This is a genomic window from Streptomyces sp. NPDC028331 (assembly GCF_055565775.1).
Map to the genome: position 1 here is coordinate 1 of NZ_JBVHTR010000029.1, position 115,062 is coordinate 115,062.

Genomic DNA, 115,062 nt, shown 5'->3' on the forward strand with positions numbered 1-115,062 from the left:
CGGCTTTGTCGACTCTATCAGATCCCTCAGTTCCCTTCGGGGTCTGACGCCCAGTCAACCGGGCTTGCCGTCCCGGCCCTTCGGCCGTTCCGACGAGTGAGACTTTAGCGGATTCTCGGCTCCCCGCGCTAATCGGGGGCTTCGTTCCGACATTCCGAAAATACGCATGCCAATACGCACGACGACGTAACGCCGATTGTCGGTTGGTACCTGCGGAATGGCTGCCCGGGGACCGACCGGAGTCGGCGCTCACGTCGGACAACCCGGAGAACACTACGGATGGGCCCGGTACGTGTCAACTCGGGTCCGTCCCCTTGCGGAAGGTCCTCGGAGGCGTACCCTCGGTGCCATGACTTCGCGTACGTGCAACCTGCTGTGGTGGGCCGCCTGACGGCGGCCGGACTCACGTATGCGTTCAACGGCCGCCGTTTCGGCGGCCGTTCTCGTATCTCCCTCCGGACCTCCGAGGGGCGGCCGGCCGAAGGCGGCGGCCCCGACCAGGAGGTGGAGTGAGATGACACGGGTCTTCAGCGGGGTCAAGCCGACCGGGCACCTGACGCTGGGCAACTACCTGGGCGCCATCCAGCGGTGGGTGGACGTCGACCAGCACCAGGCGGACGCCCTCTTCTGCGTCGTGGACCTGCATGCCTTGACCGTGGACCACGATCCGGCGCGGGTGCGCAGGCTCAGTCGGCAGGCGGCGACGCTGTTCCTGGCGGCAGGGCTCGACCCGGAACGGTGCACGCTGTTCGTGCAGAGCCACGTCGACGAGCACGCGCGGCTGTCGTACCTGCTGGAGTGCGTGGCCACCGACGGCGAGATGCGGCGCATGATCCAGTACAAGGAGAAGTCCCGGCGCGAGAGTGAGCGGGGCAGGAGCGTACGGCTGTCCCTGCTGACGTATCCCGTGCTGATGGCCGCGGACATCCTGGCGTACGGGACGGACGAGGTGCCCGTCGGGGACGACCAGACGCAGCACGTGGAGCTGGCCCGGGATCTGGCCGTGCGGTTCAACCAGCGGTACGGGCACACGTTCGTGGTGCCCAGGGCGACGCCTCCCAAGGTCGCGACCCGCGTCATGAACCTTCAGGACCCGACCGCGAAGATGGGCAAGTCCGACGACTTCGGGCCGGGGATCGTCTATCTGCTCGACGAGCCGGACGTCGTACGGAAGAAGGTCATGCGTGCCGTGACCGACAGCGGGACGGACGTCGTGTACGACCGGGAGGCGCGTCCCGGCGTGGCCAATCTCCTGGAGATCCTCGCCGCGTGTTCCGGTGGTGACCCCGAGAAGCTGAGCGGGGCCTACCAGTCGTACGGCGCCCTGAAGAAGGACACCGCGGAGGCGGTGGTCGAGCTGCTGCGGCCGGTGCAGGAGCGGCATCGGGAGTTGTGCGCCGATCCCGCCTACGTGGAGGAGGTGTTGCGCGGTGGTGCGGAGCGGGCGCGGGCGATGGCCCGGCCGACCGTGGATGCCGCCTATCGCGCGATCGGGCTGCTGCCGGCCGCCACCGACGTGCCGGACGCCGTGGTGAGCGCGGCTCGGTAGGCGCGCGGGCCGGTGGCGCGACGCGCGCGGGTCGGCGCAGGCGTCGGCCGTGTCCCGGCGGGGGGGCGGGTTCGCGCGGGTGGTGACCCGGCGCCCGCCCCCGGGGTGTCAGCTGTTGCCGGAGGCCAGTGCGCGACTGCGGTCGCGGGCGGCTTCGAGGGCGGCGATGAGGGCGGCCCGCACGCCGTGGTTCTCGAGTTCGCGGATGGCGTTGATGGTGGTGCCCGCGGGGGACGTGACGTTCTCGCGGAGCTTGACCGGGTGTTCGCCGCTGTCGCGGAGCATCACCGCGGCGCCGATCGCGGACTGGACGATCAGGTCGTGGGCCTTGTCGCGGGGCAGACCGAGCAGGATGCCGGCGTCGGTCATGGCCTCGACCAGGTAGAAGAAGTACGCCGGGCCCGAGCCGGACAGCGCGGTGCAGGCGTCCTGCTGGGACTCGGGAACGCGCAGGGTCTTGCCGACGGCGCCGAAGATCTCCTCGGCGTGCTCGAGATGGGCGGCGGTGGCGTGGGTGCCGGCGGAGATGACGGACATGGCCTCGTCGACGAGGGCGGGAGTGTTCGTCATGACGCGGACGACGGGGGTGCCGGCGGCGAGGCGGGCCTCGAAGAAGGAGGTGGGGATGCCCGCGGCGCCGCTGATGACCAGGCGGTCGGCCGGGACGTGGGGGGCGAGTTCGTCGAGGAGCGTGCCCATGTCCTGGGGCTTGACCGTGAGGATGAGCGTGTCGGCGTTCTTCGCGGCCTCGGGGTTGGTGACCGGGGTGACGCCGTAGCGGGTGCGGAGCTCCTCGGCCCGCTCCCGCCGACGGGCGGTCACCAGGAGGTCGGCGGGGGCCCAGCCGGCTCGGATCATTCCGCTGAGCAGGGCTTCGCCGATCTTGCCGGTGCCGAGGACTGCGACTTTCTGGGTCATGGTGGTGGGGACCTCCGGGATGCGTCGTCCTTCGGTCATCCTCGCACTCGGGGCGGGTGACGTCGGCGGGTGTCCGGTGGGCGGGACGGTGGGTGTGCGGTGCCCCGGGGCGGGGTGGTCAGGGACGCCGGGCCACGATCAGCAGGACGTCGTAGACCTCCTCCACGTGGCCGTCCGGGAAGGTTCCGAGGAGATGGCTTCGCTCCTCGGCGAGGAAGGCCTTCGTGCGCTCCTCGCCGGCGAGGAGGAAGAGGGAGTGGCTGCCGATGTTGGCGAGGTGGGTGTCCACGGGGACCGTGCGGCTCCAGCGGACGACGCGACCGGTATGGGCGGGGACCTCGGGGGCGCCTTCGAAGGCGAGTTCTGTACGGGTGCCGCCGGCGCCGTTCTTGGTGGCCTGCTCGGTACCGAAGAAGCGCTTGATGCGCTCCGCCTGCTCGGCGATCCAGGGGACGTCGGGTGCGTCCATGTTCCACCACAGCGCGAGCGCGCCGCCCGGCCGCAGGACGCGCAGGGCCTCGGGGACCGAGCGGGCGGGGTCGGTCCAGTGCCAGGACTGGGCGTAGGTGAGGACGTCGGCGGAGGCGGATGCGAGGGGCAGTGCGTTGCCGTCGCCGCGCAGCAGGGGGACGTCGGGGAGGGTGCGGCGGAACTGGGCGGCCATGCCGGCGCCGGGCTCGACGGCGAGGACGCGCGCGCCGCGGTCCTTGAGCAGGGCGGTGGCGATACCGGTGCCGGCACCGATGTCGGCGACACGGGCGCCGGCGAGGGGCCGGCCGGCGAGGTCTTCGAGGGCGTCGAAGAGGGCGGGCGGGTAGGACGGCCGGTTGGCGGCGTACTGGGCCGCTGCGGCGTTGAAGGAGTGGGCGCGGGCGGCTCGGGAGGGCGCGGTCATACGCCCATGGTGGCGGGCGGCGGGGACCGGGACAGCCGGTTTTTCGCCGCCCGGCCGCCGGGCCCGGATCAGGATCGGCGCCGTCGGGAGGGGTTGCCGGTGCGGCGCGAGGTGCGCTTCTCGTGGGCGGCGCGGGCCTGGTCGTACTCCTCGCGGTGGAGCTTCTCGCCCGGGGCCTCGATCAGGGAGCGGAGGAAGTAGGCGACGAGGGAGCCGACGAAGCCGATGGTGAGGAGGCCGCGCAGGGAGGACTGACGCTCGGGGTCGGGGCGCTTGCCGAAGGCTCCCCAGGTGTGACCGAAAGCGAGTGCGCTGCACACCGCGAACATGACCACGACCAGGAGGGTCACCGTGGTGCCGACGTCGGCGATGCCCAGGCCCTGGTAGGCGAAGCGCAGGACCAGGCAGGAGACCGCGACGGCGGCGAGGGAGCCGACGGACACGGCGACGCGGCGGGCCGGGTAGCCGCCGTCGTGATCCACCCAGGTGGTGCCGAAGAAGCGGATCGGTTCGGGGCGGGGGCCGCCCTTGGAGGTGTCCGGAGTGCCGTTCTCGTCGCTCACGGGTCGATTATCACTCCGGCGGCGGGCGGTCCCCGCGGCGGTGGGGTCAGGCGCAGCGGGAGGCGACGTAGCCGTCGCTGCCCGTGTGCACGTAGGCGTCCGAGACGTACTCGCCGCTGCCGATGTTGTCCCAGATGGCGCTCGTGCCGTAGGGGCCGGTCACCGTGGTGCCCGGTGTCTGGCAGTAGATCGGCACCTGGGCGCCCTCGGGCAGGACCCGGACGATGCCGTAGCCGGTACCGGGGCCGCTGCGGACGTTGAGCCGGACGCCCGGGGCGACCGGGTAGTAGTGCAGGGCCGTCGTCGTGACGGCGTGCTGCTCCGGGCCGCGCTCGGCCTCTTCCACATGCTCGACAGACATGCCGGTCCTCCCCCGTTGAGCCCCATGACTGTCATGGGGTCCCGTTGATTCCCTAGCGTCACGCGCTGAAACACATGTGTGTGACGTGAACGCGGAGGCTAGCAAGCCGCCTCGGTCTCGAAGAAGTCATCGACTAGGCTCCGTCCGTCGCGCGCGCGGACGAACAGCACGGGGGTGGTCCATGACGCCACAGCGCAACACCGGAGCGGGCGCGGAAGCGGAACTTCCGGAGTACGCCGGGCACTACCGCCTGGAGTCCTGTCTTGGCTCCGGTGGGATGGGTGTGGTGCACCTGGCCCGCAGCACCTCCGGGATGAAGCTGGCGGTGAAGGTCGTGCACGCCGACTACGCCAAAGACCCCGAGTTCAGAGGGCGCTTCCGGCAGGAGGTGGCCGCGGCCCGGCGGGTGAGCGGTGCCTTCACGGCGCCCGTCGTCGACGCCGACCCGGAGGCCGAACGGCCCTGGATGGCGACGCTGTTCATCCCCGGCCCGACCCTGTCCGACCATGTGAAACGGAACGGGCCCATGCCCCCGGCCCAGGTGCGCCGGCTGATGGCCGGGCTCGCGGAGGCGCTGCGCGACATCCATCGGGCCGGGGTCGTGCACCGGGATCTGAAGCCGAGCAACGTGCTGCTCGCGGAGGACGGACCGAAGGTCATCGACTTCGGCATCTCCCGGCCGACGGACAGCGAACTGCGCACCGAGACCGGCAAGTTGATCGGCACGCCGCCCTTCATGGCGCCCGAGCAGTTCCGGCGGCCGAGGGAGGTCGGGCCGGCCGCCGACGTCTTCGCCCTGGGGTCCGTGATGGTGCACGCGGCGACCGGGCGGGGGCCGTTCGATTCGGACAGTCCGTACATCGTGGCCTACCAGGTGGTGCACGACGAGCCGGACCTGACGGGCGTACCGGAGGATCTGGCGCCGCTGGTGCTGCGGTGTCTCGCCAAGGAGCCCGAGGACCGGCCGACGCCGGACGAGCTGATGCGGGAACTGCGGTCGGTGGCGGCCTCGTACGACACCCAGCCGTTCATACCGTCGCAGCGGACGGGCGGCGACGACGTACCGAAGCCCGCGGCCGGCCCCGAGAAGCCGCAGCGGTGGCGGAAGGGACGGCTGCCCAAGCGGGTGGCCCTGGCAGCGGGGGCGCTGGGTCTGGTGGCCGTCGGCGCGTTCGCCTCGATTCCCCTGCTCGGAACAGGGGGTGGCGGGCCGCCCCGCACCACCACCCGGTCGGCCCCGCCGGACGGATTCCGCCAGTGGCAGGCGGGCCCGGTGTCCGGGGGCACCGGTACGCCGCACTGCTCCTACGGGGCGGGAAAGCTGCTCTGCGCACGGTCGGGGCTCGTCTACGCCCTCGATCCGGCCGACGGCACGCTGCTGTGGCGGCACGGCATCACCGCGGCGCCCAGGAGCGGACCGCCGGTCCTGTCGGGCGGCCTCGTGCAGCCGCTGCCGGGCCGGGGACGGCGTCTGGAGGCGTTCGACCCCGCTTCGGGCAGGACGCGTTGGCAACGGGACGTTCCGCCGAACAACGGACTCCTGCCCGCCGGGGGCATGCTGCTGATCACCGGCAGGGACGGCACCGTCACCGGCGTCGACAGCGCATCGGGCGACACCGAGTGGCGCCGGCGGATCTCCGGGCAGGGCATGCCGCTGTTCACCTCGCTCCCCGGCGACCCGGCGGCGTACGCGGCGAGCGTCTCCGACGACGGGAGCAGCACGCACGTCACCGCGGTGGATCCGGTGACCGGTGACGTGCGGTGGGACGCCCGGCTCGGCGGGCAGCTCGAACCCTTCGCCGCCGGCGATGGCTCCCTCTTCTTCCTCTCCCAGGGTGTGTACGGCGAGACGAAAGCGGTCGTCCGCTACACCCCCGGTTCCGGGGCGGTGCGCCGTGTCCCCCTGACGATCGCGTCGGAGGCCGCTCGGGCGACCGTGCACGGCGGCGTGGCCTACCTCCTGGCGGCGGGCGGTTCGCTGGTGGCCGTCGATCTGGAGACGCGCAGGGAGCTGTGGCGTCTGGAGACGTCGGTGAGCCGCGGTTCGGCGCCGGTCGTGGCCGACGGTCAGGTGTACTTCTCGGCGGCCGACGGGCGGCTCATCGCCGTCGACGCCCGTGACGGGAAGCTCCTCGGCCAGACCCGGCCCCGGCTGGGCACGGACTCGGACCGGGTGATGGCCACGCTGCCGGAACCGGTGGTCATCGACCACCACGTCTACGCGACCGCCCCGGACGGCACGGTCTTCGCCGTGGACGGACGCCACCCGGCCCGCTGGTAGGACGCGCGAGGGCCGCCCGTCGCCGGGCGGCCCTCGAAGGAGTGGACCCGAGCGGACCCGAGTGGGTCCTCAGCCCAGCTTCGTCACGTCGCGCACCGCGCCCTTGTCCGCGCTGGTCGCCATCGCGGCGTACGCGCGCAGTGCCGCCGAGACCTTGCGGTCGCGGTTCGCGGGGGCGTAGACGCCGTTCAGCGCGTCGCGGCGGGCGGCCAGCTCCTCGTCGGCGACCAGGAGTTCGATCGTGCGGTTCGGGATGTCGATGCGGATGCGGTCGCCGTCCCGGACGAGGGCGATGGTGCCGCCGGAGGCCGCCTCCGGGGAGGCGTGGCCGATGGACAGGCCCGAAGTGCCGCCGGAGAAACGGCCGTCGGTGATCAGGGCGCAGGTCTTGCCCAGGCCCCGGCCCTTCAGGTACGAGGTCGGGTACAGCATCTCCTGCATGCCGGGGCCGCCCTTGGGGCCCTCGTAGCGGATGACCACGACGTCGCCGTCCTTGACCTCCTGGGTGAGGATCCGCTGGACGGCTTCCTCCTGCGACTCGCAGACGACCGCCGGGCCCTCGAAGGTCCAGATGGACTCGTCGACGCCGGCCGTCTTCACCACGCAGCCGTCGACCGCGAGGTTGCCCTTGAGGACCGCCAGGCCGCCGTCCTTGGAGTACGCGTGCTCGACCGAGCGGATGCAGCCGTTCTCGGCGTCGTCGTCCAGGGCCTCCCAGCGCTCCGACTGCGAGAAGGCCTCCGCGGAGCGGACGCAGCCCGGGGCCGCGTGCCACAGCTCCACCGCTTCCGGGGACGGGGAGCCGCCGCGGATGTCCCAGGTCTTCAGCCAGTCCGCGAGGGACGGGCTGTGGACGGCGTGCACGTCCTCGTTGAGCAGGCCCGCGCGGTGCAGCTCGCCGAGGAGGGCGGGGATGCCGCCGGCGCGGTGCACGTCCTCCATGTAGTACGTGCGGTTCTTCGCCACGTTGGGCGCCACCTTCGCCAGGCACGGCACCCGGCGGGAGACGGCGTCGATCTCCTCCAGGCCGAAGGGGACGCCCGCCTCCTGGGCCGCGGCCAGCAGGTGCAGGATCGTGTTGGTGGAGCCGCCCATGGCGATGTCGAGGGCCATCGCGTTCTCGAAGGCGGCGAAGGTGGCGATGCTGCGCGGCAGGACCGTGTCGTCGTCCTGCTCGTAGTAGCGGCGGGTGAGGTCCATGACCGTGCGGGCGGCGTCGACGTAGAGCTGCCTGCGCGCGGTGTGGGTGGCGAGGACCGAGCCGTTGCCGGGCAGGGAGAGGCCGATCGCCTCGGTCAGGCAGTTCATCGAGTTGGCGGTGAACATGCCGGAACACGAGCCGCAGGTCGGGCAGGCGTTCTCCTCGATGCGGAGGATGTCCTCGTCGGAGATCTTGTCGTTCACGGCGTCGGAGATCGCGTCGACCAGGTCGAGGGTGCGGACCGTGCCGTCGACCAGGGTGGCGCGGCCGGACTCCATGGGGCCGCCGGAGACGAAGACCGTCGGGATGTTCAGGCGCAGGGCCGCCATCAGCATGCCCGGGGTGATCTTGTCGCAGTTGGAGATGCAGACCAGGGCGTCGGCGCAGTGGGCCTCCACCATGTACTCCACGCTGTCCGCGATCAGGTCGCGGGAGGGCAGGGAGTACAGCATGCCGCCGTGGCCCATGGCGATGCCGTCGTCCACCGCGATGGTGTTGAACTCGCGCGGGATGCCGCCGGCCTCCCTGATCGCCTCGCTGACGATCCGGCCGACCGGCTGCAGGTGGGTGTGGCCCGGGACGAACTCGGTGAAGGAGTTGGCGACGGCGATGATCGGCTTCCGTCCGATGTCCGCACCGGGTACACCGGAGGCGCGCATGAGGGCACGGGCGCCCGCCATGTTGCGGCCGTGGGTGACTGTGCGGGACCTCAGCTCGGGCATCGTCGCTCGCTCCTTCGGAGAGTTCCGCCGGGGAGCCCGGCGGAGTTCTGACTCACGTCGAGCGTACGCCGGTGCTCCAAGGGACGGACACGATGTCCGGTATACGGGACGTGTGTCTCGGCGGCCGTGGCGCATGCCAGGCCGGGCGGGGAGGGCCGCTCAGCGACGGGGCACCTGGACCGCCGACGCCAGGTGCAGCCGGGTGAAGGCGAGGGCCTCCGCGAGGTCGGCCTCGCGCTCGGCGCCGGACATGGCGCGGCGGGTGTTGACCTCGATGACGACGTACCCGTCGAAGCCGCCCAGGGCCAGCCGCTCCAGGACCTCGGCGCAGGGCTGTATGCCCCGGCCGGGGACGAGGTGCTCGTCCTTGTTGGAGCCGTTGCCGTCGGCGAGGTGGACGTGGCCCAGGCGGTCGCCCATGCGGTCGAGCATCTGCAGGGCGTCGGCGCGGGCCGTGGCGGTGTGGCTGAGGTCGATCGTGAAGTGCCGGTAGTCGTCCCTCGTGACGTCCCAGTCGGGGGCGTACGCGAGCATCTCGCGGTCCCGGTAGCGCCACGGGTACATGTTCTCGACGGCGAACCGCACATCCGTCTCGTCCGCCATGCGCCAGACGCCGTCGACGAAGTCGCGCGCGTACTGCCGCTGCCAGCGGAAGGGCGGGTGGACCACCACGGTGCCCGCGCCGAGCTTCTCGGCGGCGGCCCGGGCCCGCTGGAGCTTGACCCACGGGTCGGTGGACCACACGCGCTGCGTGATCAGCAGACAGGGGGCGTGAACGGCGAGAACGGGGATCTCGTGGTAGTCGCTGAGCCGGCGCAGCGCCTCGATGTCCTGGCTGACCGGGTCGGTCCACACCATGACCTCGACCCCGTCGTAGCCGAGGCGCGCGGCGATCTCGAAGGCCGTCGCCGTCGACTCCGGATAGACGGAGGCCGTCGACAGCGCGACCTTCGCATCCGGGATGCGCACGACTGGCTCTGCCATGGGGGACAGGTTACGGGGTGCCGTGAGCGGGTGCGGAGCGCCTGCCGGCCGTTGTGGCCTTCGTCATGCGCGGGCGCGGGATCACACGGGCCTGTGCCACGCGGGGCCGGACCACACGGGCCTTCACCGCCCGCGGGGCCGGGCCACACGGGCCTACGTGGGCGCATGGGCATGGGCCACATGGGGGCCTACGTACACACGCACGCACAAGCGACGTGGGTCACACACGGTCACACGCATGCACGCACAAGCCACGTGGGTCACACGCACGCACGCACAAGCCAGGTGGGTCTGTGTCATACGCGCCCAGGTCGCCTGTGTCGCAGACCACACAGGCCCACGCCACAGGGCCATGCCACTGAGCCGCGTCGGCCTCCGGCGGGTGCGGGGGGCGGGGTTGCGCGGGTGCGGGGTTGCGCGGGGATGCACTGGTTGCGCGCCCCTGCGCGCGAGGCGCGCATCGGCGCATTCCCGCGCCGTTTGGGGCGCGGGAATGCGCCCCCCGGCTCAGGGTGAGCCCATGTGATCCAGCCGACGCAGGATCACGCCCTCCCGCAGCGCCCAGGGGCATATCTCGAGCGTCTCCACGCCGAACAGGTCCATCGCCGCCTCCGCGACCAGCGCCCCGGCGAGGAGCTGGCCCGCGCGGCCGTCGGAGACGCCGGGGAGTTCCGCGCGCTGCGCCGCCGTCATCCCGGCGAGCTGGGGCACCCAGCCCTCCAGGGACTCCCGCTTCAGCTCCCGCTGCACATACAGGCCCTCCGCGGAGCGGGCCGCCCCGGCGATGCGGGCGAGCTGCTTGAACGTCTTGGAGGTGGCGACGACGTGGTCGGGCGCCCCGAAGCGGCTGAACTCGCCGACCGTGCGGGCGATCTCGGTGCGCACGTGGCGGCGCAGCGCCCTGACGTCCTCCGGGTCGGGCGGATCGCCGGGCAGCCACGCGGCGGTCAGCCGGCCGGCGCCGAGGGGCAGGGACACGGCGGCGTCGGGTTCCTCGTCGATGCCGTAGGCGACCTCCAGGGAGCCGCCGCCGATGTCCAGGACGAGGAGCTTGCCCGCGGACCAGCCGAACCAGCGGCGGGCGGCGAGGAAGGTCAGCCGGGCCTCCTCCTCGCCGGTCAGCACCTGAAGCCGGACGCCCGTGGCGTCCTCGACGCGGGTGAGGACGTCGTCGGCGTTGGCGGCCTCGCGCACCGCCGAGGTGGCGAACGGCAGCAGGTCCTCGACGCCCTTGTCCTCCGCCGCCTGCAAGGCGTCCCGGACGACGGCGATCAGCCTGTCCACACCCTCCGGGCCGATGACTCCGCCGTCGTGGAGAAGTTCGGCGAGCCGCAGCTCCACCTTGTGCGAGTGCGCGGGCAGGGGGCGCGCGCCGGGGTGGGCGTCCACCACCAGCAGATGCACCGTGTTCGAACCCACGTCGAGGACACCGAGTCTCATGTACGGAACGCTACTGCCAGTGCGGGGATCTGCCGTCCCCCGAGCGGTCCGCGGCCACTTACCCTGGAGGCGTGCCAAAGACGAAAAAGGCGAAGACCGACAAATCCTCCAGGGGATCGAAGGATTCTTCGCAGGCGAAGCCGTCCCCGTCGGAAAAGGCCCTGAAGATGGCGAAGAAAGCCCCGAAGGTGAGCGACGAGAAGGGGCTCGACTTCGCGCGCGCGTGGGTGGAGTTTCCGGATCCGGCCGACGACGAGCAGGTCTTCCGGTGCGATCTGACATGGCTGACCTCCCGCTGGAACTGCATCTTCGGCAGCGGCTGCCAGGGCATCCAGGCGGGCCGCGCGGACGACGGGTGCTGCACTCTGGGGGCGCACTTCTCCGACGAGGACGACGAGAAGCGGGTGGCCGGGCACGTCGCACGGCTCACTCCGGAGATCTGGCAGCACCATGACGTGGGCATGGAGACGGGCTGGGTCGCGGAGGACGACGAGGGATCCCGGCAGACCCGCCCGTACCAGGGCTCGTGCATCTTCCAGAACCGGCCCGGGTTCGCGGGCGGCGCGGGCTGCTCGCTGCACATCCTGGCCCTGCGGGAGGGCCGCGAGCCGCTGGAGACCAAGCCGGACGTGTGCTGGCAGTTGCCTATCCGGCGCACATACGAGTGGATCGACCGGCCCGACGACACCCGGGTGCTGCAGGTGTCGATCGGTGAGTACGACCGCCGGGGCTGGGGTCCGGGCGGCCACGACCTGCACTGGTGGTGCACGTCGGCGACGTCGGCGCACGGCGCGGGCGAGCCGGTGTACGTCTCCTACCGGGCGGAGCTGACCGAGCTGATGGGCAAGGCGGGGTACGACCGCCTGGCCGAGCTGTGCGAGCAGCGCCTGGCGTCGCAGTTGCCGCTGGTGGCGCCGCATCCCGCGGATCCCGGGGCCTGACGGTACGGACAAGGCGGCCTACGAGGCCGGGCTCGGCGCGCCGCTGTCGGTGGGCGGCGGTGTGGAGGCCGGCGGGTCGGAGGGCGGCGGGCTCGAGGACGGCGGGTCGGTCGGGGTCGGGTCGCCGGGAGTGGGGTCCGAGCCGGGCGGCGGACCGGTCGGTGAGGGGTCGGACGGGGCGGTGTGGCTGGGGGTGGGGCGCGGGTCGGACGGGCCCGCCGCGCCGTAGCCGTCGATCGTGACGACGGCGCCCGCGGGGGCCACCGCGACCTGTGCGCGCCAGGGGCCGGACGGCTCGTGGAGGTGGTCGACGTAGACCCGGATCGTGAACGACGCGCCCGGGTCGAGCGCGCCCGAGGACCGGTTCACGGAGAGCCAGGAGGCGCCCGTGGCCGCGGACCAGTGGACCGGTGAACCACCGGAGGCGGTGAGGGTGATCAGGGTGGTGGTGCCGTCGTTGCGGGCCGTCACCGTCAGGTGTTCCTCTCCCGGTGCGGCCGTCACCACGCCGATGACCTCGACGGAGACGTCCGGTGTGCGGCCGTCCTTGCCGAGGGGGCGGCCGCCGGGTCTGGCGCTGGCGTTGCCCGCGTTCTCGTAGCCGCCCGTGCCCTCGCCGCCGAGGGACGCGGTGCCGCGCACCTCGCGGGCGGTGGCGGGGCGGCCGTCGGCGGCCTCGCCGGTGAGGGGGCCGCGGTAGGCGGCCCACAGGGCGAGCACCGGGGCGGCGACCACGGTGGCGACGACGGTGGTCGTGACGGCACGCGCGCGGAGGCGGTCGCGACGGGCCGCGTGGTCCTTCGGGTCCATGGGGAAGCCGCGCCGGTCGAAGCGGGGGGCGCCGCCACGCGCGCGTGCGGCGTGCGTCATCGCGGTGTGCAGGGCCGCGCGCGGAGCCTGGAGGACGGGCAGCGCGGCGGGGGTGACGCTGGTGCCGGGCCAGGCGCCGGGGACGGCGCGCTCGGCGGTGCGGCGGCAGCGCGGGCAGTCGTCGACGTGCCGGACGAGCTCACGGCGCAGGGCGGCGCCGAGGACGAACTGGTGGTCGCCGGTGAGCCGGGCGACGCCCGGGCAGCCGCCGGTCTCCACGACGGCGAGGGCGGCGCGGGTGCGTTCGACCTCGCAGGCGGCGGAGGCGAGCAGGTCCCGGGCGGCGGCCGGGTCCAGGGCGAGCACGGCGGCGACCTCACGGGGGGCGAGCTGGTGGCGCACCGCCAGTTCGAGCGCTTCGCGCTGCTCGGGGGTGGTGCCGGCGGCCTCCGGCCAGGCGAGCTGGGCGAGCTCGCGGCGGCGCAGCTCCTCGGTCTCCTCGGCCGGCTGCCCAGGAGCCCCGATCGCTCCGGCGGCGCGCCGGTCCGCGGCCTCCTTGGGCGCGCGCAGGTCGCGCTCCCGGCCGGGCCTGCGGTGGCGCCGGGCCTCGGCGAGGCGGCGCAGACAGGACCAGCGGGCGAGGGCGTAGAGCCACGCGCGGTGGTCGTCGCGGGTCCGTGGGCCGCGGGTGCCGCGGCGCTCGGCGAGCGCGAGGGCGTCGCCGAGGGCCTCGGTCGCCGCGTCGTGGTCGCACAGCACGGACAGGCAGTAGGTGAACAGTCCGTCCACATAGGGGTCGTAGCGCGCGGGCAGGCGCTGCGCCGGCGTGCGAGGGGTCGCGCCACGGGACGCGCTCCCCCGCTGGCGCGCGTCACTGCGCGCCGGGTGCGCGCCGCTGGCGTGCGTCGAGGTCTCCGGGCTGCTGCTCATCACCCGTGCGACCGTAGGCGGCGATGACCGGCGCCTTCTTCCTCCTTGAGCACTTTTACTCCGTACGGGTGAAACGATCCCTCATAAGGGGACAGGAGCGATGTGTTCCGCAGTTCGGGGGGTGCGCGGGGCAGCGGGGCGCCGGATTGTAGGACAGCCCCCGCCGGGCACCGCTGCCGGTCGCCCGTGAGCGGTTGTCAGTGGCCCCCGCTACGGTTCCGTGCATGGCTGCCCGTACCAAGACCTCCAAGGACCGGCCGTCCTACCGCTGCACCGAGTGCGGCTGGCAGACGGCCAAGTGGCTCGGCCGCTGCCCCGAGTGCCAGGCCTGGGGGACGATCGAGGAGTACGGCGCGCCCGCGGTCCGTACGACGGCTCCGGGGCGGGTGACCAGCTCCGCCCTGCCGATCGGCCAGGTCGACGGGCGGCAGGCCACCGCCCGGTCCACCGGCGTGCCCGAGCTGGACCGCGTCCTCGGCGGCGGCCTGGTGCCCGGCGCGGTGGTGCTGCTGGCGGGCGAACCCGGCGTCGGCAAGTCCACGCTGCTGCTCGACGTCGCGGCCAAGGCGGCGAGCGAGGAGCACCGCACGCTGTACGTGACCGGCGAGGAGTCCGCGAGCCAGGTGCGGTTGCGCGCCGACCGCATCGGAGCCATCCACGACCACCTCTACCTGGCGGCGGAGACGGACCTCGCGGCCGTCCTCGGCCATCTGGACGCGGTGAAGCCGTCCCTGCTCGTCCTCGACTCGGTGCAGACCGTCGCCTCCCCGGAGATCGACGGCGCCCCCGGCGGCATGGCCCAGGTGCGCGAGGTCGCCGGGGCCCTGATCCGGGCGTCCAAGGAACGCGGCATGGCCACCCTGCTGGTGGGCCACGTCACCAAGGACGGCGCGATCGCGGGCCCGCGCCTGCTGGAGCACCTGGTGGACGTCGTCCTGCAGTTCGAGGGCGACCGGCACGCCCGCCTGCGCCTCGTCCGGGGCGTCAAGAACCGCTACGGCGCCACGGACGAGGTCGGCTGCTTCGAGCTCCACGACGAGGGCATCACGGGTCTCGCGGACCCCAGCGGCCTGTTCCTGACCCGCCGCGACGAGCCGGTCCCCGGCACCTGCCTCACCGTCACCCTGGAGGGCCGCCGCCCCCTGGTGGCCGAGGTGCAGGCCCTGACCGTCGACTCGCAGATCCCCTCCCCGCGGCGGACGACGTCCGGCCTGGAGACCTCCCGGGTCTCGATGATGCTCGCCGTGCTGGAGCAGCGCGGCCGGATCAGCGCTCTCGGCAAGCGGGACATCTACTCGGCGACCGTCGGCGGGGTGAAGCTCTCCGAGCCGGCCGCCGACCTGGCGGTCGCACTGGCGCTGGCGAGCGCCGCGAGCGACACCCCGCTGCCGAAGAACCTGGTCGCGATCGGCGAGGTCGGCCTCGCCGGGGAGGTGAGACGGGTCACGGGCGTCCAGCGCCGCCTGGCCGAGGCCCACCGCCTGGGCTTCACACACGCCCTCGTACCGGCAGACGCCGGGAAGATCCCACCCGGGATGAAGGTGCTGGAAGTGGCGGACGTGGGGGACGCGCTGCGGGTCCTCCCCCGCTCCCGTCGACGGGACGCCCCACGGGACGAGGAGGACCGCCGGTAGACTTTGCCCTGGTCTCGCCCGTCCGTACGAACCGAGTGCGCGACACGGGAGCGCCCCAGAACCTGCGACCGGAGGAGTGCAGTGGCAGCCAACGACCGGGCAGCAGCTCCCGGCAAGTCCGGTGGGAGTGCCGGTTCCGATGGCCTGATGCGCGCCTCGCTGAGCGCCGTGGCACCCGGCACGCCGCTGCGTGACGGCCTGGAGCGCGTGCTCCGCGGCAACACCGGCGGTCTCATCGTGCTCGGCTCCGACAAGACCGTCGAGGCGATGTGCACGGGCGGTTTCGTCCTGGACGTCGAGTTCACGGCCACCCGGCTGCGGGAGCTGTGCAAGCTGGACGGCGGTCTCGTGCTCTCCTCGGACCTGTCCAAGATCCTCAGGGCGGGCGTGCAGTTCGTCCCGGACCCCACGATCCCGACCGAGGAGACGGGCACCCGGCACCGCACGGCGGACCGGGTGAGCAAGCAGGTCGGCTTCCCGGTGGTCTCGGTCTCCCAGTCGATGCGCCTGATCGCGCTCTACGTCGACGGGCAGCGCCGGGTCCTGGAGGACTCGGCGGCGATCCTGTCCCGCGCCAACCAGGCCCTGGCCACCCTGGAGCGGTACAAGCTCCGCCTGGACGAGGTGGCCGGCACGCTGTCCGCGCTGGAGATCGAGGACCTGGTGACGGTCCGGGACGTCTCCGCGGTGGCGCAGCGGCTGGAGATGGTGCGCCGCATCGCCACCGAGATCGCGGAGTACGTGGTCGAACTGGGCACGGACGGCCGCCTGCTCGCCCTCCAGCTCGACGAGTTGATCGCGGGCGTGGAGCCGGAACGCGAACTGGTGGTCCGCGACTACGTGCCCGAGCCGACCGCGAAGCGTTCCCGCACGGTCGAGGAGGCGCTGGCCGAACTGGACGCGCTGAGCCACGCGGAGCTCCTGGAGATGTCCACGGTGGCCAAGGCGCTCGGTTACACCGGCTCCCCCGAGTCGCTCGACTCGGCGGTGTCCCCGCGCGGCTTCCGCCTGCTGGCGAAGGTCCCGCGGCTGCCCGGCGCGATCATCGACCGCCTGGTGGAGCACTTCGGCGGCCTCCAGAAACTGCTCGCGGCCAGCGTGGACGACCTCCAGACGGTGGACGGCGTGGGCGAGGCCCGGGCGCGGAGCGTACGCGAGGGGCTGTCGCGGCTGGCGGAGTCCTCGATCCTCGAGCGGTACGTCTAGTGCTGTGACCGGAAAGGTTCACCGGCTCGCGACGCCCGAGCCGGCACCGGGGGCGCCCGTACGGACACGGCGCCCGGCGGCCGTGGGGGAAGCGGGGCCGCCGGCCGGGCATGGAGGGCATCGACGGCAGGCAGCGGCGGCGGGCAGCGGGGCGTAGTGCCCGCGCGAGCCGCCGCGCACGCGCCGCTTCCCAGCGCCGCGACAGGCACTCAGTCCTTCGACAGCACGAACGACGTCTGAGCCTTCGGGAACCCGGCGATCTTCGCCTCGACCAGGTAGGTGCCCGCCGTGGCGGAACCCGCCGGGGGTGTCGCGCAGTTGGGGGCGCTGTGCTTGCGGTCCCACTTCACGGTGTAGGTGACCTGCTGCCCCGCGGGCACGCGGAACAGCACGCTGCCCGAGCCGCTCGCGCAGTCCGCGGAGCTCCAGAAGGCGCTGCTGCTCCCCGTCTGAGTGATCGTCAGCACCGCGTTCTTGGGGCCGAGGTCCACCTTGCACTCGCTGCCCGATGTGTTCTTGGCGATCAGCTCGAAGGTGGGGGTGTCCCCGGGCCCGTAGGCGTTGTGCAGGCTCTTGAGCGTCAACTGCACCGCGTTCGGTGTGCAGCCGGGCAGCGAGGAGCCGCCGCCCGCGGGGAGCTGGTAGGCCGAAGAGCCGCCGCCGCCCGTGCCGTTGGCCCCGCCGTCCGTACCACCGGATCCGGCGCCACCCGTGCCGCCGCCCGCGCCCTCGGAGGTCCCGGAGCCCGTCGACCCGGACGAACCGGAACTGCCGCCGCCGCCCGACTCGTCGCGCCCGCCCGGGCGTTGACTGATCGCGGGCCCCGTACCGGACGGGCCCGGCGTGATCGACGAGGTGGGATGCTTGCCGTTCGAGCCGTCCGCCTTGTTCTTCCCGCCGCCGCCGGAGGAGGTGACCGCCCACACGACGAGCAGCACCAACAGGGCGACCGCGGACAGCACTACGGCCCTCCGTCGCCAGTAGATGGAGGAGGGAAGCGGCCCAACCGGATTGCGCAGAGATCCCACGCGCAAACTGTACGAGAGATCTCCCCCACACCCGGCCCCACCCGCCGCCGGCGTCCCAACTTTTCCGGATCATCATCTCGGTGAGCCCGCGTTCACCGAACCGGCGCCTCCCCACGCGGGGTGCCGGCCGGCCGCCGACGGAGGCACGCGGAGCTGCCGCGCCCGGCATCCGCCACCCCGGCAGAACCCCGCGCACACCCGCCCGCGCGCACCCCAGGACGGAACCGCCGGAGGCCGAGAGAGGTCATCCCGGGCAAAACCACCCCGAGCCGATCCCCCACCCGACCACCCCCGGCATGGCAGGATCGACTACGTCATGACTGCACCCACCACTCCCGCCCCCGCCCCCGCGCCCACCCAGACCGACGGCACCCCCGGCTCCGCCCCCACCGGCCAGGCCCCCGGCACCGCCCTGCACGGCCCGGTCATCGCCTGGTTCGAGCAGCACGCCCGTGATCTCCCCTGGCGGCGCCCGGAGGCCGGCCCCTGGGGCGTGATGGTCAGTGAGTTCATGCTGCAGCAGACGCCGGTCAACCGCGTCCTGCCCGTCTACGAGCAGTGGCTCACCCGCTGGCCCCGCCCCGCCGACCTGGCCAAGGAGCCCCCGGGCGAAGCCGTCCGCGCCTGGGGCCGCCTCGGCTACCCCCGTCGCGCCCTCCGGCTGCACGGCGCCGCGGTCGCCATAACGGAACGGCACGGCGGCGACGTGCCCACCGACCACGCCCAACTGCTCGCCCTGCCCGGCATCGGCGAGTACACGGCCGCCGCCGTCGCGTCGTTCGCGTACGGCCAGCGCCATCCGGTGCTCGACACCAATGTGCGCCGGGTCCTGGCCCGCGCCGTCACCGGTGTGCAGTACCCGCCCAACGCCACCACCGCCGCCGAACGCAGGCTCGCCCGCGAGGTGCTGCCCCAGGACGAGCGCACGGCGTCCCGCTGGGCCGCCGCCTCCATGGAGCTGGGCGCGCTGATCTGCACGGCGAAGAACGAGAACTGCGACCGCTGCCCGATCGTCGCGCAGTGCGCCTGGCGGCTGGCCGGGAAGCCCGAGCACGACGGCCCGCCGCGCCGCGGCCAGACGTACGCGGGCACGGACCGCCAGGTGCGCGGCCGGCTGCTGGCCGTGCTGCGGGAGGCCGTGGGGCCGGTGCCGCAGTCGGTGCTCGACCGCGTGTGGGACGACCCGGTCCAGCGCGCCCGCGCCCTGGACGGCCTGGTCTCCGACGGCCTGGTGGAACCCCTCCCCGGCCGCCTCTACCGCCTGCCCCTCACCTGATCCGTCCCCCTCCCCGGCTCGGCGATGCACAGCCTTCTCATGGCCCCGTCACAGCGACAGCCCCGTCACATCACAGCCCCCTACCCCCGATCCGCCTGACAAATCACCCCATAACCGCCCCAACTCCCTTCTGCCTTTACCCCGTTCCTCCGCTTGTTACACAACCGACGGACAGCCGAGTGCTCTCCGCAGCCTGGAACGGACAACGCCGTGACAACTCGTCCGTAGCTTCATATGCGTGCCGCCGAAGAAGCGGCACCCGGGCTCGGGACGAGCCCGCTCAAGGCTTTGCGGAAAACCGGCCGGGCTGCGGGACGCAGCCGGACCACGGGCCGGAACGGGGAACGGAGGCGGTTGGAATGGCGCACGGCGAGGTGCTCGAGTTCGAGGAGTACGTACGCACCCGGCAGGACGCGCTGCTGCGCAGCGCACGCCGGCTGGTCCCCGACCCGACCGACGCGCAGGACCTGCTGCAGACAGCGCTGGTGCGCACCTACGGCCGCTGGGACGGCATCGCGGACAAGCGGCTCGCCGACGCCTACCTGCGCCGCGTGATGATCAACACGCGGACGGAGTGGTGGCGTTCGCGCAAACTGGAGGAGGTCCCCACCGAGCAGCTTCCGGACGCCTCGGTGGAGGACTCCACGGAGCAGCACGCCGACCGTGCCCTGCTGATGGACGTCCTGAAGGTGCTGGCTCCCAAGCAGCGCAGCGTCGTCGTGCTGCGACACTGGGAGCAGATGTCCACGGAGGAGACGGCCGCCGCCCTCGGCATGTCGGCCGGTACGGTCAAGAGCACGCTGCACCGGGCGCTGGCCCGGCTCCGGGAGGAGCTGGAGGCCCGCGATCTGGACGCACGCGCGCTGGAGCGTGAGGAGCGGGAGCGTTGCGCGGCCTAGACACGGGGGCCATCAGGCCCAGCGGGGCCCTGAAGGCGGTGACGGCGGCGACGGCCGCGGTCGCCGCCGTCGGGCTTTTCGTCTCCGCCTGCGCCACCGGCGGCACGGGCGCGCGGGACGAGGGCCCCGCGGGCAGCGACCCGGTGATCGGTGCCGCCACGCCGTCGCCCTCGCCCACCGCCAAGGAGCCCACGCGTGCCGAGGTGGTGAAGATCGTCAAGGACGACCCGCAGGTCGCCAGGGCGGTCAAGGAGGACCTGAAGCCCTGCGTGGCCGACGAGTACCCGGTCGACGTGTCCTACGGCGACATCACCGGCGGCGACGTCGACGACATCGTGGTCAACGTGATGACGTGCGGTGACGCCGTCGGGGTCGGCTCGTACGTGTACCGGATGACGAACCACAGGTATCACAATGTGTTCAAGGCCGAGGAACCGCCGGTCTACGCGGAGATCGACCGCGGCGACCTGGTGGTGACCCAGCAGATGTACGAGAAGGGCGACCCCGTGTCGTACCCGTCCAGCGAGGAAGTGATCACCTACAGCTGGCGGACCAGCCACTTCACCGAGGTCTCCCGTACACGCAACGAGTACAGCAACGCGGTGGGCAACAGCGGCACCGCCGCCCCCACCAAGAACTGACACCGACCCACACTGAGAGCAGCGGATGGCAGAGCAGACCCACGTCCTGTTCGTCGAGGACGACGACGTCATCCGCGAGGCCACCCAGCTCGCCCTCGAGCGGGACGGCTTCGCGGTGACCGCCATGCCCGACGGCCTGTCGGGCCTGGAGGCGTTCCGCGCCCGCCGTCCCGACATCGCCCTGCTGGACGTGATGGTGCCCGGTCTGGACGGGGTCAGCCTGTGCCGCCGTATCCGCGACGAGTCCACCGTGCCGGTGATCATGCTGTCCGCGCGCGCCGACTCGATCGACGTGGTGCTCGGCCTGGAGGCCGGTGCCGACGACTACGTGACCAAGCCCTTCGACGGCGCCGTGCTGGTCGCCCGCATCCGTGCGGTGCTGCGGCGCTTCGGGCACGCGAGCCGTGCCGGCCGGGCGGGCGAGGACACGTCGTCCGGGGACGACGGGGTGCTCACCTTCGGCGACCTGGAGGTCGACACCGAGGGCATGGAGGTGCGGCGGGCCGGGCAGCCGGTGGCCCTCACCCCGACCGAGATGCGGCTGCTGCTCGAGTTCTCCTCGGCGCCCGGCACCGTGCTGTCCCGCGACAAGCTGCTGGAGCGGGTGTGGGACTACGGCTGGGGCGGGGACACCCGTGTCGTCGACGTCCATGTGCAGCGACTGCGCACCAAGATCGGCCAGGACCGGATCGAGACGGTCCGCGGCTTCGGCTACAAGTTGAAGGCGTGAACGGGGACAGCGGCATGCGGGGGATTCTCGGCCGCCTCGTTCCCGAGGACGCGGCCATACGCACCGGTCTGAGATGGAAGCTCAGCGCGGCGATCGCCCTGGTCGGGGCACTGGTGGCGATCGCGTTGAGCCTGGTGGTGCACAACGCGGCGCAGGTGTCGATGCTGAACAGCTCGCGCGACCTCGCCGACGAGCGCATCCAGGTGGCCCAGCGGATGTACGAGTCGGGGCGCACCCAGACCTTCGGCACCAAGATCGACGATCCGGCCATCCCGCGGGCTCTGCTGGAGAAGGTCATGCAGGGCCGGCGCGCCACCTTCGTGTCCTGGGGCGGGAGCGCGCTGCCGGACATCTGGGCCGCCGTACCGCTCAAGGACGGCCGGGTACTGTCCCTGCACACCCGTACGGACCGCAGCGTCGGCGTGATGAAGGACCTCGACCAGGCCCTGATCATCGGTTCGATCGCGGTGGTCCTCGGCGGCTCCGCGCTCGGCGTGCTGATCGGCGGACAGCTCTCGGGCCGGCTGCGCAAGGCGGCCGCCGCGGCGAACCGCGTCGCCAAGGGCGAGACGGACGTCCGCGTACGGGATGCGATCGGCGGTGTCGTACGCGACGAGACGGACGATCTGGCGCGCGCGGTGGATGCGATGGCGGACGCGTTGCAGCAGCGCCTCGAGGCGGAGCGGCGGGTGACGGCGGACATCGCGCACGAACTGCGCACGCCGGTCACGGGCCTGCTCACGGCGGCGGAGCTGCTGCCGCCGGGCCGCCCCACCGAACTGGTGTTGGACCGGGCGAAGGCGATGCGCACGCTCGTGGAGGACGTCCTGGAGGTGGCCCGTCTGGACAGCGCGTCCGAGCGGGCCGAGCTGCAGGACATCATGCTCGGTGAGTTCGTGACCCGGCGGGTGGCCGCGAAGGACGCGGACGTCGAGGTCAGGGTGATCCACGAGTCGGAGGTCACCACGGACCCGCGCCGGCTGGAGCGGGTGCTGTTCAACCTGCTGACGAACGCGGCACGGCACGGCAAGCCGCCCATCGAGGTGTCCGTCGAGGGCCGGGTGATCCGCGTACGGGACCACGGGCCGGGCTTCCCCGAGGAGCTGCTGGCCGACGGCCCGAGCCGGTTCCGTACGGGCAGCTCGGACCGCTCGGGCCAGGGTCACGGCCTGGGGCTGACGATCGCGGCGGGGCAGGCCCGCGTGCTGGGCGCCCGGCTGACGTTCCGCAACATCCGGGCGCCCGGGGTGCCGGAGCACGTGCCGGCCGAGGGGGCGGTGGCGGTGCTGTGGCTGCCGGAGCACGCGCCGACGAACACGGGCAGCTTCCCGGTGCTGCCGCTCTCCGGCGGCTGACCGACGGGGCTCTCAGGAAGCCCACTCCTTGTCGAAGTCCAGGCCACCGTCGCGGCGCTGGGTGAAGGAGAACCAGTTGCCGGAGTCGTCGCGGAAGAGAGCCTCGGTGCCGTACGGACGCTCCTGCGGCTCCTGGAGGAACTCCACGCCGCGGTCCTTGAGCTTCTTGTAGTCGCCGTGGATGTCGTCGGTGGCCAGTACGCCCGCCCCGAGGGCGCCCTTGGCGATGAGCTTCTTCATCATGTCGGCGGACTCGGGGTCCATGGCCGGCGGCCCGGGCACCATGAGCGTCAGTTCGACATCGGGCTGGTCGGGGGCGCCGACGGTGAGCCAGCGCATCCCGCCCTCCCCCATGGTCATGTCCGTACGGACCTCGAGGCCGAGCTTCTGCGTGTAGAACTCCTTGGCCCGGTCCTGGTCGAGGACCCAGACGGTGGTGATGGCGAGCCCCTTGATCATGGCGTGCTCCTGGGAGACGGAGGGGGTGGGGTGTGCGCTGCCACGGTAAGCAGCGACGCGTTCACCCCGCTTCTCCGGAATTGCTGCGCATGCTGCGTCCGCCGTTCCCGCTGTCCCGGCCGTCCCCGCTTCGACCGCTCTGCTCGCTCCGCTCACTCGTCCGGAACCCGCCCGCCCAGAGCATCGCGTAACACCCGGGTATGAGGGCGGCGCCGCGGCCTACGTGCTTGGCGCGGTACTCACTGGGGGTGAGCCCGGTCCATGCCTTGAACCGCGCCGAGAACGTCCCCACGCTGCTGAACCCGACCAGATGGCAGATCTCGGTCACGGACAGGTTGGCGGTGCGCAGCAGATCCTCGGCCCGCTCGATCCGCCGGTGCGTCAGGTACTGCCGGGGCGTCTCGCCGTACGCCTCCTTGAAGGCGCGGAGGAAGTGGTACCGCGAGTATCCGGCCCGGTCGGCCACGGCCCCGAGGTCGAGCCCCGGGTCGGCCCAGTCCCGATCCATCAGGTCCTTGGCCAGCCGTAGCTGCCGCATCTTGTCCACACCCCGATGCTGCCACGCGCCACTGACAAGGAGAGGGGCCCAAGGGCCGGCCTCCGGGCGGGGAGGGGCGTGCGGAGCCGGGCGGCGGAGGCGAGGAGCGTCCGGGCGGGCCCGTCCGGACAGGCGAAGGCCCCCGGGTGCGTGCACCCGGGGGCCTCAAGGCCGGAGCCCGCCGTCAGACGGCCTCTGCAACCGCCGGCGGCACCTCCGCGGCGTCCCCGGCCGCGTCCCCGGCCTGCTTGTTCGGCCCCGCGCCCCGCAGCGGGACCTCCTTCACGAACACCGCCGCGACCAGCGCCACCACGCCCACGACCGCGCCGAGCAGGAACGCCGAGTGCGTGCCCGCGGACACCGCGTACTGGTACGCCTCCCGCGCCGCCGCCGGCAGCTTCTGCAGGCTCTTCGCGTCGAGCTGCGCCGACTGCTCGGTCATCTTCGACCCCAGCGCGCCGGCCCGCTCGGCCATCACGTGCTGGACCCGGTTGTTGAACAGCGCGCCCATGATCGCGACGCCGAAGGAGGAGCCGAGCGTACGGAAGAGGGTGGTGGAGGAGGACGCGACACCCATGTCCCGCATCTCGACGCTGTTCTGGGCCACCAGCATGGTGATCTGCATCAGGCAGCCCATTCCGGCGCCCAGCACGGCCATGTACACACCCGAGGTGAACCGGCTGGTCCCCGTGTCCATCTGCGACAGCAGGAACAGGCCCACGATCATCAGCGCGCTGCCGACCAGCGGGAACACCTTGTAACGCCCGCTGTTGGTGGTGACCCGCCCCGCGATCATCGACACCACGAGCATGGCGCCGAGCATCGGCAGCAGCAGCAGCCCGGAGTTGGTCGCCGACGCGCCCTGCACGGCCTGCTGGTACAGCGGCAGGAACAGCGTCGCACCGAACATCACGAACCCGGTGATGAAGCCGATCGTCGACATCAGCGAGAAGTTCCGGCTGCGGAAGATATGCAGCGGCACGACCGGTTCGGCGGCCTTGGTCTGCCAGAACACGAACCCGACGAGCGCGGCGACGCCGATCCCGATCAGCTCCATGATCCGCGCGGACGTCCACGCGTACTGGCTCCCGCCCCAGGTGGTGACCAGCACGATGGAGGTGATGCCGACGGTCAGGAGCGCGGCCCCGAGGTAGTCGACACGGGCCTGGGAGCGCTTCTTCGGCAGGTGCAGCACCGCGCTGATGGCGACCAGCGCCACGACACCGAGCGGCAGGTTGATGTAGAAGGCCCAGCGCCAGCCCCAGTTGTCGGTGATGGTGCCGCCGACCAGCGGGCCGCCGATCATCGCGAGCGCCATGACGCCGGCCATCATGCCCTGGTACTTGCCGCGCTCCCGCGGCGGGATCAGGTCGCCGATGATGGCCATGACGCCGACCATGAGACCGCCGGCGCCGAGGCCCTGGAGGGCACGGAAGCCGATGAGCTGGCCCATGTTCTGCGCCATGCCGCTGAGCGCCGACCCGGCCAGGAAGATCACGATCGAGGTCATGAACGAGCCCTTGCGCCCGTACATGTCGCCGAGCTTGCCCCACAGCGGAGTGGCGGCGGCGGTGGCGAGGGTGTACGCGGTCACGACCCACGACAGGTGTTCGAGGCCGCCCAGCTCGCCCACGATGGTCGGCATCGCCGTGCCCACGATCATGTTGTCGAGCATCGCCAGCATCATCGTGATCATGAGTGCGAGCAGGACGACCCGTATGCTCCGAGGTTGCTTCTCGCTCTGCTCGCCGCCAGCGGCCGGTGCCGCGCTCTCCGCCATGGTCCCCAACTCCCCTAGGTACTGCCGGCCGTCCGGCTACTTACTTGCCGCCCGGCTAGTTCACTACACTGGGGAAGGTAGCCCCGTAACTAGCCGGGCGTCAAGTAAGTTTCGTAGGCTCGGCCAGGAGGCCCGTGCACAGGGTCTCCGAAAGCGCGAGGAGTCGAGGATGGGCGGCACCACCATGGAAAGCACCAAGCGCCAGCGCCGCGGGGACACCCGCCAGCGCATCCAGGACGTGGCGCTCGACCTCTTCGCCGAGCAGGGCTACGAGAAGACCTCGCTGCGGGAGATCGCCGAGCGCCTGGACGTCACCAAGGCCGCGCTCTACTACCACTTCAAGACCAAGGAAGAGATCCTCGTCAGCATCTTCGAGGACCTCACCCGCCCGATGGACGAACTGATCGAATGGGGCAAGGCCCAGCCGCACACCCTCGAGACCAAGCAGGAGGTGCTGCGCCGCTACAGCGAGGCACTGGCCGGCGCTGCCCCGCTCTTCCGCTTCATGCAGGAGAACCAGGCGACGATCCGCGAGCTGAGCATCGGGAACCAGTTCAAGGACCGGATGCTGCAGATGCGCGACATCATCCGGGACCCGGACGCCTCCCTGACCGACCAGGTCCGGTGCGTCAGCGCGCTGTTCACGATGCATGCGGGGATGTTCGTCTTCCAGGACATCGAGGCCGACCAGGAGGACAAGCGCAAGGCGATCCTGGAGGTCGCGATCGACCTGGTCACGCAGGCCCACTCGGGCGACGAGACGTCGTAGGGCCACCCGGCCCGGCGCCTCCGACCCGCGCGCACCCGGCGGTTGCGGACCGTGGGAGTGTCCGGTGTCACCGGGGCCGACCCGGTACGCCGGCCGCGGCGGACCTCCCGGCCCGTCCGCCGCGTCGGTCCGCGGGAGGCGGCCGACCGCGAGCGGCGCGGTCCCCTGTGCGGTACACCACCACCCCCGGCACCGGTTAAGCTGACCCGCCGTCACGGACCGAGCACGGGGGAGCAGATGGATCCAGCGGCCCTGGGCGTCAAGGTGGCCTCCAGCGTGGTCACCCCGCTCGTGAAGCGCCTCTTCGTCACCGAGGGGCCCGGCGCCGGGCTCGTCGACAAGCCGGTGCGCGTCTCGCAGTTCGTCTCGTTCCGCGGCGAGAAACGCGCCCTCGCGGAGAAGGAACTGACCAGGCTGGCCACCGAGCTGGTCCGGCGGGCCGTCGCGGAGGACGGCGAACGCCCGCTGCCCGAGGACGAGACGCCCGCCGTCATCGTCGCCCTGGCCACCACCCTGCACGCCCTCGGCGACCTCAACATGACCGACGTCCAGGCCGTGCGGCTGGGCCACCAGACCCTCGCCCTGCATCTGCGGGCCGCGAGCGGCACCCCCGACCGCGACCTCTCCCTCGACGCCACCCTCTTCTACGAGCGCGTCCTGGAGATCGCCTGCCTGCACATCCTGCACTTCTTCACCCAGCGGTCCACCTTCGTGGCGCGCACCCTCGTCGAACAGACCCGTCGGCAGACGGAGATCATCGCGAAGATCGACGAGCTGATCGCCCGTACCCCGCCCGCCGGCGGCACCGACCCGGCCTTCGAACAGCGCTACCTCGCCTACGTCGCCACCAAGCACAGCCACCTGACCATCTACGGCATCGACCTCGTCAACTCCCCCGAGCGCTGGCCCCTCGACGCCGCCTACCTCAGCCTCCAGGCACTGAGCCCCGACGACGCGACCGACGCCCGTGTCGCCACCGCCTCCGCGGCCCTGCCCGCCGACCGGGCCCTCGCCGACCACGACCGGGTCCTGCTGCGCGGGGTCGCGGGCTCCGGCAAGACCACGCTGGTGCAGTGGCTCGCGGTGACCGCGGCCCGCGGCGAACGCGGCGACCGGATCCCGTTCGTCCTGCCGCTGCGCACCCTCCTGCGCCGCCCCGGCGGGCTGCCGGCGCCCGACGCCTTCCTGGACGCCGTCCGCGTCCCCTTCCACGCCACCCAGCCGCCCGGCTGGGCCGACCGGGTCCTCACCGCCGGCCGCGCGATCCTGCTCGTCGACGGCATGGACGAGATCCCCGAGCGCGAACGGGAACGCACCCGGCGCTGGCTGCGCGACCTGCTCGACGTCTACCCCGGCAACCAGTGGCTCGTGACCTCGCGCCCCTCCGCCGTCCGCGAGGACTGGCTCGCCCCCGACGGCTTCACCGAACTCGCCCTCGCCCCCATGAGCCGCGACGACGTCGCCGCGTTCGTCCGCCGCTGGCACACCGCGGCCCGTATCGGCGCCCCCGACACCGACCGCCTCGACGACTACGAGCACTCGCTCCTGGACGCCGTACGCACCAAACCGGACCTCGGCCGCCTCGCCACCAACCCGCTGATGTGCGGCCTGATCTGCGCCCTGCACCGGGACCGGCGGGGGTACCTGCCGCACGGCAGGCAGGAGTTGTACGAGGCGGCCCTGTCGATGCTGCTGGCGCGGCGCGACGAGGAGCGGGACATGTTCGTCCGGCACGACGGCATCCACCTGACCGAGGCGCCGCAGATCCAGCTACTGCAGCGCCTGGCGTACTGGCTGATCCGCAACAACCAGTCCGAGATGGACCGCGAGCGCGCGGAACGGATCATCGCCGACGTGCTGCCCTCGCTGCCGGCCGCCGCCTCCCAGGGCGACGCCGGGCAGATCCTGCGCCACCTCCTGGTCCGCAGCGGGCTGCTACGGGAGCCCGCCCTCGGCACGGTGGAGTTCGTCCACCGCACCTTCCAGGACTACCTGGGCGCGAAGGCGGCGGTCGAGGACGGGGACTTCGGGCTGCTGGTGCGGGGCGCGGTCGACGAGCAGTGGGCGGACGTGATCCGTATGGCGGTGACGCACGCGCGGCCGCGGGAGCGGGCCGAACTGCTGGGCGACCTGAGCGCCTCGGCCGACCGGGCCCCGGGAGCGGCCCGGACGCGGATCCGGCTCCTCGCGCTCGCCTCGCTGGAACACGCGACGGAACTCGACCCCCGTGTCCGCGCCCGGGTGGAGTCCGACGCCGCCGCGCTCATCCCGCCCCGTACGACGGCGGAGGCCCGCGCCCTCGCCGAAGCCGGACCCCTCGTCCTGGAACTGCTTCCGGGCCCTGAGGGGCTGACGGACGCGGAGGCGAGAGCCGTGGTGATCACCGCGTCACTGATCGGCACGGAGGCGGCCATCGCGGTGCTGGCCCGCTTCCGGTCGCATCCGTCGCTGCCGGTGCGGGCCCAGCTCACGTGGACCTGGCACCGGTTCGACACCGAGCGGTACGCGGAGGAGGTGATCGCGCATCTGCGGCCGGACGGCCTGTTCTTCACGGCTCGTTCCGTGGCGGAACTGTGCGCCCTGCGGGACCTGGGCGGGCCCGGTCTCCTCCAGGTCGTCGGGAACCTCCGCTCGGAGGACATCCGGCGCACACTGCGCCCGGGCCAGTTGCAGAGCCTCGTCGTGAGCGAGAACGGCGTGCTCTCCGGTCTGGAGTTCCTGCGGGACCAGGACACGCTCACCCGTCTGGACCTCGGCAGCCTGGGTCCGGGCGTGGACGGGCTGGCCGCGCTCACCGCGCTGCCGCTCGGCTTCCTCGCGCTCAGAGGACACCTGCCCGGTCTGGAGCGGACGGACGCCCTGAGCGAGTTGTCGGCCTCGTCCAGCCTGCGCGCCCTTGCCGTCGGCATGCCTCTGCACGCCGACTCGGTCGACGCCGCTCTTCCCCGCGACGTTCCACTGGAATACCTGCGCTTCAGCAGGAACGCCCTGCGGTCGACCGCCCTGCGCGGGCTACGGCACATGCGGACCTTGAAGAAGCTCAGCCTTGCCACACTGCCCGAACCCCTCGCCCCGGCCGACTTCGAGGAAGTGGCGGCGCTCCCCGCGCTGGAGGAACTGCGCCTCAACTGGAATTCGACCGGATGGGCGGCCGGCCCGGTCCTGCCCCATGTCACCCGGCTGCGACTGAACGGGTTCACCGGGAACGAGGACCTCTCGGGACTCCGCACGCTCTTTCCCGGTGTGCGCACCGTCGTCCTCCATCTCGCACCTGAGGTCTCCGACGTACCCGCCCACGTCCGCGATCTCCTGCCGTGCCCGCCCGTCGTCGAGAAGACCGCCAGCGTGCTCTGACCGCACAAAGCTCTGACCGCACGAAGCTCTGACCGCACGAAAAGGGGCTGCCCCGGGACCGAAGTCCCGGGGCAGCCCCTTCGGCGACACCCCGGAGGGTTACGCGTCCTTGCTCAGGTTCGGACCGCCACCGGCCGCCTGCTCGATCGGCGGAACGTCCGGCAGAGCCGACTTCTCCTCACCACGGAAGGTGAACTTCTGGGCGTCGCCCTCGCCCTCCGTGTCGACGACCACGATGTGGCCCGGACGCAGCTCCCCGAAGAGGATCTTCTCGGACAGCGTGTCCTCGATCTCGCGCTGGATCGTGCGGCGCAGCGGCCGGGCGCCCAGCACCGGGTCGTAGCCCTTCTTCGCCAGCAGCTCCTTCGCGGACTGGGCGAGCTCGATGCCCATGTCCCGGTCCTTGAGCCGCTCGTCGACCTTGCTGATCATCAGGTCGACGATCGCCAGGATGTCGTCCTGGGTGAGCTGCGGGAAGACCACCACGTCGTCGACGCGGTTGAGGAACTCGGGGCGGAAGTGCTGCTTGAGCTCGTCCGACACCTTGTTCTTCATGCGCTCGTAGTTGGTCTTCGTGTCGCCCGCGGCGGCGAAGCCGAGGTTGAAGCCCTTGGAGATGTCCCGGGTGCCGAGGTTGGTCGTCATGATGATGACCGTGTTCTTGAAGTCCACGACCCGGCCCTGGGAGTCGGTCAGGCGACCGTCCTCCAGGATCTGCAGCAGCGAGTTGAAGATGTCCGGGTGGGCCTTCTCGACCTCGTCGAAGAGGACGACCGAGAACGGCTTGCGGCGCACCTTCTCCGTGAGCTGGCCGCCCTCCTCGTAGCCGACGTAGCCGGGGGGCGAACCGAACAGACGGGAGACCGTGTGCTTCTCGCTGAACTCCGACATGTCGAGGGAGATCAGCGCGTCCTCGTCGCCGAACAGGAACTCCGCCAGCGCCTTGGACAGCTCGGTCTTACCGACACCGGACGGGCCGGCGAAGATGAACGAGCCACCCGGACGCTTCGGGTCCTTCAGACCCGCACGCGTACGGCGGATCGCCTTCGACAGCGCCTTGACGGCGTCCACCTGGCCGATGACCCGCTTGTGGAGCTCGTCCTCCATGCGGAGCAGGCGGCTGGACTCCTCCTCGGTGAGCTTGAAGACCGGGATGCCCGTGGCCGTGGCCAGCACCTCGGCGATCAGCTCGCCGTCGACCTCGGCGACGACGTCCATGTCGCCGGCCTTCCACTCCTTCTCCCGCTTGGCCTTCGCGGCGAGCAGCTGCTTCTCCTTGTCGCGGAGAGAAGCCGCCTTCTCGAAGTCTTGGGAGTCGATCGCGGACTCCTTGTCCCGGCGGACGGCCGCGATCTTCTCGTCGAACTCGCGGAGGTCCGGCGGCGCGGTCATCCGGCGGATGCGCATCCTCGATCCGGCCTCGTCGATCAGGTCGATCGCCTTGTCCGGCAGGAAGCGGTCCGAGATGTAGCGGTCGGCCAGGGTGGCGGCCTGGACCAGGGCCTCGTCCGTGATGGAGACGCGGTGGTGCGCCTCGTAACGGTCGCGCAGACCCTTGAGGATCTCGATGGTGTGCGGCAGCGACGGCTCCGCGACCTGGATGGGCTGGAAGCGGCGCTCCAGGGCCGCGTCCTTCTCCAGGTGCTTGCGGTACTCGTCGAGCGTGGTGGCGCCGATGGTCTGCAGCTCACCGCGGGCCAGCATCGGCTTCAGGATGGAGGCCGCGTCGATGGCGCCCTCGGCGGCACCCGCACCGACCAGCGTGTGCAGCTCGTCGATGAACAGGATGATGTCGCCGCGGGTCCGGATCTCCTTGAGCACCTTCTTCAGGCGCTCCTCGAAGTCACCGCGGTAGCGGGAGCCGGCGACCAGCGCGCCGAGGTCCAGGGTGTAGAGGTGCTTGTCCTTGAGGGTCTCGGGCACCTCGCCCTTGACGATGGCCTGCGCCAGGCCCTCGACGACCGCCGTCTTGCCGACGCCGGGCTCGCCGATGAGCACCGGGTTGTTCTTGGTACGGCGGGACAGCACCTGCATGACCCGCTCGATCTCCTTCTCGCGCCCGATGACCGGGTCGAGCTTGGACTCACGAGCGGCCTGGGTGAGGTTCCGGCCGAACTGGTCCAGGACGAGAGAGGTCGAGGGCGTGCCCTCGGCCGGGCCGCCCGCGGCGGCGGTCTCCTTGCCCTGGTAGCCCGACAGCAGCTGGATGACCTGCTGGCGGACACGGTTGAGGTCTGCTCCGAGCTTGACCAGGACCTGGGCGGCGACGCCCTCGCCCTCGCGGATCAGGCCGAGCAGGATGTGCTCCGTGCCGATGTAGTTGTGGCCCAGCTGAAGGGCCTCGCGGAGCGACAGCTCCAGGACCTTCTTGGCACGGGGGGTGAAGGGGATGTGCCCGGACGGGGCCTGCTGGCCCTGGCCGATGATCTCCTCCACCTGCTGGCGGACCGCCTCGAGCGAAATCCCGAGGCTCTCCAGGGCCTTAGCGGCGACACCCTCACCCTCGTGGATCAGGCCCAGGAGGATGTGCTCGGTGCCGATGTAGTTGTGGTTGAGCATCCGGGCTTCTTCCTGAGCCAGGACGACAACCCGCCGCGCGCGGTCGGTGAACCTCTCGAACATCGTTAATCGCTCCTCAGAGCGGTCAGGCAGTGGGGGGAACTTCCCCTCCCTGTCCTTCCGCAGCTTAGTCCCGCAAGCGGGGACCGCTCATTCCAACTGCCGACACCGTCCTTGGCCTCCTGACCCCGAACGCCGACATCTGCTCCAACCCGATGGTGCGAGACGATGTTCCCGCAGGCCAGGCAGATACCCCACTCGCCAGTACGCCCGTGGCGAACGTGAGACGGCCTCTCCTGCACAACGCCCCCTCCCACTAGGGATGTCTTACCCGCCCGCACCGACACTCCATGCGGCGCGCACCGTTTCCCTCCGCTACGGGCGAACATCCTTGCGCCGCCGAACACCCCTGTACGCCCCTTTTTTCGGCACTCACCGCAGCAGATCGGCCACCCAGCGTAACTTCGGGGCGATCCGGGGGGTTGCTCCGTACATGGTCCACATGGTCCACCCGGTCCCTCTTCCGCGACGGCCGGTGCGCCCCGGCACGAGCGTCGCGGTGCGTCGGTGGTACGAGGACGAGCTGGGCTGGACGACGGCGCCGGGAGAGCCGGTGCGGTTGGTCACCGGGGTGCGCTTCGACGTGCTGGAGGTGCCCGCGGAGGCCGGTTTCGCCGCGCTCCGGCATCTGGGGCCCGCCTCCCCGGTCGCGCTGTGCGCCGGGCGGATGCGGCTGCTGGTGGCGGCGGGCAGTGCAGAGGAGCTGCCGGGGCTGCTCGACTGGCTCGAGTGGGGCGCGCTGGCCCTGGACCTCACGGCCGTCGGGGCGGGCGGGCACACGGAGGCACCGCTGCCGCCGGGACGGTCGCCGGGGCCGGTGCCCCCGGTTCCGGCCGGCACCCCGGGATCCCGGCCGCTTCCCCTGAACCGGGCCGTTTCACAGGGGGCCGCCGTCTGGCTGCGGCCCCCCGAGCCGGGGTGCGAGGTCGAACACGTGCTGCCGACGCTGTCGGCCATGGGGGGCGTCGGGAGCGCCCCCGATCTGGTAAGGCTGGTCGACACGGTGGCGACGCAGTGCCACCGGGTCCGGCTGCGGCGCGCGTGCGCTCAGCCCATCGCCTTCTCGTAGGCCTCGCGGATGTTCGCCGGGACACGGCCGCGGTCGTTGACCTCGTAGCCGTTCTCCCTCGCCCAGGCGCGGATCTGCGCGGTGTCCTGGCTGCCACCGGAAGCGGCCGCACGGGCCTTTCCACGCCCGCCCGAAGCACGGCCTCCGGTACGACGACCGCCCTTCACATAGGGCTCGAGAAGGCCGCGCAGCTTGTCCGCGTTGGCGGTCGTGAGATCGATCTCGTACGTCTTGCCGTCCAGTGCGAACGTAACGGTCTCGTCCGCCTCGCCACCGTCGAGGTCGTCGACAAGAAGGACCTGAACCTTCTGTGCCACCGGATTTCCTTTCATCGATAACTTCAGGGCCGAGGGTCTGCGGCCGGTGCCGCCCGTTTCGCGTCCCCTGTTATATGCAGTACTGCAGTACGTCGGAAAGCAAACCGCTTTTGCCGGAAAAACACAAACCCCCCGGGAGAGACCGACGGGCGGCCGGGAGACCGGAAACATGCGCGTTTCGGACATAGGGAACCTGGGCAAGGTCGTCCGACTGAAGCACGGCTGAATACTCCCTGGCGATCGCGCCGTCGATCACAGATGCAGAAGCATCCGGCTGTTGCCCAAGGTGTTCGGTTTCACTCGTTCGAGACCGAGGAACTCCGCCACGCCCTCGTCATAGGAACGCAACAGCTCGGCGTACACATCGCGGTCCACGGGCGTCTCGCCGATCTCCACGAAGCCGTGCTTCCCGAAGAAGTCGACTTCGAAGGTGAGACAGAAAACGCGGCGAACGCCGAGCCAGCGGGCGGTCTGCAGCAACTTCTCCAGCAACTGGTGGCCCACGCCCAGGCCCCTGGCCTCGGGCATCACCGCGAGAGTGCGGACTTCCGCGAGGTCCTCCCACATCACGTGCAGGGCGCCGCAGCCCACGACCTCGCCGTTGTCGTCGCGTTCCGCGACCCAGAACTCCTGGATGTCCTCGTAAAGAGTGACGGTCGCTTTGTCGAGCAGGATGCCGCGGCGGACGTAGGAGTCGAGGAGGCGGCGCACCGCCGGGACATCGCTCGTCCTGGCCCGTCGGACGGTGATGGCTTTTCCGGTGGCTTCGGGGCTCTTCGCTGGCATGACCGGACGCTATCGCCCGGCGCCGCCCTCGGCCGAGGCGGGGTTGTTCTCCTCGGGCGTCCCGGGCGGGTTCTCGGGACCCGTTTCGGCACTCGGGGGCTCCTGGGCGCTCTCCGGGCCCTGCACGATGCGCACCGCGTCACGGAGTGCCTGTCTCTGTTCCTCGCTCATCATGCCGAAGAAGGCGACGAGCGCGGCGGCCGGGTTGTCGCTCTGCGACCAGGCGTCGTTCATCAGCGCGGCCGCGTAGGCGGCACGGGTGGAGACCGCCTCATATCGATAGGCCCGGCCTTCCGCTTCCCGGCGGACCCAGCCCTTCTGATGGAGATTGTCCAAAACGGTCATCACCGTGGTGTAGGCGATGGACCGTTCCTGCTGAAGGTCTTCCAGGACTTCTCGAACGGTCACCGGGCGGTTCCACTTCCACACCCGCGTCATGACCGCGTCTTCGAGTTCTCCCAATGGCCGGGGCACGTTCAGCACAATAGTGGGAGAAGTCGCCAATGGCTTGCCGGACGTGCACTTAACGGGCAAACCGCAGCAAAAAGGGCGCACGGTTCCCGAAGGCGTTGCTGCGCAAGCCATGGGTCGTACGCCCTGGTGGCACCAGGTGACGTCCACGAGGCGGGCGGGCCCACAAGGCCCGGCCCGGTCAGACGTCGGCGTCCCCGGACTTCCGGGGGGCGCTTTCCGCGTGCGCGAGGGCCGCGTCGACGGCGGCGTCCTCCTTGGCCTTGTTGGCGCCGCCCTGGGTCTTCACGATCACCCGGATGAGCCCGATGAAGAACACGGCCATGACGACCGGGGGCACGAGCGCGGAGACGTAGTCCATGGCTCAAGAGTAGCCAGGGGTGTCCGATGCATCCCGCTCGGGTGGGCCTCACCGGTTTGCGCCGGGTCCGGCAGGCGGCTCTGTGGCGGGTCCGGCCGGCCGCTTCGTCCCGTGTCCGGTCGGTCGCTTCGTCCCGGGACAGCCCATCTAGCCGGCCGCGAGCCGCCCGTGGGAGTGGTTCGGAGGGGTCGGCTTCCGCTTGGGCGGGAAGACCTCGCCGGGGGTCGGGATCGGGCGGCGCGCCGGGCGCGGGCTCTGCGGTTCGCGGCGGGGGGCGGGTTTCTCGGGCTTGTGCTCCGGCTTCCGCTCGGGTTTGCGGGCCGGTTCCTCGGGCCGCTCCTCCTCGGTGGCGCGGCCGCCGGGGAGCGCCGTCAGACGCGTACGGCAGACGGGGACCACGGCCCGGCGAGGGGTGAGGTGCACGCGCACGTCCGGCTCGGCGAGGGACCGGCAGCGGTCGAGCAGGGCGGTGGCCAGGGGGGTGCCGCGCAGGGCGCGCAGCGCCGCGAGGTCGTCCGGGACCGGGCGGTAGCCGGCACGCAGGGCGTCCTGGAGGAGGCTGAGGTAGCCGCCGGCGGCGCCGGGCAGGGCCGAGCGGTAGCGGGCGAGGTCGGCCAGCAGGAAGGCCCTCAGGCGGTCACTCTCGCGCACCGCCTCGTCGACGGACTCGGCGAGGCGGAGGCAGTCCTGGACGTCCTCGGCGGAAGCGGTGCGGGGGTTCAGGGCGAGGGCGAGGGCGCGGCGGAGCACGCGCAGCTCCTCCGCGCCGAAGGCCAGGGCGCCTCGGGATCCGTGTGGCGTGGGCATGCGGGGACGCTACCGCTAATCGGACAAAACAGGTCTCTCCGGGTGCCGTGTCGCTCTGGAGTTCCCCCAGGTGGGGGCGGGGTGCGCCGGTTCGCCGTCGAACTGTTCGCCTTGCGGCGAGTGCGCTTCGTCGAGGTGTGCCGCGCCCACGCGGCGCAACCACGGCCGGCACAGCCCCGCGCCCCTTTCAGGGACCTTCAGCCGGCCGTACGGGACACGTTCCGTTCGTACACCAACCGCAGGCCGATCAGGGTCAGCCACGGTTCGTGTTCGTCGATCACCGTGGACTCGCCGAGGACCATGGGGGCCAGGCCGCCCGTCGCGATGACCGTGACGTCGTCCGGGTCGTCCGCCAGTTCTCTCGCCATACGGGTGACCACGCCGTCCACCTGGCCCGCGAAGCCGTAGACGATGCCCGCCTGCATCGCCTCGACCGTGTTCTTGCCGATCACCGCGCGGGGACGGGCCAGTTCGATCTTGCGGAGCTGGGCGCCGCGGACGCCCAGGGCCTCGACGGAGATCTCGATGCCGGGTGCGATCACACCGCCGGTGTACTCGCCGCGCGCCGAGACCGCGTCGAACGTCGTCGCCGTGCCGAAGTCCACCACGATCGCCGGGCCGCCGTAGAGCTCGACCGCCGCGACCGCGTTGATGATGCGGTCGGCGCCGACCTCCTTGGGCTGGTCCATCAGGATCGGCACGCCCGTCTTGACGCCGGGCTCGACCAGGACGGCGGGGACGTCGCCGTAGTAGCGGCGGGTGACCTCGCGCAGTTCGTGCAGGACGGAGGGGACCGTCGAGCAGATGGCGATGCCGTCGATGCCGTCGCCCAGGTCGTCGCCGAGCAGCGGGTGCATGCCCATCAGGCCCTGGAGGAGGACCGCCAGCTCGTCGGCGGTGCGGCGGGCGTCGGTGGAGATGCGCCAGTGTTCGACGATCTCCTCGCCGTCGAACAGGCCGAGGACGGTATGTGTGTTGCCTACGTCGATGGTCAGCAGCATGGGGGCTCTACCTACTCCGCCGCTCGCAGGTCCAGGCCGATGTCCAGGATCGGGGAGGAGTGCGTGAGCGCCCCTACCGCGAGGAAGTCGACGCCGGTGTCGGCGTACGCCTTGGCGTTCTGAAGGGTCAGACGGCCCGAGGCCTCCAGCAGGGCGCGGCCGCCGGTGATCGCCACCGCCTCCTCGCACTCGCCGGGCGTGAAGTTGTCCAGGAGGATCAGGTCCGCGCCCGCGTCGACGACCTCGCGGAGCTGGTGCAGGGTGTCCACCTCGACCTCGATGGGCACGTCCGGGAACATCTCCCGGACCGCCTGGAAGGCCTGGGCCACGCCTCCGGCGGCCACGACGTGGTTGTCCTTCACCAGGGCCGCGTCCGACAGGGACATGCGGTGGTTGACGCCGCCGCCGCAGCGGACCGCGAACTTCTCCAGGGAGCGCAGGCCCGGCGTCGTCTTGCGGGTGTCCCGTACGCGCGTCTTGGTGCCCTCCAGGGCGTCCGCCCACGCGCGCGTGGCCGTCGCGATGCCGGACAGGCGGCACAGGATGTTCAGCGCGCTGCGCTCGGCGGTGAGCAGGTCGCGGGTGCGGGTGGTGACGGTCAGCAGCTTCTGGCCGGCCTCCACCCGGTCGCCGTCGTCCACGTGGCGATCGACCTCGAACTCGTCGGTGCACACCACAGAGATCACGGCCTCGGCGACCCTGAGGCCCGCCACGACGCCCGCCTCGCGTGCGGTGAAGTCGCCGGTGGCGACCGCGTCCTCGGGGATCGTCGCGACCGTCGTCACGTCCACGCCCTGGTCCAGGTCCTCCTGGATGGCGACGTTGGCGATGTCCTCGACCTCGACCGGGTCGAGCCCGGCGTCGGCCAGGAGCTGGGCGAGCGCGGGGTCGAGCCCGCACTCCAGGTATTCCTCGTCGCCGTCGGCGCCGCAGGCGCAGCCGTCGCCGCAGCCGCCGTTCGAGGCGAGGGGGAGGTCGTCGGTGCTCACTTGTGTCACTGCTCCTGGGGCCGGTGCGCTTGTGTGGTCGGGGGGAAGTCTGGGGTGTCGGTGGTGTGGACGGCCAATTCAGCAGGTGCGGCGCGCAGCCCCTCGCCGGAGGGGTCGTGGTGGGAGACGGGCGGGCGGCCGGGATTGAGCCGTACGACGATGTGGCGGCGCCAGTTCGCGTCGTCCCGGTCGGCCCGGTCCTCGCGCCAGTGGCAGCCGCGGGTCTCCTCCCGCAGGAGGGCGGCGGCGACCAGGACGCGGGCCACGCACAGGAGGTTGGTCGCCTCCCAGGTGTCGACGCCGGGCTCGGCGGTCTTGCCGTTCTCATGGAGGGCGTCGCGGGCCTCGGTGTACAGCCGCTGGAGCTGGTCGGCCGCCTTGGCCAGGGATTCGGCGGAGCGCAGGACGCCCGCGCCCTCCGTCATGATCCGCTGGATCATGAAGCGGGCCTCGGGGCCGAGCAGCGGGTGCGCGGGCTTCTCCGAGTACGGGACGGGCTGCGGCACGCGCGCGTGGAGGCCGTTCTCCGCCTGGTCCCGCGCGATGTCGGCCGCGATGCGCTCGGCGTAGACCAGGCCCTCCAGGAGGGAGTTGGAGGCGAGCCGGTTGGCGCCGTGGACGCCCGTGCAGGCGACCTCTCCGCACGCGTACAGGCCCGGCACGGTGGTGCGGCCGTGGGAGTCGGTGCGCACGCCCCCGGAGGCGTAGTGGGCGGCCGGGGCGACCGGGATGGGCTCGGTGACCGGGTCGATGCCGTTGGCGCGGCAGGCGGCCAGGATCGTCGGGAAGCGGTGCTCCCACATCTCGGCGCCGAAGTGCCGGGCGTCGAGGAACATGTGCTCGGCGTCCTGCTCCTGCATGCGGCGCGTGATGCCCTTGGCGACGATGTCCCGGGGCGCGAGCTCGGCCAGTTCGTGCTGCCCCACCATGAAGCGCACCCCGTCCGCGTCCACCAGGTGGGCGCCCTCCCCGCGCACCGCCTCCGAGACGAGGGGCTGCTGGCCCTCCGCGTCCGGGCCGAGGAACAGCACGGTCGGGTGGAACTGCACGAACTCCAGGTCGCTGACCTCGGCGCCGGCGCGCAGCGCGAGCGCCACGCCGTCGCCGGTGGACACCGACGGGTTGGTGGTCGCGGAGAAGACCTGGCCCATGCCGCCGGTGGCGAGGACCACGGCGGGAGCGTGCACGGCGCCCACGCCGTCGTGCTGGCCCTCGCCCATGACGTGCAGGCTCACGCCCGCGGTGCGGCCGCCGGCGTCCGTGAGCAGGTCCAGGACCAGCGCGTTCTCAATCGTACGGAGCCCACGCGCGCGTACCGCCTCGACCAGTGCCCGGGAGATCTCGGCGCCGGTCGCGTCGCCGCCCGCGTGGGCGATGCGGCGGCGGTGGTGGCCGCCCTCGCGGGTGAGCTCGATGCCGCCCTCGTCGTCGGTGTCGAAGTGCGCGCCGGTGGAGATCAGCCGCCGTACGGCGTCGGGGCCCTCGGTGACGAGGATGCGGACGGCCTCCTCGTCGCACAGGCCCGCGCCCGCGACCAGCGTGTCGTCCAGGTGCTGTTCGGGGCTGTCGCCCTCGCCCAGGGCCGCCGCGATGCCGCCCTGCGCCCAGCGGGTGGAGCCGTCGTCGAGGCGCGCCTTGGTGACGACCACCGTGTTCAGGCCGGCGGCGTCGCAGCGCAGCGCCGCGGTGAGGCCGGCCACGCCGGAGCCGACCACCACGACGTCCGCGGAGATGGACCAGCCCGGGGCGGGTGCGTGCAGTCGTATGCCTGTGCCGGTCACGAGGCGGCTCCGTGAGTGTCGACGGGTTCGGGTACTCCGAACGAGAGCGGGATGTTGTCGATCAGCCGGGTCGTCCCGACCCGGGCGGCGACGGCGAGGACCGCCTCGCCGGTGAAGCCGTCGGGGACCTCGGTGAAGTCCGACGGGTCGACCAGGGCCAGGTAGTCCAGGACCAGCGGCGGGTCCAGTTGGGCGGCCTCGTCCAGGACGAGCCTGGCGGCGGCGCGGACGGCGGCGGGACCGCCGGGGGCGGCCTTGGCGACCGCGTGCGCGTCGGCGGCGGCGCGCGACTCCCCTATCGCGCTCAGGGCCTCCGCACGCGCGTGCGTGGCGGGCACCTCCAGGGCACGCGCGCGCAGCGCCTCCTGGGCGGCGTGCCGGTCACGGCCCGCGAACAGGGCGCGGGAGAGGGCGAGCGCGGTGTGCCGCTCCTGGGGGGAGAGGTAGCGGTTGCGGCTGGAGAGGGCGAGCCCGTCCTCCTCGCGCACGGTGGGCACGCCGACGATCTCCACGCCGAAGTTCAGGTCGCGCACCATCCGGCGGATCAGGGCGAGCTGCTGGGCGTCCTTCTGCCCGTACAGCGCCACGTCGGGGCGGGTGAGGTGGAGCAGCTTGGCGACGACGGTGAGCATGCCGTCGAAGTGGCCCGGGCGGAAGGCCCCTTCCAGGCGCTCCCCCATGGGCCCCGCGGAGATCCGCACCTGGGGCTCGCCGCCCGGGTAGACCTCGTCCACGGACGGGGCGAACACCACGTCCGCGCCGGACTGCTCCGCGACCTTCAGGTCGGCGTCCAGGGTGCGGGGATAGCGGTCGAGGTCCTCGCCCGCGCCGAACTGGAGCGGGTTCACGAAGACCGTCACGATCACGAAGCCCTCGGCGCCGACGTGCTCGCGGGCCGCGCGGATCAGGGTCGCGTGGCCTTCGTGCAGGGCGCCCATGGTCATGACGACGGCGGTGCGTCCGGGGGCGGCGAAGCGGTCGCGCACGTGCTCCAGATCGTCCACGGTGGGGGCGAGTTCGAACATGCGACGGCTCATCGGTCTTCCCCGTTCTCGGGCAGGTGCGTGCCGTTGGCGAGAACTCCCAGCAGGTCCTCGGCCAGCTCCGGCTTGAGCAGTCCGTGGGCCAGGGCCCGGTCGGCGGTGGCGCGGGCCATCGCCAGGTAGCCGGCGACGGCCTGCGGGGCGTGCTTGCGCAGCTCGGAGACGTGCGCGGCGACCGTGCCCGCGTCCCCGCGCGCGACGGGGCCGGTGAGCGCCGCGTCGCCGGAGCGCAGCGCGTTGTCCAGGGCGGCGCCGAGCAGCGGGCCGAGCATGCGGTCGGGGGCCTCGACGCCTGCCGCGCGCAGCAGCTCCATGGACTGGGCGACCAGGGTGACCAGGTGGTTGGCGCCGAGGGCGAGGGCCGCATGGTAGAGCGGGCGCATCTCCTCGGCGATCCACTCAGGCTCGCCGCCCATCTCGATCACCAGGGCCTCCGCGGCCAGCCGCAGCTCCTCGGGCGCGGTGACCCCGAAGGAGCATCCGGCCAGGCGCTGGACGTCCACGGGCGTGCCGGTGAAGGTCATCGCGGGGTGCAGGGCGAGCGGGAGCGCCCCGGCGCGCAGGGCGGGGTCGAGCACGCGGGTGCCGTACCGCCCGGAGGTGTGCACGAGCAGGTGGCCCGGGCGTACCGCGCCGGTTTCGGCGAGGCCCTCCACGAGGCCGGGCAGGGTGTCGTCGGGGACGGTCAGCAGGACCAGCTCGGCGCGTGCCATCACCTCGGAGGGCGACACCAGGGGCACGTCGGGGAGCAACTGCGCCGCGCGCCGTCTGGAGGCGTCGGAGACCCCGGAGACGGCGACCGGGCGGTGCCCGGCGAGCTGGAGCGACGCGGCGAGCGCCGGCCCGACCCGGCCGGCTCCGACCACGCCCACGGTGAGCCGCGCGGGGCGGTCCCTGGGGTCTGGCTGCTGGACTGTACTCACTCGACGGTGGCCTTCCCGTTCCAGTCCGCTCTGGGTACCGGACGATTTCTCGTCATGTTAACGCGATTGGGGGGCGGGGCGGCCGGTTGTCCACAGGCTGTGGAGTTTCCGCAGGTCGCGGCCGGTACGGAATTCGGGGTGCCGCGGGGGTGGCCACGCGGGATGATCCGGGGATGAGGACGAGGACGGAGGGGGACATGGCACGGACGGCCGAAGAGGCTGCGGGAGAGCCGGCTCGGGAGGGCGGGGAGGGCCCGGCGGAGTCGCCCGGGGAACTGCGGCGCCGGAGGCGGGAGCGCCGGATCGCCGCCTACCGGCGTGCGGAGCGCGTGCTGGAGCGCCCGGGGTTCCTGGGGACGCTCCGGGAGCGGCTGGCGCTGCTGGACGGCGCGGAGGACCTGTACGACCTGGACGAGACCGGGGACATGTACGGCACGGGCATCGTGGAGGCGCTGGAGGAGAAGGTCGCCGGGCTGCTGGGCAAGGAGGCCGCCGCGTTCTTCCCGACGGGGACCATGGCCCAGCAGGTGGCGCTGCGCTGCTGGGCGGGCCGCACGGGCGACCCCACGGTGGCCCTGCACGCGCTCGCCCACCCCGAGGTGCACGAGCGGAAGGCGTTCAGCGAGGTCAGCGGGTTGCGCCCGGTGCGCCTGACGAGCGAGCCCCGGCTGCCGACCGCCGAGGAGGTACGTGACTTCGAGGAGCCCTTCGGGGCGCTGATGCTGGAGCTCCCCCTCAGGGACGCCGGTTTCGTCCTGCCCTCCTTCCAGGAGCTGACCGAGGTCGTCGAGGCGGCGCGCGAGCGCGACGCGGTGGTGCACTTCGACGGTGCGCGCCTGTGGGAGACCACGGTCCACTTCGACCGCCCGCTGGAGGAGATCGCGGACCTCGCCGACAGCGTCTACGTGTCGTTCTACAAGTGCCTCGACGGATACGGCGGCGCGGCGCTCGCCGGTCCCAAGTCGCTGATCGAGGAGGCCAGGACGTGGCGGCACCGCTACGGCGGCACGCTCTTCCAGCAGTTCCCGACGGTGCTGTCGGCCCTGGCGGGCCTGGAGCGGGAGCTGCCCCGGCTGCCGGAGTACGTGCGCCACGCGCGCGTGGTGGCCGCCGCGCTGCGCGAGGGGTTCGCGGCGGCGGGGCTGCCCTGGGCGCGGGTCCACCCCGACCCGCCGCACACCCACGACTTCCAGGTGTGGCTGCCGTACGACGCGGACGTCCTCGCCGAGGCCGCCGTCCGGCAGGCCGAGGAGACGGGGACACTCCTGTTCGCCCACCCCTGGGACCGCGGCGGTCCGGACCTGGCCTTCACCGAGGTCTACGTACGCGCCGCCGCCCTGGAGTGGACGGCGGACGACGTGAAGACGGCGGTGACGGAGTTCGTCGAGCGGCTGCCGGGGGTCAACGGGGCCTAGGTGCGCCGTCCGCGGTGTGCAGCCATCGGGACAAGGCCGCCCGCAGCCGTCCGCGGCCCGGGCGGTCCGCGCGGGGCACGCGGAGCACGCGGGGCACGCGGGGCACGCGGGGCACGCGGAACTCCCAGTGGTCGCCCAGCTCGCGCACGACCTGCCAGTCGTGGGCGCCGGGCGCGGGCGGGGCGGGCTCGCCGAGGCGCCGGGCGCGGTAGGTGTCGAGGAGGAACTGCTGGGTGATGCTCATGACGGATCGCCTCTTCGGGACGTGGAGACAGGGGTCCGTAGGCTCCGCGGCTGCCCCGGTGGTCCCAGGCTGCGCCGGTGCGGCGGGCCGTGTCGCCTCGATTGACGGCCGCCGTCAAACGAGGGCCGCGCTGTCGGTGGCGGGGTGCACCATGAGGTCATGAGCGTGGACATCGACATCAGCGGGCTGCGACCGGAGAGGGTCGCCGTCGTCCCCTCTGCGCTGGCCGAACTCGGCATGGCCCTGCACGCACTGTCCGAGCCCGGCCACCACCCCGGGCTGCAGGGCTGGGTGACCAGCGTGACCGCCGGTCTCGACGCGCACCTCGCCGACCGGATGTGCGAGGCCGACTTCCTGTGGCGTACGTCCAGCTCGGACCTTTTCCACCCGTACGCCGGGATCCCCGGCGGTACGACGCTCCCGGCCGCCACCCTGGCGGAGGAGCTCGACCTGCTGGACAAGCTCACGGACGAACAGTTCGTCGACGCTGCGCTGGAGTTCTCCTGCGCGCTCCCCTACGACACGCCCAGACCCCACGTGCTCGTCGACGCCGGGCTGCGGCGCCGCGCCCTCGAGCTGGCCGCCGCCCGAGGCCCCCGGCAGACGCTGTTCACCCAGCGGCTGTTCGAGGACCCGCCGAGGGTGCGGGCCTGGCTGCGGCAGTTCCTGGAGGACTGCGACGAGGCCTTCTTCGCCGAGACCTGGTCCCGGCTGCGCCACCAGCTCGCGGCGGACGCCCGCCACAAGACGGACCTCCTGCGGCACAAGGGCCTGGCGGAGGCGCTGGCCGCGGTGTCGCCCGCGGTCGTGCTCGACGAGGAAGCCGCCAGGATCACCGTGGACAAGCTGGGCCGGGGACGCACCACGACCGCGGGGAAGGGCCTGCTGCTGGTGCCGACCAGCCTCGGCCGGCCCCACCTGATGGTGCTGCACCGGTACGGCTGGCAGCCCGTGCTGCACTACCCCGTCACCTCGCCGGGCCCGACCTCCCCGCCCTCCGTCGAAGAACTGTCGCTTCGGCTGGCCGCGCTGTCCCACCCGGCGCGGATGCAGATCTGCCGCAGTCTGGCCCGCAGCACGTTCACCACGAGCGAGCTGGCGCAGATCCACGGCATGAGCCCGCCGGAGATATCCCGGCACCTGAGCACCCTGAAGAAGGCCGGTCTGATCACCACCCGCCGCCGCGGCCGGTACGTGCTGCACCAGATGGACGTGACGGCCGTGGCCCGGCTCGGCAGCGACTTCCTGGAGGGCGTCCTCCGGTAGGCCCGGGCGTCCCGTGCCGGTCCGACCGGAACTCAGCGGCGGCTCAACCGTGCCCGCCCGCCCGGACCAGCCCCGTCTCGTAGGCGAGGACCACGACCTGCACCCGGTCCCTGAGCCCCAGCTTGGTCAGGATGCGGCCCACATGGGTCTTCACGGTGGCCTCGGACAGCACCAGCCGGGCCGCGATCTCGCCGTTGGACAGCCCCTGGGCCACCAGCACCATGACCTCGCGCTCACGGTCGGTGAGCCGGTCCAGCTCCTTGTGCCGGGGCTCGGTGCTCCCGCCCGGCAGCATCGGTGCGAACCGGTCGAGCAGCCGGCGGGTGGTGGACGGGGCGACCACGGCGTCGCCGCTGTGCACGGCGCGGATCGCGGCGAGCAGTTCGCCGGGTGGCACGTCCTTGAGCATGAAGCCCGAGGCGCCCGCCTTCAGCCCGGAGAACGCGTACTCGTCGAGGTCGAAGGTGGTCAGGATCAGGACCTTCGGCGGGTTGGGGTCCGCGCAGATGCGGCGGGTCGCCTCGACGCCGTCCAGCTTTGGCATGCGCACGTCCATCAGCACGACGTCGACCTCGGTCGACCGCAGCACCTGAAGGGCCTCGACGCCGTCACCCGCCTCCGCGACGACCTCCATGTCCGGCTGGGCGGCCAGCACCATCCGGAACCCGGTGCGCAGCAGCACCTGGTCGTCGACGAGCATCACGCGGATCGGCATGGCGGGGGTCCTCCGGTCGGTGGGTTTCGGGCGGGGCGGGCACGCGTCACTGGGCCGGTTGCGGCTCAGTGGGCCGGTTTCAGCGGCAGCAGGGCACTGATGCGGAAGCCTCCTCCGGGGCGGGGGCCCGCGTCCAGGGTTCCGCCGACCATGCCGACGCGCTCCCGCATGCCGATCAGTCCGTGGCCCTGGCCGTCGAGGCCGCCCTCCTCGTACAGCTCGTGCGGTGCGCCCTTGCCGTCGTCCTCGACGAGCAGTCCGAGGCCGTCGTCGAAGTACACCAGCCGCACGCTGGCGCCCGCGCCCGGCCCCCCGTGCTTGCGGGTGTTGGTGAGCGCCTCCTGAACGATGCGGTACGCGGTCAGCTCCACGCCGCTGGGCAGCGGGCGCGGGGTGCCCTCGACCTTGAAGTCGACGGGCAGGCCCGCACTGCGGCACTGCTCCACCAGATCGTCGATCTGTTCGACGTCGGGCTGCGGGACGTACTCGCCCCCCTCCTGGTGCTCGCCGGTGCGCAGCACGCCGAGCAGGCGGCGCATCTCGGCGAGGGCCTGACGGCCCGTGGTGGAGATCGTCTCGAGGGCCTTCTTCGCCTGGTCGGGGGCGGTGTCGAGGACGTAGGCGGCGCCGTCCGCCTGCACCACCATCACCGAGACGTTGTGCGCGACCACGTCGTGCAGCTCGCGGGCGATACGGGCGCGCTCCGCGGCCACCGCGACCTTGGACTGCGCCTCGCGCTCCTTCTCGAGCCGGGCCGCGCGCTCCTCGAGCTGGGCCAGATAGGCGCGCCGGGTGCGCAGGGAGTCGCCGAGGACCCAGGCGAGCGCGAACGGCACGGTCTGGAAGACGGCGATCGCGATGTTGCCGAGGGCACTGGAGTGGTGGTCCGGCCAGCGGATCGCGGCCAGGGTGCCGGCGCTCAGGCCGGCGGCCAGGCCGACCCGGGAGGCCCAGCGGGCGCCCAGCGCGGCGACCGTGTAGATGATCACCAGCATGGCGAAGTCGGCGATCATCGACTGCTCGTCCAGCACGAGCTGGGCCAGTCCCATACCGCCGGCGACGATCAGCATCTTCTCGGGCATCCGGCGGCGCAGCGCGACGACCAGGCAGAGCACGGCGGAGACGGCCAGCCCGACCGGGAGCGATCCGTGGTGGTCCGGCGCCCCGTTGAGGTTGCTCAGACTCACGCAGGAGAGCCCGAACAGGACGACGGCCCAGAAACTGTCGACCCGGGTGGGATGCCTGCGGAGGAAGTCATAGAGGCGCTGCACGTAACCCAGAGTAGGTAAACGCGCAGGGTGCGGGGGTCAACCGATGGGCCGATCCGTGACGGACACACGTACTCCGCAAGGTGGATGCTCACCGGCACCGCACGGTCGCACAGCGGACATCCCGAGGTCGGAGACCCGGCGTCCCACGGGCGCTGATGCGCCTAGCCTGACCCCGTGGACCAGCGGCTGAGCGGTGAGTGGCGGGGATGGCGGGCGGCGGCCGAGGAGGCGCTGTACGGGGCGGAGGGGTTCTACCGGCAGCCTGAGGGGCCCGCGGCGCACTTCCGTACGTCCGTGCACGCCTCGCCGCTGTTCGCCGTGGCGGTGGCCCGGTTGCTGTGCCTGGTCGACGAGGCGCTGGGGCGGCCGGCCGAGCTGGCGTTCGTGGACATGGCCGCGGGGCGGGGCGAACTGGCCGCCGGGGTACTGGACGCGCTGCCCGGCGACGTCGCCGCCCGCACGCGCGCGTGCGCCGTGGAGATCGCCGGCCGGCCCCGGGGCCTGGACGACCGGATCGAGTGGCTGCGCGAGCCCCCGGAGAAGACCACCGGGCTGCTGTTCGCGAACGAGTGGCTGGACAACGTGCCGGTGGAGGTAGCGGAGGCGGACGCCGACGGCGTGCCCCGGCTGGTCCTCGTCCGGCGGGACGGGACGCAGCGGCTCGGCGAGCCGGTGACGGGAGCGGAGGCCGCGTGGCTGGAGCGCTGGTGGCCGCTGTCCGCCGAGGGGTGCCGGGCCGAGATCGGCCTGCCCAGGGACACGGCGTGGGCCGGCGCGGTCGCCACCGTGGAGCGCGGGCTGGCCGTCGCGGTCGACTACGCGCATCGCGCGGACGCCCGCCCGCCCTTCGGGACCCTCACCGGGTTCCGCGCGGGCCGGGAGTGCGCCCCCGTGCCGGACGGCTCCTGCGACATCACGGCGCATGTGGCGCTGGACGCGTGCGCGCTGCCCGGGGCACGCCTGCTGAGCCAGCGCACCGCGCTGCGCGCGCTCGGGATCACGGGCGCACGCCCCCCGCTCGCGCTCGCCTCCGCGGATCCCGCCGCGTACGTACGCGCCCTCGCGCACGCCGGAGCCGCCGCCGAACTCACCGCGCCCGGCGGCCTGGGCGACTTCGGCTGGCTGCTCCAGCCCGTCGGGCTCCCGGGCACGGGCCTGACGGGGCTACTTGTCGATGTCCCCGACCACGAAGAACAGTGACCCGAGGATCGCCACCATGTCCGCCACCAGCGTGCCCGGCAGCAGCTCGGTCAGCGCCTGGATGTTGTTGTAGGAGGCCGAGCGGAGCTTGAGCCGGTACGGGGTCTTGTCACCCTTGCTGACCAGGTAGTAGCCGTTGATGCCGAGCGGGTTCTCGGTCCAGGCGTAGGTGTGGCCCTCGGGCGCCTTGAGCACCTTGGGCAGGCGCTGGTTGACCGGCCCGGGCGGCAGCTCCGCCAGCCGGTCCAGGCATGCGTCGGCCAGGTCCAGCGCGTTGTGCGTCTGCTCCAGCAGGCACTCGAAGCGGGCCAGGCAGTCGCCCTCCCGCCGGGTGACGACCCTGAGGGTGTCCTGGAGTTCTCCGTAGGCCAGGTACGGCTCGTCGCGGCGCAGGTCGAAGTCCACGCCGGAGGCGCGCGCGATGGGCCCGCTCACGCCGTAGGCGTGCACGGTCTCGGGGGCGAGGACGCCCACACCCCGGGTACGCCCCCGGAAGATCTCGTTGCCGAGCACCAGGTCGTCGAACCGGTCCATACGGGAGCGCACGTCACGCACGGCGGTACGCGCGCGTGCGGTCCATCCGGCCGGGAGGTCCTCCTTGAGCCCGCCGACCCGGTTGAACATGTAGTGCATGCGGCCGCCGGAGATCTCCTCCATCACGTTCTGCAGTTCCTCGCGCTCCTGGAACGCGTAGAACACCGGCGTGATGCCGCCCAGCTCCAGCGGGTAGGAGCCGAGGAACATCAGGTGGTTCAGGACCCGGTTCAGCTCGGCGAGCAGGGTGCGCAGCCACACGGCGCGCTCGGGCACCTCCATGCCGAGCATCCGTTCGACGGCGAGGACCACGCCCAGCTCGTTGGAGAAGGCGGAGAGCCAGTCGTGGCGGTTGGCCAGCATGATGATCTGGCGGTAGTCGCGCGCCTCGAACAATTTTTCGGCACCGCGGTGCATATAGCCGACGACCGGCTCCGCGTGTGCGATCCGCTCGCCGTCCAGCACCAGCTTCAGCCGCAGCACACCGTGCGTGGACGGGTGCTGGGGCCCGATGTTGAGCACCATGTCGGTGCTCTCCGCGGCGCCGCCGATCCCGACCGTGGTCTCCGTCGTAGGAGTCATGCACCCAGTCTCTCGTACGTACGCTTGCGCCATGGAAACGGGGACTGTGAGGGCGGGCGGAGAGCCCGTCTGGACGGGTCTGCCACCCGGGCTGCTGCGGATGCGGCGGATGCTGCTGCTGGTGTGGCTCGGGCTGGGCACCGTCGTGGCGGGACTGCTGCCGGGGCTGCTGGCCGGGCCGGTGTGGGCGCTGTTCGCCCTGCTGCCGCTGGCGGCCCTCGCCTGGGGCTGGGTGCTGCTCGGCCGAAACTGGCGCTCCTGGCGGTACGCCGAGCGCGCCGACGACCTGCTGATCAGCCGGGGCGTGCTGTGGCGTGAGGAGACCGTGGTGCCGTACGGGCGGATGCAGCTCGTGGAGGTGACCTCCGGGCCCGTCGAGCGGCACTTCGGGCTGGCGAGCGTGCAACTGCACACGGCCGCCGCCGCCACCGACGCCAGGATCCCGGGGCTGGATCCCGCGGAGGCGGAGCGGCTGCGGGACCGGCTGACCGAGCTGGGCGAGGCCCGATCGGCGGGACTGTGAGCGGCACCGGGGCGCAGCCCGCCATAGCCGAGGCTCAGCGGGGCACCGAGCGGCGTCTGCACCCGGTGACCCCGCTGCGGCGCGCCTGGGCGCCGGTCGCCGTGGTCGTCGGCTGGGCCGTGCACGACCCGAACCAGGCCCAGGAGCAGCTGGCCAGGCTGACCATGACCGCGCTCCTCGTCGGACTCGCGGCCCTGGTCCCGGCCGCCGCCCTGTACGGCTTCCTGAGCTGGTGGTTCACGCACTTCTCGGTGACCGACACGGAACTGCGCATCCGCACGGGCCTGCTGTTCCGCCGTACCGCGCACATCCGCCTGGACCGGCTGCAGGCGGTCGACGTCACCCAGCCGCTGCTGGCCCGTGTCGCGGGCGTCGCCAAGCTGAAGCTGGACGTGATCGGCACCCACAAGAAGGACGAACTGGCCTACCTCGGCCAGGACGAGGCGCGGGCGCTGCGGGCGGAACTCCTGGCCCGTGCGGCCGGTTTCTCCCCCGAGACGGCGCACGAGGTCGGCGAGGCGCCGGTGCGGCGGTTGCTGCACGTGCCGCCGGGCGACCTGGCCGTCTCACTCCTCCTCATCGGCGCCACCTGGGGCTCACTGCTCGGTGCCGCCGTCGTGCCGACGCTGGTGTGGCTCGGCACGCACAGCGTGGGGGCGGTGCTGGCCGCCGGGCTGCCGCTGGTCGGCGGCGCGGCCACCCGGTCGGCGGGGCGTTTCGTGCGCGCGTACGACTGGACGGTGGGCGAGTCGCCGGACGGGCTCCGCATCGACCACGGGCTGCTCGACCGGGCGCACGAGACGGTGCCGCCGGGGCGCGTGCAGGGCGTACGGATCGTGGAGCCGCTGCTGTGGCGGCGGCGCGGCTGGGTGCGGGTCGAGCTGGACGTGGCGGGATCGTCCAACTCGGTGCTGGTCCCGGTCGCCCCGCGGGAGGCCGCCGAGTCGGTCGTCGCCCGGGTGCTGCCCGGGGTGAGCGTGCCCGCGTCCCTGTCCCGGCCGCCGCGCCGCGCGGCCCGGTGCCTGCCGGTGTGGTGGCGCGGCCAGGGGCTCACCGTCACCGAGGCGGTGTTCGCCGCCCGGCGCGGCCTGCTGCGCCGCACCCTGTCCCTCGTCCCGCACGCCAAGGTGCAGAGCGTACGGCTGACCCAGGGGCCGTGGCGGCGGCTGTGGCGGGTCGCCGACGTGCACCTGGACACCGGCGCCGGCAAGACGGTGACGGCGCGCCTGAGGGACGCCGGGGAGGCGGCGGCGCTGCTGTACGCGCAGGCGGACCGGTCGCGTACGGGACGGCGGGACGCCCGGCCCGACCGGTGGATGGCCTCGTAGGCGGACGACCTGCGGACCTCACGACGGAGGGGCGGCGGCACCTGGCGTGCCGCCGCCCCTCATGTCCGTCCCGGCGGGTTCAGGAGGCCGCGGTGCGCAGCCCCTGGACGTCGATCCGCTCCGTCTCGTCGTGCGCCGTCAGGTCGATGACCTGGCCGACGGCGCGCTCCTCGGGGCCCGCGGCCTTGAAGCCGGACTCGGACTCCGCCTTGTGCATCGCGAGCGCCTCCTGGCCGACGACGTCCGCGAGGTCCTCGTTCTGCACGGACTCCAGGCTCGGCCGCGACTTGGTCCCGAAGAAGTCGAAGCCGCCCTCGACGGCCGGACGCGGACGCGGGGCCGACGGTACGACGGCCACGGCGGTCGGCACCGTGAAGTGGCCGGTGGTGTGGGCCGGCTTGGCGGCGGGGGGCTGCGGCAGCCGGTCCTCGGAGGCGGCCGGGGGCTCCTGCTCGGCCGCCGACCCGCCCTCGGCCTCGGGCTCCGCTGCGGTGGTGGCGGCCTCCGGGGCTTCGGGATCGGCGGGGGCGTGCTGTCCGCCGCCGTCGTCCGGGCCGCCCTCGGTAGGGGGTTCCTGGGTGGGGGATTCCCCCGACGGGGAGTCCTTGGCGCTCGCTTCCCCGGCGTCGGCGTCGGCGTCCGCCACCGCGTCGGCGGCCGGCTCTCCGGCCGCACCGGCGGCCTCGCCCAGGGCGAGCCGTGCCAGCGCCTCGTCGGCCGCGGCGAACAGCGCCGCCCCCTCAGGGGAGAACGCCCGGAGAGCGGACGGCACCGGCCCGCCGTCCTCCTCGGGCGCGGTGGCGGGCGCCCCGGCATCCGACGCGGGCAGCTCCGGCGCAGCGGGCGCGGACTCGATGGCCAGCAGGCGGCGGCCCTCCAGGGCGCTCGCGCGCTCCGTCTCCGCCGTGGCGTACCGGCGCAGCAGGGCGGCGTGCTCGTTGCGCAGATTGGCCAGTTCGGTGCGCTTGGCGCGGAGCCTCTGCTCGAGTTTGGCGCGCAGTTCGCGTGATTCCTCGAGGTCGGTCTCCAGTTCGGCGACGCGCTCCTCGTGACGCCATTCGTCGTTCGCCCGCGCGCGCGTGAGGTCGGCGACGCGTTTGCCCGCGGCCAGGTCCCAGCGGCGCATGACGACCGATCCCAGGATCGTCGTGACCGCGGCACCCGCGGCCAGCCCACGGAGCACCAGCGGCTCCGTGAACAACCAGGGCCCCACGGCGCAGACGACCGAGACGCCTGCGATCACCGAAGGAGGCAAGAGCCTGTGCAAGGGTGGGGAATGACGGTGACGTCCACGTGGCATGGCCAGAAACTTACCGCGCGTAGGCGAATGATGGTGCCACGCCCGGTAAAAACACGGCCACCGAGAAGCGTTCCCGCCGTCCCGCGGGCATCGGAATGGGAACAACGCCCTCCCGAATCCGGGAGATTCCCTTCGGGGGCGGATACGCCACCGGCGCCCGAAGGGCGGCGCCGGCCGCCCGGCCAGCCCGTTCGGGCCTCTCCAGCCGCCTTCCGAAGCCTCCGGGACAGGTTTTCAAGATCATTCATCGCGGCGATCCGGGAGCCCGATCCCGGGCGCCGGCTCCCCTCCCGAAAGGGGCGGAGAGCCGGCCGCCGCCGGATTGCGGCGAATTCCTCTGGGGATACTGCTCATTCACCCGCTCAGCGGTCGCTGAGGTGCCCGCTGAGCCACTGCAGCGAACCCGGGATCTCCCGCAGCCACGTGTTGAAGTTGTGGCCGCCGCTGTCGAGGATGAGCGAGGAGATCCGGGTCACCTTGTTGGCCCGCACCTGCTGGATGAACTTGAGCGTGGCCTTGTAGTGGAACTCGCCGTGCTTGCTGCTGGTGACGAGCAGTGAGGTGTTGGGCGCCGGCATGTGCTTGAGGTACCACATCAGGTCGGCACGGTTCTCCAGGTCCTTGTTCCCGTGGAAGAGATCGCCCGTGGTCGGGTCGATCGGCGCCTTGAAGTACGGCGACAGACCCACCGCGGCGGCATAGACGTCCGGGTGGTGCATCGCGAACTTCAGCGCGCAGTAGCCGCCCGTGGAGTCGCCGATGACGCCCCAGCCGTTGGGGCTCACGCCCACCCTCTTGTAGTGCGCGCGGACCGCGCCCGGGAGGTCCTTGGCGAAGAACGTCTCGACCTGGGGTCCGCCCGGGACGTCCACGCACTCCGTGTCCCGCGGCGGCGCCACGGTCGGCCGCAGCATCACCAGGATCATCGGCTGCATCTTGCCGCTCTTGGCCAGGTCGTGCGCCGTCTGCGGGTACTTCAGCCCCTTGATGAGCGCCGCGGCCGTACCGGGGTAGCCCGTGAGGACGACGGCCACGGGGAACGACCGCGTGCGGAACTGCGGCTGGAAGTACTCCGGCGGCAGGTAGACGAACGCGGGCGTGGCGATATGCGTCTTCGACCCGAATATGTTCACCCTCTGGATCTGACCGCCGACCTGCGGCTTCGCCCCACCCGAGACGTTCACCGTCTGCGTGCCGACCACCTGGAGCGGACCGCTGCTCGATCCGGCGGCACCGTTGTCGACGACCACGCCCTGCCCGGTGTCCTGGCCGAACAGATCGGACCAGCTTGCGTAGAAGCCGAAGGACTGGTTGGCGAAGAGTCCCAGGGACGCGAAGATCGACACCTGCGTGGCGAACAGCAGACCGATCCGTCCGCTGACGGCCCGCCAGTTCCGTCGCGCCAGCCGCGGCCAGTACCACACCGTACCGACGAACAGCAGCACGGCGAACACGATCGCCAGCGCCAGCACCTTGTTGCTCGTGAGACCCATGGGCTCTTTCCTGCCTGCGCTTTCCGTCCGGCCGCGGGGCCCGCCCCCACGGCTTTCGCCAGTCCTTGCCTCGGACTTTCCTCCGGCTTTGAACCGGCTTTGTGTTGGGGAGTGAACCTCTCTCCCCGAGACACCGTCCTAGAGGGCGCAATGTCGCCGGATGCCCCGATCGGCACCGGGCTCAAGGTCTCTCGCAGAACTACGGGATGCGATGTCTGTCAGGATAGATGGGGAAAAGTCGGGTGAGGTTCCGGAGCGATCACGTGTGGTGCACCGCATACTCCGCGGCCCGCGTCCGGAGGCCGTCCCCACGCTGATCGCCAGGGCCAGCACCCTCGTGGGCGTCCTGGACATCGTCGGCGGCGTGTTCCCTCGCTTCCGGCACAGCCGTATGCACCGCATGGCCGAGGTCCTGCCCGGCTCCTTCGGGCCGTTCGCCGCGGCCCTGTCCCTGAGCGCCGGTGTCCTGCTGCTGCTCCTCGCGCACGGGCTGCGGCGACGCAAGCGCCGGGCCTGGCGCGCCGCCGTACTACTCCTGCCGGCGGGTGCCGTGGCGGAGTACGTCTACCGGCACTCGCTCATCGGCGTGCTCATCGCGGTGGCGCTGCTGGTGCCGCTGCTGCGCCACCGCGGCGAGTTCGCCGCACTGCCCGATCCGCGCAGCCGCTGGCGGGCACTGGCCAACTTCATCCTCATGGGCGCCGGTTCCGTGGGCCTGGGCCTGGTGATCGTCAGCGTCCACCCGCACCGCATGGTCGGCGACCCGAGCCTGTCCGACCGGCTGGAGCACGTGCTGTACGGCCTGTTCGGCTTCGAGGGTCCGGTCGACTACACCGGCAACACCTCCTGGACGGTGGGCTTCTCGCTCGGCGCGCTCGGCCTGATCACCGCGGTCACCACCATCTACCTGGCGTTCCGTCCCGAGCACCCGGCCGCCCGGCTCACCGAGGAGGACGAGGCACGGCTGCGCGCCCTGCTGGAGAAGCACGGCCGCCGTGACTCCCTCGGCCACTTCGCGCTCCGCCGCGACAAGGCGGTCGTGTTCTCGCCGAGCGGCAAGGCGGCGGTGACGTACCGCGTCGTGTCGGGCGTGATGCTGGCCAGCGGCGACCCCATCGGCGACGTGGAGGCCTGGCCCGGCGCCATCGAGCGGTTCATGGACGAGGCCAAGGCGCACTCCTGGACGCCGGCGGTCGTGGGCTGCTCGGAGACGGGCGGCGAGGTGTGGACCCGCGAGACCGGCCTGGACGCCCTCGAGTTGGGCGACGAGGCGGTGGTGGACGTCAAGGATTTCTCCCTCTCCGGGCGCGCGATGCGGAACGTGCGCCAGATGGTGAAGCGCATCGAACGCGCCGGTTACGAGACCCGGGTACGGCGCATCCGTGACCTCGGCGAGGGCGAACTGGAGCGCATACGGCGGGCGGCTGAGGACTGGCGCGGTACGGACACCGAGCGCGGCTTCTCCATGGCGCTCGGCCGCGTCGGGGACCCGGCCGACGGTGACTGCCTGATCGCGACGGCCCACAAGGCCGACGCGGAGGCGGGGCCGTACGGCGATCTGAAGGCCATCCTGCACTTCGTCCCCTGGGGCGCGGACGGGGCCTCCCTCGACCTGATGCGCCGCGACCGCTCGGCCGACCCCGGCATGAACGAACTGCTGATCGTGGCCGCGCTGCAGGCCGCCCCGAAGTTCGGCATCGAACGGGTCTCGCTCAACTTCGCGATGTTCCGCTCGGCGCTCGCGCGCGGCGAGAAGATCGGTGCGGGGCCGGTGCTGCGGGCGTGGCGGGGGCTGCTGGTCTTCCTCTCCCGGTGGTTCCAGATCGAGTCCCTGTACAAGTTCAACGCCAAGTTCCAGCCGCGCTGGGAACCCCGCTTCATGGTGTACGCCTCCACCCGCGACCTCCCGCGCATCGGCTTCGCGGTCATGCAGGCGGAGGGCTTCGTGAACCTGGCCCTGCCCCGCTTCCTGCGCCGCACGTCCCGGGCCCCGCGCCCGTGCGCGCACAGCGTGGCGGAACGCGGCGTCCGGGCCGCCAGCCGAGCCTGACCCGCCCGGCCCCCCGACCGGCCCGGACGAGGCCCCGAACCCCCCGCCGGGGGCCTCACCGGGCCACCCCCACCGACCGCGCCGGGCCCGGCGGAGCCGACCCGCCGTGGTCGGGAGGTGCCCCGGGAGCCGGGTGCGGCGGGCTCGGGGGCCTACGCTGAACGTATGAGCACGAAGAGTGAGCGGGGCCGCGTGGCCGGTCTTCCGGTGTGGGACCGCTGTGCGGTCATGGGGGTCGTCAACGTCACCCCCGACTCCTTCTCCGACGGCGGCCGCTGGTTCGACACCACCGTCGCCGTCAAGCACGGCCTCGACCTCGTCTCCGAGGGTGCCGACCTCGTCGACGTCGGCGGGGAGTCCACCCGACCGGGCGCCACCCGGGTCGACGAGGCCGAGGAACTGAGGCGGGTCATCCCCGTCGTGCGCGGCCTCGCCTCGGAGGGCGTCACGGTCTCCGTGGACACCATGCGCGCCTCCGTCGCCGAACAGGCCCTCGCCGCCGGTGCCGCCCTCGTCAACGACGTCAGCGGCGGCCTCGCCGACCCCGCGATGATCCCGGTCGTCGCGGCCTCCGGCGCCCCCTTCGTGGTCATGCACTGGCGCGGCTTCCTCCACGGCGACAACGTCAAGGGCGTGTACGAGGACGTCGTCGCCGAGGTCGTGGACGAACTGCACGCGCGCGTGGATGCCGTCCTCGAGGGCGGCATCGCTCCCGACCGCGTCGTCGTGGACCCCGGTCTCGGCTTCTCCAAGGACGCCGAGCACGACCTGACCCTGCTCGCCCACCTCGACCGCCTGCTCGGCCTCGGCCACCCCCTCCTGGTGGCTGCCTCCCGCAAACGGTTCCTCGGCCGCGTCCTGGCCGGCCCCGAGGGCGCACCCCCGCCCGCGCGCGAGCGCGACGCCGCCACGGCCGCCGTCTCCGCGCTCGCCGCGCACGCCGGCGCGTGGGCCGTGCGCGTGCACGAGGTGCGCGCCACGGCGGACGCCGTACGCGTCGCCCGCGCCCTCGAGGGCGCACGCACGACCGGAAACCCCGAAGGAGCCCGGTGAGCACCGCCCACACCGACGTCGAACAGGTCGAACAGGCCAACACGGCCTTCTACGAGGCGATGGAGCGGGGCGACTTCGAGGAGCTGTCCTCGCTCTGGCTCGCACCCTCCGACCTGGGCGTCGACGAGGAGTACCACGACCCGGCCGACGTCGGCGTGGTCTCCTGCGTCCACCCCGGCTGGCCCGTGCTGACGGGTCGCGGCGAGGTCCTGAGGTCGTATGCGCTGATCATGGCCAACACCGACTACATCCAGTTCTTTCTCACCGACGTCCATGTCTCCGTCACCGGCGACACCGCGCTCGTGACCTGCACGGAGAACATCCTCAGCGGTGGCCCCTCCCCCGACGGGGGCGACGAGCCGGGCCCGCTCGTCGGCCAGCTCGTGGTCGCCACGAACGTGTTCCGCCGCACATCCGACGGCTGGAAACTCTGGTCGCACCACGCCTCGCCCGTACTGACCGAAACCGGTGACGACGAGGAGGACGACTCCGTCTGAGGGGGTGGACGGGCCGCGCGAGCGGGTAGGCGGCCGAAGTGGTTGGAATCACCTACTCCTGGGTATGGGCGGCTACCGACCCGTGAGCCACCGTGTTCCCCAGGGGAAACGCCCGATGAACCCTCGTGGGCGTGCCGTCGGTGCGCGCCCCCGTGGACCGGCACTGTCAGTGCCCGCAGGTAGATTCGTTCGTGGCCGGTGTACCGGGCGCACCCGGCGAGCACCGGCCGCCACCGACGATTGCAGGAGTGATTCGCGTGGATCGTGTCGCGCTGCGCGGCCTGAAGGCCCGCGGGCACCACGGCGTGTTCCCCAAGGAGCGCGAGGAGGGCCAGACCTTCATCGTCGATCTCGTCCTGGGCGTGGACACCCGGCCGGCCGCGGCCGACGACGACCTGTCCAAGACGGTGCACTACGGCATCGTGGCGGAGGAGGTCGTCGCCCTGGTCGAGGGGGAGCCCGTGAACCTCATCGAGACGCTCGCGGAGCGCATCGCCCACTCCTGCCTCAAGCACGCCCCGGTCCAGGAGGTCGAGGTCTGCGTCCACAAGCCGGACGCCCCGATCACGGTCCCCTTCGACGACGTGACCGTCACCATCACCCGGAGCCGAGTATGACCGCCTTCTTCGCCGGGGGTCACAGCGACCCGACCGTCCAGCCGGTGCCCGCGTCCGTGGTGGAGCAAGTGGACGCCGCCGACACCACCCTGCAGAACCCCAAACGCGCCGTGATCTCCATAGGCTCGAACCTGGGCAACCGCCTGGAGAACCTCCAGGGCGCCATCGACGCCCTGGAGGACACCCCGGGCGTCCGCGTCAAGGCGGTCTCCCCGGTGTACGAGACGGAGCCGTGGGGGGTGGCACCGGGCAGCCAGCCGACGTACTTCAACGCGGTGGTCGTCGTGAAGACCACCCTGCCGCCCTCCTCACTGCTGGAGCGGGCACACGCGGTGGAGGAGGCCTTCCACCGGGTGCGCGACGAGCGCTGGGGGGCGCGCACCCTCGATGTCGACATCGTGGCGTACGCGGACGTCGTCTCCGACGATCCGGTGCTCACACTGCCCCACCCGCGCGCCCACGAGCGGGCCTTCGTCCTGGCTCCCTGGCACGACCTGGACCCCGAGGCCCAGGTGCCCGGCCACGGCCCGGTGGCACACCTGCTCGACACCGTCACACGCCACGGGGTCACGCCGCGCGCCGACCTGGAACTCCGGCTGCCCGAGTAGTCGTTAAGGTCTACCGGGCCGGGGCCTCCCGGATCACCGCCCGGGTGCGACCGACGGCCGGGCCGACGAAGGGACATCGTGAGAGAGCTGCGCATCAGGACGCTGGTGGCGGTGTTCGTGGTGGCCGGTGTGCTGTCCTGGGCGGGCGCCCGCCTGTGGGACGCCGTGGGCACGCTGCCCAAGGTCCCGCTGGCCGCGCCCGTCGTCCTCGCCCTGATCGCCGTGGTCCTGCTGGCCACGGCATTCTCTCTGCGCTCCCGCCTCAAGGCCCAGCGGGAGCGCCGCCAGGACGCGAAGGGCGTCGACCCGCTGATGGCGGCCCGTGCGGTCGTCTTCGGCCAGGCGAGCGCCCTGGTCGCGTCCCTGGTCGCCGGCATGTACGGAGGTGCGGGCGTCTTCCTCCTGGGCTCCCTGGACATGCCCTCCCGCCGCGACCAGGCCATCTACGCCGGCTTCTCGGTCCTCGCGGGCATCGCGGTCATAGCGGCCGCCCTGTTCCTGGAGCGGGTCTGCAAACTCCCGGAGGACGACGACCACGACGGCAACGACGCGGCACAGGTGTCCTGAGCCCGCTCCAGTGCCCTGACGGCCGGTCCGGTGCCGTGAGGCCCGGCCCGGTGCCGTGAGGCCCGGCCCGGTGCCGTGAGGCCCGGCCCGGTGCCGTGAGGCCCGGTCCGGTGTCCTGCCGGTTCCGGCCCCGACGGCCTCCGGTGCCCTGACGGCCGGTCCAGTGGCCCGACGGCCGGACCGGTGCTTTCAGGGCCGGTCGCCGTCCTGACGCGCCGCGCGCGCCGCGCCAGTGCCACGTACGCCCGCGCGTCGAGAGGGGCAGGTCGGGGCAGACGGGGCGTACGCCCGCTGAGGCGGTCGGCGGACGGCGGGGCCCCGCCGAGGCCACCGGGGAGGAAGGTTCTGCGGTCGGGTCAGCGCGCGAGTATCAGGCTCATGGCCTCGGCGCGCGTCGTGGCGTCCCGAAGCTGTCCCCGCACCGCCGAGGTCGTGGTCTTGGCACCCGGCTTGCGGATGCCGCGCACGGACATGCACATGTGCTCGGCCTCGATGACCACGATGGCGCCGCGCGCCTCGAGGATGCGCATGAGCGAGTCGGCGATCTGCGTGGTGAGTCGTTCCTGCACCTGCGGCCGACGTGCGAACACCTCGACGAGACGCGCCAGCTTCGACAGCCCGGTGATCTTTCCGCTCTCGGACGGGATGTAGCCGATATGGGCCACGCCGTGGAACGGCAGAAGATGGTGTTCGCACAAGGACACGATTTCGATGTCCTTCACCAGGACCATCTCGTCGTGCCCCAGATCGAACGTCGTCGTCAGAACGTCCTCCGGCTCCTGCCTGAGCCCCGCCAGGAGCTCTCGGTACGCCCGCGCGACCCTCGCCGGCGTGTCGCGCAGCCCCTCTCGGTCCGGGTCCTCCCCGACCGCGATGAGCAGCTCCCGTACGGCGTTCTCCGCACGCTTCTCGTCGAACTCGCCGATCGTGCTCTCGCCGTCCAGCGTCACCGGGTCGGTCATGTGGTGCCTCGTTCCTGCGCCTGTGACGCGCACGGGTCGCGCGTCTCATCTGCGGCCTTGTGAAACGGCCGCGCCCCCCAGGCTAGAACCCTGGGGGGCGCGGCCGGAATTCCGGGGCCGGTGGGACCCGTGTTCAGCTCTCGCGGCGGTCCTCGGGAGACTTCTCCGTCTGGGCGGACTCCGTGGCGTTCGCGATCGCGGGGGTCGCGCCGTTCGCCCCGTTCGTCAGTGCGAGCTCCTTCGGGGAGAGCACCGGCGGGCGGGTGGACGGCGTGCGGCGCGAGGAGCCGGTCCAGGCGGGCCGCGGCGGACGCTTGACCACGGGCGCGAAGATCTCGGCGATCTCCTCCTTGCCCAGGGTCTCCTTCTCCAGGAGGGCCAGCACGAGGTTGTCCAGGACGTCGCGGTTCTCGACCAGGATCTCCCAGGCCTCGTTGTGCGCCGTCTCGATGAGCTTCTTGACTTCCTCGTCCACCAGTGCGGCGACCTCTTCCGAGTAGTCGCGCTGGTGAGACATCTCACGGCCGAGGAACGGCTCGCTGCCGTCGCTGCCGAACTTGATCGCACCGAGGCGCTCGGTCATGCCGTACTGCGTGACCATCGCGCGGGCCAGGTTGGTGGCCTTCTCGATGTCGTTCGCGGCACCGGTGGTCGGGTCGTGGAAGACGAGCTCCTCGGCCGCGCGGCCGCCCAGCATGTAGGCAAGCTGGTCCAGCATCTCGTTGCGGGTCGTGGAGTACTTGTCCTCGTCCGGGAGGACCATCGTGTAGCCGAGGGCGCGGCCGCGGGACAGGATCGTGATCTTGTGGACCGGGTCGGAGTTCGGCGAGGCCGCCGCGACCAGGGCGTGGCCGCCCTCGTGGTACGCGGTGATCTTCTTCTCCTTGTCCGACATGATCCGGGTCCGCTTCTGCGGGCCGGCGACCACGCGGTCGATCGCCTCGTCCAGCATCCGGTTGTCGATCAGCTTCCTGTCGCTGCGGGCCGTCAGCAGAGCGGCCTCGTTCAGGACGTTGGCCAGGTCGGCACCGGTCATGCCGGGGGTGCGGCGGGCGACGGCCGACAGGTCGACGTCCGGGGCGACCGGCTTGCCCTTCTGGTGAACCTTGAGGATCTCCAGACGACCCTGCATGTCCGGGCGGTCGACCGCGATCTGACGGTCGAAGCGGCCGGGGCGCAGGAGGGCCGGGTCGAGGATGTCGGGGCGGTTCGTGGCCGCGATGAGGATCACGCCGCCCTTGACGTCGAAGCCGTCCATCTCGACGAGGAGCTGGTTCAGCGTCTGCTCGCGCTCGTCGTGACCGCCGCCGAGGCCGGCGCCGCGGTGACGGCCGACCGCGTCGATCTCGTCGACGAAGACGATCGCCGGGGCGTTCGCCTTGGCCTGCTCGAACAGGTCACGGACCCGGGAGGCACCGACACCGACGAACATCTCGACGAAGTCGGAACCCGAGATCGAGTAGAAGGGGACGCCCGCCTCGCCGGCGACGGCACGCGCCAGCAGCGTCTTACCGGTACCGGGCGGGCCGTAGAGCAGCACGCCCTTGGGGATCTTCGCGCCGACGGCCTGGAACTTGGCCGGCTCCTGCAGGAACTCCTTGATCTCCTGGAGTTCCTCGACCGCCTCGTCCGCACCCGCGACGTCCGAGAACGTCGTCTTCGGGGTGTCCTTGGTGATGAGCTTCGCCTTCGACTTGCCGAAGTTCATCACCCGGGAGCCGCCGCCCTGCATCTGGTTCATCAGGAACAGGAAGACGACCACGATCAGGACGAAGGGCAACAGGGAGAGCAGAATGCCGACGAAGGGGTTCTGCTTGGACGGCGAGACCGTGTAGCCCTTCGGGATCTGCTTGTTCTCGAACTTGTTCTGCAGCGTCTGAGCCAGGCTCGTGCCCTGGTCGCCGATGTAGCTCGCCTGGATCTTGTCGCTGCCGTCGACCTTGGCGCCGTCCTTGAGCGAGACCTTGATGACCTGCTCGTCGCCGGTGGTCAGCTTGGCGGACTCGACCTGGTTGTTGTCGATCGCCTGGACGACCTTGCCGGTGTCCACCGTTTTGTAGCCGCCTGAAGAGCCGACGACCTGCATCAACACAACCACGGCAAGGACGGCCAGCACGATCCACATGACCGGCCCACGGAAGTATCGCTTCACGTCCATCCATACGGAGCGGTGCCGCCCCGTCCCTCCTGCCATAGTGAGTTTGATAAAAACAGTTCTTCCGACGGTACCCCAGGATCGCCGCCCTCAGCCTCAGGGGACTACCGGCAATACCGCCCACGCATCTCCAACGGCGCGAAACCCGTTGTGGTTCCCGAACGTCTTACAAAGACCGGGATCCGGGTTCCGGCCGCCGCGCGGACGGCCGGAAGCGCCGGGCCACGGAGGGGTCAGCCGCCGTAGACGTGGGGCGCGAGAGTACCCACGAACGGTAGGTTGCGGTACTTCTCCGCGTAGTCGAGGCCGTAGCCCACGACAAATTCGTTCGGAATGTCGAATCCGACCCACTCGACGTCGATGGCGACCTTGGCGGCCTCGGGCTTGCGCAGCAGCGTGCACACCTTCAGGGAGGCGGGCTCGCGGGAGCCGAGGTTGGAGATCAGCCAGGACAGGGTCAGTCCGGAGTCGATGATGTCCTCGACGATCAGGACGTGCTTGCCCTTGATGTCGGTGTCCAGGTCCTTCAGGATCCGCACGACTCCGGAGGACTGCGTTCCCGCGCCGTAGGAGGACACGGCCATCCAGTCCATGGTGAGCGGGGTGGACAGCGCCCGGGCGAGGTCGGCCATGACCATCACCGCGCCCTTGAGAACGCCGACGATCAACAGGTCCTTGCCCGCGTACTCCGCGTCGATCTTCGCGGCCAGCTCGGCCAGCTTCGCGTCGATCTCTTCCTTGGTGATGAGCACCTGCTTGAGGTCGGCACCCATGTCTTTCGCGTCCACCCGCATCACTTTCGGTCGTCCCGCCGCTTCGATTGCTCACGCGCGTCCGGGGCGCCGTGCCGCCGCCGAGGGCGGACCGCGGCCGGTCACCCGCGCGGCGGCAGCCGCATGGCGGCTACAGCGCTCGCGGCGTGCCCGCGCTCTCCCTCGCGACAGCGGCGCGCCCCTTGGCCCGCTCGCGTGGCTGACCGGCCCCCGAGGGGCGGCCGGGCGCCTCCCGCAGGGGGCGTGTTCTCAGCCTTGCCGAATCACCAGTCTGCCACCCTGCCGCTGGGCGACGACTTTGCCCGGGAGATTGATGGCTCCCTGGCCCCGCCAACCGGTGATCAGCCGGTCGACCTCCTCGATGTGCCGGGCGAAGAGGGAGCCGGGCGGGGCGCCCGCCTCGATGGCGGCACGGCGCAGGATGCGGCGGCGGACGGCGGGGGGCAGGGCGTAGAGCTTGGCGCACTCCAGGAGGCCGGAGGCGTCGCGCACGGAGGCCTCCGCCTGGCCCGCCCAGGCGTCGAGGGCGTCGGCGTCGTCGCGGGAGAGCTGCGCCGTGCGGGCGAGGGCTTCGACGACGCCCTTGCCGAGCGCCTTCTCCAGGGCGGGCAGGCCCTCGTGGCGGAGCCGGGAGCGGGTGTAGGCGGGGTCGGTGTTGTGGGGGTCGTCCCAGACGGGCAGGGACTGGGCCATGCAGGCCTTGCGGGCGGTCTGCCGGTCGATGTGGAGGAAGGGGCGGCGGTAGCGGCCGCCGGCCCCCGAGACCGCGGCCATCCCGGACAGGGAGCGGATGCCGGAGCCGCGGGCGAGGCCCAGCAGGACGGTCTCGGCCTGGTCGTCGCGGGTGTGCCCGAGGAGGATCGCGGTGGCGCCGAGGCGGTCGGCGGCGGCGTCCAGGGCGGCGTAGCGCGCGTCGCGGGCGGCGGCCTCCGGTCCCCCGTCACGGCCGACGGTGACGGCGACGGACTCGACCGGGTCGAGGCCCAGTTCGCGCAGCCGCAGGACGACCTCGGCGGCGCGCATGTCGGAGCCGGACTGCAGGCCGTGGTCGACGGTGATGCCGCCGGCGGCGATGCCGAGCTTGGGCGCTTCGAAGGCGAGGGCGGAGGCGAGCGCCATGGAGTCGGCGCCGCCTGAGCACGCCACGAGCACGAGCGGCGCGGACGGGCGCTCGTGCGGCAGACGGCCGGTGGTCGCATGCTCTCTCGGCCGCTCGGCGGTCTGTTCGGTGAGGATGTCGTGGAGGACGCGGCGGACCGCCAGGCGTATCGCCGCGACCGCGGGATGGGGACCCATGTCCGGTTCCCTTCATGAAGTTGTGTCGGGGTGAGCCCGAAGCCGGTCACTGAGAGTGTGTAGATGGTGACAGAAACGGGCCGTTCCCCGAGCATTGCACGCCTGTCCCAGGCTCACGGTCCCTCGGAAGGGTGATTGGCGGAGCGTTCCCCTGCCGAGGGCCGGATTACTTCACTCCGGATTCACGGCTCTCGCTCCGGCTTCACGATTCCGCCCTGCGGTGCACCCGTGCGACCCAGTCCGCCGGTTTGGCGATCTCCGCCTTGGTCGGCAGCGTGTTCGGCGAGGTCCACACGCGGTTGAAGCCGTCCATGCCGACCTGCTCGACGACCGCCCGCACGAACCGCTCACCGTCGCGGTACTGCCTGAGCTTGGCGTCCAGACCCAGCAGCTTGCGCAGCGCGAGGTCCAGGCGGGAGGCGCCCTTGGCGCGGCGCTGCTGGAACTTCTCGCGGATCTCGGAGACGCTCGGGACGACCTGCGGCCCGACGCCGTCCATCACGAAGTCGGCGTGTCCCTCCAGGAGCGACATCACCGCGGTGAGCCGGCCGAGGATCTCCCGCTGGGCGGGCGTCTGCACCAGCTCCACGAGGGAGCGACCGTCGTCGCCCTCCTCGCCCTCCGGGCGGCCCCCGGCGAGCGACTGGACGGCCTCCCTGATGCGCTCGAGGACGGTCATGGGGTCGATGTCGGTCTCCCCCAGGAACGACTGGATCTCGCCCTCCAGGTGGTCGCGGAGCCAGGGCACCGCCGTGAACTGCGTGCGGTGCGTCTCCTCGTGCAGACAGACCCAGAGGCGGAAGTCGTGCGGTTCCACGTCGAGCTCGCGCTCGACGTGCACGATGTTCGGCGCGACCAGCAGCAGGCGGCCGCCGCCGTTCTCGCCCGCGGGCAGCTCGCGGGTGGGCGGGGCGAAGGTCTCGTACTGGCCGAGGACCCGGGAGGACAGGAACGACAGCAGCATCCCCACTTCCACGCCGGTGACCTTGCCGCCGACGGCGCCGAGGACGGCCCCGCCGGGCGTGCTGCCGCGGCGCTGCGACATCTTGTCCAGGAGGGGCTTGAGGATCTCCCGGAACCCGGCGACGTTCGCCCGTACCCAGCCGGGGCGGTCGACGACCAGGACGGGGGTGTCGTGCACGCCCTCTTCACCCATACGGGTAAAGCCCCGGACATGCTCCTCCGAGGCCTTCGCGTGGCGGCGCAGCTCCGCGACGACGGCCCGGGCCTCGTCGCGGCTCACTTCGGGGCCCGGCCGCACGAGCCGGGTCGCGGTCGCCACCGCGAGATTCCAGTCGACCATCCCAGGAGATCCGGCACCACCGATGCTCGTCATGTGTCAACGGTACGTGAGCGCTGCCGCTGGGGGCAGGGTCGAAGGGCCGGGCGGGCCGGGGCCCGCCCGGGGCGCGGCCGCCCACGGCGGTCGCGGCACGCCGGCGGTCAGGTGCAGCCGCAGGAGGCCAGGGTCGCCGCCGTGTGGTCCAGGGCCCCTCGCGCCGTCGTCTGGTTCATCGAGCCCTCCGTCAGGAACGCGAACGCCAACAGGTGGCCGTCCGCGTCGACCACCGTCCCGGCGAGCGTGTTGACCCCGGTCAGCGAGCCCGTCTTGGCGCGCACGAGGCCGACGCCCGAGCGCTCGGCGGCGTCCGTGTAGCGGTCGCTGAGGGTGCCGGTGAACCCCGCGACCGGCAGGCCCGTGAGCACGGCGCGCAGTTCGGGGTGCGCCGGGGAGGCGGCGGTCGCCAGCAGGGCCGTCAGCAGGTCCGCGGTCAGCTTGTCGTCGCGGTCGAGGCCGCTGCCGTCGTGGAACTGCGCGCCGTCGACCGGCAGGCCCAGCTTCTTCAACCGGCCCGCGATCGCCGCCGCGCCCCCGTCGAAGCTCGGCCGGCCGCCGGTGGCGAGGGCGGTCTGGCGGGCGAGGGCCTCGGCGATGTCGTTGTCGCTGTTGGTGAGCATCCGCTCGACGACGGCGGACAGGGGCGGCGACTGCACGGAGGCCAGCGCCTCGGCGCGCGCCGTGGCCTGCGCCGGAGAGGGGTCCGAGGTCTTGATGCCGTGGCCCCGGAGCAGTCCGGCGAACGTGCGGGCCGCGTCGGCCGCCGGGTCCGTGCCGCGCGGGGCCGGCCCGCTGGAGGTGTCGTCCGTGCGGCCCTCGTCGGCCATCAGGGCGGTGACCGGGGCCAGGTTGTCGTTGACGCCGATGGGGTGCAGGGCCGGGCCGGTGAACAGGGAGGTGTCGTAGGAGAGGGTCACCGAGGCCAGGTGGCGCCGCTTCAGGGCGGCGGCGGTCTCGTCGGCGAGGGTGCGCAGGCTGGCCCAGCCTCCGGCCTGCTTGCGGGCCGTCAGCGTCGGGTCCCCGCCGCCGACCAGCACCAGGTGGTCGCCGCCGGGCTCCAGCACCGCGCGCGTGCTGAAGCGGTGGTCGGCGCCCGCCGCGGAGAGCGCGGCGACGGCGGTGGCGATCTTCGTGGTGGAGGCGGGGGTCAGGGCGTCGTCCACACCCTTGGCGTACAGGCGCTTGCCGGTGGTGACGTCGACGACCGCGGCGCTGCGCCGGGTGCCGAGGGAGGGGTCGCCCAGGAGCGGGTCGAGCACGCCGGCGAGAGGCTTGCCGAGAGGCCTGCCGAGGGGGTCGGACTTGGTGGTGACGCCGCCGAGGGCGATGAGCACGGAGGCGGCGCTCGGCGCGGGAGCGGGCGCGTCCGCCGCAGTCCCCGACCCGTGATCTGCGCCACCCTCGCGGTCCCACGCTGCGGCCAGGTCGCGCTCGGCCGTACGCTGACCGGAGGAGTCCCAGGGACCGGCGGCGGTCACGGCCCCGGCCGCGAGCGCGAGGCCCAGGGTGGCGGCGACGGCCGTCAACTGCGGCGTCGTCAGCTTGCCGGAGGGCGGGCGTACGGCGTGCGCGACCCGCGCGACGTGCGGCTTGGCCATTCCCGTGATTCGCGTCACACCTGGTCGCGCGGCTTCGGTGATCCGCCGGGCACGGGGTTCCACGGTCCGGGCGACCCGCCTGAGGTGCGGTTTCACCGCCTTCGCGACCCGTACGAGACGTGGTCCGGCGGCCCGCCAAGGCCCCAGCTCCGGCACGACCACCATCCCCTTTCGCGATCACACTCCTGCGTGAGGGACACTTAACCACCAGAACTATGTGCTGATCATGGAGGAGCCACCGGTGGAGTTCGACGTCACGATCGAGATCCCGAAGGGTTCGCGGAACAAGTACGAGGTGGACCACGAGACCGGTCGTATCCGCCTCGACCGTCGACTCTTCACCTCGACCAGCTACCCGGCCGACTACGGCTTCGTGGAGAACACCCTGGGTGAGGACGGCGACCCGCTGGACGCTCTGGTCATCCTGGAGGAGCCGACCTTCCCCGGCTGCCTGATCAAGTGCCGCGCCATCGGCATGTTCCGGATGACGGACGAGGCGGGCGGCGACGACAAGGTGCTGTGCGTGCCGGCGTCCGACCCGCGGGTGGAGCACCTGCGGGACATCCACCACGTCTCCGAGTTCGACCGCCTGGAGATCCAGCACTTCTTCGAGGTCTACAAGGACCTGGAGCCCGGCAAGTCCGTCGAGGGCGCCGACTGGGTGGGCCGCGCGGACGCCGAGGCCGAGATCGAGCGTTCGCTCAAGCGCTTCAAGGACCACGGCGGTCACTGACCCCTCCTGACCTGCAGCGGGCCGCGTGACCCTTCCGGGTGACGCGGCCCCTCGGCGTACGTGCGCATACTGGGGCGCACGGGAGGTACCTACGGGTCACGCGCGCACGAAAGGGCAGGCAGCAGCAGGTGGCGGAGCCGGACGCGGAGGACCGCAAGCCGCGGTCGGACGAGGTGAGGGGCGTGTTCGCGCCCGACGGGCGGGGCGGGAGCGAGTCCGCCACGGCCCGGGGCTTCGCCGTCCCCGCAGGCGTCCCCGCGAGTGTGGGCGCGCCGGCGGCGGTCGGCGGCGACTCGTCCACGACGTCCGAGTTCGCCGTCCCCCAGGGCCTTGAGGTGCCGGTGGCCGGTCCCGACTCGGAGACGACGTCGGAGTTCGCCCTCCCGCAGGGCCTTCAGGTCCCGCCGCCCGCGGCCGAGCCGGAGGGGTCGGCGTTCAGCCCGCCGAGCACGTACAGCACGCGCAGTGCCCCGCCCGCCTTCACGCCGCCCTCCGGGATACCCGCGGTGCGGCTCACCAAGGAGGCGCCCTGGCAGGACCGGATGCGCGCGATGCTGCGCATGCCGGTCGCCGAGCGGCCCGCGCCGGAGCCCGTGCAGAAGACCGGCGACCCGGGTCCCGCCGTGCCGCGCGTGCTCGACCTCACCCTGCGCATCGGCGAACTGCTGCTGGCGGGCGGCGAGGGCGCCGAGGACGTGGAGGCGGCGATGTTCGCGGTCTGCCGTTCCTACGGCCTCGACCGCTGCGAGCCGAACGTCACCTTCACGCTGCTGTCGATCTCCTACCAGCCGTCCCTGGTGGACGACCCGGTGACGGCCTCCCGGACGGTACGCCGCCGCGGCACCGACTACACCCGCCTGCAGGCCGTGTTCCGGCTCGTGGACGACCTGACCGACCCGGAGACGTCGATCTCCCTGGAGGACGCCTACCGCCGGCTCGCCGAGATCCGCCGCAACCGGCATCCGTACCCCGGCTGGGCGCTGACCGGGGCGAGCGGGCTGCTCGCCGGTGCGGCCTCCGTGCTCGTCGGCGGCGACCTGATCGTGTTCGTCGCGGCCGCGCTGGGCGCGATGCTCGGCGACCGGCTGGCGTGGCTGTGCGCGGGGCGCGGGCTGCCGGAGTTCTACCAGTTCACGGTGGCCGCGATGCCGCCGGCCGCGATCGGCGTCGCCCTCACGCTGGCCCATGTGCCCGTGGCCGCGTCCGCGGTGATCACCGGTGGCCTGTTCGCCCTGCTGCCCGGGCGGGCCCTGGTGGCGGGCGTGCAGGACGGGCTGACCGGCTTCTACATCACCGCAGCGGCACGTCTGCTGGAGGTCATGTACTTCTTCGTGGGCATCGTCGCCGGCGTCCTGGTGGTCCTGTACTTCGGGGTGAAGCTGGGCGCCGATCTGGACCCGAACGCGGCCCTGCACCTCGCCGATCGGCCGGTGGTGCAGATCGTGGCGTCGATGCTGCTGTCCCTGACCTTCGCCGTACTGCTCCAGCAGGAACGGTCCACCGTGCTGTGGGTGACCCTCAATGGGGGCGTCGCGTGGAGCGTGTACGGCGCGCTGCACTACCCTGGCGGGCTGTCGTCGGTCGCCTCCACGGCCGTCGCGGCGGGGCTGGTGGGCCTGTTCGGGCAGTTGCTGTCGCGCTACCGGTTCGCGTCCGCGCTGCCGTACACGACCGCGGCGATCGGGCCGCTGCTGCCGGGCTCCGCCACGTATTTCGGGCTGCTGTCCATCGCCCAGAACAACGTCGACAAGGGTCTGGTGTCGCTGGCCAACGCCGTTTCCCTGGCGATGGCCATCGCGATCGGGGTGAACCTGGGGTCGGAGATCACGCGGTTGTTCCTGCGGTTCGGCTCCGCCGGGGGGCGCCGGGCCGCGAAGCGCACCAGGGGGTTCTGAGCACCGCCGGGTGGTGAGCGTCAGGGGACGCGCGCAGTCCTAGTAGCCCTGGTTGTACGGGTACTGCTGCTGCGGCTGCTGGTACTCCTGGGGCGCCTGTTGCCCGTACTGCTGGGGGTACTGCTCCTGGGCGTACTGCTGCTGCCCGTACTGATCTTGGGCGTACTGCTGCTGCCCGTACTGCTGCTGCGGGTACTGCTGCTGCGGGTACTGCTGCTGCGGGTACTGCTGGTAGTCGTAGCCCTGGTTCTGGTTCTGGTTGCCGTACTGCTGCGGGGGCTGGCGGTCCCCGGGGATGCGCCGGAGCTGGGTGGTCGCGTCGTCCATGACCGGGGGCTGCGGGTACTGCCCGGCCGCGGCCTGGGGCTGGGGCTGGGGCGGGTTCTTCTTCGACTGGGAGCGGGCCCGCAGGAACTCGATGACGATCGGGATCACCGAGACGAGGACGACCAGGATCAGGATCAGCTCGATGTTCTTGTGGACGAACGGCACGTTGCCCAGCCAGGAGCCCAGCAGCGTGACGCCCGCGCCCCACAGGACGCCACCGATGACGTTGAAGACCAGGAACGAGCGGTACTTCATGCCGCTGACGCCGGCGATGATCGGCGTGAACGTGCGCACGATGGGCACGAAGCGGGCCAGCACCAGGGACTTCGGGCCGTGCTTCTCGAAGAACTCGTGCGCCTTGGTGACGTTCTCCTGCTTGAACAGGCGGGAGTCCGGGCGCCTGAAGAGGGACGGGCCGACCTTCTTGCCGAACATGTAGCCCGCCTGGTCGCCCAGGATCGCGGCGAGGCAGATCAGGGCGATCGCGCCCCAGAGCGGGAACTTCATCGTGCCCGCGGTGATCAGCAGACCGCAGGTGAACAGCAGCGAGTCACCCGGCAGGAAGAAGCCGATGAGCAGGCCCGACTCGGCGAACACCACCAGGAGCAGGCCCCAGATGCCGAAGGTGTCGAGCAGGTGGTTGGGATCCAGCCAGCTCGGTCCGAGGGCAAGCGTCGTCACGGTTCCGGGCTCCTGAGGGGTGAGGGGACGTACGGACGGCGTCCTGGGGCGGCCGACACGTGGGCACTGGCCGGACAAAGCTATCAACGCACAGTGTCCCCAACAGGTTCCACCGGTGTCCCCGGAACGCACTGTGCGAGAACTCGGTCACGGCTGTGCGGCCCCTCCCGGCCCTCACCCCCCGGGGCCCTCACCCCTCGTGGCGTGCCGCGTTCGCCGCGATCGCGTCCCTGAGGTGTTCGGCGAGACCGGGCCGCATCGAGTCGTAGTACGCCTTGAAGCGCTCGTCGGAGACGTACATCTCACCGAAGCAGCGGTGCATCTCGTAAGAGACCTCGAAGTACCACCTGCTGACGTGCTGCCGGTGTTCCTCGGCCAGGTCCATGGCCGCCTCGCCGGACGGCTCCTCGCCGGCGGCCACCAGGGCGGCGTACCGCTCCTGCCAGTCGTCGACCTCGGCCTGGATGCGCTTCCAGTCCTCCTTGGTGTAGGTGGCGGCGCGGCGCTGCGACTCGGCGTACGCCTCCGTGTCGCCCCAGCGCTGTTCGGCCTCCTCTCGGTACTGTTCGGGGTCCTTGTCCCCGAAGACCTCGAACCGCTCCTGGGGTGTGAGGTTGATTCCCATCTTGCGTGCCTCCATGGCGTGCTCCACGGCCGCCGCCATCTTCTGCAGCTTCTCGATCCGGGCGGTCAGCAGTTCGTGCTGGCGGCGCAGGTGCTCCCGCGGGTCCGCGTCCGGGTCGTCGAGCAGGGCGGCGACCTCGTCGAGCGGGAAGCCGAGCTCCCGGTAGAACAGGATCTGCTGCAGCCGGTCCAGGTCGGCGTCGCTGTAGCGCCGGTGACCGGCGTACGTGCGCTCACTGGGTGCGAGCAGGCCGATCTCGTCGTAGTGGTGCAGCGTGCGCACGGTCACGCCGGCGAAACCGGCCACCTGGCCCACCGAGTAGCTCACTTCCGCTCCCTTCTGGGTACGCCCCTCAGCCTCGCCCCTCACGTCGCGTGAGGTGCAAGGCCGTGCGCCTGTCTGCGGAACGGAACCATGATTCGTTGAACCGACGGGACCGGCGACGAGGAAACCGACGCATCACCGGCTCCGCCTACGCGATGGGAGACGCAACGCCATGCCGCTCCACTCAGGCCCCGGAAAGCCCGAAGACCACCCCAGGTCGCTGAATCCGTTCTACGGGGAGGCGAACCCGGTCGTCGAGATGACCGAGGCGCCGCCCAGGCACCGGCTGCCGGCCGAGCCGATGCTGCCCACGACCGCTTACCAGCTCGTCCACGACGAACTGATGCTGGACGGCAACTCACGGCTGAATCTGGCCACGTTCGTCAGCACCTGGATGGAGCCCCAGGCCGGTGTGCTGATGGACGAGTGCCGCGACAAGAACATGATCGACAAGGATGAGTACCCGCGCACCGCCGAACTGGAGCGCCGCTGCGTGGCGATGCTCGCCCACCTGTGGAACGCGCCGGACCCGGAGTCCGTGGTGGGCTGTTCGACCACCGGGTCGAGCGAAGCGTGCATGCTCGCGGGGATGGCGCTGAAACGTCGCTGGGCCCGGCGCAACGCGGACCGCTACCCCTCCAGGGACGCCCGTCCGAACCTGGTCATGGGCGTCAACGTGCAGGTCTGCTGGGAGAAGTTCTGCACCTACTGGGAGGTCGAGGCACGCCAGGTGCCCATGGAGGGCGACCGGTTCCACCTGGACCCGCAGGCCGCCGCCGACCTGTGCGACGAGAACACCATCGGGGTCGTCGGCATCCTCGGGTCCACGTTCGACGGGTCCTACGAGCCGATCGCCGACCTGTGCGCGGCCCTGGACGACCTCCGGGAACGCACCGGCCTGGACATCCCCGTGCACGTGGACGGCGCGTCCGGCGCCATGATCGCGCCGTTCGTCGACGAGGACCTGGTCTGGGACTTCCGGCTGCCGCGGGTCGCGTCGATCAACACCTCCGGGCACAAGTACGGGCTCGTCTACCCGGGGGTGGGCTGGGCGCTGTGGCGGGACGAGGAGGCCCTGCCCGAGGAGCTCGTCTTCCGCGTCAACTACCTGGGCGGCGACATGCCGACCTTCGCGCTCAACTTCTCCCGGCCCGGCGCCCAGGTCGTCGCGCAGTACTACACCTTCCTGCGGCTCGGCCGGGAGGGCTACCGGGCCGTCCAGCAGACCACGCGGAACGTGGCCCGGGGCCTCGCCGAGCGGATCGGGTCGCTCGGCGACTTCCGGCTCCTCACCCGCGGCGACGAGCTGCCGGTGTTCGCCTTCACGACCGCGCCGGAGGTGGAGGCCTACGACGTCTTCGACGTCTCCCGGCGGCTGCGCGAGTCCGGCTGGCTGGTGCCCGCCTACACCTTCCCCGCCAACCGGCAGGACCTGTCCGTGCTGCGCGTGGTCTGCCGCAACGGCTTCTCGACGGACCTGGCCGACCTGTTCGTCGAGGACCTCACCCGCCTGCTGCCCGAACTCAGGCGCCAGCCGCACCCGCTGACCCGGGACAAGGAGGCCGCCACGAGCTTCCACCACTGAGCCGCCGCACGCAGGGTGCCCCGGCCGGATCCCGGCCGGGGCACCCGTGGGCCCTTCCGGCCCGGGGCTCACCCCGCCTGCGCCAGGGCCACCAGCTCGAATGCCGTCTTCCCGTCCAGCGACTCCCGGATGATGTCCGCGTGCCCCGCGTGCCGGGCCGTCTCGCGGATCAGGTGCAGCATCAGCCAGCGCATCGAGACCCGCTCGTCCGGCGGGAACCAGGGGTCGTTCGGCAGCGGGAAGGTGTCGTCGAGGCTCGGCACCGAGCGGATGAACGCCTCGGTCTCGTCCGCGACCTTCTGCCAGTACGCGAGCTGCGAGGCGACCGTCTCGCCGTCGAGGAGCCGGAAGCACTCGTGCCAGTTCGACTCGTCCCGGTGAACCGCCGGCGGCTCCTGCCGCGCCCGGGCGATCCAGCTCTGCTCCACCTCGGCGACGTGCTTGAGCAGGCCGCCCAGGGACAGCTCGCTGGCGCTCGGCCGGGACCTGGCCTGCTCCTCCGTCAGCCCGAGCAGCGCCCGGCGGATCCCGCCGCGCTGCTCCTCCAGGAAGGAGAGCAGTGCGCCGCGCTCGTCACCGTGCGCCTCGGCTCGTACGTGCATGACCATGGCCGCCGCCTCTCGTCGGTCCGGTTCTCCCTGACACATACGACGCTAGGGGCCCTTGCGGTCAGGTTCTGTCCGCAAGGGCCCGCCACTTACGCGGAGACTAGAAGGGGAACGCGCTCCGCCCGTGCTGCACCGAGATCCACTTCAGCGTGGTGAAGGCGTCCAGCGTCGTCTCGCCGTTCAGGCGGCCGATGCCCGAGTGCTTCTCGCCGCCGAACGGGACCAGCGGCTCGTCGTGGACCGTGCCGTCGTTCACGTGGAACATGCCGGTGTCGATCTGCTGGGCGAAGGCCACGCCGCGCTCGACGTCGGCGGTGTGGACGGCGCCGCTGAGGCCGTAGGGGGTGTCGTTGACGAGGCGGACGGCCTCCTCCTCGCCGTCGAAGGGGATGAGCAGCGCGACCGGGCCGAAGATCTCCTGCCGCAGGATGGGCGAGCCGGCGGGGACGTCCGTGAGGACGGTCGGCTCGACCAGGTTGTCGGTGGTCGAGCCGTGCACCAGCGCCGTGGCCCCCTCGGCGATCGCCTGCTGCACCACACCCGTGATGGCGTCCGCCTGGGAGGAGTTGATGACCGGGCCGATGACGGTCTCCGCGTCGCGCGGGTCGCCCGCCTTGAGGGACTTCACCTTGGCGACGAACTTCTCGGTGAACTCCGCCAGCAGCGAGCGGTCCACCAGGACGCGGTTGGCGGCCATGCAGACCTGGCCCTGGTGCACGTACCGGCTGAAGACGGCCGCGTCGACCGCGTAGTCGACGTCCGCGTCGTCCAGGACCACCAGCGCGCTGTTGCCCCCGAGTTCCAGGACCGAACGCTTGAAGTGGGAGGCGCAGACGGTGGCGACATGGCGGCCGACCTGGTCGGAGCCGGTGAAGGAGATGACCTTCGGGACCGGGTGCTCGAGGAACGCGTCGCCTATCTCCGCTATGTCGGTGATCACCACGTTGAGCAGTCCGCCCGGCAGCCCCGCGTCCTCGAAGATCTTGGCGACCAGGGAGCCGCCGACGACCGGCGTGTCCTGGTGCGGCTTGAGGACGACGCCGTTGCCGAGCGCGAGGGCCGGCGCGACCGACTTGATCGCCAGCAGGAAGGGGAAGTTGAAAGGGCTGATCACGCCGACGACGCCGACGGGCACGCGGTAGAGGCGGTTCTCCTTGCTGTCGACGGGCGAGGGGAGGATCTTGCCCTCGGGGCGCAGCACGAGCTGGATCGACTCGCGCAGGAACTCCTTGGCGAGGTGCAGCTCGAACGCGGCCTTCAGCCGTGTGCCGCCCAGCTCGGCGATGATCGCCTCGGTGATCTCGGCCTCGCGGTCCTGGAGGACCCCGAGCGCCTTCTCGAACACCGCGCGGCGGACGTACGGGTTGGTGGCGGCCCAGTCCTTCTGCGCGGCCGCGGCCGCCCGGTAGGCCTCGTCGACCTCGTCCACGGTGGCTATCGTGATCGACGCCAGCTTCTCGCCGTCGTACGGGTTGAAGTCGATGATGTCCCAGGAGCCGGTGCCCGGGCGCCACTCACCGCCGATGTACTGCCGAGCCAGATCGGTGAAGTAGGACGACGCCATGTGATCCCTCAATCCCTTAGCAGCCGACGCAGACACCCGTTTCCGCACCCGCGCTCACATCACGGCCTGATCGCGCGTCATCGTACTTGCGGCGGCAGGGAGTTGGAGGGCTCCTGGGGATACTCCGGGTGAGACTCTCAGGAAAGCTGGAGCAACCCCCGCAGCAGATCACGGCTTTCGTCCGGGCCGGGGCTGTCGTGCTGCAGCTCCTTCATCGCGGCCTCGTACTGGGCGACGTCCTCGCGTTTGTCCAGGTAGAGCGCGCTGGTGAGCTGTTCCGTGTACACCACGTCGGACAGGTCGGACTCGGAGAAGCTGAGGATCGTGAAGGAGCCGCTCTCGCCGGAGTGACCGCCGAAGCTGAACGGCATGACCTGCAGCCGTACGTTGGGGCGCTCCGAGATGTCGATCAGGTGCTGGAGCTGGCCGCGCATCACCTGGCGGTCGCCGTAGGGGCGCCGCAGGGCGGCCTCGTCGAGGACGACGTGGAACTGCGGGGCGTTCTCGGAGACGAGGTACTTCTGCCGTTCCAGGCGCAGCGCCACCCGGCGGTCCACGTCCTCGGCGCTCGCGCCCTTCATCCCCCGGGAGACCACCGCGTGCGCGTACGCCTCGGTCTGCAGCAGGCCGTGCACGAACTGGACCTCGTAGGACCGGATCAGGTGCGCCGCGCCCTCCAGGCCGACGTAGGTCGGGAACCAGTTGGGCAGGACGTCCGAGTAACTGTGCCACCACCCCGCGACGTTGGCCTCCTTCGCGAGGGAGAGCAGGGACGTGCGTTCGGCTTCGTCGGTGATCCCGTACAACGTCAACAGGTCCTCGACATCCCGCGTCTTGAAGCTCACCCGTCCCAACTCCATGCGGCTGATCTTCGACTCGGAGGCGCGGATCGAATAGCCGGCCTGCTCCCTGGTGATGCCGCGTGCCTCCCGCAGGCGCCTGAGGTGGGATCCCAGCAGAATGCGCCGCACCACCGAACCGCTCGAGTCCCCAGCGCTCACTTCGTCAGCCTCCCCAACGTCCTTCAGACCGCGCAGTCTGCCACTAAAACACTCCGAGCTGTACTCGTGCGGTTACAGAAATGGAAAGGAGACAAAGATGAGGCACGGGGAGAGAGGAGTGAGGGCGAGCAAGAGGGAAGAAAGTGGCGCAGGAAATAAGGGGAAAGTGGTATGGGAACGGCCAATTCCGGGCGCGTGCACGTGCATCTGCCCTTGCATCTGCTTGGCTCATCCGAAACCATGGTTCCGCGCCACCGCTGCATCGCCACGACCGCGAACACCCGGGAGTGCCTCGCATGGGGACGAATGGATCGACCATGCTCGAGCCCTTACGGCAGGGACTTCCGCCGCTCGATCCCGCGGCCGTGTCCAGCGCCGCCTCCTGCGCCCTGCCCGCCCGCCTCGAGGCGGTGCGTGAGGCGCGGCGGTTCACCCGCAGCACGCTCGGGCAGTGGGACGTGGGCGAGCGCTTCGACGACATCTGCCTGGTGGTCTCCGAACTCGTCACCAACGCGCTGCGGCACGGCCTGCCCCTCGCCCACCACCGCCCTTCCGGCGAGGCACTGCGGGCCGCACCCCTTGACACCGCGTCCGGCGCGCGCTCGGGCGAGCAGGACCCGCCCGTGCGCCTGCACCTGATGCGCTGGACCACGCGTCTGGTCTGTGCCGTGCGCGACCCGAGTCACGACACCCCGGTCGCGGGCGACTCGGAGGACTTCTGCGCCGAGTCGGGCCGGGGGCTGTTCCTCGTCGAGTCGTTCGCCGACAGCTGGGGCTGGCACCCGCTGGCGGGCACGCTGAGCGGCAAGGTGGTCTGGGCGCTGTTCCGGCTGCCGCCGGCGTCGGTGTGCCCGGAGTGATGTCCGGCGGCGCTTTCGACTGCCCGCGTTCTACGCGTGTTACGGCCTGCGGCGCCCGAAGGGGCCGCAGGCCGTCGCTCGTTGCGTGCGCTCGGGCCTCAGCGCATCGCCGATCCGCGCATCGCCGATCCGCGCATTGCCGGTCCGGGCGTCGCTGATCCCCGCATCGCCGATCCGCGGAGTGGCGATGCGTGCACAAGCGGCTCCGCGCATCGCTGATCCGCCCCTGGCGCGGCGGGAGACGTCGACCGCTCCCGTGATCCACCCGGCGTGCACGCCGATGAGACGTGTCACACGATCAAGTGGTCGAACTCGCCGTCCTTGATGCCCAGCAGCATCGCCTCGATCTCCGCGCGGGTGTAGACCAGCGCGGGCCCGTCGGGGAAGCGGGAGTTGCGCACCGCCACGTCTCCCCCGGGCAGCCGGGCGAACTCCACGCATGACCCCTGGGAGTTGCTGTGCCGGCTCTTCTGCCAGGCCACCCCCTGCAGCTCCGTCGCAGCCATGCCGTTGTACACGTCATCCACGTCGCACACGTCGTGGTCCACAGGTCGCTCCCCGGGTGGTGCAGTGGCTGGTATGGCCATTGATGCAGCGGTCAACTGCCCCGGATCATAACCCCGTTCACGTGCAGATGCAGGAGCAGATGCACGTGCACGCGGGGTGGTCCTGCGGTTACAGCTTTTACGGTTCCTTGACTACGCTGGGCCTGCGCTCTGACTACAGTCGGTCAAGCGCATGCCCCAGAGCCCGCATCACATGCGAGCTCCAACCCCCGTGCATGATCTTCCGCGCCATCATCTGTGCCGGGTCGTCCGGGTCGAACCCTTCGTGCACTAGGAAGAGACGCGTTCCGCGGCCTTCCTGTTCCACTGTCCACGTGATGGTCCAGTCCGCGGGATTGGCGGGGTCGGTGTCGGTCCAGCGGACGCGCAGCATCCGTTCGGGCTCGTAGGCGAGAACCCGCACTTCGACGGTGCCGGAGAAGCGCGCGTTGGGCCGCGGCACCGAGGTCATCGTGTAGCGGTGGCCGACCTCCAGCCGGAAGTTCTCACTGCCGGGCATCTGCCACTGTGCCAGCAGGGCGGGCTCGGTGAGCGCGCGCCAGACCTTGGCGGGCGGGTGGGGCAGGAACTGCTCGACGCGGACGGTGGTGAGGTCGTCGTCGGGTGCGGTGCTCATGGCCGGTCATCGTCCGGCATGCGGTCGAGCAATTCGCCGAGGTCCTTCAGGGCGCCGCGCCAGAACCGCTCGTAGGGATGGAGCCAGTCCTGCACCTCGGCGAGCGGCGCTGCCCGGAGGCGGTAGATGCGCTGCCGGCCGGAGCGCTGCTCGGCGACGAGACCGGCCTCGCGCAGCACTTTCAGGTGCTCCGACAGACTCGGGCGGCGCATGGCGAAATGATCGGCCAGGGCCTGAACGGGCTGCGGACCCTTCTCCCGCAGCAGGCGCAGCACCTCGCGCCGCGTGGCGTTGGCGAGCGCGGCGAAGACGCGGTCGGCGGCGGTGTCCGCACCGGCCCCGGTCGCGGTCATACCGGTCTTCCTATCCGTGAGCCTCGGTCAGCAGCATCAGACCGTTGCCGTCCGGATCCCGGAAGGACGCCATGCGGCCCCAGGGAAGGTCGTCCGGCCCCTGGACGGAGACCCCCGCCTCGGCCAGGCGTGCGCAGTCGGCGTCGACATCGGTCGTGACCAACATGATCCCCCGGGCGGTGCCGGGCTCGAAATCACCCATGCCCGGCCCCGAGAGCGTGAAGACGGTCTGGGCGCCCTCGGGGGCGACCTGGAGCCAGCGCCCCTGCGGCAGATCCAGGTCCGCGGCGACCACGAACCCGAGGACGTCGGTGTAGAAGCGCAGGGCGCGATCCTGATCGGCGACGGGGAGGGTGACGAAGGAGGCGTGTGTGATGGTCATGGCCGCACAATAGGTAGGTGATTCCCTACGCGTCAAACGTAGGAGATTCCCTACCTGTATCTCGTCGGGTCTCGACGATGTCTCGTCGATGTCTCGTCGATGTCTCGTCGATCGCATGGCGCGGCAGCCGCCCTCGGCGCCACCGCCCGACCTTGCAACCGCCCCCTGCGACTGACCCGCGGCTGCCCCCGCAACTGACCCCTGCCGCCGACCCCCGCGACCGACCCCGCGGCTGCCGATCGCGCGGATCGTCCCGCGTGAGCAAGCGCACGCCCGACGTCTCACGGGAGCGGCCGAGTCGTGCTGGTAGCTTGCCAGCGGCCGTACCCATGACGTCATCGGCACCCCTGGGAGACTCCAGTGACCACGGCGACCCATCTCACGCGCCGGCAGGCCCGCGTCGCGCTCACGGCCGTGGGCTGTGCGGCCGCGCTCGTGCTGACCGGCTGCAGCAGCGACTCCGGCGGCTCGGGAGGCGGCGCTTCGGCCACGCCCGGCGCGTCCTCGCCGACGGCTTCGGCGGACGGCGGCGGCAGCCCCGCCGCCCCGGGCGGGAAGGCCGGGAAGCTGGAGGGGAGCTGGCTGGCCACGACCGGCGGGAAGGCGGTGGCCCTGGTGATCAACGGTCGTCAGGCCGGGCTGTTCGCCACGGGCGGGACCGTGTGCAGCGGAACGGCGGGCGAGGAGTCGGGCATGCAGATGATCCACCTCAAGTGCACCGACGGCAGCAGGAAGCGCAGCACCGGCATGGTCGAGTCGGTCACCTCCAAGAGCATGAAGGTGACGTGGGAGGGCGGCCTCGGCACGGAGACGTACGTCAAGGCGGAGGGCGGCACGTTCCCGAGCGGGTTGCCGACGGCGAGCCTCGGCTCGTGACGCACGCCTTCCGCCGGGGCTCCGGCGGAAGGCGTGCCCCGCGGACCGGAGGGCCCGCCGCCCGCCGACAGATCAGCGGGTCTCGTCGCCTCCGGCCCCGCCTCCGCGTTCGAGTTCCTCCGGCTCGGCTGCCCGCCCCGGCTCCCCGGCTCCGCCCGGCGCGGACCCGGCCCCGACCCGTTCCCCCGGCTCCCCGCCCCCTCCCGGCGTGAGCCCCTGTTCGGCCCGCTGGGCGTTCCCGTCCACCGCCATGGGGGGCGTGGGCGTGGTCAGGGCGGCCGTGAAGGCCTCCAGCGCGTCCAGGATCAGGGCCGCGCCCCGGTGGGCGACCGTGAACGTGATGGTGTCCTCCGGCCGGGAGGACTCCGTCTCCCACGCGGCGAGCGCCTCGCGCACCGCCTCCCACGTCGGCGGCCGGCGTTCGCGTACCGCCTTCGCCGCCCGGTCCGTCGCGGTGCGCAGGGCCTCGGCGAAGCGGGCCGCCGGGGGAACGGGCGTGGCGTCCGGGTCCGGGAGGTGGGCCTCCAGCAGCATCGCCACGCGGCCCGTCTGCGCCAGCGCCTCCTCGGCCTCCTCGGCGGCCGTCCGGGACAGGCCCCGGTGGCGTACCGGCTCGTTGGCGGCCCGGGCCACGGCCGTGTGCCACTCCGCGCGGGCGGTGCGCGCCGCGAGGAGGGTCTCGCGGACGTCCGGGGCGTTCTTGCCGACGGGCTGCGCGTAATGGCCGACGACGGCGGCGGCGTACCGCCCCTGCGCGGCCAGCCAGTCGGCGAGCCGGTTCCGCAGCCGCGGGGTCTCCCAGGCCGGGTAGACGGCGTACGCCAGCATGGCGAGGACACCGCCGAGCAGCGTGAGCAGCACACGCTCGGGGACCGTCTGCGTCCACCGCTCCCCCACCATGCCGAGCAGGAAGACGACGTACGCGGAGATGCACGCCTGGACCGCCACCTGCCCGGTGCGCATGAGCACGTACATCAGCCCGGCCGAGACGACGGCGAGAGCGCCGGAGAGGGCCGCCCCCGGAGTGGCCAGCCGGACGACGAGGGTGGCGACGGTGACGCCGACGAGGGTGCCGCCGAAGCGGGCGACGGCACGGCTGTAGGTCTGGGAGAAGTCCGGGCGCATGACCATGACCGCGGCCAGCGGCGCCCAGTACCCGTGTCCGAGCGGCAGCACCTCGCCGAGGACGTACCCCACGGTGGCGACCACGGCCACGCGCACCGCGTGCCGGCCGATCTGGGAGCCGGGGTTCAGTTCCCCGCGCATGGCGCGCAGCGCGGTGGGGACCAGCCGGACGAGGCTGGGGCGCTGCAGATACGGGGGCGGGGCGCTCTCCGCGACCTGCTGCCCCTCCGGCGCGCCCCCGGCCGTCTCCACCACGTCCTGGAGCAGGGAGCGCAGCCGCTGGGCCGCCCGGTGGGCCGGACCGGTCAGGATCGCCCCGGTGTCGGGGGTCCGCAGGGCGGCCACCGCCGCCGGGGGCAGGTCGACCGGGGTGCCGTGGCGGATCGAGAGGGCCGCCGCGTCGAGGATGCCGGCGGCGGCGGCGAGCAGTTCGCGGACCCGGTCCCGTGCCCGGCCCTCGCGCGGCACGCCCAGCGCCGGGTCGGCCAGCGAGGCGAGCACCGGCCGGATGCGCTCGGCGAGCCCGCGCGCGCCGTGGAGTTCGGCGGGGCGGTGGCGGGCCTGGCGCCGGGTGACGGCGGCCGCGTTGCGGGCCTCCATCAGCGGCAGCGGGTCGAACCGCGCGACCGGATCGCTGCGCAGCCTGCGTGCGTAGTCGGCCTCGGCGGCCAGCGCGTCGGCGAGCGCGTCGCGGTGGGCGCCCCAGCGCCGCACCGGGAAGACGATGATCAGCCCCGCCTGCACCAGACCGCCCACGATCATCATCGCGGCGTGACCGGCCGCCTGGGCGACGGTCGCCGGCAGGGTGACGGTCACCAGCATCATCGCAACGTTCGAGGAGGCGATCAGACCGGTCGTCGGGCCGGCCGCCCAGCTCAGCCCGGCCACGAAGGTCCACACCGCCAGCAGGGCCAGGAACAGCGGCAGATGGGAGATCGTGAGGTACCCGAGGAACGTGGAGACGGCGAGGCTCGTACCGGAGGCCAGGGCCAGCTCGGGGCGCGGGCGCCAGCTTCGCTGGAAGGTGGCGATCGCCGCCTGGAACGCGCCGAACGCGGAACTGGCCGCGACGGCTGGCCCGAACAGCCACAGGCTCGCCGCGATCACGAGGGCGAGCCCCGCCGCGCCGCGCACCGCGACCAGCGGCTCGAGCCGCGTCCGCTCGACCCTCAGCCCCGCACGGGCGGCCTCCTTCAGCGCCGGCAGCCAGCTCATTCCGCCAGCGTACGGGAGCCATCGGTCAGGCATACGGGGCGAATCACGACAACCGTGCCGACGGCGCCCACGGTGAACGGAGGGCGCGCAACGCCTGCCCGCACGCCTGCGTGATGATCCATGAGCACCATCACGAATCAGAGGAGCCCGATGCGCGCCCTTCCCGTCCGTCTCGCCGTCACCGCCCTCGTGGCGGGCCTGGCACTGACCGCCTGCGACAGCAGTGGCAACAGCAGCGGCAGCAGCACGAGCGACGACAGTGGCAAGAGCAGGAACACCGCCGAGTGCACCCTCGGCATCAAGGTCGGCCCCGCCAACGCCGCCACCACCGCCGGCGACACCGGCAACGTCCCGGTCACCCTCACCAACGAAGGCAGCCGTCCGTGCGCCCTCGACGGCTTCCCGGGCGTCGAGCTGACCGGCGGCACCGGCTGGAAGGTGCCCGAGCAGGAGGGCGCCAACCCGGAGAAGGTGACGCTGCAGAAGGGCGACACGGCGACCTTCACGATCACGTACGTGCGCGGGAAGGCCGGCGGCACGGACAGCGCCGCGGCGAAGAGCGTGCAGATCACGATCCCGGGCGCCGGTGACGCGCACAGCTACCCGTGGTCGTACGGCGAGGTGGCGCTGAAGGGCGGGAAGACCCCGGACGCCTCGGTGAGCCCGATCCAGGTCGCGGGCGACTGACGCGAGCGTTCAGGGGAGCCGGGGCCGCCCCGTGACCTGGGCACGGTCGGCGGCCGCGGCCCCCTGCTCCCATCCGGCCGCGTCGCTGACGCCGCGCAGCCGGGTGGTGACCGTGTCGGGGAACATCTGCTCCATGCGGTCCGTCACGGCGACGTCCCGGGCCGCGAGCACCGGCAGCAACTCGCCCTCGCCGCCGGTCATCTCCCCCTCGGCCCCCTCGGCGGCGGCCCGGAGCCGGTCGCCGATGCGGTGCGCGTACGCGGCCAGGAACGACTGCCGGAACGTCTTCGTGCGCTTTCGGCCGCCCTTGCGCTGCGCCGCCTCCGCCTTCGTCATCGCGGCGGTGGCCTGCACGAGCAGCGAGGTGTAGAGGAGTTCGACGGCCTCCAGGTCCGGCTCGAAGCCGATGACCGTGGAGAAGCCGAGCGCGTCGTGCCACACGGCGCGGCAGCGGTTCGCGGCGGCCACGGCGTCCAGGAGCACCGCCTTGGCCGTCTCGTACGGCGGATCGACGCCCAGGCGGCAGGCGCCGGGCGCGTCCGCGGTGTGCGTACGGGCCGCGAGCAGCGCCTCGTCGATGCTGTGCCGCGCCATCAGCTCCTGCGCCTTGGCACTGAGCGCCTCGGCCTCCTCGGGGTATCCGGTCGCCTCCGCCTTGGCGAGCAGGGCGCGGATGCGGGTGAGCATGCGGGACTCCGGCTGCCGCGGGGCGGCGGAGGGCCGGGGCTCGTCGAGCGGTTCGAGGGCGGGGAGGCGGAGCAGCAGGCGGTACAGCTCCAGGACGGCGGTGGCGTGGGAGAAACGGTCGGGGACACGCGGAGGATCCCGGTCGAGTTCCGTCAACTGGGCCGCCCAGCGCGGCGTGGGGGCGGGCCGTTCCCCCGCCTCGAGGACGATCAGGTGCGAGACGAGCCGGACGTGCGTCTCGTCCAGCTCCCGGCGCACCATGCGGACGACGTCGGCGGGCTGCCAGCCGCGCCGCCAGGCGGTCGCGACGAACTCCTGCCCGCGCCGCGCGAGTTCACCGTCGGCCGCCGGGTCGGCGGCGAGCAGTGACGCGGCGGTGTCGAGGGCGTCGTCGGTGTCGTCGTAGAGGGCCGTCCGCAGGGCGCGGTCCACGGTGGTCGTCGTACTCACACGGTCGATCGTGACACGGGGGGATTCCCGGAGGGCGCGGCCCCTTCGCACGGGCACGCGCGGAGGGAGACCCGCAGATTGTCAACTTCGGGTTGACACCCTCAGACTGTCAACTTACGGTTGACACATGACGGTGAATCCCTACATCTCAGCGAACCTGCGTCTCGACGACCTCATCGACGCCATCAAGAAGGTCCACACCGACGCCCTCGAACAGCTCCAGGACGCCGTGATCGCCGGGGAACACCTCGGCGACGTCGCCGACCACCTCATCGGCCACTTCGTGGACCAGGCCCGCCGTTCGGGCGCCTCCTGGACCGAGATCGGCAAGAGCATGGGCGTCACCCGGCAGGCGGCCCAGAAGCGCTTCGTGCCCAAGGAGTCCGCGGACCTCGATCCCAGCCAGGGGTTCAGCCGGTACACCCCGCGCGCGAGGAACGTGGTCATGGCCGCCCACAACGCGGCCAAGGAGGCCGGCAACGCCGAGACCGTCCCCGCCCACCTCGTGCTGGGGCTCCTCAGCGAGCCGGAGGCGCTCGCCGCCAAGGCCGTCACCGCCCAGGGCGTCTCCCTGGACGCGGTGCGCGAGGCGGCCACCGCGGCCCTCCCGCCCCGCGCCGAGGACGTCCCGGAACTCGTCCCCTACGCCCCCGCCGCGAAGAAGGCCCTGGAGCTGACGTTCCGCGAGGCGCTCCGGCTCGGCCACAACTACATCGGCACCGAGCACATCCTCCTCGCGCTCCTGGAGCTGGAGAACGGCGAGGGCCCGCTCAGCGGCCTCGGCATCGACAAGGCGACGGCCGAGGAGAACGTCAGGAAGGAGCTGACCGAGATCAGCGAGGCCCTCAAGGCCCGCGAGCAGAAGGACTGATCCATACGGACGGATCCGGCGTCACCGCTGCGACACCACTGCATCGCCGCAGCTCGGACCGATTGTCAGACCCCCCTGCCACACTCGTGGCATGACCGGGCGCTGGGCTCTCGCTCCGGCCGGGGACGGTGGCGTGGAGGTCGCCGCCCTCGGCCCGGACGGGCTGCTCGCCGGGCCCGTGATCAGGGAGGAGGACCTCGGCGAGGCCGTGCGCACACGGCCCGAGGTCACCCGGTGGGTGTGGCGGTCCACCGCCGACGTCCAGCCGCGTCTGCTCGCCACGGGGGTGCGAGTCGACCGGTGCTACGACGTCGAGGCCGCCGAGGCCCTCCTCCTCGGCCACGAGGGACGCCTCGGCGAGCCCCGGTCGGCCGCCGCCGCGCTGGCCCGGCTGCGCGGCGGCCCCGTACCGCCCGATCCGCCGACGCGCTCCGCGGAGCCCGGCGCGCAGTCCTCCCTGTTCGAGCCGAGCCCCGTACACGTCCCCCTGAAGGACCTCGTCGAGGTGTACGCGGACCAGCAGCGGCGGCACGGCGGCGCCACGCACCCGGACCGCATGCGGCTGCTCACCGCCGCCGAGTCGGCCGGCATGCTGGTGGCCGCCGAGATGCACCACGCCGGGATGCCGTGGCGCGCGGACGTCCACCGCGAGCTGCTGCACGACCTGCTCGGCGAGCGGTACCCGGGCGGGGGCGAGCCCCGGCGCCTGGCCGAGCTGGCCGACGAGGTGTCGGCCGCCTTCGGCCGCCGTGTCCGTCCCGACCTGCCCGCGGACGTCGTCAAGGCGTTCGCCCAGGCCGGGATCAAGGTGCGCTCCACCCGCCGCTGGGAGCTGAAGTCCGTCGACCACCCCGCGGTCGAGCCGCTCCTGGAGTACAAGAAGCTGTACCGCATCTGGGTCGCGCACGGCTGGTCCTGGCTGCAGGACTGGGTGCGCGACGGCCGCTTCCGCCCCGAGTACCTCCCGGGCGGCACGGTCACCGGCCGCTGGGTCACCAACGGCGGCGGCGCCCTGCAGATCCCCAAGGTCGTCCGGCGGGCCGTGGTCGCCGACCCCGGCTGGCGGCTGGTCGTGGCCGACGCGGCGCAGATGGAGCCGCGCGTGCTGGCCGCGATCTCCCGCGACCCCGCGTTCATGGAGGTCGCCGGCCGCGACGCCGACCTGTACCAGTCGGTGTCGGACCGGGCGTTCTCCGGCGACCGCGCCCAGGCCAAGCTCGCCGTGCTCGGCGCGATCTACGGACAGACCTCCGGCGACGGCCTGAAGAACCTCGCCGCGCTGCGCCGCCGCTTCCCGAAGGCGGTCGCCTACGTCGACGACGCGGCCCGGGCCGGCGAGGAGGGCCGGTTGGTGCGCACCTGGCTGGGACGCACGTCGCCGCCGGCGGCCGGGGCGCCCGACGACACGGCGGAGGAGGCGGGCATTCCGCAGGAGGACACGGCACCGGCCCCGACCGACGAACCCCAGCAGTGGATGCCGGGTTACGCCTCCCCCAACTCCCGCGCCCGGGGCCGCTTCGCCCGCAACTTCGTCGTGCAGGGCAGCGCCGCCGACTGGGCGCTGCTGATGCTCGCCGCGCTCCGCCGCGCCTGCGCGGACCTCGCCGCCGAGCTGGTCTTCTTCCAGCACGACGAGGTGATCGTGCACTGCCCGGCGAAGGAGGCGGAGACGGTGGCGGCGGCCGTCCAGGAGGCGTCGGACCTGGCGATGCGGCTGACGTTCGGCGAGACACCGGTGCGGATCCCGTTCATGACGGCGGTGGTGGAGTGCTACGCGGACGCCAAGTGAGGGCGGCGCCGCACCGAGGGCTCCGGCGCCGGGTGAGGGTCCCACCCGGGCTCACCCCTCCGTCAGCAGTCGCCTCAGCTCCCCCGCCACCGGAATGTCCGCACCCTCCAGCGCCGCGAGGCCCGACTCCCACTGCCGGCGGGCCTCCGCCGCGTCGCCCTCCGCCCGGTGCAGCAGGCCCCGCTGGTGGCGCGCCAGCGCTTCGGTGCGGCGGTCGCCGCGCCGGGCGGCGAGTCCCAGCAGCACCTCGCACTCGTGTGCGGCCCGCCTGGAGTCCCCGCGTTCCCGCAGCGCCCGCACCAGTCCGAGCCGGGTCCGGGACTCGCCCGGCCAGCGGCCGTGCCCGCCCAGGAGACGCAGGCTCTCCTCGAAATGGGGTACGGCGGCGTCCGGTTCGCCGAGCGCGAGACGGGCGAAGCCGATGTCGCGGTGCGCGGAGTGCCGGACGACCGCGGCACCGAGCCGCTCGCCGATCGCCAGCGCCTGGTCCAGCAGGGCGAGCGCGTCGTCACCCCGGTCCTTCAGCAACTGCACCCCGGCCATGTCCAGCAGGGCGTAGGCCTCCGCCGGCGCGTCCGCGAGCCCCCGCGCCGCGCGCAGGGCGGCACGCACGAGCACCTCGGACTCGGCGACGCGGCCACGGTGCCGCAGCGGGGAGGCGATCATCCGGACCAGCAGCGGCACATGGGCGGAGGTGTCCGCGTGACGCTCCACCAGCGTGACGATGTTCTCCAGTTCCAGGACGATCCAGTCGGCGGCGGCCTCGGCGGAACCGAAGGCGGGCACGGACGCCACGTCCGCGGTGTGCGTCCGGGGCTGCGAGGGGGTCGCCCGGAGCCGGTCCGCGCGCTCGGCGCCCGGCTCGGCCAGCGCCTCGTGCGCACGTGTGGCCATGGCGGAGTACCAGCGCAGGGCCACCTCGGCGCCGCAGCGCTCCGGCTCCGCGACCTGCTCGCCCGCCTCCGTCCGTTCGCCCGCCTCCGTCCGTTCGCCGGGCGCTGTCTGCCGGCCGTCCGCGGTCTGCCCGCCCCTCGCCGCCTGCCCGCCCTTCGCTGCCTGCCCGCCGTCCGCTGCCTGCCCGCCGTCCGCCGCCTGCCCGCCCTTCGCTGCCTGTTCGCCCCTCGCTGTCTCTTCGCTCGCCGCTGCCTCGTGGGCGAAGTCCCGGACGAGGTCGTGCGGCGCGTACCGGCCGTAGACGGTCTCCTCCAGCAGGGCGACATCGACCAGGCGGTCGAGGGCGGCCTCGGCGCGGCGTTCGTCCGTACCGAGGAGGCGGGCGAGGAGGGGCGGGCCGTAGTCGGGCAGGTCGAGCGCGCCGATCCGGGCGAGAGCGCGTGCGGCGTCCCGGTCGGCCTCGCGGTCGGAGGCGCGCAGCGCGTCGTGCGCGACGGCTAGCGATCGGCGCACGCTCAGGTCGTCGTACTCCAGATGGTGCAACCGGCCTCCGGTGGCCGCGAGTTGACCGGCCAGGACGTCCGGGGCGAGCGCGTGCCGGGCGGCCAGGCGCGCCGCGACGATGCGCAGGGCGAGCGGGAGCCGGCCGGCGAGTTCGACGAGCGGGTGCCCGGCGTGGAGCCCGTCCCGGCCGGAGACCGCGCGCAGCAGGGCCGCGCTGTCCTCGTCGGTGAGCGGTGCGAGCGGGACCCGGTGCGCGCCGTCGAGCGCGGTGAGCGGGGAGCGGCTGGTCACGATCACCGCGCAGCCCGGGCCGCCGGGCAGCAGGGGGCGCACCTGGGCGGCGTGCGCCGCGTCGTCCAGCACCATCAGGGTGCGGGTGGGAGCGAGCAGCGAGCGGAGCAACGAAGCCGCGGCGTCGGTGTGTTCGGGGATGCGGTGCGACTCGGCGCCGAGGTCGCGCAGTAGCGCGGAGAGCGCCTGGGCGGGGGTGAGAGGGGTCATGCCGGGTGTGGCGCCGTGCAGATTGACGTAGAGCTGACCGTCGGGGAAACGTTCCCGCAGCTCCTGTGCCACATGCAGGGCGAGCGCGCTCTTGCCGACCCCGGCCATGCCGCTGACCACGGCGACGCCGGGCGCGTCGCGTTCGGCGGCCAGGAAGCGCAGCAGGTCCTCGCGGACGTCCTCGCGGCCGGTGAAGTGCACGGGTGCGGGCGGGAGTTGGGCGGGCCTGGGCGTGTTCGTACGGCCGTCGTCGGGGTGGTCGGCGTCCGGGTGGTCGTCCGGGTGGTCGGCATACGGATCGTCCGCGCGCCCGCCGTCCGGACGCGCCCAGCCGCCGCTCCCGGCCCCGGACGGCCCCTCCCGGAGGATCTCCAGATGCGCCTCGCGCACGGCCGCGCCGGGCTCGACGCCCAGTTCGTCGATGAGGCGGGCCCGCAGGTCACGGTGGACGGCCAGGGCCTCCGCCGGGCGGCCGGTGCGGTGCAGGGCAAGCATCAGCAGCCGGTGGAACCCCTCCCGCAGCGGATGCCCGGCGACCAGCGCGGCCAGCTCGGGCACGAGGCTCCCGAGCCGCGCCCCGCCGAGCTGCAGTTCCGCGTCGTACCGCCACTCCAGGACGAGCAGCCGCGCCTCCTGAAGCCGCTGCACCAGCGCATGCCCTCCGGTCTCCGGGGGCAGCCCGGTGAGCGGGGTGCCGCGCCACAGCGCGAGCGCGGCGGAGGCCTCGCCCACGGCGCGCCGCCAGTCCCGGGCGGCGTGCGCGGCGCGGGACGCGACCAGGTGCTCCTCGAAGACGCGGACGTCCAACTCGCCCTCACCGACGCGCAGCAGATAGCCGGGCGGCACCGCGCGCAGCCGCTCGGAGCCGTCGTCGCCGAGCAGGCGCCGCAGCCGGGAGACATGGTTCTGCAGGGACGCCTGCGCGGAGGCAGGCGGGGCGCCGCCCCACAGCGCGTCCTTGAGCGCCTCGACCGAGACGACCCGACCGGGCTCCAGCAGCAGCGCGACCAGCAGGGCGCGCACCTTGCCGCTGCCGATGGTGCGCACCTCGCCGTCGGCGCCGTACACGACGGGCGGACCCAGCAGTCCGAACCGCAGCCCGTCCCGCATCGCCGCTCCGTCGCCCTTCCTCCCCAAGCTCTCGGCCTCGCTCGAGCAGGGGACCCTCACGGCACGGTCGCCGTGCCTCGCCTCACCATGCGGCACGAGTGCCGCGCAACCCCTGACCGCGCACGCCCGGGCGCCGCGTCCCGTCGTCGAATCCCTTCGGAAAACGGCGTGTTCCCGTCGGTCCGGCCCACGACTTCTCGGGGAACGGACCGGCTCACGGCCTCCTCGCCGGCCGTTGGCCCCATGTTAGCGATCTGTTGGCGTGGCCTGATGTGATCCTTTCATCGGATCTGGCCCGACGGCGCGCGCGTTCACGCGTAGCTCGGGGGAGTGTCGCCGCCGTGGCCGGATCCGGGGTGGCGTGAGGACCCGGTCGGTGGAGTGAACGACCGGGCCCTTCGTCGTCTCCGCCAACGCGGCGACCGCCTCCATGCGGCCGAAGGACACGGTGCCGTCTTCGGAACCCACCGCGGCTCAACGAGACTGCGGCTCGACGACACGCGCGCCCTGTCCGGGTCGTCCCCTGACGCTCAGATGACCGGCGGCCGGCCGAGTCTGGTGAGCCGCCACACCGTGCGCCAGCGCATGGGACGCCGTGCGCCGCCGGACGTGCGCAGCCCCTCCACGAACCCGCCGAACCAGGCCTTCAGCCCGCCCACCGACCGGGTCCGCAGCAGGGTGACGGCGATCCACACCCCCAGGTGGACCGGGATGAGGGGAAGCGGCAGCCGCCGCCGTACCAGCCAGACGCGGTTGCGGGCCGTGACCCGGTAGTAGATCGCGTGCCGGGCGGGCGAGGTCTTCGGGTGCTGGAGCAGCAGCTCCGGCGCGTACAGGATGGTCCACCCGGCGTCGACGGCCCGCCAGGCGAGGTCGGTCTCCTCGTGCGCGAAGAAGAACTCAGCGGGCCAGTCGCCGGTCTCGGCGAGCATGGCCAGGGACAGCGCGTGCCCACCGCCGAGGAAGCCGGTCACCTCCCCGCCGCGCATCGGGTCGGCGGCCCCGACCCGCGGGACGTGCCGCCGCTGCGTCTCGCCGTGCTCGTCCGCGATCCGGAACCCGACGATGCCGAGCCGGGGATCGGCGGCGTACAGGTCCCGTACGCGGCGCAGCACGTCCGCGTCCACCAGCAGCCCGTCGTCGTCGAGTTCCACCACGACGTCGACGTCGCCGAACTCCCGCAGCCGGGCGAGGGCCACGTTGCGGCCGCCGGGGCAGCCGAGGTTCTCGTCGGTCTCGACGCAGGTGACCTCTCCGGGAAGGTCCAGGCGTGCGGCGAACTCGGGCAGGGGACAGCCGTTGCCGACGATCACGATGCGGGACGGGGCGAGGTCCTGCTTGGCGACGGACCCGAGGAGGGCGTCGACCTCGGCGGGTCTGTTGCCCATGGTCACGACGGCGACGGCGATCCTGGGCCCCGGTTCCTGCTGCGGCTGCGCTTGCGACACGACGCCCACCCCTCCCCGCCGACGGCCGACCACGCGATGCTAGCCGTTCACTATGAGGACGCCCGGTGTCCGCCGGTTCTCCCCGCGACGGATGATTTTCCGCCGCGTTCCGCACGGGCGGGCACGCGGCGCCCACCCGTCGGACCCGCATGTACGCTGGCCGGAACCGCGTGCAGCGCGCCGCGGCAGCACGAGCGAGAACGTTCGGAAGCACGAGAAACACGAGAAAGGGGACGGAGGAGCGGAACCCGCCGCGGACCGTGACTCCCACCGCCCATGCCGTCCAACCCCCGGGCCGGGTCGCCCAAGGAGATCTCCAGCCCGAGCAACCCCCACGTCAAGGAACTCGCCGCCCTCCGCCGCCGGCGCAGCAGGCAGGCCGCCGGAGTGACCCTCGTGGAGGGGTACGAGGAGCTGGACCTCGCGCTGCGGGCCGGTGTGCGCCCCCGCGAGCTGTACTTCTGCCCCGCGCTGACCGGCGGGTCGGACCCGCGCGACGTGGTGGCCCGGGCGGCCGAGCGCGGCGCCGACCTGTTCAGCCTCAGCAGGCAGGCGTTCGACAAGGCCGCGTACCGGGAGGGTCCGGACGGCTGGCTCGCCGTCGTCCCGGACATCGAGACCGACCTATCCCGCATCCAGGTCGGCGACCGGTCCCTGTTCCTGGTCTGCGAGAGCGTCGAGAAGCCCGGCAACCTGGGTTCGATGCTGCGCACCGCGGACGCGGCCGGAGTGACCGCGGTCATCTCCGCCAACCCGGTGACCGACTGGGGCAACCCCAACGTGATCCGGGCCAGCAAGGGCACGGTGTTCGCCGTCCCGATCGCCTCGGCCGACTCCGAGCAGGTCGTGCGCTGGCTGGCCGACCACGGGGTCAACGTCGTCGCCACCACCCCGGACACCGACGTCCTGATGGCGGACGTCGACATGACGGGGCCCACGGCGATCCTCGTCGGCAGCGAGAAGTACGGCCTGACGGACCGGTGGCTGGGGGGCGGCCACACCAAGGCCAAGATCCCGATGTTCGGCCAGGTGGACTCGCTCAACGTCGCGGTGTCGGCGGCGCTGTTCACGTACGAGGCGGTACGGCAGCGGATGGCGGCGGGGCTGCGCTGACCCCGTCCACGTCTACTTCGGACAGGGATGCGGAGCCGTCGGCGACGGGCGTACCGGCAGGGGCGTGAGGGGCGTGCAGACCGGGGTGGCGACCCCGATGAGCTCCACCAGTCCCACGCCGCCGGTCGGCGGGAGGATCTTCGCCCAGTTGTTGGCCACCCAGGCGTTGCCCGCGGAGTCGATCTGCACCGCCGTGAGGTGCTGGATCGCCTTGTTCCGGAAGCCTTGCTCCGGGGACAGCACGGTGCCGGTGGAGGCGCCGGGCGGACAGGCGGCGGTGTTCACGCCGCACAGGAGCGAGACCGAGGCGTTGCCGAAACCGGCGACCCACACGCGGTCCTGTCCGTCGATCGCGACCGACCAGGGGAAGACCGTCCTGGGCAGTCGGTAGACGCCCGCGACGGTCCCGTCGGGCCGGACCTGGGTGACGGCGCTGCTGAAGAGGCCGGCCACCCAGGCGTTGCCCCTGGAGTCCAGGGCAAGTCCCACGGGTGCCTGGAGAGAGCTGTTCTCGGTGGATGCGATCGGCTTGAAGTCGGGGCCGATGACGGTCACGCTGCCGCCGACCCGGTCGATGCGCCGCGATTCCAGGACCGCGGTGAAGGAGAGGTGGCTGTTGGTGACCCACGCCCGGCCCTGGCCGTCGATCTGGACGGCGAACGGATGGTTGAGGCTCTTGTCGGTGATCGTGATCGCCTTCGTGGGATCGCCGTGCGGGTAGACGACGACGCTGCCCAGACCCGGGGCGCCCTTGAGGCCGTAGGAGTTGGCGATCCATATGTTGCCCCGCTGGTCGACGGCGACCCCCTGCGGTTTGACGAGACCGCCGTTCGTCCACCCCGTGGAGGGCGACAGCACAACGCCCGAGGCCGAGTACTTCGCCATGGCGTCGCCGCCGTAGCTGGGCGCCCAGACGGATCCCTGGTGGTCGATCGCGAGCCCCCATGCCCCGCCCTTCATGCCGCCGCCCCCGATCGGGCTGCCCAGGACCGGCCGGCCGGTCGGGTCGAGGACGGTGACGAAGGAGTTCGGGTCCCGCGTTCCCGGCTTCCAGTTGTTGGTCGCCCACACGTTGCCCTTCGCGTCGAACGCTATGCGGCCCGGAGCGTAGAGTTCGGCGGCGGTGCGGCGGAGCGCCAGCAGCCATGCCGTGGGGGCCGCGGTCAGCGCGGGAGCGAAGACCGGCGATGTCCGTGCCAGGGCCTGAAGATCGGCCGGGGCCAGGGTCGGGTTGCGGACGAGGTTGAGCACCGCCTGCACCGTGTCGGCGGGCATGGTGCCCCCAGGCGGGGTCGCCAGGCGAAGGGCCTGGTCGCAGCCCGGGGTGTTGCCCGCGCACAGGGAGACCAGGTTGGCCAGCGTGCCGAGCGTGGCCAGGGTCTCGCTGTTGGCACTGTCGCTCGTGAGCGCCGCGGCCGGCTTGCCGGTGCCGGGATCGGCGAGGTCGAAGGACGTCGCGGCGGCGTTCTGCAGACCGGGGCCGGGCCCCGTGATCCCGCGCCGGTCGTCGAACGCGGCGAGGGCGTAGGTGGTGGCGACGGTGGTCAGCTCGTTGACCGTCACCGTGCTCACGGTCCGCTCCGGCACCCCGCCGCCGGGGCCGACTCCGACGACCGAGCGCAGCCGGAGCCGGTGCCCCGGCACGGGCGTCGCCTCGACGTACAGCACGCCGTCGGCCGGCTTGGCGTACGCGATCCGGAACGAGCCGTGCGCGTCGGTCGTGGCCCGGCCCAGCGTCCTGACCGCGGCACGCGACCCGGTGTAGAGCGTGACCTGGGCTCCGCTCAGCGGCTTTCCCGCCCCGGTGACCGTCCCCTGCAGGGCGGTCGGCGCGGTACCCGGCGCCGGTGCCGGGAGCGCCGGTGCGGGGGCGTTCGGCATCGCCAGGGCGATGGCGGCGCCGGCCGCCGCGGCCGTGGCCGAGACCCACGGCCGGGCCGCGGTCCACTGTCCTGCGCGCCGCCGCCCGGGGGTGACGGGCCTTCGAGCCCGTATGCCTGATGTGCTCATGACTTTGGCTTCCTTCACTGCGCGGAGGAACAGGACGGGGCCGTGGGGACCCGAGCGGTGGGCGGGACCCGATCAGCCCTGCTGCGCGGTCGCGGACGGCCCGCCCTCGGCCGGTCCGCCCCCTCGCCTCGGCACCCGCAGCGTGAACCAGCCGACCCTGGCCCCGAACAGCCACACCACACCGAGGTAGAGCCCGGGACCGACTGCGCGCATCTCGTCGCGCACTCCACGGGCGGCCAGGGAGGTCTGCGAGTAGTCGATGACGATGCAGTCCCGGTCATCGACCAGACTCGGGCCGGTGTAGACCTGGGCCACGACGGCGAGCACGTCGAACGGGGTCATACGGTTGCTGAGGTGGCCCCCGGGGGCGAAGACCTTGCCCCGCCACAGGGTCAGGCGCACCAGCCGGGCGCATGCCCGGGCCACCCAGCCGCCTCCCCACCGCAGGATGCCCGTGCCCTCCAGGGGCCCGGTCGGAATCTCACCGGGCGGACTGGTGCGGAAGAGCTCCATCAGCCCGGCGTCGCCGGTGCTGAGCAGATCCCTCTCGCTGAGTGCCACGATCATCCTCCTCGCGGACGTGAGAAGCCGCTCCCGCCCGGGCCCGACACGATTCCGGCAGCCGTCACGTTCCCGTTCGGCGACCTCGTCGCACCGGCCGGCGCGTCGAGCGGGCCTCCCGCGGGGCGGGAAGGCGCCCGAGGACCACGGGCACGGCCCACGCGCAGCCGCTGACGGCTTCGTTCACGAAACCCGTCGCCCGGCGTGCGATCCGGCCGACACCCCTCACCCTGGCCACCCCCGGGGAGAACCGCCACCACTGCTGAGCCGAACGGCTGCATCGGCCAGGGCATCCACTGCTGAGCCGAACGGCTGCATCGGCCCGGAGGGGCATCACCGTCCGGCCCTCCTCCCCCGTCGCGGTCTCTCCCACCCGGTCGTCTCCGGGCCGCCACCCCACCGGGTGGGGGGGCGGGCCGGGGCTCGACGGCGCGGCCCGGGACCGTCAGGCTCCGTCAGGCCGGGTCAGGCCGCCGCTCGGCAGGGGTGGAAACGGGCCAGGTAGGCGAGGGTCGAGCCGTGGCGGGCGGCCAGGTGGAGGCCGGACGCGTCGGCGAGACGGTGCAACGTGCCGAACGGTATCCAGTGGCGGTCGAAGAACTCGCCGACCACCAGGCGGCCGCCGGGGGTCAGCACGCGAACGGCCTCGGCCAGCACCCGCTCCGGCTCCGGCATCTCACCCAGGGCGGTCACCAGGTACACGGCGTCGAACGTGCCGCCGGCGAAGGGAAGGTCACGGGCGTCGGCGCGGGTCGGCGTGATGGTGGTGAGGCCCCGCCGCCGCGCGCGGCGCATCACGTGGTCGAGCATCTCCGGCTGGATGTCCAGGACGTCCAGCCGTCCGTCCGGGCCGAGTTGCGGTGCGACGTGCAGCGACTGCAGACCGGTGCCGGGACCGACTTCCAGCATCCGCTCCCCCGGCCGGGGCCGGAGCACGGAGTCCAGGTTGCCCGACGTCAGGAAGGGCAACTGCAGGTCGAGCAGCCTGCGTTGGCTGTAGGGGTACGGGGCCTGGTCGCCGAACCACCAGGCACCCGCGGCGACGGCGCCGACGGCGAGGGCCCAGCGGACCCCGGGCTTGGTCAGGGCGGTTGAGGGCATGGGTCTTCTCCGAGTGGACGGGACGGGACGGTGGTGAGCGGGGGCCGGGAGGGACACGGTCAGTCCGTGGGGCGGGCGTGTCCCCTGACCGCCAGCACGGCGCACACCACCGCCAGCGGCAGCTCCGCGCCGAACGCCATCGCGACCGCCGAGATGCGGTCCGCGCCCGGTGCCGCCGTCATCGTGTCGAACCAGGCGTCGACGACCAGCAGCGTCGCGGTGGCGGCGGCCGTGAGCGGGTGCGCGTGGTGGCCGCGCACGGTCAGCAGTCCCGTGGCGATCAGGCCCAGCGCCTCCAGGGCGTCCAGGCCGATCCAGGCACTGCACCAGTTCTCGGCGACGGTGTTCCCGGGCAGGCCGCCCGCCAGCACCACCAGCCACGGCAGCAGGGCCACCCCGCACACGACCAGGACGTGTTCCATACGCCACCTGCGGCGGGTTCGCGTGCCGGCGAACTCCTGTCTGCCGTTCGCACATTGACGAACACTCACCACGCTCATCGGCTCGGTCTCCTCGCGTTCCCCGTTCTCGTTCACGTCCCCAAGCCTTCAGGGCGCGGCGCTCACGGTCAGTAACGCGGCTGTCCGTTCCGGGGTGGCACTGGTTGCACCCCCAAGGCGGCCGTTTACGCCATGGACCGCTCCTGACCTCGGCACCTACCGTTTCCCCATGCGAACTACCGCCCGCCTGCGGGGTGTTGTCCTGCGGCCGTTCCAAGGAGCCGGACGACCGGTCGCGTTCCTCGCCACAGGGGTCCTGATCCAGCTCGGCGTACTGCTGGTCACGGCCCTGCCGTGGCTGCTCTTCCTCCCGGTCCTCGACCCGGCGGGCCAACTGCTCCTCGCGGTGTTCATCCCGTTCACGGCCATCGTGCTCGCCGGGCCGCTGCTGACCGAGGTGCAGCGCGGCCGCTTCCGTACCCGGCTCGGGGTGGACATCCCCTCCCCCTACCGCGGGCGGCGGCCCCGGCTGCGCGAGTGGCCGATGTCCCCGCCGGGCCGGCGGCAGCTCGTGTACCACCTGCTGGACGGGCCCCTCCTGGCCCTTGCCGGGGCCTTCGTCCTCCTGCTGTGGGCCGCGGCCGTCACCGCCGCCTCGGTCTACGTGTGGCTCTGGCTGGTGCCGCTGGACTGGCGCGTCGACCACCCCGGCTACACCACCTGGGCGGCGTACGTCACCGCCGCCGGAATCGCCCTGCTCTACGCGGCTTCCTGGCTTTCCGGAGCCCTGACCCGGCTGGACACGCGGGCCGCCACCCTGCTGCTCGGGCCGAGCCGCGAGGAGCAGTTGGCGCGCCGGGTCGAGGCACTGGCCGTGAGCCGGGCGGGCCTGGTCGACGCGGCCGACGCGGAACGGCGGCGCATCGAACGGGACCTGCACGACGGGGCCCAGCAGCGGCTGGTCTCCCTGGCGGTCAACCTCGGGCTGGCCAAGGCCACGCTGGGGGACCTGCCGGAGGACGCCCGCCGGGTGATCGACGACGCGCACCGGGAGGCCAAGGAGGCGATAGAGGAGCTGAGCAGCCTGGTGCGCGGGCTGCACCCGGCCGTTCTGGAGGACCGCGGCCTCGACGCCGCACTGTCCGGCATCGCCGCCCGGGCGCCCATCCCGGTACGGGTGAGGGTGAACCTGCCGTCACGGCCGTCGCCCACGATCGAGGCCGTCGCCTACTTCGTCGTCTCCGAAGCGCTGACGAACGTGGTGAAGCACGCGGAGGCGTCCAGGGCCGAGGTCACCGTGGAACGCTTCGGCGCGGCCCTCCTGGTCGTCGTCAGCGACGACGGTGCGGGCGGCGCCGACCTCACCCGGGGCACCGGTCTTGCGGGGCTGGCGAAGCGGGTCGCTTCGGTCGATGGCACGCTGTCGGTCGACAGCCCCGTCGGGGGGCCGACCGTCCTGACCGTGGAGCTGCCGTGCGCGCCGTGATCGCCGAGGATTCCGTACTGCTCCGGATCGGCGTGGTGAAGGTCCTGGAGATGGCCGGGTTCGAGGTGGCCGCCGAGGTCGGTGACGCGGAAACCCTGTTGGCGGCGGTGGAGGAACACCGGCCCGACATCGCGGTGGTGGACGTCCGCATGCCTCCCGGCTTCACGGACGAGGGGGTGCGGGCCGCGCTGGTCGTCAAGCGGCAGTGGCCGGACACGGCGGTGCTGCTGCTCTCGCAGTACGTGGAGGAGCGGTACGCGGCCGATCTGCTGGCCGCCAACACCTCCGGGATCGGCTATCTGCTCAAGCAACGGGTCGCGGACGTGGAGGAGTTCGCCGACGCGCTGCGGCGGGTGGCCGCGGGCGGCACCGCACTGGACCCGCAGGTGGTCTCCCAACTGCTGGTGCGCCGCCACAGCGACCCCTTGGACCGGCTCACCCCGCGCGAACGCGAGGTCCTGGAGCTGATGGCGGGCGGCCGGTCCAACGCCGGGATCGCGCGGCAACTCGTGGTCAGCGAGAGCGCGGTGGCCAAACACATCAACAGCATCTTCGCCAAGCTCGACCTGCCGAAGGCGGACGCCGACCACCGCCGGGTCCTCGCGGTCCTGCGCTTCCTCGGGGTGGCCTGACGGTCGACGCGCTCGGTTACGAAAGTGAAAAGTTTAACCTTCCGTGGCCTGTGGGACTGGTGAAGATCGGCGAGTCGGAAGTAGCATCAGCCGCTTGTCTTTCGATGTATGCAGCATCTTCACCCACCAGGAGACCTGAGTGTCCTCTGCCCACAGAGGCGGGAACCACCGTCGCCGGGGCCGGATAGCCGTACGCGCCGCTGCCGCCACGCTGTTCCTCGGCGGCGCCGGCGCGTTCCTCATGGCGCCCGCCCACGCGACGCCACTGCCGACAGACATCGGCGTCCAGGGCCACGGCAGCGGCGACAAGTCGCAGCTCACCGCCCGCGTGCACGGCGCGCTCACCGCGCCGGCCGCCAACACTCCGGCCAGCCTGCGCCCCGCCGCGAGCGCGGGCGCGCCGTCCGGCACCACCACCAGCCCGAAGCCGCAGCCGTCGGCCTCCGGCACCGCCCGCACCCAGATCGTCGGCGGCACGACCACCAGCATCTCCACGGCCCCGTGGATGGTGCAGCTGTGGTACTACGACGACAAGGGGACCGCCGACACCAGTGACGACCTCGGCTTCTTCTGCGGCGGCACCGTCGTGTCGCCCACGAAGATCCTCACCGCCGCGCACTGCGTCTCGGGCTATGACTGGCACAACAACGGCTCGATCGTCTACGGCACCGACCAGTTGCCGACCACCGACTCGTCGACCAACACCACCGACTTCCACGGCGGCACGGTGACGGGCGTCTGGCGGCAGTGGAACGATCCCTCGTTCACGATCACCTCGCACGGCACCGCCGTCAACGACGTCGCCGTGCTGACGCTGCCCGACCCGATCAGCGCCAAGCCGCTGCCCATCACCACCTCCGACGACACCGCGTCGTACCAGGCGGGCACCCAGGCGCAGATCTACGGCTGGGGGCGCACCAGCTCCACCAGCCAGGACATCTCGCAGGCCCTGCGCAAGGCCACCGTGCCGGTGAACGCCGACTCGACCTGCTCGGGTTACTACGGCAGCGACTTCGTCACGGGCGCCATGACCTGCGTCGGTGCGCCGGCCAGCGGCTCCGACAGCGGCACCGTCGCCACCTGCAACGGCGACTCCGGCGGCCCGCTGGTCGTGAACGGACGCGTCGTCGGCGTCGTGTCGTGGGGCGTGCAGGACTGCGTGGCCCAGGGCTCGTACAGCGTCTTCACGAAGCTGAGCAGCTACGTCGGTGCGGCGGAACCGCGCATCGACGACACCGACCTCAGCGGTGACGGCCGCGCGGACATGTTCGCGATCGCCTCCAACGGCCAGGGCTACGAGTACGACTCGCGCGGCAAGTCCTTCGCGGCCCGTATCTCGCTCGGCGACTGGAGCGGGGTCAACCTGGTCCGCCAGGCCGACCTCGACCGCGACGGCTACGCCGACCTGCTGGTGCGCACCACCGACGGCACCCTGTACTGGCAGCACTACAACCTGTCCACCGGCAACACCGACGTCACCACGCTCGGGACCGGCTGGAACGGCATGAAGGTCATGCTCGTGCCCGGCGACCTCACCGGTGACGGCCAGCAGGACCTGCTGACCATCGACTCCAGCGGCAACTTCTGGCGCTACCCGGGCACCGGCCACGGCAACTTCGGCTCGCGCGTCAAGCTCGGCTACGGCTGGGGCCAGTACGGCACCAACGTCTTCGGCAAGGGCGACTTCACCGGCGACGGCAAGCTCGACCTGCTCGCCCAGGACTCCTCCGGGAACCTGTGGCTGTACAAGGGCACCGGCAAGCCGTCGGCCCCGCTGGCGTCCCGCGTGAAGATCGGCTGGGGCTTCCACTACAACGCGTACGTGATGAACGGGGACATGACCGGCAACGGCCACTCCGACCTCATCGCCCGCGACAGCAGCGGCAACCTGTGGCTGTACGAAGGCACGGGCGACGTCTCGCACCCGCTGGCCTCCCGCGTCAAGATCGGGTACGGCTACGGCGGCTACCGGCTGAGCTGACCGGTGCGGGGGCGGGAGAGGTCCCGCCCCCGGACACCGGGTGAGAACGGGCCCGCGCGCGTCCTGGTCAGGACGCACGCGGGCCCGTTCGCCAGTCGGTGAGCCGGCGGCTGAAGAGGAAGTGCTTACAGGCGCCGTACGCCGTCGAGTTCACGGTGTCCACGGAACTCCCGTTGGCGTGCGAGGACCGCACCCGAGCGCGGAACCCGGACAGGCCGGGGCGCCCCAGGTCGACGGCGGTTCCGGCCGGTACCCGCATGCGGCCGGTACCCGCATGCGACCGGTCTCCACGCCGGCAGGGCCTTGACGCACCACGCAAAGAAGGCGCCAACCGATTCTTGTGATTTCCGGCGCACGACACCGGCGACTTCAAGCCGGTGGATCTCCCGGCCAAAGGGCGCGACATCATCGCGTCTTGAACCCGCAAAACCCACTTCCCCGCGCATCACCTCCTCCAGTACTGCTGGTCCGTCCATGTACTCGACGACGGGGGAAGCGGGATGAGCCAGTTCGGTGTCGACCCCGACACGCTGACCGACCTTGCCGGGAAGTTCGACAGGGAAGCCAAGGGCCTGGCGCAGCCGGCCTCAAGAAGGGTGCCGAGAGCTTCGTCACGAACTTCGTGGCGGACTCGGGCAGCACGATGCTCAACCAGGCCGTTAACGGCCGGCCCGTGACCGTCGGAGACGACCTCGCCAGCGGCGCTTGGGCCGCCGGCGGAACAGCCGTGTTCACTGGGGGCGGCGCGGCGCTCGCGGACGCAGCCGGACTGACCGGGGTGGCCGGCGACGTCCTGAGGGGAGACGGCCTGCTGGGCACCACCGTCAACGGCGCCGCGGGCAACGTGGCCGGTGGACTCACGACTGACATCGCCAACGACCGGGATGCCTCGACGATGGGCCAGAACGCCCTCACGAACGCCGCAACCGGTGCCTTCGGGAACGCCCAGAACCACGGCGTCAACCATGCCTTGGAGCAGCACGGGAGTCTCGGCGGCAAGAACCTCAGTGACCGGGGCGAGCTGGCCGACAGCGCGTTCAAGAACACCGTGGGAACCACCTTGAACACGGGCGTCTACGCTGCCGGCTCCGGCATCGAGGCGGATGTCCAGGATCTGGCGAAGGACGAGTGAGCATGATCGGCGACGTGAGGCTGGCGGCCGTTTCGAACCCTAACCCGGACCACCCCGCCACCTGGGCCGGCTTCTTCTGGGCGCTCCTCGGGGTTGGCGGGTGCCTGATCGTCGTCATCGGCGCCGCCCTGACCGTTGCTCTTTGGAGCGTCAGCGATCAGAAGAAGTTGGGCAACTACGTTCTCGGGCCGGTGATCCTCGTGATCGGTCTTGCAATCGCCGGCTGGAGCTTCGGGCTGTTGTGACAGGGCACGACGGGCCCGGCGACATGATCCTGGCGGGGGTCGCACACAACAACCCGAACTACGATCCCGGCTGGGTTCCCTTCTTTGCGGCGCTCGTCGTGCTCGCGGGCTGCTTGATCGTCCTTGTCGGTGGAGCCATGTCCTTCGGTATGCGGGACCTCGTAGGCCGAAGGAAGTGGGCCGGTTACATGATCGGGCCGACGATCATCACGATCGGCATTGCTGTCGTCGCCCTTGGCGTGTGGCTGTGGTGACCATGTGACGCCGGGCGGCCTGGGTCCCGGACCGGCTACCGGATCCGGCATCGAACTCCGTTCATCCTGAAGTCACAGGCCGATGCCGATGCCCCAGGCCCGGGGGCCCGGGGCATCCCGTTCCCCGCCCGAATTCGGGATCTGTGACGCTTGAACGTTCGGATGCGCTGGTACTCCAGGGCACTCCTGTGGCTGCCGTGCCCCCCGATGGCTGTGATGAAAACTGAAACAGAACAGGGTGGGCATGAGAACTGAACACAGGGTTCGGCGCGGTCGTCGCCGAGCCGGTTTGAAGACGCGCACCTGGGTGGCGGTGGGGGCGGTCGTCGCCGGTGGCGGCGTGGCCGTGGCGACCGTCGCCATGGCCGGGTCGCCGGATCGTGGCGGAGCGCCGGCCGCGCGGGGGCCGATCAAGACGCATGTCCACTCCCTGCCCCTGGCCGGGGCCAGTGCATCGCTCAAAACCCTGGGCGCCCGGTCCACGGGTCCGTTCAGCATGGTGGGCGTCACCTGGAACGGTGCGCACGCCAAACTGCGCGGCACGGTGGAGGTGCGGACCCGTTCGGCCGCCGACGGCCACTGGACTCCGTGGCTGAAGATGCAGCAGCCGGACGACATCCCCGACGCCGCTGAGCTGAACCGTCCCGGTGTGCGGGGCGGGATGTCGCCCATGTGGTCGGGGCCGTCGAACGGGATCCAGGTGCGCGTGACCGGCGCGGGCAAGGCGACCGCGCTGCCCGGCGGGCTGCGGGTGGATCTGGTCGACCCGGGCAAGCCCGCCACCGGCGGGACGCAGGACTCCGGCATGGGCCTGGCCGCGTACGCCATGGACGCGACCGCCACCGACACCGCGACGCCGACGGACAGCGTCGCCCCGACCGACACCGCGACGGCCACAGCGAGCGGCGACGTTTCGGGCACCCCGACCGCGACGGACTCCGCCGCTCCCCCGGACACCCCCAGCGCCAGTGACTCGGCATCCGGCTCGCCGTCCACCGGGACCTCCGCCTCCACCTCGCCGAGCGCCTCCCCGACGTCCTGGCCCAGCCAGCTTCCGTCGCTTTCCCAGGCGTACCCGTCCTGCACGACCTCATCGGCAAGCCCCTCCGCGTCGGCGTCGCCCACCCCGCCGAACCCGATGCCGTCCGCGACCACCTCCACGGTGGCGCCGCCCACCGTGGTCACCCGGGCCGACTGGGGAGCGGACGAGTGCGCGCGGGAGTCGGGTTACCCGACGTACGGCTCGGCGGTGAAGGTGATGTTCGTCCACCACACGGACACCACCAACAACTACTCCTGCGCCGACTCCCCGGCGATCGTGCGCGGCATCTACGCCGAGCACCTCAACCAGGGCTGGCGCGACCTCGGTTACAACTTCCTCGTCGACAAGTGCGGCACCATCTTCGAGGGCCGCTTCGGCGGGATGGCGCTGCCGGTCGTGGGCGCCCAGACGTACGGGTTCAACACCAACAGCATGGGCGTGGCCGCCATCGGCACGTACACCGACCTCAGCGGCGGCGACTCCACGGCCAGCACCTTCCCCGGGGCCACGCCGAGCCAGGCGATGCTGGGCTCCATCGCCCGGATAGCGGCCTGGAAGTTCGGCATGACGGGCGTCAACCCGGGCACCGGTACCGCGTCGCTGCCCGAGGGCGCCTCCGACAGTTACGGCTTCACGCTGGGCAAGAGCTACAGCTTCGACGTCGTCTCCGGGCACCGCAACGGCTTCGCCACCGACTGCCCCGGCAACCAGCTCTACAACGCCCTGAGCACGGTCCGCTCGTACGCGGCGGGCCCGGTGAGTGCGGTCTCCGTCACCGGCATGTCCGGCGGGGCGACCAAGTCCGGGACGAGCTACTACACCAAGGGCGCGGCCACGGTGAGCTGGACGACCGCCACGCCGTCCGCGGTGATCTCCGGCTTCGACGTCCTGGTCGACGGCAAGGCCGTGGCGCACGCCGCCGGCTCCGCCCGCTCCGCTTCGATCTCGGTCGCCTCCGGCAGCCACACCGTCCAGGTCCGCGCCACCCACGTCCGCGGGTCGACCACCCTCTCCGGCTCGGTCACCCTGGTCGGCGACACCACCGCGCCCACCTTCCCGACCGCGCCCGGCGTACAGGTGCGCACCGGCACGGTGTATCCCTCGTCGGTCCCGGTCACGGTGACCTGGAGGGCCGCCGACGACGCGGCGCTCGCCAAGGTCATGGCGACCGCGCCGTCCTCGGCCACCTTCGGCCCGACGGCGACCTCCTGGAACACCTGGGCCAAGCCCGGTACCTCGGACCTGTTCGGCCTGAAGGCGTACGACGTGGCCGGCAACACCGGCGGCGCCACCGTCTACCGGACGCCGAACATCATCCAGGAGACCTCCACCACCCGGACCGGCACCTGGACCCGCAGGAGCAGCTCGAGCTACCTGGGCGGCTACTCCTACAGTTCCTCGTCCGCCGGGGCCTCGATCAGCTGGACCTTCACCGGCCGCTCCGTGGCCTGGATCGTCTCCCGGGCCTCCACTTCGGGCCAGGCGTACGTCTACGTCGACGGCACCAGGGTCACCACGGTGGACCTGAAGTCCTCCACCACCCTCTACCGCCAGGCGATCTGGACCAAGACCTGGTCCAGCTCCGGCAAACACACCCTGAAGATCGTCTTGGTCGGCACCTCGGGCCGCCCGACCGTCACCACCGACGGCATCACCACCATCGGCTGACCCATCGGCCACACCTCACGAAGGAGCCCTCCGCCCGCGGGATGCCCGCGGGGGGAGGGCTTGTTCATCGGCAGGCGTTCGGGGCCCGACCAACGACTGCTGGAGACCAAGACCCGATCAAGGCAATAAAAAAAGACCAGGTCACTGGTTATATGACCTGGCCTTCGCTGGAGCCGCCTTCGGGATTCGAACCCGAGACCTACGCATTACGAGTGCGTTGCTCTGGCCATCTGAGCTAAGGCGGCGCGCTTCCCGCACTATGGTGCGATCAGCAACGTCGGTAAGTCTACACAGTTTCCGGGGGTGCTTTGACCACGCCCCGGAGGCGGCGCCTCCGGGGAGCGTCGCGGCGGTCAGGAGCAGCGCTTGCCCTTGGCCGGCGGGGTACCGCGGAGCAGGTAGGTGTCGATCGTCGCATCCACGCACCCGCTGCCGCGGCCGTATGCCGTGTGGCCGTCGCCGTCGTAGGTGAGGAGCCGGGCGGAGGAGAGCTGGGCGGTGAGGGAGCGTGCCCAGCGGTACGGGGTGGCCGGGTCGCGGGTCGTGCCCACCACCACGATCGGCGCCGCTCCCTCCGCCTGGATGCGGTGCGGCCGCCCGGTCGCGCGCACCGGCCAGTACGCGCAGCTCAGCGAGGCCCAGGCCAGGCCCCGCCCGAACACCGGGGACGCCTTCTCGAACACCGGGAGCGCCTTCTCCACCTCCTCCGGGCCGGAGAACGCGGGCGGCAGGTCCAGGCAGTTCACGGCCGCGTTGGCGAACATCAGGTTCGAGTACCTGCCGTTCGCGTCCCGCTCGTAGTAGCTGTCCGACAGCGCGAGCAGCCCGGCGCCGTCGCGGTGCTTCATCGCCGAGGTCAGCGCCTGGCGCAGTCGCGGCCAGGCGGCCTGGTCGTACATCGCCGCGATCGTCCCGGTGGTCGCCAGTGCCTCGCCGAGCCTGCGCCCGCCCGCGTCGCCCGCCGGGATGGGGGACGCGTCGAGCTTCCCGAAGAACGCCTTGAGCCGCTCGCCGACCTTCGCCGGCGGCGTGCCCGGGCCGCCCAGCGGACAGTCCGGCCGCCGCACGCAGTCCTTGGCGAAGGACTGGAACGCCGTCTCGAACCCCGCCGTCTGCTCCTCGTTGAGCCTGCGCGCGGGCAGGGACGGGTCCATCGCGCCGTCCAGCACCATGCGGCCCACGCGCTTCGGGAAGAGTCCCGCGTACGTCGCACCCAGGAACGTCCCGTAGGACGCTCCCACGTAGTTCAGTCTTCGATCGCCGAGCACCGCGCGCAGGATGTCCATGTCACGGGCCGCCTCGACGGTGGAAACGTGGCGCAGCAGGGCCGCCGAGTGTCGCCCGCAGCCCTCCGCGAAGCGCTTGTAGGCGTCGACCAGGCGCTGTGTCTCCCGCTTGTCGTCGGGGGTGGTGTCGGTTTGCGCGAACGCGTCCATCTCGGGCCCGTCGAGGCATTCGACCGGCTCGCTGCGGGCCACGCCGCGCGGGTCGACGGCGACCATGTCGTAGCGGGCGCGGATCTCGGCCGGGTAGCCGACGCCCGCGTACTGCTCCAGATAGCCGACCGCCGAGCCGCCCGGCCCACCCGGATTCACCAGCAGCGACCCGAGGGGCTTGCCGCGACCGGCGGCCCTCTTGCGGGCCACGGCGAGCCGTACGTCGCCCGCGCCCGGCTCGGCATAGTCGCGCGGGGCCTTCATCGTGGCGCACTCGAAGCCGGGGACGCCGCAGGTGCGCCAGGTCAGCTTCTGCGTGTAGTACGGGGTCAGCGCCGACCGCGTCGCCCGGGGCAGCGCGGCGGGGGCCGCCTGCGCGGTCGCCGTCGTGGAGCTGCCGGTGGAGCAGGCCGAGACGAGCAGCACGGCGGCGAGCAGCGAGCCGCCCGTCCGGGTCACGGGCAGGGGACGACGGGCGCCTCGGGGGCGGCGGAGGGGTTGCAGAAGGGGTTGCAGAAGGCGGGACGGTCCGGGAATGCGCCTGGTGTGCATTCCGTGAGCGTAACCCTGCGCGCCGGAATGATGCCTGAGAGTGATCGGTGCGCCCCGTACGAGTGACATCGGCACAAGGTGCGGTCGATCGATCGACCCCCGGTCACACCCGGGGCAGAGCGAGAAGGCCGCCCCTCACCCCGCTCTCAGCGCCATCGTCATCGCCTCCACCGCCAGCAGCGGCGCCACATTGCGGTCCAGGGCGTCCCGGCACGCGGCGATCGCCTCGATACGGCGCAGCGTGGACTCCGGCGTGCTGCCGCCGGCCAGCCGCTGCAGTGCGTCCTCCGCGTCCGTGTTGGCGAGGGCGACCCGGGAGCCGAGCTGGAGGGCCAGGACGTCCCGGTAGAAGCCCGTGAGGTCGGTGAGGGCCTGGTCCAGGCTGTCGCGCTGGGTGCGCGTCCTGCGGCGCTTCTGCTTGTCCTCCAGCTCCTTGATGACCCCCGCGGTGCCGCGCGGCATCCGGCCGCCCTGCACCGCGCCGAGCGCCGCCTTCAGCTCCTCGGTCTCCTTGGCGTCGATCTCCTCGGCGAGCTGCTTGGAGTCCTCCGTGGCCGCGTCGACCAGCTCCTGGGCGGCTCTGAGGCAGCCTCCGATGTCGTCGAGCCGCAGCGGGAGCTTCAGGACGGCGGCCCGGCGGGCACGGGCCCGCTCGTCCGTGGCCAGCCTGCGGGCGCGGTCGACGTGGCCCTGCGTGGCGCGGGCGGCCGCGACCGCGGCCTCCGGTTCGACGCCGTCGCGCCGCATCAGCAGGTCCGCGACCGCGTCCACGGAAGGCGTGCGCAGGTTCAGGTGGCGGCAGCGGGAGCGGATCGTCGGCAGGACGTCCTCCAGGGACGGCGCGCACAGCAGCCACACCGTGCGGGGGGCGGGCTCCTCCACCGCCTTCAGGACCGCGTTGGCCGACTTCTCGTTCAGCCGCTCGGCGTCCTCGACGAGGATCACCTGCCAGCGGCCGTTCGCCGGCGACGTGAACGACTTGCGGACGGTGTCGCGCATGTCGTCGGCGAGGATCTGCGTGCCCACGGCGGCGACCGTGGTGACGTCCGCGTGCGTGCCGAGCAGGGCGGTGTGGCAGCCGTCGCAGAAGCCGCAGCCGGGTGCCCCGCCGAGCGCGCGGTCGGGGCTCACGCACTGCAGCGCCGCGGCGAACGCCCGCGCCGCCTGCGTACGCCCCGCGCCCGGCGGGCCCGTGAACAGCCAGGCGTGCGTCATCTTGGACGCCTCGGGCGGCGGGGTGTCGGCGGAGGCCGCGGTGACCAGGGCGTCGGCGTCCCGGGCAGCCGCGCCGAGCTGCTCGCACACCTTCTCCTGGCCCACCAGGTCGTCCCACACGCTCACGGGACACCGCCCTTCCGTCGTACTCCGCCCTGCCGCGATCCATTGTGCGGGTCACCACTGACAACGGCCGCGGGCACCGACAGCCGGGGCGGGTCCCGCTCAGCGGCGCCTGCCGCGGCCCCGGCCGTCCCGGCCGTCGTCCCAGTCCTCTTCCTCGCGCGGGCCGAGCAGTTCGTCCGCCAGGGTCGGGAGGTCGTCCAGGGGCGTCTCCTCCGCCCAGTCCGGGCGCGGGCGGCGGGGCCGGCCGTCGGCGTCCACCTGCGGCAGCTCGCGCGTGCGCTCCTCGGCGCCGTCCGGTCGCGGAGCCGGGCGCTCGTCGCGGAAGTAGCCGGGCGGCACCCTGTCCGCCGGATCACCGGCACCCGTGTCCCGTACGGGCGGCAGGACGGCCGTCTCGTCGGCGGCACCCGGCACCACCGGGGGCAGGACCGCCGTCTCGTCGGCCGCTCCCCGCGGCTCGGGCGGCGCCGGCAGCTCCGCCGTGGTCTCCGCGTCGGCCTCCCGCGCCCGCACCGGCGGCAGGACCGCGGTCTCGTCCGCCGGTCCGCCGGATGCGTTCGTCGGCGTCACCAGGGGCGTGGGGACCGTCGTCTCGTTGTCCGGCGACGCGTCCCGCGCGGGCGCACCGGTTCCGGCGGCTCCCGTGGCGGGCGGTGCCGAGGCCGCCGCGGCAGCCGAGGCCGCCGCCTCCGCCGCGGCCCTGCGCGCCTCCTCGGCCCGCAGCAGCGCCTCCTCCGCCTTCCGCTGCTTCTCCAGCCGGCGCTCCTCGGCCTCCGCCCGCAGCCGGGCCTCCTCCTCGGCCTGCCGGCGCCGCCGCTCCTCGTCGGCCCTGCGCCGCGCCTCCTCCTCGGCCCGGGCCTTCTCCTCCGCCAGGAGCCGCGCCTTCTCCTCCTCGGCGCGGCGGCGGGCTTCCTCGGCCCGCAGCCGGGCCTCCTCGGCCTGCCGCTCGGCCTCGCGGCGCTGCGCCTCCTCCAGCTCGCGCCGCTTGCGCTCCTCCTCCTCGGCGCGCAGCTTGGCGAGCTGCTCCTGGCGCTCGCACTCCAGCCGCTCCTCCTCGGCCTTGCGCGCCGCCTCTTCCTCGGCCTTGCGCCGGGCCTCCTCCTCGGCCTTGCGACGCGCTTCCTCCTGCGCCTTCAGCTCGGCCTCGGACAGCGGCAGCATCTGGTCGAGCCGCGCCCGGATCACGGTCGTGACCGCCTCGGGCTCCTGCCCGGCGTCGACGACCAGGTAGCGCGCGGGGTCGGCGGCGGCCAGCGTGAGGAAACCGGACCGTACGCGCGCGTGGAACTCGGCGGGCTCCGACTCCAGCCGGTCCGGCGCCTCCGTGAACCGCTCCCGCGCGGTCTCCGGCGCGACGTCCAGCAGGACCGTGAGGTGCGGCACGAGGCCGTCGGTCGCCCAGCGGTTGATGCGGGCGATCTCGGTCGGGGACAGGTCACGGCCCGCGCCCTGGTAGGCCACGGACGAGTCGATGTACCGGTCGGAGATCACGACGGCGCCGCGCTCCAGGGCCGGACGGACGACCGTGTCCACGTGTTCCGCGCGGTCCGCCGCGTACAGCAGCGCCTCCGCGCGGTGCGACAGGCCGGCGCTGGAGACGTCCAGCAGGATCGACCGCAGCCGCTTGCCGACCGGGGTGGCGCCCGGCTCACGGGTCAGCACGACCTCGTGGCCCTTGGCGCGGATCCACTCGGCGAGCGCCTCGGCCTGGGTGGACTTGCCGGCGCCGTCGCCGCCCTCCAGGGCGATGAAGAATCCGTTCGCCGTGGGGGCGTGCTCCGGGTCGTCGCCGCCGCGCAGGGCGTCGAGCAGGTCCTGCCGCAGCGGCACCCCGGAGCGGTCGTCGACCTTGGCGAGCACCAGCGCGGCCACGGGCAGCAGCAGCGCACCGACCAGCATCAGCGTGAAGGCGGCGCCGCCGTGCGCGAACACGAACCTGCCGTTCTCCATCCGGTGCGGCCCGATGGCGCCGGCCACCAGCGGTGCCACGAGCGCGCACAGCGCGACACACACCCGGACGACCGCGTGCAGGTGCTCGGTCGTCCGCGCCCGGCGGTGCTCCTCGGCCTCCTGGTCGAGGAGCGTGTGCCCGGTGTTCGCGGCCACGCCCGCGCCGGTGCCCGCGAGCAGCGCGATCAGCAGCACGCTGGTGACGTCAGGGTCGAGACCCGCGGCGAGCAGCGCGACGCCGGTGAAGGCGATGGCCAGCGCGAGCAGCCGCCGCCGCGACAGCGACGGCAGCACACGGGGCGCCGTACGGATGCCGACGACCGTGCCGCCGGTCAGCGCGAGGACCAGCAGGCCGTACAGCACCGGGCCGCCGCCCAGGTCCTTGGCGTGCAGCACGCAGACGGCGGCGGCGGCCGCGACCGCCCCGGCGACGGCGGCGCAGGCGAGCACCAGGAGCGGGAGCGCGCCCGTGCGGCCCTTCTCGACGCCCGCGTCGGTGCGGGGGCGGCGCAGGCCCTCCAGCGGCGACCGCGCGCGGGGGGTGCGGGTGCCGGGCAGTTCCAGGGAGGTGGCCACCGACAGGGAGGCGGCGAACAGCCCGGCCGCCACGTACGACGCCAGGGCCGCCTGGTGCTGGGCGAACCAGGTGACGCCCGTGCCCAGCAGGTTGTTCAGCAGCGCCGCCACGACGAGTGCGGCGGCGGCCAGCGGCACCGCTGCGAATCCCGTCCGCAGCGACAGACGGCGCAGGGCGTCCATGTGGTCCGGCAGTGGACGCACCGTCGCGCCCTCCGGCGGCGGCGCGGGCAGCAGGGCGGGCGCCGCGCTCTCCCGGCACACCGTCCAGAAGCGCTCGGCGACGCCGGTGACGAAGGCGGTGACCAGCAGGAGCGCGAGCGCGCTGCCCGGGGTCCAGTCGATCCACAGGGGGGCGACGATCAGCAGGGCGGCCCTCACGCCGTCCGCGCCGACCATCGTCCAGCGGCGGTCGAGCGGCCCCTCCTTTGACGTCAGCGCGTTGAGCGGGCCGAGGAGCACGGCCCCGAAGAGCAGGGTGGACAGAACCCGCGCGCCGAAGACGGTCGCGATCGCGAAGGCCACGCCCCGGTAGCCGCCTCCGAAGGAACCCCCGGCGATGGCGGCCTGGAGGACGAGCAGGATCAGGACGAGCACGGCGAGGGCGTCACCGATGCCGCCCACGAGCTGGGCGCTCCACAGCCGCTTCAGCTGCGGCTGGTGCAGCAGGGCGCGGACGGCGCGCTCGCGGGAATCTGCGACCAGGGCGTCGTCGGGGGCCGTTTGGGGGGCCGTTGGCTGCTCGGCTCGCGTCATGCATTCAGACTATCGGGAGCCGCCGACAGCCCAGGACTGCCACTGGGCATGTACACACGGCCCGACACCGAACTGATGCCGGACCGTGCGGTTTCGCGAAGCGGACGGGGGGAACCGCGGCTTCGGCTCAGTCCTCGGCGGCGTCCTTCGACGCCGCCGTCTTGGCGGCGGCGGTCTTCTTCGCCGTCGTCTTCTTCGCCGCCGTCTTGGTGGCGGTCTTCTTGGCGGCCGTCTTCTTCGCCGCGGTCGACGTCGCCTTCTTGGCCGGCGCCTTCTTGGCGGCGGCCTTCTTCGCCGTCTTCTTCGCGGGCGCCTTGGCCCGCTTCTCCGCGAGCAGCTCGAAGCCGCGTTCCGGGGTGATGGTCTCCACGCTGTCGCCGGAGCGCAGGGTCGCGTTGGTCTCGCCGTCGGTGACGTACGGGCCGAAGCGGCCGTCCTTGACGACCACCGGCTTTCCGCTGACCGGGTCCTCGCCCAGCTCCTTCAGCGGCGGCTTGGCGGCCGCCCGGCCACGCTGCTTGGGCTGGGCGTAGATCGCCTGCGCCTCCTGGAGCGTGATCGTGAAGATCTGGTCCTCGGACTGGAGCGAGCGCGAGTCCGTGCCCTTCTTCAGGTACGGGCCGTAGCGGCCGTTCTGCGCGGTGATCTCCTGCCCGTCGGCGTCGGTGCCGACGACACGCGGCAGGGACATCAGCTTCAGCGCGTCCTCGAGGGTCACCGTGTCCAGGGACATCGACTTGAACAGCGAGGCCGTGCGCGGCTTGACCGCGTTCTTGCCGGTCTTCGGGGTGTCCTCGGGGAGCACCTCGGTGACGTACGGGCCGTAGCGGCCGTCCTTGGCGACGATCGTGTGCCCGGTGGCCGGGTCGGTGCCCAGCTCGAAGTCGCCGCTGGGCTTGGCCAGCAGCTCCTCGGCCAGTTCGACGGTCAGCTCGTCCGGCGCCAGGTCGGCCGGGATGTCGGCGCGCTGGTGCTGCTCGGTGTCCTTCTCGCCGCGCTCGATGTACGGCCCGTAGCGGCCCACACGCAGCACGATGTCGTTGCCCACCGGGAACGACGACACCTCGCGCGCGTCGATCGCGCCCAGGTCGGTCACCAGTTCCTTGAGGCCGCCGAGGTGGTCCCCGTCGCCGTTGCCGGCGTCGGCGGCCGCCCCCTCGACCGGGCCCTCGCCGAAGTAGAACCGCTTCAGCCACGGCACGGCCTGCGCCTCACCGCGTGCGATGCGGTCGAGGTCGTCCTCCATCCTCGCGGTGAAGTCGTAGTCGACGAGCCGCCCGAAGTGCTTCTCGAGGAGGTTCACCACGGCGAAGGACAGGAAGGACGGCACGAGGGCCGTGCCCTTCTTGAACACATAGCCGCGGTCCAGGATCGTGCCGATGATCGACGCGTACGTCGACGGGCGGCCGATCTCGCGCTCCTCCAGCTCCTTGACCAGGCTGGCCTCGGTGTAACGGGCCGGGGGCTTGGTCGCGTGGCCGTCGGCGGTGATCTCCTCGGCGCTGAGCGCGTCGCCCTCGGCGACCTGCGGCAGCCGGCGCTCACGGTCGTCGAGCTCGGCGTTCGGGTCGTCGGCGCCCTCGACGTACGCCTTCAGGAAGCCGTGGAACGTGATCGTCTTGCCGGACGCGCTGAACTCGGCGTCCCGTCCGTCGGAGGCGGTGCCGCCGATCCGGACGGTGACCGAGTTACCGGTCGCGTCCTTCATCTGGGAGGCGACGGTCCGCTTCCAGATCAGCTCGTACAGCTTGAACTGGTCGCCGGTCAGACCCGTCTCCGCCGGGGTGCGGAAACGATCACCCGAAGGCCGGATCGCCTCGTGCGCCTCCTGCGCGTTCTTGACCTTGGCGGCGTACGTGCGCGGCGCCTCGGGCAGGTACTCGGCGCCGTACAGGTGCGTGACCTGGGCGCGGGCGGCCGCGACGGCGGTGTCGCTCAGCGTCGTGGAGTCCGTACGCATGTACGTGATGTAGCCGTTCTCGTACAGCTTCTGCGCGATCTGCATGGTGGCCTTCGCGCCGAAGCCGAGCTTGCGGCTCGCCTCCTGCTGCAGCGTCGTCGTGCGGAACGGGGCGTACGGCGAGCGGCGGTACGGCTTGGACTCGACGGACCGCACCGAGAAGCGGGTGTTCTCCAGGGCGGCGGCCAGCGCGCGGGCGTTCGCCTCGTCGAGGTGCAGGACCTGCTCGCTCTTGAGCCGGCCCACGGAGTCGAAGTCGCGGCCCTGCGCGATGCGCCGTCCGTCGACGCTCTGCAGGCGGGCGACCAGCGACGACGGGTCCGAGGGGTCTCCCGCCCGGCCGGTCGCGAAGGTGCCCGTCAGGTCCCAGTACTCGGCAGAGCGGAACGCCATGCGCTCGCGTTCCCGCTCGACCACGAGACGGGTGGCGACCGACTGGACGCGGCCCGCCGACAGGCGCGGCATGACCTTCTTCCACAGCACCGGCGAGACCTCGTAGCCGTAGAGGCGGTCGAGGATGCGGCGGGTCTCCTGGGCGTCGACGAGCCGCTGGTTCAGCTCGCGCGGATTGCGCACGGCCTGCTGGATCGCGTCCTTGGTGATCTCGTGGAAGACCATCCGCTTGACGGGCACCTTGGGCTTGAGCACCTCCTGGAGGTGCCAGGCGATGGCCTCGCCCTCGCGGTCCTCATCGGTGGCGAGGAAGAGCTCGTCGGATTCGCGCAGCAGCTCCTTGAGCTTCTTGACCTGCGCCTTCTTGTCGGCGTTGACGACGTAGATCGGCTGGAAGTCGTGCTCGACGTCCACGCCGAGGCGGCGCACCTCGCCGGTGTACTTCTCGGGCACCTCCGCGGCGCCGTTCGGAAGGTCGCGGATGTGCCCGACGCTCGCCTCGACGGTGTAGCCCGGGCCGAGATAGCCCTTGATCGTCTTCGCCTTGGCAGGCGACTCGACGATGACGAGTCGGCGGCCGCCCTGTGCGGTCTCGCTGGTCGGGGACAACTTCGCTCTTCTCTCCGGTCGACACTGGGGCCTCCCCAGGCCCTGGTCCCGGGGTGAGGTCGCTTTCTGGTTCGCTTTCGCTGGTGACGCTGCGGAGTGTGACGGTACATCCCGCCCCCGTGTCAAACGGGAAAAGCCCACAACGGCCACTCGAACGGTAACCCGACTACCGGCATTCCTGCCGCCCGGAGTCTCCACCGGCCTTTTCGGGCCTCTCCGGAGGGTGACCCCCCGGTTACTCCCGCCCCGGTCGCCCGGGGGCGGGGAACGGGGATGTCAGAGGCGGGTGAAGCACCACGCGCCGGCCGCGAGCGCGGCCACGGCGGCGAGGCTCGCGAGTGCGGCGGATGCGATGCGGCTCACACCGGCCGCGACCGGCTCACCGCGGTACACCCGTGTCGCGGTCCAGGTCAGCAGACCACCGCCGAACAGGACGAACACCGCGCCCGTGATGATCGCCGGTCCGCTCTCCACGTCGTTCCCTCCCCCGGCTTCGCCCTGCCCGACCCGCACGGCTTCCGGCCGTCCGGCCCGCCGGTCCCGGCCCGCCCGACCTGCATGGTCATCCCGGCCCGGCTCGCCCGAGCCCTTCGCTCCGGGGCGTCCCCTGCTCGGCGGCGTCCCGGCGACGGAGGCTGGCACGCCGGGAAGGCCTGTACGCGAACCTGAGGTGAACGCGCGGCGGACAAGCCACCCCGCACGCCCTGTGCGCCCCTCCGCGCCCCGAACG

Annotated in this window: 97 protein-coding genes and 1 tRNA gene; 40 read left to right on the top strand and 58 right to left on the bottom strand. The window is 72.2% G+C overall.

What is annotated here, in order from left to right; genetic code table 11:
* Positions 1-514 precede the first annotated feature (514 nt).
* Complete coding sequence (gene trpS, locus ACZ4SW_RS31785) at positions 515-1,549, top strand: tryptophan--tRNA ligase (RefSeq protein ID WP_468252295.1); 1,035 nt, start codon at positions 515-517, stop codon at positions 1,547-1,549.
* 108 nt (positions 1,550-1,657) lie between these two features.
* On the opposite strand, the gene proC is transcribed toward trpS, so the two are convergent.
* From proC to ACZ4SW_RS31805, 4 genes are all read right to left on the bottom strand, one after another.
* Positions 1,658-2,467, bottom strand: coding sequence for a pyrroline-5-carboxylate reductase (proC, locus tag ACZ4SW_RS31790; RefSeq protein ID WP_468252436.1), 810 nt, complete (start codon positions 2,465-2,467; stop codon positions 1,658-1,660).
* A gap of 118 nt (positions 2,468-2,585) precedes the next feature.
* Positions 2,586-3,362: a class I SAM-dependent methyltransferase gene (locus ACZ4SW_RS31795; RefSeq protein WP_468252297.1), complete on the bottom strand. Its 777-nt coding sequence runs from the start codon at positions 3,360-3,362 to the stop codon at positions 2,586-2,588.
* 68 nt (positions 3,363-3,430) lie between these two features.
* A complete protein-coding gene (locus tag ACZ4SW_RS31800) occupies positions 3,431-3,925 on the bottom strand; it encodes an EamA/RhaT family transporter (RefSeq protein ID WP_468252298.1) in 495 nt (164 codons plus the stop codon).
* A 46-nt stretch (positions 3,926-3,971) separates the two neighbouring features.
* Positions 3,972-4,286 (bottom strand): SH3 domain-containing protein, encoded by a 315-nt coding sequence (locus tag ACZ4SW_RS31805; protein WP_468252299.1) that lies wholly within the window; start codon positions 4,284-4,286, stop codon positions 3,972-3,974.
* 181 nt (positions 4,287-4,467) lie between these two features.
* On the opposite strand from ACZ4SW_RS31805, the gene ACZ4SW_RS31810 reads away from it, so the two are divergent.
* Positions 4,468-6,567: a serine/threonine-protein kinase gene (locus tag ACZ4SW_RS31810; protein ID WP_468252301.1), complete on the top strand. Its 2,100-nt coding sequence runs from the start codon at positions 4,468-4,470 to the stop codon at positions 6,565-6,567.
* Positions 6,568-6,636: 69 nt separating this feature from the next.
* Here ACZ4SW_RS31810 and ilvD read toward each other — a convergent pair whose 3' ends face one another.
* From ilvD to ACZ4SW_RS31825, 3 genes are all read right to left on the bottom strand, one after another.
* Complete coding sequence (gene ilvD, locus ACZ4SW_RS31815) at positions 6,637-8,490, bottom strand: dihydroxy-acid dehydratase (RefSeq protein ID WP_468252303.1); 1,854 nt, start codon at positions 8,488-8,490, stop codon at positions 6,637-6,639.
* A gap of 159 nt (positions 8,491-8,649) precedes the next feature.
* Positions 8,650-9,474: a sugar phosphate isomerase/epimerase family protein gene (locus ACZ4SW_RS31820; RefSeq protein ID WP_468252306.1), complete on the bottom strand. Its 825-nt coding sequence runs from the start codon at positions 9,472-9,474 to the stop codon at positions 8,650-8,652.
* A 507-nt stretch (positions 9,475-9,981) separates the two neighbouring features.
* Positions 9,982-10,914 (bottom strand): Ppx/GppA family phosphatase, encoded by a 933-nt coding sequence (locus ACZ4SW_RS31825; RefSeq protein WP_468252307.1) that lies wholly within the window; start codon positions 10,912-10,914, stop codon positions 9,982-9,984.
* Between the two features lie 71 nt (positions 10,915-10,985).
* Here ACZ4SW_RS31825 and ACZ4SW_RS31830 point away from each other — a divergent pair, with 71 nt between their 5' ends.
* Positions 10,986-11,855, top strand: a complete 870-nt coding sequence (locus ACZ4SW_RS31830; RefSeq protein ID WP_468252309.1) for a DUF3109 family protein — start codon at positions 10,986-10,988, stop codon at positions 11,853-11,855.
* Positions 11,856-11,873: 18 nt separating this feature from the next.
* On the opposite strand, the gene ACZ4SW_RS31835 is transcribed toward ACZ4SW_RS31830, so the two are convergent.
* Positions 11,874-13,595 carry a BACON domain-containing protein gene (locus tag ACZ4SW_RS31835; RefSeq protein WP_468252310.1) on the bottom strand — a complete coding sequence of 574 codons (1,722 nt, stop codon included), beginning with the start codon at positions 13,593-13,595 and terminating at the stop codon, positions 11,874-11,876.
* 224 nt (positions 13,596-13,819) lie between these two features.
* On the opposite strand from ACZ4SW_RS31835, the gene radA reads away from it, so the two are divergent.
* Together radA and disA are read left to right on the top strand one after the other, a co-directional pair.
* Positions 13,820-15,229 carry a DNA repair protein RadA gene (gene radA, locus ACZ4SW_RS31840; RefSeq protein WP_468252312.1) on the top strand — a complete coding sequence of 470 codons (1,410 nt, stop codon included), beginning with the start codon at positions 13,820-13,822 and terminating at the stop codon, positions 15,227-15,229.
* A gap of 81 nt (positions 15,230-15,310) precedes the next feature.
* A complete protein-coding gene (disA, locus tag ACZ4SW_RS31845) occupies positions 15,311-16,435 on the top strand; it encodes a DNA integrity scanning diadenylate cyclase DisA (RefSeq protein WP_468252313.1) in 1,125 nt (374 codons plus the stop codon).
* A 209-nt stretch (positions 16,436-16,644) separates the two neighbouring features.
* Here disA and ACZ4SW_RS31850 read toward each other — a convergent pair whose 3' ends face one another.
* Entirely contained in the window at positions 16,645-17,463 is an 819-nt protein-coding gene (locus tag ACZ4SW_RS31850; protein ID WP_468252315.1) for a hypothetical protein, read from the bottom strand.
* 316 nt (positions 17,464-17,779) lie between these two features.
* Between ACZ4SW_RS31850 and ACZ4SW_RS31855 the strand changes: the two genes are divergently transcribed.
* The 5 genes from ACZ4SW_RS31855 (at position 17,780) to cseC (ending at position 22,364) form a co-directional block, all read left to right on the top strand.
* On the top strand, positions 17,780-18,739 hold the full coding sequence (locus ACZ4SW_RS31855) for an HhH-GPD family protein (RefSeq protein ID WP_468252316.1): 960 nt from the start codon (positions 17,780-17,782) through the stop codon (positions 18,737-18,739).
* 359 nt (positions 18,740-19,098) lie between these two features.
* Positions 19,099-19,638: a SigE family RNA polymerase sigma factor gene (locus ACZ4SW_RS31860; RefSeq protein ID WP_468252318.1), complete on the top strand. Its 540-nt coding sequence runs from the start codon at positions 19,099-19,101 to the stop codon at positions 19,636-19,638.
* A complete protein-coding gene (locus ACZ4SW_RS31865; protein WP_468252321.1) occupies positions 19,626-20,279 on the top strand; it encodes a hypothetical protein in 654 nt (217 codons plus the stop codon). The genes ACZ4SW_RS31860 and ACZ4SW_RS31865 overlap by 13 nt, the downstream gene beginning before the upstream one ends.
* A 25-nt stretch (positions 20,280-20,304) precedes the next feature.
* A complete protein-coding gene (gene cseB, locus ACZ4SW_RS31870; RefSeq protein WP_468252323.1) occupies positions 20,305-21,009 on the top strand; it encodes a two-component system response regulator CseB in 705 nt (234 codons plus the stop codon).
* 14 nt (positions 21,010-21,023) lie between these two features.
* Complete coding sequence (gene cseC / locus ACZ4SW_RS31875; protein ID WP_468252437.1) at positions 21,024-22,364, top strand: two-component system sensor histidine kinase CseC; 1,341 nt, start codon at positions 21,024-21,026, stop codon at positions 22,362-22,364.
* Positions 22,365-22,376: 12 nt separating this feature from the next.
* Here cseC and ACZ4SW_RS31880 read toward each other — a convergent pair whose 3' ends face one another.
* The 3 genes from ACZ4SW_RS31880 to ACZ4SW_RS31890 form a co-directional block, all read right to left on the bottom strand.
* Complete coding sequence (locus ACZ4SW_RS31880) at positions 22,377-22,823, bottom strand: VOC family protein (protein WP_468252325.1); 447 nt, start codon at positions 22,821-22,823, stop codon at positions 22,377-22,379.
* 61 nt (positions 22,824-22,884) lie between these two features.
* Positions 22,885-23,361 (bottom strand): helix-turn-helix transcriptional regulator, encoded by a 477-nt coding sequence (locus tag ACZ4SW_RS31885; RefSeq protein ID WP_468252439.1) that lies wholly within the window; start codon positions 23,359-23,361, stop codon positions 22,885-22,887.
* Positions 23,362-23,545: 184 nt separating this feature from the next.
* Entirely contained in the window at positions 23,546-25,141 is a 1,596-nt protein-coding gene (locus ACZ4SW_RS31890) for an MDR family MFS transporter (protein ID WP_468252326.1), read from the bottom strand.
* A gap of 169 nt (positions 25,142-25,310) precedes the next feature.
* Here ACZ4SW_RS31890 and ACZ4SW_RS31895 point away from each other — a divergent pair, with 169 nt between their 5' ends.
* Positions 25,311-25,910, top strand: a complete 600-nt coding sequence (locus ACZ4SW_RS31895; protein WP_468252328.1) for a TetR/AcrR family transcriptional regulator — start codon at positions 25,311-25,313, stop codon at positions 25,908-25,910.
* Between the two features lie 237 nt (positions 25,911-26,147).
* Complete coding sequence (locus ACZ4SW_RS31900; RefSeq protein ID WP_468252329.1) at positions 26,148-29,264, top strand: NACHT domain-containing protein; 3,117 nt, start codon at positions 26,148-26,150, stop codon at positions 29,262-29,264.
* Positions 29,265-29,363: 99 nt separating this feature from the next.
* On the opposite strand, the gene ACZ4SW_RS31905 is transcribed toward ACZ4SW_RS31900, so the two are convergent.
* Positions 29,364-31,886: an ATP-dependent Clp protease ATP-binding subunit gene (locus ACZ4SW_RS31905; RefSeq protein ID WP_468252331.1), complete on the bottom strand. Its 2,523-nt coding sequence runs from the start codon at positions 31,884-31,886 to the stop codon at positions 29,364-29,366.
* Positions 31,887-32,325: 439 nt separating this feature from the next.
* Between ACZ4SW_RS31905 and ACZ4SW_RS31910 the strand changes: the two genes are divergently transcribed.
* Positions 32,326-32,952, top strand: a complete 627-nt coding sequence (locus ACZ4SW_RS31910; RefSeq protein WP_468252332.1) for an SCO3374 family protein — start codon at positions 32,326-32,328, stop codon at positions 32,950-32,952.
* Here ACZ4SW_RS31910 and ACZ4SW_RS31915 read toward each other — a convergent pair.
* The 10 genes from ACZ4SW_RS31915 to ACZ4SW_RS31960 all read right to left on the bottom strand — a co-directional run bounded on the left by ACZ4SW_RS31915 (position 32,931) and on the right by ACZ4SW_RS31960 (position 41,431).
* Complete coding sequence (locus tag ACZ4SW_RS31915; RefSeq protein ID WP_468252334.1) at positions 32,931-33,269, bottom strand: histone-like nucleoid-structuring protein Lsr2; 339 nt, start codon at positions 33,267-33,269, stop codon at positions 32,931-32,933. The two genes, ACZ4SW_RS31910 and ACZ4SW_RS31915, sit on opposite strands and share 22 nt — an antisense overlap.
* Before the next feature lie 252 nt (positions 33,270-33,521).
* Positions 33,522-34,055, bottom strand: coding sequence for an amino-acid N-acetyltransferase (locus tag ACZ4SW_RS31920; protein ID WP_468252335.1), 534 nt, complete (start codon positions 34,053-34,055; stop codon positions 33,522-33,524).
* A gap of 9 nt (positions 34,056-34,064) precedes the next feature.
* Positions 34,065-34,493: a BlaI/MecI/CopY family transcriptional regulator gene (locus tag ACZ4SW_RS31925; protein WP_468252440.1), complete on the bottom strand. Its 429-nt coding sequence runs from the start codon at positions 34,491-34,493 to the stop codon at positions 34,065-34,067.
* 214 nt (positions 34,494-34,707) lie between these two features.
* Positions 34,708-34,887 carry a hypothetical protein gene (locus ACZ4SW_RS31930; protein ID WP_468252337.1) on the bottom strand — a complete coding sequence of 60 codons (180 nt, stop codon included), beginning with the start codon at positions 34,885-34,887 and terminating at the stop codon, positions 34,708-34,710.
* A gap of 147 nt (positions 34,888-35,034) precedes the next feature.
* Positions 35,035-35,694: a hypothetical protein gene (locus ACZ4SW_RS31935; RefSeq protein WP_468252338.1), complete on the bottom strand. Its 660-nt coding sequence runs from the start codon at positions 35,692-35,694 to the stop codon at positions 35,035-35,037.
* 197 nt (positions 35,695-35,891) lie between these two features.
* Entirely contained in the window at positions 35,892-36,695 is an 804-nt protein-coding gene (locus tag ACZ4SW_RS31940) for a type III pantothenate kinase (protein WP_468252340.1), read from the bottom strand.
* 11 nt (positions 36,696-36,706) lie between these two features.
* Complete coding sequence (nadC, locus tag ACZ4SW_RS31945; RefSeq protein WP_468252341.1) at positions 36,707-37,684, bottom strand: carboxylating nicotinate-nucleotide diphosphorylase; 978 nt, start codon at positions 37,682-37,684, stop codon at positions 36,707-36,709.
* 5 nt (positions 37,685-37,689) lie between these two features.
* Positions 37,690-39,465, bottom strand: a complete 1,776-nt coding sequence (locus ACZ4SW_RS31950) for an L-aspartate oxidase (RefSeq protein WP_468252343.1) — start codon at positions 39,463-39,465, stop codon at positions 37,690-37,692.
* Positions 39,462-40,490: a pantoate--beta-alanine ligase gene (panC, locus tag ACZ4SW_RS31955; protein WP_468252442.1), complete on the bottom strand. Its 1,029-nt coding sequence runs from the start codon at positions 40,488-40,490 to the stop codon at positions 39,462-39,464. Before panC ends, ACZ4SW_RS31950 begins: the two co-directional genes overlap by 4 nt.
* 8 nt (positions 40,491-40,498) lie before the next feature.
* Positions 40,499-41,431, bottom strand: coding sequence for a Rossmann-like and DUF2520 domain-containing protein (locus ACZ4SW_RS31960; protein WP_468252344.1), 933 nt, complete (start codon positions 41,429-41,431; stop codon positions 40,499-40,501).
* Positions 41,432-41,628: 197 nt separating this feature from the next.
* Between ACZ4SW_RS31960 and ACZ4SW_RS31965 the strand changes: the two genes are divergently transcribed.
* Complete coding sequence (locus ACZ4SW_RS31965) at positions 41,629-42,846, top strand: threonine aldolase family protein (RefSeq protein ID WP_468252346.1); 1,218 nt, start codon at positions 41,629-41,631, stop codon at positions 42,844-42,846.
* Here the strand turns inward: ACZ4SW_RS31965 and ACZ4SW_RS31970 are convergent.
* Positions 42,833-43,090, bottom strand: a complete 258-nt coding sequence (locus ACZ4SW_RS31970; RefSeq protein ID WP_468252347.1) for a hypothetical protein — start codon at positions 43,088-43,090, stop codon at positions 42,833-42,835. The genes ACZ4SW_RS31965 and ACZ4SW_RS31970 overlap by 14 nt on opposite strands.
* Positions 43,091-43,249: 159 nt before the next feature.
* On the opposite strand from ACZ4SW_RS31970, the gene ACZ4SW_RS31975 reads away from it, so the two are divergent.
* Positions 43,250-44,356, top strand: coding sequence for a DUF5937 family protein (locus tag ACZ4SW_RS31975; protein WP_468252349.1), 1,107 nt, complete (start codon positions 43,250-43,252; stop codon positions 44,354-44,356).
* A 43-nt stretch (positions 44,357-44,399) separates the two neighbouring features.
* Here ACZ4SW_RS31975 and ACZ4SW_RS31980 read toward each other — a convergent pair whose 3' ends face one another.
* Together ACZ4SW_RS31980 and ACZ4SW_RS31985 are read right to left on the bottom strand one after the other, a co-directional pair.
* Entirely contained in the window at positions 44,400-45,071 is a 672-nt protein-coding gene (locus ACZ4SW_RS31980; protein WP_468252350.1) for a response regulator transcription factor, read from the bottom strand.
* Positions 45,072-45,136: 65 nt separating this feature from the next.
* Complete coding sequence (locus tag ACZ4SW_RS31985) at positions 45,137-46,342, bottom strand: sensor histidine kinase (RefSeq protein ID WP_468252352.1); 1,206 nt, start codon at positions 46,340-46,342, stop codon at positions 45,137-45,139.
* Between the two features lie 174 nt (positions 46,343-46,516).
* Here ACZ4SW_RS31985 and ACZ4SW_RS31990 point away from each other — a divergent pair, with 174 nt between their 5' ends.
* Positions 46,517-47,542: an SAM-dependent methyltransferase gene (locus tag ACZ4SW_RS31990; protein WP_468252354.1), complete on the top strand. Its 1,026-nt coding sequence runs from the start codon at positions 46,517-46,519 to the stop codon at positions 47,540-47,542.
* Here the strand turns inward: ACZ4SW_RS31990 and ACZ4SW_RS31995 are convergent.
* Positions 47,507-48,658, bottom strand: coding sequence for an NADH-quinone oxidoreductase subunit D (locus ACZ4SW_RS31995; RefSeq protein ID WP_468252355.1), 1,152 nt, complete (start codon positions 48,656-48,658; stop codon positions 47,507-47,509). The genes ACZ4SW_RS31990 and ACZ4SW_RS31995 overlap by 36 nt on opposite strands.
* A 31-nt stretch (positions 48,659-48,689) precedes the next feature.
* Here ACZ4SW_RS31995 and ACZ4SW_RS32000 point away from each other — a divergent pair, with 31 nt between their 5' ends.
* Together ACZ4SW_RS32000 and ACZ4SW_RS32005 are read left to right on the top strand one after the other, a co-directional pair.
* Complete coding sequence (locus ACZ4SW_RS32000; RefSeq protein ID WP_468252357.1) at positions 48,690-49,181, top strand: PH domain-containing protein; 492 nt, start codon at positions 48,690-48,692, stop codon at positions 49,179-49,181.
* On the top strand, positions 49,178-50,509 hold the full coding sequence (locus ACZ4SW_RS32005; protein ID WP_468252359.1) for a PH domain-containing protein: 1,332 nt from the start codon (positions 49,178-49,180) through the stop codon (positions 50,507-50,509). Before ACZ4SW_RS32000 ends, ACZ4SW_RS32005 begins: the two co-directional genes overlap by 4 nt.
* A gap of 79 nt (positions 50,510-50,588) precedes the next feature.
* Here ACZ4SW_RS32005 and ACZ4SW_RS32010 read toward each other — a convergent pair whose 3' ends face one another.
* The gene (locus ACZ4SW_RS32010) at positions 50,589-51,809 is read right to left on the bottom strand and encodes a hypothetical protein (protein WP_468252362.1); all 1,221 of its coding nucleotides are present in this window, start codon (positions 51,807-51,809) and stop codon (positions 50,589-50,591) included.
* Positions 51,810-52,171: 362 nt separating this feature from the next.
* Positions 52,172-53,302 (bottom strand): alpha/beta hydrolase, encoded by a 1,131-nt coding sequence (locus ACZ4SW_RS32015; protein ID WP_468252363.1) that lies wholly within the window; start codon positions 53,300-53,302, stop codon positions 52,172-52,174.
* Between the two features lie 211 nt (positions 53,303-53,513).
* Here ACZ4SW_RS32015 and ACZ4SW_RS32020 point away from each other — a divergent pair, with 211 nt between their 5' ends.
* The 6 genes from ACZ4SW_RS32020 (at position 53,514) to ACZ4SW_RS32045 (ending at position 58,694) form a co-directional block, all read left to right on the top strand.
* A complete protein-coding gene (locus tag ACZ4SW_RS32020; protein ID WP_468252365.1) occupies positions 53,514-55,352 on the top strand; it encodes a phosphatidylglycerol lysyltransferase domain-containing protein in 1,839 nt (612 codons plus the stop codon).
* A 165-nt stretch (positions 55,353-55,517) separates the two neighbouring features.
* Complete coding sequence (folP, locus tag ACZ4SW_RS32025) at positions 55,518-56,405, top strand: dihydropteroate synthase (RefSeq protein ID WP_468252366.1); 888 nt, start codon at positions 55,518-55,520, stop codon at positions 56,403-56,405.
* On the top strand, positions 56,402-56,902 hold the full coding sequence (locus tag ACZ4SW_RS32030; protein WP_468252368.1) for a nuclear transport factor 2 family protein: 501 nt from the start codon (positions 56,402-56,404) through the stop codon (positions 56,900-56,902). The genes folP and ACZ4SW_RS32030 overlap by 4 nt, the downstream gene beginning before the upstream one ends.
* A 257-nt stretch (positions 56,903-57,159) precedes the next feature.
* On the top strand, positions 57,160-57,519 hold the full coding sequence (gene folB, locus ACZ4SW_RS32035) for a dihydroneopterin aldolase (RefSeq protein ID WP_468252369.1): 360 nt from the start codon (positions 57,160-57,162) through the stop codon (positions 57,517-57,519).
* The gene (gene folK / locus ACZ4SW_RS32040; RefSeq protein WP_468252371.1) at positions 57,516-58,127 is read left to right on the top strand and encodes a 2-amino-4-hydroxy-6-hydroxymethyldihydropteridine diphosphokinase; all 612 of its coding nucleotides are present in this window, start codon (positions 57,516-57,518) and stop codon (positions 58,125-58,127) included. The genes folB and folK overlap by 4 nt, the downstream gene beginning before the upstream one ends.
* Before the next feature lie 78 nt (positions 58,128-58,205).
* Positions 58,206-58,694 (top strand): DUF3180 domain-containing protein, encoded by a 489-nt coding sequence (locus tag ACZ4SW_RS32045; RefSeq protein ID WP_468252372.1) that lies wholly within the window; start codon positions 58,206-58,208, stop codon positions 58,692-58,694.
* A 356-nt stretch (positions 58,695-59,050) separates the two neighbouring features.
* Here the strand turns inward: ACZ4SW_RS32045 and folE are convergent, their stop codons facing one another.
* The 6 genes from folE to dacB all read right to left on the bottom strand — a co-directional run bounded on the left by folE (position 59,051) and on the right by dacB (position 66,979).
* Positions 59,051-59,656 (bottom strand): GTP cyclohydrolase I FolE, encoded by a 606-nt coding sequence (gene folE, locus ACZ4SW_RS32050; RefSeq protein WP_468252374.1) that lies wholly within the window; start codon positions 59,654-59,656, stop codon positions 59,051-59,053.
* A gap of 133 nt (positions 59,657-59,789) precedes the next feature.
* On the bottom strand, positions 59,790-61,814 hold the full coding sequence (ftsH, locus tag ACZ4SW_RS32055) for an ATP-dependent zinc metalloprotease FtsH (RefSeq protein ID WP_468252375.1): 2,025 nt from the start codon (positions 61,812-61,814) through the stop codon (positions 59,790-59,792).
* A gap of 230 nt (positions 61,815-62,044) precedes the next feature.
* Positions 62,045-62,605: a hypoxanthine phosphoribosyltransferase gene (gene hpt, locus ACZ4SW_RS32060; protein ID WP_141315294.1), complete on the bottom strand. Its 561-nt coding sequence runs from the start codon at positions 62,603-62,605 to the stop codon at positions 62,045-62,047.
* 228 nt (positions 62,606-62,833) lie between these two features.
* On the bottom strand, positions 62,834-63,880 hold the full coding sequence (gene tilS / locus ACZ4SW_RS32065) for a tRNA lysidine(34) synthetase TilS (RefSeq protein ID WP_468252377.1): 1,047 nt from the start codon (positions 63,878-63,880) through the stop codon (positions 62,834-62,836).
* A gap of 202 nt (positions 63,881-64,082) precedes the next feature.
* The gene (locus ACZ4SW_RS32070; protein WP_468252378.1) at positions 64,083-65,216 is read right to left on the bottom strand and encodes a zinc-dependent metalloprotease; all 1,134 of its coding nucleotides are present in this window, start codon (positions 65,214-65,216) and stop codon (positions 64,083-64,085) included.
* 107 nt (positions 65,217-65,323) lie between these two features.
* Positions 65,324-66,979, bottom strand: a complete 1,656-nt coding sequence (gene dacB / locus ACZ4SW_RS32075; RefSeq protein WP_468252444.1) for a D-alanyl-D-alanine carboxypeptidase/D-alanyl-D-alanine endopeptidase — start codon at positions 66,977-66,979, stop codon at positions 65,324-65,326.
* Between the two features lie 79 nt (positions 66,980-67,058).
* Between dacB and ACZ4SW_RS32080 the strand changes: the two genes are divergently transcribed.
* Complete coding sequence (locus ACZ4SW_RS32080) at positions 67,059-67,550, top strand: inorganic diphosphatase (protein ID WP_388574948.1); 492 nt, start codon at positions 67,059-67,061, stop codon at positions 67,548-67,550.
* Between the two features lie 128 nt (positions 67,551-67,678).
* The gene (locus ACZ4SW_RS32085; protein WP_468252380.1) at positions 67,679-69,445 is read left to right on the top strand and encodes a threonine/serine exporter family protein; all 1,767 of its coding nucleotides are present in this window, start codon (positions 67,679-67,681) and stop codon (positions 69,443-69,445) included.
* A gap of 39 nt (positions 69,446-69,484) precedes the next feature.
* Here ACZ4SW_RS32085 and ACZ4SW_RS32090 read toward each other — a convergent pair whose 3' ends face one another.
* Positions 69,485-70,453: a DedA family protein gene (locus ACZ4SW_RS32090; RefSeq protein ID WP_468252382.1), complete on the bottom strand. Its 969-nt coding sequence runs from the start codon at positions 70,451-70,453 to the stop codon at positions 69,485-69,487.
* Positions 70,454-70,643: 190 nt separating this feature from the next.
* Entirely contained in the window at positions 70,644-71,405 is a 762-nt protein-coding gene (locus ACZ4SW_RS32095; RefSeq protein WP_468252384.1) for a MerR family transcriptional regulator, read from the bottom strand.
* A gap of 169 nt (positions 71,406-71,574) precedes the next feature.
* Here ACZ4SW_RS32095 and ACZ4SW_RS32100 point away from each other — a divergent pair, with 169 nt between their 5' ends.
* On the top strand, positions 71,575-72,987 hold the full coding sequence (locus ACZ4SW_RS32100) for a glutamate decarboxylase (RefSeq protein ID WP_468252385.1): 1,413 nt from the start codon (positions 71,575-71,577) through the stop codon (positions 72,985-72,987).
* 68 nt (positions 72,988-73,055) lie between these two features.
* Here the strand turns inward: ACZ4SW_RS32100 and ACZ4SW_RS32105 are convergent, their stop codons facing one another.
* From ACZ4SW_RS32105 to ACZ4SW_RS32115, 3 genes are all read right to left on the bottom strand, one after another.
* Positions 73,056-73,595 (bottom strand): DinB family protein, encoded by a 540-nt coding sequence (locus ACZ4SW_RS32105; RefSeq protein ID WP_468252387.1) that lies wholly within the window; start codon positions 73,593-73,595, stop codon positions 73,056-73,058.
* Between the two features lie 100 nt (positions 73,596-73,695).
* Positions 73,696-75,159 (bottom strand): aldehyde dehydrogenase family protein, encoded by a 1,464-nt coding sequence (locus ACZ4SW_RS32110; RefSeq protein WP_468252388.1) that lies wholly within the window; start codon positions 75,157-75,159, stop codon positions 73,696-73,698.
* Positions 75,160-75,296: 137 nt separating this feature from the next.
* Entirely contained in the window at positions 75,297-76,133 is an 837-nt protein-coding gene (locus tag ACZ4SW_RS32115; protein WP_468252446.1) for a helix-turn-helix domain-containing protein, read from the bottom strand.
* Between the two features lie 344 nt (positions 76,134-76,477).
* Here ACZ4SW_RS32115 and ACZ4SW_RS32120 point away from each other — a divergent pair, with 344 nt between their 5' ends.
* A complete protein-coding gene (locus tag ACZ4SW_RS32120) occupies positions 76,478-77,020 on the top strand; it encodes an ATP-binding protein (protein WP_468252390.1) in 543 nt (180 codons plus the stop codon).
* Positions 77,021-77,310: 290 nt separating this feature from the next.
* Here ACZ4SW_RS32120 and ACZ4SW_RS32125 read toward each other — a convergent pair whose 3' ends face one another.
* From ACZ4SW_RS32125 to ACZ4SW_RS32140, 4 genes are all read right to left on the bottom strand, one after another.
* Positions 77,311-77,568 (bottom strand): DUF397 domain-containing protein, encoded by a 258-nt coding sequence (locus ACZ4SW_RS32125; protein ID WP_468252391.1) that lies wholly within the window; start codon positions 77,566-77,568, stop codon positions 77,311-77,313.
* Positions 77,569-77,740: 172 nt separating this feature from the next.
* A complete protein-coding gene (locus ACZ4SW_RS32130) occupies positions 77,741-78,202 on the bottom strand; it encodes an SRPBCC family protein (RefSeq protein WP_468252393.1) in 462 nt (153 codons plus the stop codon).
* Entirely contained in the window at positions 78,199-78,555 is a 357-nt protein-coding gene (locus ACZ4SW_RS32135) for an ArsR/SmtB family transcription factor (protein ID WP_468252394.1), read from the bottom strand. Before ACZ4SW_RS32135 ends, ACZ4SW_RS32130 begins: the two co-directional genes overlap by 4 nt.
* A gap of 10 nt (positions 78,556-78,565) precedes the next feature.
* Complete coding sequence (locus ACZ4SW_RS32140; RefSeq protein WP_468252396.1) at positions 78,566-78,937, bottom strand: VOC family protein; 372 nt, start codon at positions 78,935-78,937, stop codon at positions 78,566-78,568.
* A gap of 360 nt (positions 78,938-79,297) precedes the next feature.
* Here ACZ4SW_RS32140 and ACZ4SW_RS32145 point away from each other — a divergent pair, with 360 nt between their 5' ends.
* A complete protein-coding gene (locus tag ACZ4SW_RS32145; protein WP_468252398.1) occupies positions 79,298-79,813 on the top strand; it encodes a hypothetical protein in 516 nt (171 codons plus the stop codon).
* 72 nt (positions 79,814-79,885) lie between these two features.
* Here ACZ4SW_RS32145 and ACZ4SW_RS32150 read toward each other — a convergent pair whose 3' ends face one another.
* Positions 79,886-82,153 (bottom strand): FUSC family protein, encoded by a 2,268-nt coding sequence (locus ACZ4SW_RS32150; RefSeq protein ID WP_468252400.1) that lies wholly within the window; start codon positions 82,151-82,153, stop codon positions 79,886-79,888.
* A gap of 150 nt (positions 82,154-82,303) precedes the next feature.
* On the opposite strand from ACZ4SW_RS32150, the gene ACZ4SW_RS32155 reads away from it, so the two are divergent.
* Complete coding sequence (locus ACZ4SW_RS32155) at positions 82,304-82,840, top strand: DUF4232 domain-containing protein (protein WP_468252402.1); 537 nt, start codon at positions 82,304-82,306, stop codon at positions 82,838-82,840.
* Between the two features lie 9 nt (positions 82,841-82,849).
* On the opposite strand, the gene ACZ4SW_RS32160 is transcribed toward ACZ4SW_RS32155, so the two are convergent.
* Entirely contained in the window at positions 82,850-83,977 is a 1,128-nt protein-coding gene (locus tag ACZ4SW_RS32160; RefSeq protein ID WP_468252403.1) for a DUF2786 domain-containing protein, read from the bottom strand.
* A 127-nt stretch (positions 83,978-84,104) separates the two neighbouring features.
* Between ACZ4SW_RS32160 and ACZ4SW_RS32165 the strand changes: the two genes are divergently transcribed.
* Both ACZ4SW_RS32165 and ACZ4SW_RS32170 read left to right on the top strand, forming a co-directional pair.
* Positions 84,105-84,848 carry a Clp protease N-terminal domain-containing protein gene (locus tag ACZ4SW_RS32165; RefSeq protein WP_468252405.1) on the top strand — a complete coding sequence of 248 codons (744 nt, stop codon included), beginning with the start codon at positions 84,105-84,107 and terminating at the stop codon, positions 84,846-84,848.
* Between the two features lie 91 nt (positions 84,849-84,939).
* On the top strand, positions 84,940-86,637 hold the full coding sequence (locus ACZ4SW_RS32170) for a bifunctional 3'-5' exonuclease/DNA polymerase (protein WP_468252406.1): 1,698 nt from the start codon (positions 84,940-84,942) through the stop codon (positions 86,635-86,637).
* Between the two features lie 51 nt (positions 86,638-86,688).
* Here the strand turns inward: ACZ4SW_RS32170 and ACZ4SW_RS32175 are convergent, their stop codons facing one another.
* On the bottom strand, positions 86,689-89,646 hold the full coding sequence (locus ACZ4SW_RS32175) for an AfsR/SARP family transcriptional regulator (RefSeq protein WP_468252408.1): 2,958 nt from the start codon (positions 89,644-89,646) through the stop codon (positions 86,689-86,691).
* 530 nt (positions 89,647-90,176) lie between these two features.
* The gene (locus tag ACZ4SW_RS32180; protein ID WP_468252410.1) at positions 90,177-91,094 is read right to left on the bottom strand and encodes a glycosyltransferase family 2 protein; all 918 of its coding nucleotides are present in this window, start codon (positions 91,092-91,094) and stop codon (positions 90,177-90,179) included.
* A 276-nt stretch (positions 91,095-91,370) separates the two neighbouring features.
* On the opposite strand from ACZ4SW_RS32180, the gene ACZ4SW_RS32185 reads away from it, so the two are divergent.
* Positions 91,371-92,207 (top strand): TrmH family RNA methyltransferase, encoded by an 837-nt coding sequence (locus ACZ4SW_RS32185; protein ID WP_468252411.1) that lies wholly within the window; start codon positions 91,371-91,373, stop codon positions 92,205-92,207.
* Between the two features lie 12 nt (positions 92,208-92,219).
* Here the strand turns inward: ACZ4SW_RS32185 and ACZ4SW_RS32190 are convergent, their stop codons facing one another.
* The 4 genes from ACZ4SW_RS32190 to ACZ4SW_RS32205 form a co-directional block, all read right to left on the bottom strand.
* On the bottom strand, positions 92,220-94,217 hold the full coding sequence (locus tag ACZ4SW_RS32190; protein WP_468252412.1) for an NHL repeat-containing protein: 1,998 nt from the start codon (positions 94,215-94,217) through the stop codon (positions 92,220-92,222).
* Between the two features lie 72 nt (positions 94,218-94,289).
* The gene (locus ACZ4SW_RS32195) at positions 94,290-94,778 is read right to left on the bottom strand and encodes a hypothetical protein (RefSeq protein ID WP_468252413.1); all 489 of its coding nucleotides are present in this window, start codon (positions 94,776-94,778) and stop codon (positions 94,290-94,292) included.
* 465 nt (positions 94,779-95,243) lie between these two features.
* On the bottom strand, positions 95,244-95,879 hold the full coding sequence (locus ACZ4SW_RS32200; protein ID WP_468252415.1) for a class I SAM-dependent methyltransferase: 636 nt from the start codon (positions 95,877-95,879) through the stop codon (positions 95,244-95,246).
* Positions 95,880-95,938: 59 nt separating this feature from the next.
* The gene (locus ACZ4SW_RS32205) at positions 95,939-96,415 is read right to left on the bottom strand and encodes a hypothetical protein (protein WP_468252416.1); all 477 of its coding nucleotides are present in this window, start codon (positions 96,413-96,415) and stop codon (positions 95,939-95,941) included.
* 133 nt (positions 96,416-96,548) lie between these two features.
* Here ACZ4SW_RS32205 and ACZ4SW_RS32210 point away from each other — a divergent pair, with 133 nt between their 5' ends.
* The 7 genes from ACZ4SW_RS32210 to ACZ4SW_RS32240 all read left to right on the top strand — a co-directional run bounded on the left by ACZ4SW_RS32210 (position 96,549) and on the right by ACZ4SW_RS32240 (position 104,759).
* Positions 96,549-97,805, top strand: a complete 1,257-nt coding sequence (locus ACZ4SW_RS32210; protein WP_468252418.1) for a sensor histidine kinase — start codon at positions 96,549-96,551, stop codon at positions 97,803-97,805.
* Entirely contained in the window at positions 97,793-98,437 is a 645-nt protein-coding gene (locus ACZ4SW_RS32215; protein WP_468252419.1) for a response regulator transcription factor, read from the top strand. The genes ACZ4SW_RS32210 and ACZ4SW_RS32215 overlap by 13 nt, the downstream gene beginning before the upstream one ends.
* A 139-nt stretch (positions 98,438-98,576) precedes the next feature.
* Positions 98,577-100,418 carry a trypsin-like serine protease gene (locus ACZ4SW_RS32220; protein WP_468252421.1) on the top strand — a complete coding sequence of 614 codons (1,842 nt, stop codon included), beginning with the start codon at positions 98,577-98,579 and terminating at the stop codon, positions 100,416-100,418.
* 643 nt (positions 100,419-101,061) lie between these two features.
* Positions 101,062-101,550, top strand: coding sequence for a hypothetical protein (locus ACZ4SW_RS32225; protein ID WP_468252422.1), 489 nt, complete (start codon positions 101,062-101,064; stop codon positions 101,548-101,550).
* 2 nt (positions 101,551-101,552) lie between these two features.
* A complete protein-coding gene (locus ACZ4SW_RS32230; protein WP_234519923.1) occupies positions 101,553-101,795 on the top strand; it encodes a hypothetical protein in 243 nt (80 codons plus the stop codon).
* Positions 101,792-102,049, top strand: coding sequence for a hypothetical protein (locus ACZ4SW_RS32235; RefSeq protein WP_468252423.1), 258 nt, complete (start codon positions 101,792-101,794; stop codon positions 102,047-102,049). Before ACZ4SW_RS32230 ends, ACZ4SW_RS32235 begins: the two co-directional genes overlap by 4 nt.
* A gap of 289 nt (positions 102,050-102,338) precedes the next feature.
* Complete coding sequence (locus ACZ4SW_RS32240; RefSeq protein WP_468252425.1) at positions 102,339-104,759, top strand: N-acetylmuramoyl-L-alanine amidase; 2,421 nt, start codon at positions 102,339-102,341, stop codon at positions 104,757-104,759.
* Positions 104,760-104,927: 168 nt separating this feature from the next.
* On the opposite strand, the gene ACZ4SW_RS32245 is transcribed toward ACZ4SW_RS32240, so the two are convergent.
* The 6 genes from ACZ4SW_RS32245 to ACZ4SW_RS32270 form a co-directional block, all read right to left on the bottom strand.
* Positions 104,928-105,004: transfer RNA gene (locus ACZ4SW_RS32245), tRNA-Thr, on the bottom strand.
* A gap of 108 nt (positions 105,005-105,112) precedes the next feature.
* Positions 105,113-106,747: an alpha/beta hydrolase gene (locus ACZ4SW_RS32250; protein ID WP_468252426.1), complete on the bottom strand. Its 1,635-nt coding sequence runs from the start codon at positions 106,745-106,747 to the stop codon at positions 105,113-105,115.
* 135 nt (positions 106,748-106,882) lie between these two features.
* Positions 106,883-108,088 carry a DNA polymerase III subunit delta' gene (locus ACZ4SW_RS32255; RefSeq protein ID WP_468252427.1) on the bottom strand — a complete coding sequence of 402 codons (1,206 nt, stop codon included), beginning with the start codon at positions 108,086-108,088 and terminating at the stop codon, positions 106,883-106,885.
* Between the two features lie 99 nt (positions 108,089-108,187).
* Complete coding sequence (gene tmk / locus ACZ4SW_RS32260; protein ID WP_468252429.1) at positions 108,188-111,370, bottom strand: dTMP kinase; 3,183 nt, start codon at positions 111,368-111,370, stop codon at positions 108,188-108,190.
* Positions 111,371-111,497: 127 nt separating this feature from the next.
* On the bottom strand, positions 111,498-114,332 hold the full coding sequence (gene topA / locus ACZ4SW_RS32265) for a type I DNA topoisomerase (protein WP_468252430.1): 2,835 nt from the start codon (positions 114,330-114,332) through the stop codon (positions 111,498-111,500).
* A gap of 276 nt (positions 114,333-114,608) precedes the next feature.
* Positions 114,609-114,806, bottom strand: a complete 198-nt coding sequence (locus ACZ4SW_RS32270) for a hypothetical protein (protein WP_468252431.1) — start codon at positions 114,804-114,806, stop codon at positions 114,609-114,611.
* Between the last annotated feature and the right edge of the window lie 256 nt (positions 114,807-115,062).

Coding starts and splice junctions, on each gene's coding strand:
- radA (WP_468252312.1), top strand. CDS start 13,820: ATGGCTGCCCGTACCAAGACCTCCAAGGACCGGCCGTCCTACCGCTGC.
- ACZ4SW_RS32210 (WP_468252418.1), top strand. CDS start 96,549: ATGCGAACTACCGCCCGCCTGCGGGGTGTTGTCCTGCGGCCGTTCCAA.
- ACZ4SW_RS32130 (WP_468252393.1), bottom strand. CDS start 78,202: ATGAGCACCGCACCCGACGACGACCTCACCACCGTCCGCGTCGAGCAG.
- ACZ4SW_RS31895 (WP_468252328.1), top strand. CDS start 25,311: ATGGGCGGCACCACCATGGAAAGCACCAAGCGCCAGCGCCGCGGGGAC.
- ACZ4SW_RS32250 (WP_468252426.1), bottom strand. CDS start 106,747: ATGCACACCAGGCGCATTCCCGGACCGTCCCGCCTTCTGCAACCCCTT.
- ACZ4SW_RS31905 (WP_468252331.1), bottom strand. CDS start 31,886: ATGTTCGAGAGGTTCACCGACCGCGCGCGGCGGGTTGTCGTCCTGGCT.
- ACZ4SW_RS31820 (WP_468252306.1), bottom strand. CDS start 9,474: ATGGCAGAGCCAGTCGTGCGCATCCCGGATGCGAAGGTCGCGCTGTCG.
- ACZ4SW_RS31900 (WP_468252329.1), top strand. CDS start 26,148: ATGGATCCAGCGGCCCTGGGCGTCAAGGTGGCCTCCAGCGTGGTCACC.
- tilS (WP_468252377.1), bottom strand. CDS start 63,880: ATGGGTCCCCATCCCGCGGTCGCGGCGATACGCCTGGCGGTCCGCCGC.
- trpS (WP_468252295.1), top strand. CDS start 515: ATGACACGGGTCTTCAGCGGGGTCAAGCCGACCGGGCACCTGACGCTG.
- ACZ4SW_RS32190 (WP_468252412.1), bottom strand. CDS start 94,217: ATGAGCACATCAGGCATACGGGCTCGAAGGCCCGTCACCCCCGGGCGG.
- ACZ4SW_RS31930 (WP_468252337.1), bottom strand. CDS start 34,887: ATGGACTACGTCTCCGCGCTCGTGCCCCCGGTCGTCATGGCCGTGTTC.
- ACZ4SW_RS31995 (WP_468252355.1), bottom strand. CDS start 48,658: ATGACTCCTACGACGGAGACCACGGTCGGGATCGGCGGCGCCGCGGAG.
- ACZ4SW_RS31890 (WP_468252326.1), bottom strand. CDS start 25,141: ATGGCGGAGAGCGCGGCACCGGCCGCTGGCGGCGAGCAGAGCGAGAAG.
- ACZ4SW_RS31970 (WP_468252347.1), bottom strand. CDS start 43,090: ATGAGCATCACCCAGCAGTTCCTCCTCGACACCTACCGCGCCCGGCGC.
- ACZ4SW_RS31910 (WP_468252332.1), top strand. CDS start 32,326: ATGGTCCACCCGGTCCCTCTTCCGCGACGGCCGGTGCGCCCCGGCACG.
- ACZ4SW_RS32120 (WP_468252390.1), top strand. CDS start 76,478: ATGCTCGAGCCCTTACGGCAGGGACTTCCGCCGCTCGATCCCGCGGCC.
- ACZ4SW_RS32010 (WP_468252362.1), bottom strand. CDS start 51,809: ATGCCACGTGGACGTCACCGTCATTCCCCACCCTTGCACAGGCTCTTG.
- ACZ4SW_RS32015 (WP_468252363.1), bottom strand. CDS start 53,302: ATGGGTCTCACGAGCAACAAGGTGCTGGCGCTGGCGATCGTGTTCGCC.
- panC (WP_468252442.1), bottom strand. CDS start 40,490: ATGTTCGAACTCGCCCCCACCGTGGACGATCTGGAGCACGTGCGCGAC.
- ACZ4SW_RS32165 (WP_468252405.1), top strand. CDS start 84,105: ATGACGGTGAATCCCTACATCTCAGCGAACCTGCGTCTCGACGACCTC.
- cseB (WP_468252323.1), top strand. CDS start 20,305: ATGGCAGAGCAGACCCACGTCCTGTTCGTCGAGGACGACGACGTCATC.
- ACZ4SW_RS31980 (WP_468252350.1), bottom strand. CDS start 45,071: ATGCCGATCCGCGTGATGCTCGTCGACGACCAGGTGCTGCTGCGCACC.
- ACZ4SW_RS32020 (WP_468252365.1), top strand. CDS start 53,514: ATGTCTGTCAGGATAGATGGGGAAAAGTCGGGTGAGGTTCCGGAGCGA.
- ACZ4SW_RS32100 (WP_468252385.1), top strand. CDS start 71,575: ATGCCGCTCCACTCAGGCCCCGGAAAGCCCGAAGACCACCCCAGGTCG.
- ACZ4SW_RS32105 (WP_468252387.1), bottom strand. CDS start 73,595: ATGGTCATGCACGTACGAGCCGAGGCGCACGGTGACGAGCGCGGCGCA.
- ACZ4SW_RS31975 (WP_468252349.1), top strand. CDS start 43,250: ATGAGCGTGGACATCGACATCAGCGGGCTGCGACCGGAGAGGGTCGCC.
- folP (WP_468252366.1), top strand. CDS start 55,518: ATGAGCACGAAGAGTGAGCGGGGCCGCGTGGCCGGTCTTCCGGTGTGG.
- ACZ4SW_RS32170 (WP_468252406.1), top strand. CDS start 84,940: ATGACCGGGCGCTGGGCTCTCGCTCCGGCCGGGGACGGTGGCGTGGAG.
- ACZ4SW_RS31825 (WP_468252307.1), bottom strand. CDS start 10,914: ATGAGACTCGGTGTCCTCGACGTGGGTTCGAACACGGTGCATCTGCTG.
- ACZ4SW_RS32155 (WP_468252402.1), top strand. CDS start 82,304: ATGCGCGCCCTTCCCGTCCGTCTCGCCGTCACCGCCCTCGTGGCGGGC.
- ACZ4SW_RS32135 (WP_468252394.1), bottom strand. CDS start 78,555: ATGACCGCGACCGGGGCCGGTGCGGACACCGCCGCCGACCGCGTCTTC.
- ACZ4SW_RS32110 (WP_468252388.1), bottom strand. CDS start 75,159: ATGGCGTCGTCCTACTTCACCGATCTGGCTCGGCAGTACATCGGCGGT.
- ACZ4SW_RS31835 (WP_468252310.1), bottom strand. CDS start 13,595: ATGAGCAGCAGCCCGGAGACCTCGACGCACGCCAGCGGCGCGCACCCG.
- ACZ4SW_RS32225 (WP_468252422.1), top strand. CDS start 101,062: ATGCTCAACCAGGCCGTTAACGGCCGGCCCGTGACCGTCGGAGACGAC.
- ACZ4SW_RS31810 (WP_468252301.1), top strand. CDS start 4,468: ATGACGCCACAGCGCAACACCGGAGCGGGCGCGGAAGCGGAACTTCCG.
- ACZ4SW_RS31880 (WP_468252325.1), bottom strand. CDS start 22,823: ATGATCAAGGGGCTCGCCATCACCACCGTCTGGGTCCTCGACCAGGAC.
- ACZ4SW_RS31885 (WP_468252439.1), bottom strand. CDS start 23,361: ATGCGGCAGCTACGGCTGGCCAAGGACCTGATGGATCGGGACTGGGCC.
- folK (WP_468252371.1), top strand. CDS start 57,516: ATGACCGCCTTCTTCGCCGGGGGTCACAGCGACCCGACCGTCCAGCCG.
- ACZ4SW_RS32185 (WP_468252411.1), top strand. CDS start 91,371: ATGCCGTCCAACCCCCGGGCCGGGTCGCCCAAGGAGATCTCCAGCCCG.
- ACZ4SW_RS31920 (WP_468252335.1), bottom strand. CDS start 34,055: ATGCCAGCGAAGAGCCCCGAAGCCACCGGAAAAGCCATCACCGTCCGA.
- ACZ4SW_RS31925 (WP_468252440.1), bottom strand. CDS start 34,493: ATGACGCGGGTGTGGAAGTGGAACCGCCCGGTGACCGTTCGAGAAGTC.
- ACZ4SW_RS32070 (WP_468252378.1), bottom strand. CDS start 65,216: ATGACGAGCATCGGTGGTGCCGGATCTCCTGGGATGGTCGACTGGAAT.
- ACZ4SW_RS32150 (WP_468252400.1), bottom strand. CDS start 82,153: ATGAGCTGGCTGCCGGCGCTGAAGGAGGCCGCCCGTGCGGGGCTGAGG.
- ACZ4SW_RS32175 (WP_468252408.1), bottom strand. CDS start 89,646: ATGCGGGACGGGCTGCGGTTCGGACTGCTGGGTCCGCCCGTCGTGTAC.
- ACZ4SW_RS32140 (WP_468252396.1), bottom strand. CDS start 78,937: ATGACCATCACACACGCCTCCTTCGTCACCCTCCCCGTCGCCGATCAG.
- cseC (WP_468252437.1), top strand. CDS start 21,024: ATGCGGGGGATTCTCGGCCGCCTCGTTCCCGAGGACGCGGCCATACGC.
- ftsH (WP_468252375.1), bottom strand. CDS start 61,814: ATGGACGTGAAGCGATACTTCCGTGGGCCGGTCATGTGGATCGTGCTG.
- ilvD (WP_468252303.1), bottom strand. CDS start 8,490: ATGCCCGAGCTGAGGTCCCGCACAGTCACCCACGGCCGCAACATGGCG.
- proC (WP_468252436.1), bottom strand. CDS start 2,467: ATGACCCAGAAAGTCGCAGTCCTCGGCACCGGCAAGATCGGCGAAGCC.
- folE (WP_468252374.1), bottom strand. CDS start 59,656: ATGACCGACCCGGTGACGCTGGACGGCGAGAGCACGATCGGCGAGTTC.
- ACZ4SW_RS32230 (WP_234519923.1), top strand. CDS start 101,553: ATGATCGGCGACGTGAGGCTGGCGGCCGTTTCGAACCCTAACCCGGAC.
- hpt (WP_141315294.1), bottom strand. CDS start 62,605: ATGCGGGTGGACGCGAAAGACATGGGTGCCGACCTCAAGCAGGTGCTC.
- ACZ4SW_RS31795 (WP_468252297.1), bottom strand. CDS start 3,362: ATGACCGCGCCCTCCCGAGCCGCCCGCGCCCACTCCTTCAACGCCGCA.
- ACZ4SW_RS31940 (WP_468252340.1), bottom strand. CDS start 36,695: ATGCTGCTGACCATCGACGTAGGCAACACACATACCGTCCTCGGCCTG.
- ACZ4SW_RS32000 (WP_468252357.1), top strand. CDS start 48,690: ATGGAAACGGGGACTGTGAGGGCGGGCGGAGAGCCCGTCTGGACGGGT.
- ACZ4SW_RS31855 (WP_468252316.1), top strand. CDS start 17,780: ATGACTGCACCCACCACTCCCGCCCCCGCCCCCGCGCCCACCCAGACC.
- ACZ4SW_RS31860 (WP_468252318.1), top strand. CDS start 19,099: ATGGCGCACGGCGAGGTGCTCGAGTTCGAGGAGTACGTACGCACCCGG.
- ACZ4SW_RS31965 (WP_468252346.1), top strand. CDS start 41,629: ATGGCACGGACGGCCGAAGAGGCTGCGGGAGAGCCGGCTCGGGAGGGC.
- tmk (WP_468252429.1), bottom strand. CDS start 111,370: ATGACGCGAGCCGAGCAGCCAACGGCCCCCCAAACGGCCCCCGACGAC.
- ACZ4SW_RS31805 (WP_468252299.1), bottom strand. CDS start 4,286: ATGTCTGTCGAGCATGTGGAAGAGGCCGAGCGCGGCCCGGAGCAGCAC.
- ACZ4SW_RS32200 (WP_468252415.1), bottom strand. CDS start 95,879: ATGCCCTCAACCGCCCTGACCAAGCCCGGGGTCCGCTGGGCCCTCGCC.
- ACZ4SW_RS31935 (WP_468252338.1), bottom strand. CDS start 35,694: ATGCCCACGCCACACGGATCCCGAGGCGCCCTGGCCTTCGGCGCGGAG.